General features: G+C 64.8%; 95 protein-coding genes and 1 pseudogene (2 of these 96 only partly in view). 51 read left to right on the top strand and 45 right to left on the bottom strand.

Annotated features, from left to right (window positions below):
• Both M1E01_RS15310 and M1E01_RS15305 read left to right on the top strand, forming a co-directional pair.
• Positions 1–254, top strand: partial view of a hypothetical protein gene (locus tag M1E01_RS15310; protein WP_457972414.1) — the end only. The gene continues 415 nt to the left of window position 1, outside the view; the window shows 254 of its 669 coding nt (coding positions 416–669); its start codon lies off the left edge, out of view; its stop codon occupies positions 252–254.
• 260 nt (positions 255–514) lie between these two features.
• Entirely contained in the window at positions 515–2,812 is a 2,298-nt protein-coding gene (locus M1E01_RS15305) for an FdhF/YdeP family oxidoreductase (protein WP_457972413.1), read from the top strand.
• Between the two features lie 81 nt (positions 2,813–2,893).
• Here M1E01_RS15305 and M1E01_RS15300 read toward each other — a convergent pair whose 3' ends face one another.
• On the bottom strand, positions 2,894–3,286 hold the full coding sequence (locus M1E01_RS15300) for a DUF6457 domain-containing protein (protein WP_457972412.1): 393 nt from the start codon (positions 3,284–3,286) through the stop codon (positions 2,894–2,896).
• 112 nt (positions 3,287–3,398) lie between these two features.
• On the bottom strand, positions 3,399–4,292 hold the full coding sequence (locus M1E01_RS15295) for a glucose 1-dehydrogenase (protein WP_457972411.1): 894 nt from the start codon (positions 4,290–4,292) through the stop codon (positions 3,399–3,401).
• Positions 4,293–4,562: 270 nt separating this feature from the next.
• Between M1E01_RS15295 and M1E01_RS15290 the strand changes: the two genes are divergently transcribed.
• Positions 4,563–4,817 (top strand): DUF2630 family protein, encoded by a 255-nt coding sequence (locus tag M1E01_RS15290; RefSeq protein WP_457972410.1) that lies wholly within the window; start codon positions 4,563–4,565, stop codon positions 4,815–4,817.
• A 154-nt stretch (positions 4,818–4,971) separates the two neighbouring features.
• Here M1E01_RS15290 and M1E01_RS15285 read toward each other — a convergent pair whose 3' ends face one another.
• Positions 4,972–5,262, bottom strand: coding sequence for a hypothetical protein (locus M1E01_RS15285; RefSeq protein ID WP_457972409.1), 291 nt, complete (start codon positions 5,260–5,262; stop codon positions 4,972–4,974).
• A 249-nt stretch (positions 5,263–5,511) separates the two neighbouring features.
• Here M1E01_RS15285 and M1E01_RS15280 point away from each other — a divergent pair, with 249 nt between their 5' ends.
• A complete protein-coding gene (locus M1E01_RS15280) occupies positions 5,512–6,393 on the top strand; it encodes a pullulanase X25 domain-containing protein (protein WP_457974986.1) in 882 nt (293 codons plus the stop codon).
• A gap of 165 nt (positions 6,394–6,558) precedes the next feature.
• On the opposite strand, the gene M1E01_RS15275 is transcribed toward M1E01_RS15280, so the two are convergent.
• Positions 6,559–7,755, bottom strand: a complete 1,197-nt coding sequence (locus tag M1E01_RS15275; RefSeq protein WP_457972408.1) for a mechanosensitive ion channel family protein — start codon at positions 7,753–7,755, stop codon at positions 6,559–6,561.
• Between the two features lie 179 nt (positions 7,756–7,934).
• Between M1E01_RS15275 and M1E01_RS15270 the strand changes: the two genes are divergently transcribed.
• Together M1E01_RS15270 and M1E01_RS15265 are read left to right on the top strand one after the other, a co-directional pair.
• On the top strand, positions 7,935–8,699 hold the full coding sequence (locus tag M1E01_RS15270; protein WP_457972407.1) for a hypothetical protein: 765 nt from the start codon (positions 7,935–7,937) through the stop codon (positions 8,697–8,699).
• Positions 8,700–8,787: 88 nt separating this feature from the next.
• On the top strand, positions 8,788–9,090 hold the full coding sequence (locus tag M1E01_RS15265) for an acylphosphatase (RefSeq protein ID WP_457972406.1): 303 nt from the start codon (positions 8,788–8,790) through the stop codon (positions 9,088–9,090).
• A 22-nt stretch (positions 9,091–9,112) separates the two neighbouring features.
• On the opposite strand, the gene M1E01_RS15260 is transcribed toward M1E01_RS15265, so the two are convergent.
• Positions 9,113–12,895 (bottom strand): TM0106 family RecB-like putative nuclease, encoded by a 3,783-nt coding sequence (locus M1E01_RS15260; RefSeq protein WP_457972405.1) that lies wholly within the window; start codon positions 12,893–12,895, stop codon positions 9,113–9,115.
• A 338-nt stretch (positions 12,896–13,233) separates the two neighbouring features.
• Between M1E01_RS15260 and fdhA the strand changes: the two genes are divergently transcribed.
• Together fdhA and M1E01_RS15250 are read left to right on the top strand one after the other, a co-directional pair.
• Complete coding sequence (gene fdhA / locus M1E01_RS15255) at positions 13,234–14,445, top strand: formaldehyde dehydrogenase, glutathione-independent (RefSeq protein WP_457972404.1); 1,212 nt, start codon at positions 13,234–13,236, stop codon at positions 14,443–14,445.
• A 197-nt stretch (positions 14,446–14,642) separates the two neighbouring features.
• On the top strand, positions 14,643–14,948 hold the full coding sequence (locus tag M1E01_RS15250) for a hypothetical protein (protein ID WP_457972403.1): 306 nt from the start codon (positions 14,643–14,645) through the stop codon (positions 14,946–14,948).
• Positions 14,949–14,998: 50 nt separating this feature from the next.
• Here the strand turns inward: M1E01_RS15250 and M1E01_RS15245 are convergent, their stop codons facing one another.
• Positions 14,999–15,772 (bottom strand): HNH endonuclease family protein, encoded by a 774-nt coding sequence (locus M1E01_RS15245; protein WP_457972402.1) that lies wholly within the window; start codon positions 15,770–15,772, stop codon positions 14,999–15,001.
• Positions 15,773–16,285: 513 nt separating this feature from the next.
• Here M1E01_RS15245 and M1E01_RS15240 point away from each other — a divergent pair.
• A complete protein-coding gene (locus M1E01_RS15240; RefSeq protein ID WP_457972401.1) occupies positions 16,286–16,882 on the top strand; it encodes a YceI family protein in 597 nt (198 codons plus the stop codon).
• A 74-nt stretch (positions 16,883–16,956) separates the two neighbouring features.
• On the opposite strand, the gene M1E01_RS15235 is transcribed toward M1E01_RS15240, so the two are convergent.
• Positions 16,957–17,688 carry a GntR family transcriptional regulator gene (locus tag M1E01_RS15235; protein ID WP_457972400.1) on the bottom strand — a complete coding sequence of 244 codons (732 nt, stop codon included), beginning with the start codon at positions 17,686–17,688 and terminating at the stop codon, positions 16,957–16,959.
• A 184-nt stretch (positions 17,689–17,872) separates the two neighbouring features.
• On the opposite strand from M1E01_RS15235, the gene M1E01_RS15230 reads away from it, so the two are divergent.
• The 6 genes from M1E01_RS15230 (at position 17,873) to eda (ending at position 24,699) form a co-directional block, all read left to right on the top strand.
• A complete protein-coding gene (locus M1E01_RS15230; protein ID WP_457972399.1) occupies positions 17,873–19,255 on the top strand; it encodes an MFS transporter in 1,383 nt (460 codons plus the stop codon).
• Complete coding sequence (locus M1E01_RS15225; protein WP_457972398.1) at positions 19,252–20,520, top strand: L-idonate 5-dehydrogenase; 1,269 nt, start codon at positions 19,252–19,254, stop codon at positions 20,518–20,520. The genes M1E01_RS15230 and M1E01_RS15225 overlap by 4 nt, the downstream gene beginning before the upstream one ends.
• Complete coding sequence (gene manD / locus M1E01_RS15220; RefSeq protein WP_457972397.1) at positions 20,402–21,613, top strand: D-mannonate dehydratase ManD; 1,212 nt, start codon at positions 20,402–20,404, stop codon at positions 21,611–21,613. The genes M1E01_RS15225 and manD overlap by 119 nt, the downstream gene beginning before the upstream one ends.
• A 62-nt stretch (positions 21,614–21,675) precedes the next feature.
• On the top strand, positions 21,676–22,626 hold the full coding sequence (locus tag M1E01_RS15215; RefSeq protein WP_457974985.1) for a PfkB family carbohydrate kinase: 951 nt from the start codon (positions 21,676–21,678) through the stop codon (positions 22,624–22,626).
• A 38-nt stretch (positions 22,627–22,664) separates the two neighbouring features.
• Complete coding sequence (locus M1E01_RS15210) at positions 22,665–24,080, top strand: mannitol dehydrogenase family protein (protein ID WP_457972396.1); 1,416 nt, start codon at positions 22,665–22,667, stop codon at positions 24,078–24,080.
• Positions 24,073–24,699: a bifunctional 4-hydroxy-2-oxoglutarate aldolase/2-dehydro-3-deoxy-phosphogluconate aldolase gene (eda, locus tag M1E01_RS15205; protein WP_457972395.1), complete on the top strand. Its 627-nt coding sequence runs from the start codon at positions 24,073–24,075 to the stop codon at positions 24,697–24,699. Before M1E01_RS15210 ends, eda begins: the two co-directional genes overlap by 8 nt.
• Positions 24,700–25,116: 417 nt before the next feature.
• Here eda and M1E01_RS15200 read toward each other — a convergent pair whose 3' ends face one another.
• Together M1E01_RS15200 and M1E01_RS15195 are read right to left on the bottom strand one after the other, a co-directional pair.
• Positions 25,117–26,313, bottom strand: coding sequence for a TerC family protein (locus tag M1E01_RS15200; RefSeq protein WP_457972393.1), 1,197 nt, complete (start codon positions 26,311–26,313; stop codon positions 25,117–25,119).
• 143 nt (positions 26,314–26,456) lie between these two features.
• Positions 26,457–27,206: an ArsR/SmtB family transcription factor gene (locus M1E01_RS15195; protein WP_457972392.1), complete on the bottom strand. Its 750-nt coding sequence runs from the start codon at positions 27,204–27,206 to the stop codon at positions 26,457–26,459.
• A 120-nt stretch (positions 27,207–27,326) separates the two neighbouring features.
• Between M1E01_RS15195 and M1E01_RS15190 the strand changes: the two genes are divergently transcribed.
• Both M1E01_RS15190 and M1E01_RS15185 read left to right on the top strand, forming a co-directional pair.
• Positions 27,327–27,905, top strand: coding sequence for a dihydrofolate reductase family protein (locus M1E01_RS15190; protein WP_457972391.1), 579 nt, complete (start codon positions 27,327–27,329; stop codon positions 27,903–27,905).
• 7 nt (positions 27,906–27,912) lie between these two features.
• On the top strand, positions 27,913–28,842 hold the full coding sequence (locus M1E01_RS15185) for a proline iminopeptidase-family hydrolase (protein ID WP_457972390.1): 930 nt from the start codon (positions 27,913–27,915) through the stop codon (positions 28,840–28,842).
• A gap of 33 nt (positions 28,843–28,875) precedes the next feature.
• On the opposite strand, the gene M1E01_RS15180 is transcribed toward M1E01_RS15185, so the two are convergent.
• Positions 28,876–30,666 carry a RecQ family ATP-dependent DNA helicase gene (locus M1E01_RS15180; protein ID WP_457972389.1) on the bottom strand — a complete coding sequence of 597 codons (1,791 nt, stop codon included), beginning with the start codon at positions 30,664–30,666 and terminating at the stop codon, positions 28,876–28,878.
• Between the two features lie 77 nt (positions 30,667–30,743).
• Positions 30,744–31,034 carry a YegP family protein gene (locus M1E01_RS15175; RefSeq protein ID WP_457972388.1) on the bottom strand — a complete coding sequence of 97 codons (291 nt, stop codon included), beginning with the start codon at positions 31,032–31,034 and terminating at the stop codon, positions 30,744–30,746.
• A gap of 205 nt (positions 31,035–31,239) precedes the next feature.
• Between M1E01_RS15175 and M1E01_RS15170 the strand changes: the two genes are divergently transcribed.
• Together M1E01_RS15170 and M1E01_RS15165 are read left to right on the top strand one after the other, a co-directional pair.
• Entirely contained in the window at positions 31,240–31,626 is a 387-nt protein-coding gene (locus M1E01_RS15170) for an ester cyclase (RefSeq protein ID WP_457972387.1), read from the top strand.
• 458 nt (positions 31,627–32,084) lie between these two features.
• Complete coding sequence (locus M1E01_RS15165) at positions 32,085–33,182, top strand: TM2 domain-containing protein (RefSeq protein ID WP_457972386.1); 1,098 nt, start codon at positions 32,085–32,087, stop codon at positions 33,180–33,182.
• A 116-nt stretch (positions 33,183–33,298) separates the two neighbouring features.
• Here M1E01_RS15165 and M1E01_RS15160 read toward each other — a convergent pair whose 3' ends face one another.
• The 4 genes from M1E01_RS15160 to ald all read right to left on the bottom strand — a co-directional run bounded on the left by M1E01_RS15160 (position 33,299) and on the right by ald (position 36,831).
• Positions 33,299–33,973 (bottom strand): haloacid dehalogenase type II, encoded by a 675-nt coding sequence (locus tag M1E01_RS15160; protein WP_457972385.1) that lies wholly within the window; start codon positions 33,971–33,973, stop codon positions 33,299–33,301.
• A 134-nt stretch (positions 33,974–34,107) separates the two neighbouring features.
• Complete coding sequence (locus M1E01_RS15155) at positions 34,108–35,181, bottom strand: glycerophosphodiester phosphodiesterase family protein (protein ID WP_457972384.1); 1,074 nt, start codon at positions 35,179–35,181, stop codon at positions 34,108–34,110.
• 155 nt (positions 35,182–35,336) lie between these two features.
• The gene (locus M1E01_RS15150; RefSeq protein WP_457972383.1) at positions 35,337–35,606 is read right to left on the bottom strand and encodes a hypothetical protein; all 270 of its coding nucleotides are present in this window, start codon (positions 35,604–35,606) and stop codon (positions 35,337–35,339) included.
• A 106-nt stretch (positions 35,607–35,712) separates the two neighbouring features.
• A complete protein-coding gene (ald, locus tag M1E01_RS15145) occupies positions 35,713–36,831 on the bottom strand; it encodes an alanine dehydrogenase (protein ID WP_457972382.1) in 1,119 nt (372 codons plus the stop codon).
• A gap of 243 nt (positions 36,832–37,074) precedes the next feature.
• Between ald and ehuB the strand changes: the two genes are divergently transcribed.
• Genes ehuB through ehuA form a run of 4 tightly spaced genes read left to right on the top strand, consistent with a single transcriptional unit; the run spans position 37,075 to position 40,147 of the window.
• Positions 37,075–37,968 carry an ectoine/hydroxyectoine ABC transporter substrate-binding protein EhuB gene (gene ehuB, locus M1E01_RS15140; protein WP_457972381.1) on the top strand — a complete coding sequence of 298 codons (894 nt, stop codon included), beginning with the start codon at positions 37,075–37,077 and terminating at the stop codon, positions 37,966–37,968.
• Between the two features lie 28 nt (positions 37,969–37,996).
• Positions 37,997–38,695: an ectoine/hydroxyectoine ABC transporter permease subunit EhuC gene (gene ehuC, locus M1E01_RS15135; protein ID WP_457972380.1), complete on the top strand. Its 699-nt coding sequence runs from the start codon at positions 37,997–37,999 to the stop codon at positions 38,693–38,695.
• Complete coding sequence (gene ehuD / locus M1E01_RS15130; protein WP_457972379.1) at positions 38,692–39,348, top strand: ectoine/hydroxyectoine ABC transporter permease subunit EhuD; 657 nt, start codon at positions 38,692–38,694, stop codon at positions 39,346–39,348. Before ehuC ends, ehuD begins: the two co-directional genes overlap by 4 nt.
• Entirely contained in the window at positions 39,332–40,147 is an 816-nt protein-coding gene (gene ehuA / locus M1E01_RS15125; RefSeq protein ID WP_457972378.1) for an ectoine/hydroxyectoine ABC transporter ATP-binding protein EhuA, read from the top strand. Before ehuD ends, ehuA begins: the two co-directional genes overlap by 17 nt.
• A 181-nt stretch (positions 40,148–40,328) precedes the next feature.
• On the opposite strand, the gene M1E01_RS15120 is transcribed toward ehuA, so the two are convergent.
• The gene (locus tag M1E01_RS15120; protein WP_457972377.1) at positions 40,329–40,784 is read right to left on the bottom strand and encodes a RidA family protein; all 456 of its coding nucleotides are present in this window, start codon (positions 40,782–40,784) and stop codon (positions 40,329–40,331) included.
• A 44-nt stretch (positions 40,785–40,828) separates the two neighbouring features.
• Here M1E01_RS15120 and M1E01_RS15115 point away from each other — a divergent pair, with 44 nt between their 5' ends.
• Positions 40,829–41,596, top strand: a complete 768-nt coding sequence (locus M1E01_RS15115) for a maleate cis-trans isomerase family protein (RefSeq protein WP_457972376.1) — start codon at positions 40,829–40,831, stop codon at positions 41,594–41,596.
• A gap of 130 nt (positions 41,597–41,726) precedes the next feature.
• Here M1E01_RS15115 and M1E01_RS15110 read toward each other — a convergent pair whose 3' ends face one another.
• Positions 41,727–42,455, bottom strand: coding sequence for a maleate cis-trans isomerase family protein (locus tag M1E01_RS15110; protein ID WP_457972375.1), 729 nt, complete (start codon positions 42,453–42,455; stop codon positions 41,727–41,729).
• Between the two features lie 296 nt (positions 42,456–42,751).
• Here M1E01_RS15110 and M1E01_RS15105 point away from each other — a divergent pair, with 296 nt between their 5' ends.
• Positions 42,752–43,408 carry a GntR family transcriptional regulator gene (locus M1E01_RS15105; protein WP_457972374.1) on the top strand — a complete coding sequence of 219 codons (657 nt, stop codon included), beginning with the start codon at positions 42,752–42,754 and terminating at the stop codon, positions 43,406–43,408.
• A gap of 202 nt (positions 43,409–43,610) precedes the next feature.
• Positions 43,611–45,020 carry an MFS transporter gene (locus M1E01_RS15100; protein ID WP_457972373.1) on the top strand — a complete coding sequence of 470 codons (1,410 nt, stop codon included), beginning with the start codon at positions 43,611–43,613 and terminating at the stop codon, positions 45,018–45,020.
• 785 nt (positions 45,021–45,805) lie between these two features.
• On the opposite strand, the gene M1E01_RS15095 is transcribed toward M1E01_RS15100, so the two are convergent.
• From M1E01_RS15095 to M1E01_RS15080, 4 genes are all read right to left on the bottom strand, one after another.
• Positions 45,806–47,221 carry an amidase gene (locus M1E01_RS15095; RefSeq protein WP_457974984.1) on the bottom strand — a complete coding sequence of 472 codons (1,416 nt, stop codon included), beginning with the start codon at positions 47,219–47,221 and terminating at the stop codon, positions 45,806–45,808.
• 62 nt (positions 47,222–47,283) lie between these two features.
• Entirely contained in the window at positions 47,284–48,777 is a 1,494-nt protein-coding gene (locus M1E01_RS15090; RefSeq protein ID WP_457972372.1) for an NAD-dependent succinate-semialdehyde dehydrogenase, read from the bottom strand.
• Entirely contained in the window at positions 48,774–51,875 is a 3,102-nt protein-coding gene (locus M1E01_RS15085) for an FAD-binding and (Fe-S)-binding domain-containing protein (RefSeq protein ID WP_457972371.1), read from the bottom strand. Before M1E01_RS15085 ends, M1E01_RS15090 begins: the two co-directional genes overlap by 4 nt.
• 6 nt (positions 51,876–51,881) lie before the next feature.
• Positions 51,882–53,159, bottom strand: a complete 1,278-nt coding sequence (locus tag M1E01_RS15080) for an aspartate aminotransferase family protein (RefSeq protein WP_457972370.1) — start codon at positions 53,157–53,159, stop codon at positions 51,882–51,884.
• A 135-nt stretch (positions 53,160–53,294) separates the two neighbouring features.
• Here M1E01_RS15080 and M1E01_RS15075 point away from each other — a divergent pair, with 135 nt between their 5' ends.
• Positions 53,295–54,224, top strand: coding sequence for a D-2-hydroxyacid dehydrogenase (locus M1E01_RS15075; protein WP_457972369.1), 930 nt, complete (start codon positions 53,295–53,297; stop codon positions 54,222–54,224).
• Between the two features lie 519 nt (positions 54,225–54,743).
• On the opposite strand, the gene acs is transcribed toward M1E01_RS15075, so the two are convergent.
• The gene (gene acs / locus M1E01_RS15070) at positions 54,744–56,768 is read right to left on the bottom strand and encodes an acetate--CoA ligase (RefSeq protein WP_457972368.1); all 2,025 of its coding nucleotides are present in this window, start codon (positions 56,766–56,768) and stop codon (positions 54,744–54,746) included.
• 221 nt (positions 56,769–56,989) lie between these two features.
• Here acs and M1E01_RS15065 point away from each other — a divergent pair, with 221 nt between their 5' ends.
• Positions 56,990–57,502 (top strand): DUF3830 family protein, encoded by a 513-nt coding sequence (locus tag M1E01_RS15065; protein ID WP_457972367.1) that lies wholly within the window; start codon positions 56,990–56,992, stop codon positions 57,500–57,502.
• Between the two features lie 191 nt (positions 57,503–57,693).
• Here M1E01_RS15065 and M1E01_RS15060 read toward each other — a convergent pair whose 3' ends face one another.
• From M1E01_RS15060 to M1E01_RS15045, 4 genes are all read right to left on the bottom strand, one after another.
• Positions 57,694–58,860, bottom strand: coding sequence for a M20 family metallopeptidase (locus M1E01_RS15060; protein WP_457972366.1), 1,167 nt, complete (start codon positions 58,858–58,860; stop codon positions 57,694–57,696).
• A 68-nt stretch (positions 58,861–58,928) separates the two neighbouring features.
• Complete coding sequence (locus M1E01_RS15055; protein ID WP_457972365.1) at positions 58,929–60,182, bottom strand: aminotransferase-like domain-containing protein; 1,254 nt, start codon at positions 60,180–60,182, stop codon at positions 58,929–58,931.
• A 3-nt stretch (positions 60,183–60,185) separates the two neighbouring features.
• On the bottom strand, positions 60,186–61,367 hold the full coding sequence (locus M1E01_RS15050) for a M24 family metallopeptidase (RefSeq protein WP_457972364.1): 1,182 nt from the start codon (positions 61,365–61,367) through the stop codon (positions 60,186–60,188).
• 194 nt (positions 61,368–61,561) lie between these two features.
• The gene (locus tag M1E01_RS15045) at positions 61,562–63,208 is read right to left on the bottom strand and encodes a serine hydrolase domain-containing protein (RefSeq protein ID WP_457972363.1); all 1,647 of its coding nucleotides are present in this window, start codon (positions 63,206–63,208) and stop codon (positions 61,562–61,564) included.
• 404 nt (positions 63,209–63,612) lie between these two features.
• On the opposite strand from M1E01_RS15045, the gene M1E01_RS15040 reads away from it, so the two are divergent.
• Positions 63,613–64,521, top strand: coding sequence for an ABC transporter ATP-binding protein (locus M1E01_RS15040; protein ID WP_457972362.1), 909 nt, complete (start codon positions 63,613–63,615; stop codon positions 64,519–64,521).
• Positions 64,521–66,140 (top strand): ABC transporter permease, encoded by a 1,620-nt coding sequence (locus M1E01_RS15035; protein WP_457972361.1) that lies wholly within the window; start codon positions 64,521–64,523, stop codon positions 66,138–66,140. The genes M1E01_RS15040 and M1E01_RS15035 overlap by 1 nt, the downstream gene beginning before the upstream one ends.
• 19 nt (positions 66,141–66,159) lie before the next feature.
• Here the strand turns inward: M1E01_RS15035 and M1E01_RS15030 are convergent, their stop codons facing one another.
• Positions 66,160–66,846, bottom strand: coding sequence for a potassium channel family protein (locus tag M1E01_RS15030; RefSeq protein ID WP_457974983.1), 687 nt, complete (start codon positions 66,844–66,846; stop codon positions 66,160–66,162).
• A gap of 693 nt (positions 66,847–67,539) precedes the next feature.
• Between M1E01_RS15030 and M1E01_RS15025 the strand changes: the two genes are divergently transcribed.
• A complete protein-coding gene (locus M1E01_RS15025; RefSeq protein ID WP_457972360.1) occupies positions 67,540–68,157 on the top strand; it encodes a DUF1326 domain-containing protein in 618 nt (205 codons plus the stop codon).
• Positions 68,135–68,932, top strand: a complete 798-nt coding sequence (locus tag M1E01_RS15020; RefSeq protein ID WP_457972359.1) for a DUF2182 domain-containing protein — start codon at positions 68,135–68,137, stop codon at positions 68,930–68,932. The genes M1E01_RS15025 and M1E01_RS15020 overlap by 23 nt, the downstream gene beginning before the upstream one ends.
• Positions 68,933–68,939: 7 nt before the next feature.
• On the opposite strand, the gene M1E01_RS15015 is transcribed toward M1E01_RS15020, so the two are convergent.
• The 5 genes from M1E01_RS15015 to M1E01_RS14995 all read right to left on the bottom strand — a co-directional run bounded on the left by M1E01_RS15015 (position 68,940) and on the right by M1E01_RS14995 (position 73,762).
• The gene (locus M1E01_RS15015; protein ID WP_457972358.1) at positions 68,940–70,034 is read right to left on the bottom strand and encodes a hypothetical protein; all 1,095 of its coding nucleotides are present in this window, start codon (positions 70,032–70,034) and stop codon (positions 68,940–68,942) included.
• 100 nt (positions 70,035–70,134) lie between these two features.
• Positions 70,135–70,452: a hypothetical protein gene (locus M1E01_RS15010; protein WP_457972357.1), complete on the bottom strand. Its 318-nt coding sequence runs from the start codon at positions 70,450–70,452 to the stop codon at positions 70,135–70,137.
• 89 nt (positions 70,453–70,541) lie between these two features.
• Positions 70,542–71,687 (bottom strand): flavin-containing monooxygenase, encoded by a 1,146-nt coding sequence (locus tag M1E01_RS15005; RefSeq protein ID WP_457972356.1) that lies wholly within the window; start codon positions 71,685–71,687, stop codon positions 70,542–70,544.
• Positions 71,665–71,988: a hypothetical protein gene (locus tag M1E01_RS15000; protein WP_457972355.1), complete on the bottom strand. Its 324-nt coding sequence runs from the start codon at positions 71,986–71,988 to the stop codon at positions 71,665–71,667. The genes M1E01_RS15005 and M1E01_RS15000 overlap by 23 nt, the downstream gene beginning before the upstream one ends.
• 91 nt (positions 71,989–72,079) lie before the next feature.
• On the bottom strand, positions 72,080–73,762 hold the full coding sequence (locus tag M1E01_RS14995; RefSeq protein ID WP_457972354.1) for a LuxR C-terminal-related transcriptional regulator: 1,683 nt from the start codon (positions 73,760–73,762) through the stop codon (positions 72,080–72,082).
• 290 nt (positions 73,763–74,052) lie between these two features.
• Here M1E01_RS14995 and M1E01_RS14990 point away from each other — a divergent pair, with 290 nt between their 5' ends.
• The 3 genes from M1E01_RS14990 (at position 74,053) to M1E01_RS14980 (ending at position 78,566) form a co-directional block, all read left to right on the top strand.
• Complete coding sequence (locus M1E01_RS14990) at positions 74,053–75,474, top strand: sensor histidine kinase (RefSeq protein ID WP_457972353.1); 1,422 nt, start codon at positions 74,053–74,055, stop codon at positions 75,472–75,474.
• Between the two features lie 23 nt (positions 75,475–75,497).
• Positions 75,498–76,112: a response regulator gene (locus M1E01_RS14985; RefSeq protein ID WP_457972352.1), complete on the top strand. Its 615-nt coding sequence runs from the start codon at positions 75,498–75,500 to the stop codon at positions 76,110–76,112.
• A gap of 501 nt (positions 76,113–76,613) precedes the next feature.
• Entirely contained in the window at positions 76,614–78,566 is a 1,953-nt protein-coding gene (locus M1E01_RS14980) for a PxKF domain-containing protein (protein ID WP_457972351.1), read from the top strand.
• Between the two features lie 103 nt (positions 78,567–78,669).
• Here the strand turns inward: M1E01_RS14980 and M1E01_RS14975 are convergent, their stop codons facing one another.
• The gene (locus M1E01_RS14975; protein WP_457972350.1) at positions 78,670–79,971 is read right to left on the bottom strand and encodes a hemolysin family protein; all 1,302 of its coding nucleotides are present in this window, start codon (positions 79,969–79,971) and stop codon (positions 78,670–78,672) included.
• Between the two features lie 179 nt (positions 79,972–80,150).
• On the opposite strand from M1E01_RS14975, the gene M1E01_RS14970 reads away from it, so the two are divergent.
• The gene (locus tag M1E01_RS14970; RefSeq protein ID WP_457972349.1) at positions 80,151–80,972 is read left to right on the top strand and encodes an alpha/beta fold hydrolase; all 822 of its coding nucleotides are present in this window, start codon (positions 80,151–80,153) and stop codon (positions 80,970–80,972) included.
• Positions 80,973–81,045: 73 nt separating this feature from the next.
• Positions 81,046–81,426: a hypothetical protein gene (locus tag M1E01_RS14965; protein WP_457972348.1), complete on the top strand. Its 381-nt coding sequence runs from the start codon at positions 81,046–81,048 to the stop codon at positions 81,424–81,426.
• A 107-nt stretch (positions 81,427–81,533) separates the two neighbouring features.
• On the opposite strand, the gene M1E01_RS14960 is transcribed toward M1E01_RS14965, so the two are convergent.
• The 3 genes from M1E01_RS14960 to M1E01_RS14950 all read right to left on the bottom strand — a co-directional run bounded on the left by M1E01_RS14960 (position 81,534) and on the right by M1E01_RS14950 (position 83,543).
• Positions 81,534–81,599: an excalibur calcium-binding domain-containing protein gene (locus tag M1E01_RS14960; RefSeq protein ID WP_457974982.1), complete on the bottom strand. Its 66-nt coding sequence runs from the start codon at positions 81,597–81,599 to the stop codon at positions 81,534–81,536.
• A gap of 840 nt (positions 81,600–82,439) precedes the next feature.
• Complete coding sequence (locus tag M1E01_RS14955) at positions 82,440–82,997, bottom strand: class F sortase (protein WP_457972347.1); 558 nt, start codon at positions 82,995–82,997, stop codon at positions 82,440–82,442.
• Between the two features lie 129 nt (positions 82,998–83,126).
• On the bottom strand, positions 83,127–83,543 hold the full coding sequence (locus M1E01_RS14950) for an excalibur calcium-binding domain-containing protein (protein WP_457972346.1): 417 nt from the start codon (positions 83,541–83,543) through the stop codon (positions 83,127–83,129).
• Positions 83,544–83,783: 240 nt separating this feature from the next.
• Here M1E01_RS14950 and M1E01_RS14945 point away from each other — a divergent pair, with 240 nt between their 5' ends.
• The 3 genes from M1E01_RS14945 (at position 83,784) to M1E01_RS14935 (ending at position 86,812) form a co-directional block, all read left to right on the top strand.
• On the top strand, positions 83,784–85,148 hold the full coding sequence (locus M1E01_RS14945; protein WP_457972345.1) for an MFS transporter: 1,365 nt from the start codon (positions 83,784–83,786) through the stop codon (positions 85,146–85,148).
• A gap of 170 nt (positions 85,149–85,318) precedes the next feature.
• On the top strand, positions 85,319–86,218 hold the full coding sequence (locus M1E01_RS14940) for a diacylglycerol/lipid kinase family protein (protein WP_457972344.1): 900 nt from the start codon (positions 85,319–85,321) through the stop codon (positions 86,216–86,218).
• Between the two features lie 162 nt (positions 86,219–86,380).
• The gene (locus M1E01_RS14935) at positions 86,381–86,812 is read left to right on the top strand and encodes an ester cyclase (RefSeq protein ID WP_457972343.1); all 432 of its coding nucleotides are present in this window, start codon (positions 86,381–86,383) and stop codon (positions 86,810–86,812) included.
• A gap of 881 nt (positions 86,813–87,693) precedes the next feature.
• On the opposite strand, the gene M1E01_RS14930 is transcribed toward M1E01_RS14935, so the two are convergent.
• Positions 87,694–89,235 (bottom strand): alanine/glycine:cation symporter family protein, encoded by a 1,542-nt coding sequence (locus tag M1E01_RS14930; protein WP_457972342.1) that lies wholly within the window; start codon positions 89,233–89,235, stop codon positions 87,694–87,696.
• 252 nt (positions 89,236–89,487) lie between these two features.
• Here M1E01_RS14930 and M1E01_RS14925 point away from each other — a divergent pair, with 252 nt between their 5' ends.
• Positions 89,488–90,519 (top strand): ATP-dependent DNA ligase, encoded by a 1,032-nt coding sequence (locus tag M1E01_RS14925; protein ID WP_457972341.1) that lies wholly within the window; start codon positions 89,488–89,490, stop codon positions 90,517–90,519.
• Between the two features lie 83 nt (positions 90,520–90,602).
• Here M1E01_RS14925 and M1E01_RS14920 read toward each other — a convergent pair whose 3' ends face one another.
• Positions 90,603–91,547, bottom strand: a complete 945-nt coding sequence (locus tag M1E01_RS14920; RefSeq protein WP_457972340.1) for a hypothetical protein — start codon at positions 91,545–91,547, stop codon at positions 90,603–90,605.
• 160 nt (positions 91,548–91,707) lie between these two features.
• Between M1E01_RS14920 and M1E01_RS14915 the strand changes: the two genes are divergently transcribed.
• Positions 91,708–91,881 carry a hypothetical protein gene (locus M1E01_RS14915; RefSeq protein WP_457972339.1) on the top strand — a complete coding sequence of 58 codons (174 nt, stop codon included), beginning with the start codon at positions 91,708–91,710 and terminating at the stop codon, positions 91,879–91,881.
• 438 nt (positions 91,882–92,319) lie between these two features.
• Here the strand turns inward: M1E01_RS14915 and M1E01_RS14910 are convergent, their stop codons facing one another.
• On the bottom strand, positions 92,320–93,555 hold the full coding sequence (locus M1E01_RS14910; RefSeq protein ID WP_457972338.1) for an MFS transporter: 1,236 nt from the start codon (positions 93,553–93,555) through the stop codon (positions 92,320–92,322).
• A 342-nt stretch (positions 93,556–93,897) separates the two neighbouring features.
• Positions 93,898–94,902, bottom strand: coding sequence for a bile acid:sodium symporter family protein (locus M1E01_RS14905; RefSeq protein ID WP_457972337.1), 1,005 nt, complete (start codon positions 94,900–94,902; stop codon positions 93,898–93,900).
• Between the two features lie 576 nt (positions 94,903–95,478).
• On the opposite strand from M1E01_RS14905, the gene M1E01_RS14900 reads away from it, so the two are divergent.
• Positions 95,479–97,347, top strand: coding sequence for a BCCT family transporter (locus M1E01_RS14900; RefSeq protein ID WP_457972336.1), 1,869 nt, complete (start codon positions 95,479–95,481; stop codon positions 97,345–97,347).
• Between the two features lie 89 nt (positions 97,348–97,436).
• Here the strand turns inward: M1E01_RS14900 and M1E01_RS14895 are convergent.
• A pseudogene (locus tag M1E01_RS14895) lies at positions 97,437–97,601 on the bottom strand (MFS transporter); the annotation flags it as partial.
• Positions 97,602–98,212: 611 nt separating this feature from the next.
• Between M1E01_RS14895 and M1E01_RS14890 the strand changes: the two are divergent.
• The 8 genes from M1E01_RS14890 (at position 98,213) to M1E01_RS14855 (ending at position 110,068) form a co-directional block, all read left to right on the top strand.
• The gene (locus M1E01_RS14890) at positions 98,213–99,235 is read left to right on the top strand and encodes a 3-oxoacyl-ACP synthase III (protein WP_457972335.1); all 1,023 of its coding nucleotides are present in this window, start codon (positions 98,213–98,215) and stop codon (positions 99,233–99,235) included.
• Entirely contained in the window at positions 99,229–101,952 is a 2,724-nt protein-coding gene (locus tag M1E01_RS14885) for an alpha/beta fold hydrolase (RefSeq protein WP_457972334.1), read from the top strand. Before M1E01_RS14890 ends, M1E01_RS14885 begins: the two co-directional genes overlap by 7 nt.
• Positions 101,949–102,923 carry an NAD-dependent epimerase/dehydratase family protein gene (locus M1E01_RS14880; protein WP_457972333.1) on the top strand — a complete coding sequence of 325 codons (975 nt, stop codon included), beginning with the start codon at positions 101,949–101,951 and terminating at the stop codon, positions 102,921–102,923. Before M1E01_RS14885 ends, M1E01_RS14880 begins: the two co-directional genes overlap by 4 nt.
• A gap of 199 nt (positions 102,924–103,122) precedes the next feature.
• On the top strand, positions 103,123–103,863 hold the full coding sequence (locus M1E01_RS14875; protein WP_457972332.1) for a hypothetical protein: 741 nt from the start codon (positions 103,123–103,125) through the stop codon (positions 103,861–103,863).
• An 80-nt stretch (positions 103,864–103,943) separates the two neighbouring features.
• Positions 103,944–104,762, top strand: a complete 819-nt coding sequence (locus M1E01_RS14870) for a pyruvate, water dikinase regulatory protein (RefSeq protein ID WP_457972331.1) — start codon at positions 103,944–103,946, stop codon at positions 104,760–104,762.
• 146 nt (positions 104,763–104,908) lie between these two features.
• Positions 104,909–107,344 carry a phosphoenolpyruvate synthase gene (gene ppsA, locus M1E01_RS14865; protein ID WP_457972330.1) on the top strand — a complete coding sequence of 812 codons (2,436 nt, stop codon included), beginning with the start codon at positions 104,909–104,911 and terminating at the stop codon, positions 107,342–107,344.
• Between the two features lie 681 nt (positions 107,345–108,025).
• Positions 108,026–109,240, top strand: coding sequence for a GmrSD restriction endonuclease domain-containing protein (locus M1E01_RS14860; protein WP_457972329.1), 1,215 nt, complete (start codon positions 108,026–108,028; stop codon positions 109,238–109,240).
• A 69-nt stretch (positions 109,241–109,309) separates the two neighbouring features.
• A complete protein-coding gene (locus M1E01_RS14855) occupies positions 109,310–110,068 on the top strand; it encodes an excalibur calcium-binding domain-containing protein (protein ID WP_457972328.1) in 759 nt (252 codons plus the stop codon).
• Positions 110,069–110,288: 220 nt separating this feature from the next.
• Here M1E01_RS14855 and M1E01_RS14850 read toward each other — a convergent pair whose 3' ends face one another.
• The 4 genes from M1E01_RS14850 to M1E01_RS14835 all read right to left on the bottom strand — a co-directional run.
• Positions 110,289–111,509 (bottom strand): MFS transporter, encoded by a 1,221-nt coding sequence (locus M1E01_RS14850; RefSeq protein ID WP_457972327.1) that lies wholly within the window; start codon positions 111,507–111,509, stop codon positions 110,289–110,291.
• The gene (locus M1E01_RS14845; protein WP_457972326.1) at positions 111,506–113,503 is read right to left on the bottom strand and encodes an aconitate hydratase; all 1,998 of its coding nucleotides are present in this window, start codon (positions 113,501–113,503) and stop codon (positions 111,506–111,508) included. Before M1E01_RS14845 ends, M1E01_RS14850 begins: the two co-directional genes overlap by 4 nt.
• A gap of 73 nt (positions 113,504–113,576) precedes the next feature.
• Complete coding sequence (locus M1E01_RS14840; RefSeq protein ID WP_457972325.1) at positions 113,577–114,656, bottom strand: ABC transporter substrate-binding protein; 1,080 nt, start codon at positions 114,654–114,656, stop codon at positions 113,577–113,579.
• Positions 114,657–114,690: 34 nt separating this feature from the next.
• Positions 114,691–115,343, bottom strand: partial view of an ABC transporter permease gene (locus M1E01_RS14835; RefSeq protein ID WP_457972324.1) — the 3' portion only. The gene runs 214 nt beyond the window's last position; 653 of the gene's 867 nt are visible here — the last part of the coding sequence; its start codon lies beyond the right edge, outside the window — the gene reads right to left on this strand; its stop codon occupies positions 114,691–114,693.

The following is a 115,343-nucleotide window of genomic DNA, read 5'->3' as shown; positions in this document are numbered from 1 at the left end:
AGGCCGGAACAGAGAAGACCGGAACAGAGAAGCCCGGAGCAGGCAAGCCGCCCGTGACGGTTCGGAAGCCGCCGGTGGAAGTCCCCGCTGTTCCTAAGCTGCCGGTGGAAACACCCAAAATTCCTGATCTGCCAGAGACAGTCCCCGCGGTTCCGAACCTGGGGGAGATAGCCCCCCCTATCGTCCCGGACCTGCGCAAGGTAACCCCCACGGTTCCGGCTTTCGCCCCGGCGCCGGCTGGACCGGCGTCCTAGGACGGAAACCGCCCTCGGAAGTACCGTCCACGAATCAGGCTTAAATCTTCATCACCGACTCGCAATTGACGTGCGGGGACCCGCCACCAAGGCCGGTCCCCGCATTTCTTTCTGCCGCTGGTGCCTGGGCCGTCCGTGGAAGGCGAATGCTTGCAGCCGCCTCCCAGACCTGCTAGTCCTGTGAAGGAGGCATTACAAGGCTGTGATGCCGGGCCCTCAGCAAGCAGGACCCAGACCGTGAGAGTCGAGGAGAGTGCAGCATGCCGCGCAAAAACCCGCGGGTGGAAGAGGCTGACGAAAAAGACCTTGAAGTAGGCAAGCCGAAGGACTGGGCAGCCGGCATCCCGGGCGTGGTGCATTCCATGCAGCCGGCGCTCAAGCATATGGGCGTGGGCAGGGCGGAGAAAACCCTGCTGGCCCTGAACCAGAAGGACGGCTTCGACTGCATGAGCTGTGCCTGGCCGGACCCCGGGCACCGTAAAACGTTCGAATTCTGTGAGAACGGAGCCAAAGCGGTCACGTGGGAAGCCACGCCGGTGGTGATAGCGTCCGAGTTCTGGGCGGAACATCCGGTAAGCGAACTGCGGCAGAGGCCCGAGTACTGGCTCGGCATGCAGGGCCGTCTCACCGAGCCGGTGTACAAGCCGGCGGGAGAGGACCATTACCGGCCGGTCAGCTGGGACGAGGCGTTTAGGATCATCGGCGACAGGTTGAAAGGGCTGGCCAGCCCGGATGAGGCTGCGTTCTACACCAGCGGCCGGACGTCCAATGAGGCAGCCTTTATCTATCAGCTGTTCATCCGTGCCTTCGGGACCAACAACCTGCCGGACTGCTCCAACCTGTGCCACGAATCGTCGGGCTGGGCGATGGGGCAGACCATCGGCATCGGCAAGGCGACGATCTCCTACGACGATTTCGCCAAGGCACAGCTGATCATCATCATGGGCCAGAACCCGGGAACCAACCATCCGCGGATGCTCACCGCGCTTGAGGAGGCCAAGGAAGCCGGCTGCGAGATCGTGGCGGTCAATCCGCTGCCGGAAGCCGGACTGATGCGGTACAAGAACCCGCAGAAGGTCAAGGGAATCATCGGCCACGGCACTGCGCTCGCAGACCAGTATCTGCAGATCCGCGTGGGAGGGGACATGGCGCTGCTGCAGGCCATTTCCAAGCGTGTCCTGGATGCCGAGGCAAAGAACCCCGGCACAGTGCTGGACCATGAGTTCCTGGAGGAGCACTGCCAAGGCCTGGAAGAGCTCCGCGCGCATCTGGCGGATCTCGATGAGGAGACTGTCCGCGAAGCCACCGGCCTGCGCACCGAAGAGATCGATGAGCTCGCCGAGCGCTACCTCAAGGCGGAACGGGTCATCATCACCTGGGCCATGGGCATCACGCAGCACAAGAAGGGCGTCGCCACGATCAAGGAGATCATCAACCTGCTGCTGCTGCGCGGCAACATCGGCAAGCCGGGCGCCGGCGCCTCACCCATCCGCGGCCACAGCAACGTCCAGGGCGACCGCACCATGGGCATCTGGGAGCAGATGCCCCCTGCCTTCATGGACGCGCTCGGCAAGGAATTCGACTTCGACCCGCCCCGCGAGCCCGGCGCGGACGCCGTCGAAAGTATCCGGAAGATGCGCGACGGCGAGATCAAGGTTTTCGTTGCCCTGGGAGGCAACCTTGTCGCCGCCATCTCAGACACCCACGCCGCCGAGGCGGCGATGGAAAACACGGACCTGACGGTGCAGATCTCCACCAAGCTCAACCGCTCCCACACCGTGACGGGCAAGGAAGCAATCATCCTGCCCACGATGGGACGGACGGAGATCGACATGCAGGCGTCCGGACCACAGTTCGTCTCCGTCGAGGACACCGTATGCGCTGTGCATGCCTCGCAGGGGAAGGTGAAGCCGGTGGCGCCGAACCTGCTGTCCGAGGTGGCCATCGTCTGCCGACTGGCGCGGGAGACCGTGGACGGAAAGACGAGCGCCGACTGGGAGGGCTTCGAAAAGAACTACGACCTCATCCGCGAGCATATCTCCCGTGTGGTGGCCGGCTGCGAAAACTACAACGACAAGATCCGGCAGGACGGCGGTTTTATCCTGCCCAACGGCCCGCGGGACTCGCGCACGTTCCGCACTCCCACCGGAAAGGCGATACTGACGGTCAACCACTTGGAACACATCGAGCGGCCGGCGGGAACGCTGATCCTGCAGTCCGTGCGCTCCCACGACCAGTTCAACACCACCATCTACGGCTACAATGACCGTTACCGCGGCATCAAGAAGGGGCGCGACGTGGTCTTTGTCAGCCCAGAGGACATCGCGGAACTCGGTCTGAGCGACGGGCAGCTCGTTGACCTCCATGGGGTGTACCACGACAACGTGGAACGGGTGATGCGGAAGCTGCGCGTGGTGTCCTATCCGACGGCCCAGGGCTGCGCCGCTACCTACTATCCCGAAGCCAACGTGCTGGTTCCGCTGGACAGTGTGGCGGAGGGCAGCAACACGCCTGCGTCGAAAGCGGTGATTGTGAGGCTGGAGCCCAGCGCCGCGTAAGGGCAGCGCGGGGTTGCGTAAGGGCAGCGCCGGCGTTAAGGCGCGGCACGTAGCGGCGCGCCTTCGTGCTGGCGGCCGCCGTCACTGCGCCGTCGTGGTCCACCCTGCGTCGTCGGGGCCGCCGTCCACACCGTGCTCGCAAAGCTGCAGAGCCATGTCCGCCGCGGACTGCACGGCCTCGTTCGGTGTGCCTTCCCCGTTTTGCACAGCCAGCCCGGCAGCGTAACCAACCAGCAGAGCGCTGATGGGCGCGGCGGAGGGATTCACGGCCCGGGCCGATTCCTGCGCGAGACGGGCAACCAGCTGCCGGTCGAGGTCGAGGTCCAGGATTTGCAGTGCCTGAGTGAGCCGCCGGCTCCACTGGGCCAGTTCGTGGTCAGTGGTTTTTTGATCGTTGATGGAGTCGGTCGCGTCAGCTGAGTTGGTTGAAGTGGCGGGGCCGGCGGGTTCGCTGTCCTCGGTATTTCCCATCATGGGACTCCCTTTTCTTCGATCTTTAACCAGGACCGGCAGCGGCAGCCGGGTCCAAGGCGGTGCAGTAATGCTGACCTGCACCAGGTTTTTGAGCTGTTGCGGCCGGGGAACGCTACGGAGTAGGGCTGCCGCCATTGACGTTGAGCGTTTCGCCGATGACGAAGCTCGACTCCGCCGACGCCAGGAACACATACGCGGGCGCAAGTTCCGCAGGCTGCCCGGCCCGGCCCAGGGGAGTGTTCTTGCCGAACTCGGGCAAGGCTTCCTTCGGCTGACCACTGCTGACCTGCAGCGGAGTCCAGACTGGGCCGGGGGCAACTGCGTTGACCCGGATGCCCTTGGGAGCCAGTTGCTGGGCGAGGCCTTTGGTGAAGTTGTTGATGCTGGCTTTCGTCGTGGCGTAGTCCAGAAGGGTAGGGGAGGGGTTGTAGGCCTGGATCGATGTCGTATTGATGATTGTCGACCCGGGCGGAAGGTGCGGCACCGCGGCCTTGGTCAGCCAGAACATCGCGTAGACGTTGGTTTTGAGCGTGTGGTCGAACTGTTCGTCGCTGATCCCGCCGATGTCCTCCTGTGCCACCTGCTTGCCCGCGTTGTTGACCAGGATGTCCAAGCCGCCGAGTTCCCGGAGGGCTGTGTCCACGAGTTCACGGCAGGTGTCGGAGTTCTTGAGGTCGCCGGGCACCTTCACGGCCTTCCGCCCGGCTTTCTCAATCAGGTTCGCGATCCTTGCGGCATCCTCTTCCTCTTCGGGCAGGTAGGAGAGGACGACGTCGGCCCCCTCGCGTGCGAATGCAATCGCCGTGGCGGCTCCGATGCCCGAGTCGGCCCCCGTGACGATCGCCTTGCGGCCTTCGAGGCGTCCGGTTCCCCGGTAGCTGTCTTCGCCCAGGTCCGCCTTGGGGGTCAGTTCGGCGTCGAGGCCGGGTTCCGGTTGGTGCTGCTTTGGCGGCTCGATGTGCTCGTAGGCGGTGACGGGATTCTTGAAGGTGTACTGATCGGTCATGGTGCTCCTCTTGATAGGGGTTGAACACGAACAGGTTCATAAAGAGCTGAACAAGCTCCCGTGCGATGCTAAGCATGCTTAGGGCCCAGCTTAACGAGCAGCCCGCCCTGTGGCCAGAGGTTCTAAACCTGACCTGCACTAGGTCCTGCGAGGCTCTTCCGCAGGTGGCCCGACCTTACTAGGCTCGAGGCTTACCAGGCTTGAGGCGAGGGCCAAGGCGGCCGAGTCACGAAAAAGTCGCGTCACGTACACATGCGAGGAGTGCACACTATGGACAACCAGGACATTCTGCAGCGGATCCAAGCGCTCGTGGATGAAGAGCACCGGCTTCGTGGACCGGGGGAGGGGGACGGCGGCGGTGCGCCCGAGGCGGAGGACCGTCAGGCGAGGCTGCGGCACGTGGAAGAGGCCCTGGACCAATGCTGGGACTTGCTGCGCCAGCGCCGTGCCAAGGCAAAAGCTGGCGAAGATCCTGAGGAAGCGGAAGTGCGGCCCGCCAATGAAGTAGAGGGCTACCGCCAGTAGGTTGGCCAGCCGCCCGGGCGCGAGCTAAACGCATAGGCTTTGGGGCCTCAAGTGTACGTTCGCGCTGGACCCCGGGGCCTCGAGTGTTCGTTCGCGCTGGACCCGGGCGGCGGCCTCGTTGGGTTTTGTCGCCGACCTACTGTTCGGCGCCGACCTACTGTTCGGCGCCGCCGTGGAGTCCGTCGTCGCTGCTGTCGCTGGAGGCTGCCTCGCCGGTGTCGTCGGAGAGGTCCATATTTCCGCGGGCTTCAGTCATGGTGGGGCCGCCGGAGGGGACGTCGTAACGCTCGGGCCGGATGCCGTGGGACTGCTCTTCGATCAGCGCCTGCTCTTCGCTGAAGCGGATCACGTTGGCGTCGTCACCGGCATCACCTGGGATGTCCTCGCGGACCTTTGACGGGTCCGGAACTATGAATCCGTCTTCGCGGTCGTTTTGGTCGCTCATGGTTCGTCCTTTCCAATGCACTCGTCGGTTCAAGCCTACTTGGTAAGCCTACTTCCTATTATGAAGGGTGAGAAATGGCAGCATTGCCGACGCCGCGTTCCAACGCCGCCAAAGCGAGACTCAAACCCCAATTCACGTGTAATCCTCGTCATAGTCGGTCGCGACACGCAGAATTAACGATTTCAAGTCGCCAGAACTAACCTCCGCACGGCAAACTACTGAGGGAACAATCGCTCTATGAGGGGAACCATGCGCAAGACTGCCGCAGAAAACACCAACTTCCGGCTTAAGGCCGTGCTGGACGTTCTGGCAGAGGGGGTGTTGACTGGTGAGTCGCAGAATGCCGGCGAGGTGCTGGCTGAAGCGCTCGTGCGGGTTCCGCTGAACGCCTACGAAGCTGAGCTTCTCAGCGGTGGCATTCCTCGGGGCCACAAGTCGCTCACCACAGCCACGGCCAAGCTCGTCAAGGCCGGATGGCTGGTTAAGGGCCGCTCCGGCTGGACCATCACCGAAGAGGGCCTGCGCGCCACGGTAGCTTTCCCGGATGCCGCAAGCTTTGCGGCCGCGCTCGACGCCGGAACTCCGGTTCCAGCCGACACCCCCCTTCCGGTTGCTGCTCCCGCCCAGTCTGGGGGAACGAAGGATGCCGCTGCCAAAAAGGCGGCGCCCAAGGTTGAAGAAAAGACTGAGAAGGCTCCGTCCAAGGCGGCAAAGGTCGTGGACAAGGCTGCCAAGCTGATCGAAGATGCGGTGGCCCCGGTTGCCAACGCGGTGCGAGGTAAGAAAGACGAGGCTGCCTCCGAGACGGAAGCTCCCGCGGTGGAATCCTTTCCCCAGCCGGAAGCAGTTGCTGTTGCAGGTGACTTCAACACCCTGCTCGGTGCGCCGGAAAACTGGGCCCCGCAGTATGACGAGGCGCAGATGCAGCTGGACGCCATCGACCAGCTTTGGAAGCTGACCGCCGACATTCCGGCTGGCCACTACACCTTCAAGATTGCACTGAACCGGTCCTGGGAAGAAAACTACGGCGCTTTCGGCGCCTTCGATGGTCCCAACCACGAACTGCACCACGACGGCGGCCGCCTCACCATCCGCTACGACCACCGAACCAGGGACATCATCGTCAACTAGCCGATGACTGCTGCCTGCGGGCAGGATCAAGCCACGAAGCCCCGCTGCCGCAACTGCGGCAGCGGGGCTTCGCTGTTCGTGGTGGCACTGTTTCCGATGGTGCGGTTTCGACGGCGGTGCGGCGCAGCGCCCTGACGGCGCTGGGCTGCCTCTTTCGGGTGCTGCTTATTCGTGTGCGGCCAGGGTCTTCTCCCTGTCCTCGAACGCCCGGTCGCCCGGTCCGCTGAAGGCCCGGGACCGCTGCACGGCTTCGAACGAGCCGGTGAACAGCTGGGAGTCGTGCCGATCGGACTGCTGCCGGGGCTGGGCCTCCAGCTGTCGTGGACGAGCGACGGCAGGAGGCTCCTGCTGAGAAGAGTTAACCGACTCCCAACGCATATGGGGGAGCGCCTGGGGATGATGCTGCTGCAGGAAGGACACCAGCTCTTCCCGGATAAGGCACCGCAGGTCGAACAGCGACGCGCTGTCCGCGGCGCTCACCAGGATCCGCACGCGGACGAAGCCGCTTGTGGCGTCCGTGACCTGGAGGATGCCGACCCGTTCGTCCCAGAGCTCCGTGCCGGCCAGGAGTGCCTTGAGCTCAGAGCGCATGGCCTCAACCGGGGCGCGCCAGTCGAGGTCGAACTCCACGGTCCCCATGACCTCGGACCGCCGGCGGGTCCAGTTTTCGAAGGGCGTGGTGGTGAAGTAGGTGGAAGGGAGGATGAGGCGGCGGTCATCCCAGACGTGCACCACAACATAGGTCAGGGTGATCTCTTCGATCCGGCCCCATTCCTTTTGCACCACCACCACGTCGTCCACACGGATGGCATCGGTAAAGGCGAGCTGGAGGCCGGCGAACACGTTAACGAGCGATGACTGCACGGCGAGGCCAGCCACAATCGAGACGAGCCCTGCTGAGGCGAGAATACCCGCCCCCAGCGCCCGGACGTCCGGGAAGGTGAGCAGGCTGATGCCCAGCGCCAGGATGATCACCAGGGCAATACCTATGCGGCGGGCCAGGATGACTTGGGTGCGCAGGCGGCGAGCGCGCCGGTTGTCGGCAACGTCCACCCTGTAGTGCGTGAGCGTCAGCGCTTCAATGATCATGAGGACGGCGATCGCCAACCAGGCGGCCGATGCGATCAGTGCAATCAGCAGGATGTGATCCGCATTCGTGCGCCACCTGGAGTTCTCCGTGGTGAGCGCAAGCGCGATGCGGACGCCGATGAGGCACAGGAAAAGCCGCAGCGGGACCCGTGCCATGCGGGAGGCTTCACGCAGGGCGGGGAGCTTTCGGTTGAGCCGGAGGAGGATGCGCCGGAGGAGCCAGGAGAGGACCAGTCCCGCAGCCACGGCTACGGCGATCGCCAGGAATGGCATTGCTTGATTCAGGACGTCTTGCATTCTTAACCTTTACCAAGTCCGCCCGGGCCTGTTGAAATCGGCGGAGATGCGCTAGGAAGACAACGATTTGATCGCAGTTGGAGGTCACCAGGCATTTCCCAACGCGGTGCAGCGCACCATTAGTCCACCGTCTTTTTTACCTTAGGGAGGGCTTGATGCGCCGAACAGCATTAACGCTGACTGCTATTTCCGCTGTATGCCTCGCAGTGACGCTTGCTTCCTGCGGTTCCCCCGGCACGGCACCCGCCACCGGCTCTCCCGCCGGGACAGCGACCGCCACCGGGACAACGACCGCCACAGCTACCGCACCGCCGACTGCCTCGGAGACCACGCCGACCGCGGCCCCAACTACCGGCACCGCCACGCCGCCTGCCGAAGGTTGGAAGACGTTCACCACGAAGGACGGGTCGCTCGCTTTCGACTATCCGGCCGACTGGACCATCAAGGATCCTGCCGGGCAGACGCCCCAGGGCGGCGGTGTCTTCCTGGAAGTGTCCAAGCCTGACGGCAAGCCCATGGCAACGCTGCGCACCAACATGGTGACCGGTGCCGAATGCACGAAGAAGACGCCGTACAGCGTCCTCGACTCCCAGCCGCTGCCTGCACTGGCGCAGAATGGCCAAACGCCCCGGTTCACGTTCGAATCCCGCTCTGATCCTGAAGTGACCGATCCGATGACGTCATCTGTCTTCGCGTACGGCATCACCGCTGCGCCGGAGCCGACCGGGCCGACGGCGTGCCCTATGGCGCACTTCTTTAGCTGGCCGCCCAGCGGGGCGATGTTTGGGGGCGCCTACAACCCCTTCGACACTTCCCCGGGGAATGAACCACACGTGGACACGCCGGAGGCATACAAGGAGACCGCCGAGTACAAGAACGTCCGCCAGATGATCACGTCCCTGCGGCCGGCAGGCCAGTAGCCGAACTATCGCTGGAGGGGTCTGTCGGCCGTTCATGGGAAGCGCGGGGAGCCTGTCGGGGGGACTGGCCCGGCGCTAAGTTAGAGTCATGACCGAGTCGAATGCTCCCGAAGCAGACAGCGTCCGCCTCACGGCACGCGTGACGGGCATGGTCCAGGGCGTCGGTTTCCGCTACTGGACCGCCCGCAAGGCTGACGAGTTGGGAATTACTGGTTCCGTCAGGAACGACGACGACGGTTCCGTCGCGGTCGTGGCGGAGGGACCCCAGCCGGTCATAGTGGAATTCCGGCGCTGGCTGAGTTCTGACGAGGCTCCAGGCCGCGTATCCCAGGTTGACGAGAAGGTATCACCCGCCGAGGGCAGATTCAGCAGCTTCGACGTGGTGATGTGAGGCCAGATGTCTTCTGCTGTGGTCATCCCTGAGGCGCCGCCATACCTGTAAAAGGGCGCGGACTGAGTCCAATGAACGCACCAAGTTCCTCCAGGGCTGATGGTTTGCGGGGCATGTAATTGGTCAACTCGGGGGAGCGGACGATTATTGCCCGCCACTGCCCCCGTGACACCGCCACATTGAGACGGTTCCGGTTGAGCAGGAACTCGGCACCGCGGGGTGCTTCGGCGATGGCAGAGCAAGCCATGGACACGAGCACCACGGGAGCCTCCTGCCCCTGGAACTTGTCCACGGTTCCCACCTTCACCGCGGAAAGCCCCTGCCGGTCGAGGGCCTGCCGGATAACCTGTACCTGTGCGTTGTACGCAGCCACCACCAGGATGTCAGTCGCCTCGAGCCTCCTGGCAGGTTCATCTTTACCCGGAGTCCATTTCAGCCCCATGTGCTCGGAGGCCAGCTGGACGACCTTCGCGGCCTCCTCCGTGGAGCTCGTGGTGTTGCCCCGGTGCTCCACGAGGACCGTCTCCACTCCTGCAGGAACGCCGTCCAAGTGCCGGTGCGATGCCGCGGGAGCTGACTGGAGCCTGCCGTCGTAGCTCAGCACCGAGACCGCCTGGCACAGGGCCGGATGCATCCGCCAGGAGGCCGCGAGGAAGTAACCCAGTTCCGCCGGCATGGTGGGGTGGCCGCCGGACAGCCAACCAAGTGCGGACTCGTCAACGGGCTCCGGGTGTGATCCCTGGGTGACCTGCGGGAGCTGCTGGGGGTCGCCCAGCAGCAGCAGCCGTTTCGCCGCCTGGGCTACGGCAAGTGTATTCGCCAGCGAATACTGCCCTGCCTCGTCAATGACCAGCAGGTCGAGTGAGCCGGGAGGGACGCACTGGCCGGTCATGGTCCAGGCAGTTCCTCCGACCAGGCAGCCGCCGTCCGCTCCAAGGATGCGCGCGACGTCTTTGTCCGTGGTGAGTCCCCACGGGACATCGGCACCGCTGCGTGGTGCCTTGATATCCTTGGCCACCACCGCCGGGTCTACTCCTGCCGTGTTGATGGCTGTGCTAAGCATGTTCTCCACTACCGAATGCGACTGGGCCACGACGCCGACTTTCCAGCCGCGCCGCACCAGCCGGGCGATGACGTGGGAACCCACATACGTCTTGCCCGTCCCGGGAGGGCCCTGGACGGCGACATAGGACCGGTCCAGATCCTCGACCGCAGCGGTGAGGGCCGAGACGTAGTCGGCCGCACCGGATGCATCATGGTGGACAACCGGAAGCGACGCCCCGGAAGCCATCCGCGGAGGCATACGGCGCAGCACATCCAGGCCGGCGTGCTTCGGCAGATCGGGCAGCGTGGACCCGACGAGTTGTGCGAGCTCAGCAAGCGCGGCTTCGATGCTGGCGGTGGGGATGGGGCGGTCCGCGGTGAGCGCCATGGGCAGCTGCATATACGGCGGTACCTTGCGTTTGGATTTCTCGGTGATGGTGATGATGGTCTTGCCGGGCCGGTCGGGATGGTCTTCGACCGCCTCGATGAGCGTTCCGAAGATGCCGTCGCGGGACACTGACTCCTTCGCGGAGGGGTGCAGGGCCGTGCCGGTCCGCTCCGGCCGAGGTGTCCGCCCGCCGTCGACCTCTCCAAGCCCCTCCGGCAGGGGATCTTCGAACATCCGGAACCAGGTGGAGCCTGCCCGGAATTCCGAGCCCTCGCTCATGGTGCCGGTCAGACGCAGCGTCCTGGACTCGGTGCTAGCGCGGGCACTGTGCGGGGCCCAGTCGGACACTACTGAGGCTTCGTCCACCACGAAGGCGTTGCGCTGGTGCCGCCAGTGATCCACCTCGGACTCCAGACGGTCGAAATGCTCCCACCAGAACTGTTTCGCTTCCCGGCGGTGGTATCCCGTGGCCGCGGCAACCATCGCCACGGCCTGCTCGTCGCTGGCCAATGGACGGTTGTCTGGAAGGGACTTCAGATAGGTGCGGAGTGCCTCTTCCTCCGGCGGCACCCCATCCGCCAGCTCAGGTACAGCCTCTACAACTGCCTGGACAACGGCGCCAGTCCGCTCGTCCCCGGCGGCTGCAATGGCCGCATCCCTCGGTGCGGAGGCATCATGGCCAAGCTGCAGCAGCCAGTCGCGAAGGCGCAGGGTGGAGAGGCAGTCGTACTCGTTGTAGTCGGAGATGGACGCGAGGATGTCGGCAGCCACGGCCTGGGTTTCGGGTCCGCCGTCGCGGGCTGTGCAGTAGGCGGCGTAGGCCACCACGGAGGCACCGGCGTCCTTGACGTCCCCGGACCTAAGGTTGTCGCCCATATAGAGGGGCTCGAGTTTCTTGATGGAGTAGGAGGCCTCGGAGATTCTCAGCGACTGCCGCACCGTGGCGTAGAGATCCACCAGTAAGCCTTCACGCAGCCAGGAATCGACGATGTCCTCGCCGGCGACATGCCTCAGGGACAGCTTCCTGAGAGCGGTCTTCTCGTACGGCGCGTAGTGATAGACGTGCATGTCCGGATACCGTTTGCGGCGTTCCTCCACGTAGGCAAGGAAGTCCAGGAAGGCGTGCCGTTCACCTGTAAGGGAGTGCGCCCAGAAGGGCCGGAAGACCGGAGCGGCGTCGGGCGCATGCCCGGGCAGCGGAGCTTCGATCACGCCGAAGAGGTATTCGAGTCCCCATTGTCCGCTTGTGGGATCCTGCCACAGCGGATCGCCCTCGAAGTCGAAAAAGATGTCGCCGGCGCTGGGAGCCGGGATGCTGGCCAGGGCGTTCTCGGCCAGTACCTTGTAGGTGATGGTGTGTTCTTCACCGTCCTTGATGAATGTCCGGATGCCGTCGGAGGCTTCGCGGGCAGTCTGCATCCTGGCCTGGTCGCGCAGCCGGCGCAATGAACCTGTTGCCTTATCCTCCGGAAGCTCTGCGAGGTCATCGATGGTTGTGACGCCTTCGGCGATGAGCTTTTTCCGCTGGCCGGAGTTCATGCCGCCGACCATGAGCAGGTCGCGGTGTGCGGACACCTGTTCGGCGCAGTAATCGCATCTTCCGCAGTACCCGATGCCAGGCTGCTGCCACTGTACGGAGCTTTCCGAAGCCAGATGGATTGCCGTGAGTTCACGGAACCGGTCCCGGCGCTCGCGGAATACCGGCAGGAGGTCGCCGAGGGAGTGGATGCTGCGTTCGAGGTTGCCCAGCACCAACGTGACACGGGGAGCAGGATCAAGGCCGAGCTTGATCAGCTGGTCCCCATAGGCGGCAAGCTGCAGCAGTGCACCCACCTTGGCGTGCCGGGCCAGCTTCGTATCCCAGACCGCGTAGCGCGGCGCGGCACCGGCAGCTGCCCTGCCGGCTGCAGCATCCGTTGCACTGTCCGTTGCTCGGCCAGTGCCCGCGGCCGCTCCTTCTTCCTTGACCAGGAAGTCCGCGTAGCCGAGGAACTCGCCGTCGAAGAAGGTCGCCTGGAAGACAACATCAGCGCCGGACCGGAGGACGGCGGCAGTTTCCTGATGTTTTTCTGTCAGGTTCACGCGCTCAGCGGTTCCGCGTTGGACGGTATAGACGCCGGTGCCGCGGGAATCATTCCACCTGCCGTACTGCGCAATGAGGCTGTCCAGTACCTTGTGCTCGTGAATGTCGCCGAGTTTGCCGGCGCGGACCTGCATCTCGTCCGGCGGGAAGTCTGCTTTGGGGGACCGCCCCAGCTTTTCGTCGAGGATTCGTAGCGTGCGGTATTCGCACTCGCTGGCCACTACGAGGTCGCTGGCCGAGAACACCAAATCAGGTTGCGCCTCCGGCGTTAGTGGATCGAGCAGGAACAAGGGGCCTCCCCATCAGGCAGCCTGGCTCCGGGAGGGTTCCCGAAGCGCTAATTCGAATCTAGCAAGAGGCTGTGACAAAGAGGCTGTGACAAAGAGGCTGTGACTAAGAACAGAAGGCCCTAGGACCCGTGGGAGGGGAGGCAGGCGAGGAAAAGAAGGTAACGGAACGTTATAGACCTCTCCATGGTGACCGTTCTAGACTGGCGGCACCCCTCCGCTGCCGGGCACCGACGACGCCGTCCGGCTCGCCGCCTGTTCGGCCCGAAGGGAGCATCGCAACACTTCATGAATCACAACGTGCCCTCACTGGTGAGGGTCCGTGAGGCCAGGAGGAAGAGATGGAAGCGAACAAAGCCGTTGCCTACAAGGGACCCGGCAAGGTGGAGGTCATTGATGTTGACTATCCAACCTTTGAACTCAAAGACGGGCCAGGAGTCAATCCGGCCAATGTAGGGCGTCCCGTTCCGCACGCGGCAATTCTCAAAACGGTCGCTACAAATATCTGCGGCTCTGACCAGCACATGGTTCGAGGACGGACCACGGCGCCAACTGACTTGGTGCTGGGCCATGAGATCACCGGAGAGGTGGTGGAGGTGGGGCCCGGCGTCGAGTTCATCAAGGTGGGGGACCTCTGTTCGGTGCCGTTCAACATCTCCTGCGGCCGGTGCCGGAACTGCAAGGAGCGCAAGACCGGCATTTGCCTGAACGTGAACCCGGACCGTCCTGGCAGCGCCTACGGCTATGTGGACATGGGCGGCTGGATCGGCGGGCAGGCCAACTACGTGCTGGTGCCGTATGCCGACTGGAACCTGCTCAAATTCCCGGACAAGGACCGGGCGATGGAGAAGATCCTTGACCTGGCAATGCTGTCGGATATATTTCCCACAGGCTTCCACGGCGCTGTCAGCGCCGGGGTGGGTGTCGGGTCGACCGTGTATGTCGCGGGCGCCGGCCCTGTCGGGCTTGCTGCGGCGACGAGCGCGCAGCTGTTGGGTGCCGCCGTCGTGATTGTCGGCGATCTGAACGAGGAGCGGCTCGCGCAGGCGCGCAGTTTCGGTTGTGAGACCGTGGACCTCACGAAGGGCGGTCCGGCCGAGCAGATTGAGCAGATCCTGGGCGTGCCTGAGGTCGACTGCGGCGTTGATGCCGTCGGATTCGAGGCGAAAGGCCACGGTACGGGCGCCAAGGAAGCTCCGGCCACGGTGCTGAATTCGCTCATGGACATCACGGCTGCCGGCGGCGCCCTCGGCATTCCCGGCCTATACGTGACGGGGGACCCGGGCGGTGTTGACGAGGCCGCGAAGAAAGGCGCGTTGAGCCTGAGCTTGGGTACGGGGTGGGCAAAGTCGCTGAGCTTCACCACAGGGCAGTGTCCGGTGATGAAGTACAACCGGCAGCTGATGATGGCCATCCTGCACGACAGGGTTCAGATCGCAAAGAACGTCAATGCGAAGCCCATCCCCCTCGAACAGGCGCCGCAAGGGTATGCCGAATTCGACGCCGGCGCCGCAACGAAGTACGTGCTCGACCCGAACGGCTACTTGAGTTAGGGGAGGGCAGACAGCGGTAGCAAAGGGAGACTGACAGCGACGCGGGGTCAAGCACGAGCGGAAGCCATCAGCAGCCGGCCGGCAGGCAGCTGGCCGGGGCGGCCCGCGCGTTTTGGTTCCGTGTTGCTGTTTACCCGCGAAGAACCGGTGGGGAGAATTGTTCCACCACGAACATCGAGCCAGAACCGAGGCCAGCGATGAGCAACCAGCCTGAAGAGACCCCGATGGAAGTACCGGAAGCTGATGCCGTCGAGCAGCGGCTGTCGGCCATACCCGATGCAGGAGGGGAGGACTTTGATCCCCTGCCCGAGGACGCACCGGAGGCGGACGTGCTGGAGCAGCGGACCCCGCTGGTGTCCACGCCCCTGCCGGACGTGCCCGCCCCGGGCCTCTCGGCAGAGAAGGCTACGGAAGCGGATGTTGTCGAGCAGTCGCTGGGAACTCCGGGCAGCGACGAGGACGACTATCCGTTCGTCGGCGAGGAGCCGGAGCTGCCGGAGTAGGGCAGACTTGCCGGAGTAGGCAGAGGCAGCTGCCCGCCTGGCACAGTTTCTCAGCCTGGGGCGCCGCCGCAAGTGGCCAGAACCGAGGTCATGGCGGTGTGCTCGGCGCGCGTGACCCAAAGCTTGTAAGCGGCCTTGACCGAAATCTGCCGGGCGACGTAGGCGCAACGGAAGGCCTTGTTGCCGGGCAGCCAGGTTGCGGCGTCGCCGTCACCCTTTTTCTGGTTGGCGGGGCCGGAGACCGCGAGGAGGTTGCGGGGATCGTTGGCGAAGGCGGTGCGCCGCGCCTTCGTCAACTGCTGCGCACCCTTCTGCCAGGCGTCGCTGAGAGCCACGACATGATCGATCTGGACCTCGCTGCTGGTGCTGGCACCGCGCGTAAAGGAGATGGTGGTGGCGGTGTACGGGTCCGCCAGCCTGCCCGTGAGGATCACGCAGTTCCTGGTGCCGGGCTTGGTTGTCCTCGCCGTGAGGTCCCGGGCGAGGATATCGTTGCGCGTGTCGCAGCCGTTGTTGTCGGTGTCCGCCCAGGCGGGGCCGAAAGCGGTGCGGTCGTAGCCGGTCTTCGGGGCGCGGCCTTTGACAGGCAGGGTCGCGAGGAGGTCCTGAGTGGCACGTGCCTGCGCCCGGCTGAAGCCTTGGCCGGCGCCCGGCGCCGCCGTTGCGATTGTCCCGTCCGGCTGAACGTCCGACGGCGGCTGTTGCGTCGCGGTAATGGACCCGCCACAGGCCGTGGTCGCCAGGATGACCGCGGCGGCGATGCCGCCCTTTATCCAGTTGACGTTCGTCGTCCAGTAGTCGTGTAGCGATGGTGTTCTATTCAAACTCGTCGTGCCCCTGTGGCGTGTGGCTTTGTGCGTCCATTGGTTTTGGCGTCCATCGAGCCTACCGGCGAAGATCGCCGCTCCGGGGAAGGCGGGCCCTGAGCGATGGCATGTTGCGGAACCCCTCTGCCGATTACACACAGAGCCGGTTACGCACAGAGCCGGTTACACACAGTGCCGATGACACTAGGAGTCGACCAAACGCAGGGCCGATCACATGCAGAAGGGCCCCGCACATCCTTGACGGAGTGCGGGGCCCTTCCTAGCGGCAGGACCACAGCAACTGGGGGATGCGGTGGGCCTGAACCAAGATTAGACCCGGTTCCTGAAAAATAGCTAGGAGTTTTAGGCATCCCTTAAAATTTTTTTTCGATAGTCCTCAACAGGAGCGTGCGGAGCTGAAAAAGTGCGACGGGCAGAAGGGCAGCCCGGGATCCTTGACTTCAATCGCGGGCTGAACAAGTGTGGAAATCGCACTGATCAGCTGGCATTTCACATAGGAGGAGATTCGCGATGACGCTTCCCGCAGGCCTGACCCCGGGCACCTGGACCCTGGACATGTCCCACAGCGACATAGGTTTTACTGTCCGGCACGCCGGCATCAGCAAGGTGCGCGGCCGCTTCACGGACGCCTCTGCCACAGCGCATGTCCGCGACTCGCTCAAGGAGTCTTCGCTGCATGCCACGGTGAAGACGGCCAGCTTCGATTCCGGCGAGCCGAACCGGGACGCCCACGTGCGGGGAGCGGACTTCTTTGATGTCGAGAACTTCCCCGAGATGACCTTCCGGGCCACCGGCGTGGAGGGCGACGGTGAGGATTACACTCTCACCGGCGACCTCACTATCCGCGGCATTACCAAGCCGGTCGAGCTGGAGGTCGAATTTACAGGCGTGGCCGTGGATCCCTTCGGAGCGACCAGGGCAGGCTTCTCGGCCGAGACGGAGATCAGTCGCAAGGAATTCGGCCTGACGTGGAACGCCGCCCTGGAAACCGGCGGGTTCCTGGTCAGTGACAAGGTGAAGATCAACCTCGAAGCGGCGCTGGTCAAGCAGGACCAGGGGCATCAGGAGCCGGGGCAGCAGGACGCGACAGAAACTGCTGCGCCGTAGCCAGTACATGAGTTCCGGGGTACGCCGGGTACCAGCGCTTTCCTACGACGGTACGCCGGGTATCGTCGGCTGTCCTACGACAGCCGCGCCACGCTTCGGCGGACCGGACGGGACGCTGTGCCGTCTGAGAACAGGTCCGGGGATGATTCCTGAATCCGCTTGACGTCCTCGAAGACCCCCCGCAGGTGCACGCGCAGCGAGTCGTCGGCGGCGGCAAGGTTGTTGGATTCCAAGGCGTCCACTACAGCGGTGTGCTGCTCAATGAGCGTGGCAACCGGACGGGTGTCTATGAGGCTCAGCCGCCGTGCCCTGTCCAGGTGAGCCTTAGCGGAGTTCACTGCCGTCCACGCTGATTCATGGCCTGCGAGCCGCAGGAGTTCCCGGTGGAAGTCCTCGTCAAGCCGGAAGAACTCCTCCACGTCGCCTTTAGCTTCGGCGTCGCGCTGGCTGGCCAGAATATCCCGGAGGCCGGCGATTCCGGCAGCATCGACGCTGAGATCAGTCAGTGACGCGCATTCGATCGCCTCCCGGACGAACTGCGCCTCGGCCACCCGCCCCAGGTCCACCAGGGATACGAACGAGCCGATCTGCGGGAATACCTGGACCAATCCTTCCTCCCGCAGCAGGATCAGGCTTTCGCGCACCGGGGTGCGGCTGACGCCCAGCTCTTGAGCGAGTTCGTTCTCGGACAACGGCTCACCCGGGGGGAGCTGCAGGGAGATGATCCTGCGCCGGAGGGTTTCCAGTGTCTGGTCACGCACGGAGAGCCGTGCTGACTGCCCTTTGTCGGGTTTGCCGCTTGCCATGCATCCAGTCTAAGCCATCGTTGACAAACTAGAATGGTAGTGCTTGTATGGTAGCTAGAAAGGCCGCCGAAGCAGCACCGCGCGTTCAACGCTGCTTACTCCTGGAGGGCGGCCCCTTCACTCGAATTATCCCCAGCAAACTCGCAGACCCCCCCTTTTTTCATCGCCTGCAAAGGAGCAATTGATGACCGAGAGCATCGCGCCCCCCACCACTAAGCCGGAAGCAAAACCCACCCGGGAACTTGCCAAAGTCGCCGTTTCCGGCTGGCTGGGAACGGCCATGGAGTTCATGGACTTCCAGCTGTACTCGCTGGCTGCCGCAATCGTGTTCAATAAGCTCTTCTTCCCCGAGGTCAGCCCGGTCATCGGCCTCATCGCCGCCATGGCAACCTACGGCGTGGGCTACGTTGCCCGCCTTGCGGGAGCCGTCTACTTCGGCCGCATGGGTGACAGGATCGGCCGCAAGAAGGTCCTTTTCATCACTATCGCCCTGATGGGTGCATCCACGACGCTGATCGGCATCCTTCCGACCTATGCCATGATCGGCATCTGGGCCCCCATCATGCTGGTGGCGCTGCGCCTGGCCCAGGGCTTCGGGGCAGGTGCTGAGATTGCGGGCGCAACCGTGATGCTGGCCGAGTTCGCTCCCGCCCGCCGCCGCGGCCTCATCTCTTCCCTCGTGTGCCTCGGAACCAACTCCGGCACTCTGGCGGCCTCCGCGATCTGGGCAATCCTGGTGTCCACCCTCTCCGAGGAAGACTTGCTGAGCTGGGGCTGGCGCATCCCGTTCCTGTTCAGCTTCGTGCTGATGATCTTCGCAGTCTGGGTCCGCCATCACGTCAAGGAAAGCCCCGTCTTCGAAGAGCGTGCCGACGTCGTCAACGGCGTTGCACTGTCCAAGCGCGAAATTGCCGCTGCGGAGGAACTGGCAGAGACCAGCACCATCGAGGCCGCCCTGCACCAGCGCAAGGGCAAGGCCTTCCTCATCACCCTCGGCCTGCGCTTCGGCCAGGCAGGCAACTCCGGCCTGATCCAGACATTCCTGGTGGGCTACCTCGCCACCGTCCTTCTGGTGGACAAGAGCGTGGGCACCACCGCCATTATGTATGGCTCGCTGCTTGGCTTCCTGACCATCCCCGTGATGGGCATCCTCGGTGACCGCTTCGGCCGCCGGCCGCTCTACCTGGCGCTGAGCTCCCTTACTGCACTGTTCGCGATCCCCATGCTGCTGATGGTCACCAGCGGCAACACTGTCCTGATCACCATCGCCATGGTCATCGGACTCAACCTGGGCGTGCTGAGCCTCTTCGCCATGGAGAGTGTCACAATGGCCGAGTTCTTCGGAGCCCGCACCCGCTTCACCCAGCTCGCCCTGGCCAAGGAAATCGGCGGCATCCTCGCCACCGCCATCGGGCCCCTGCTGGCAGCGACCCTCACCGCTATCACCGGCCACTGGTGGCCCTTGGCCGCGATGGTCATCGCCTATTCTCTGATCACCCTGATCTCGGCCTTCGTGGGCCCCGAGGTCCGCGGCCGCGACATGGTCCGCCTCGAGGACGCTGTATGAAAGCCGTCGTTGTCCACGGACCCAACGATCTGCGCATCGACGAGCGTCCCGAGCCCGTTGCCGGACCTGGTGAGGTAGTGCTCGACGTCGAATGGGGCGGCATCTGCGGATCCGACCTTTCGTACTGGCGCCACGGTGCTTCCGGTACAGCGTCGCTGAAGTCGCCGCTCGTCCTCGGCCACGAGGTTGCCGGCAGGATCGCCCAGTTGGGCGAGGGAGTGGAAAACCTCGACGTAGGCCAGCCGGTGACGGTACACCCTGCGGAACTGGTGGGGGACGGCATCATGCCGGAGCGCATCAAGGGCAGAACCAACCTCTACCCCCAGATCAGGTACTTCGGCTCCGCCGCGTTTGATCCGCACACGGACGGCGGCTTCAGCGAGCGCAAGCTCGCCAGGGCCTCCCAGATCCGGCCGCTGCCTGACGGCGTCGACACCCTTCATGGCGCGCTCGCCGAACCGCTCGCCGTCGCCCTCCACGCCGCAGGCCGGGCGGGTTCGCTCGCTGGCCGCGACGTGCTCGTGAACGGCGCCGGGCCGATCGGCTCGCTGGTGGTGGCCGCGGTAAAGTATGCCGGCGCCAGGAGCGTCATCGCGACGGACATCAACGACGCGTCGCTGCGCATCGCCAAGGCGATGGGCGCCGACGAGGTCCTGAACGTCTCTGACGGCGGGAGCCTGCCGGAGGACATGGAACTGGTGTTTGAAGCCACCGGCATCCCGGCGGTGTTGGGCGGAGTCCTGCGGGCCACGGCCCGCGGCGGAACCATCGTTCAGGTCGGTAACCTGCCCGGCGGCCCGGCCCCGGCGGCGCTTGGAGACCTGGTGACCAGGGAAATCACGTGGATCGGCTCGTACCGGTTCGTGGACGAAATCACCGATGCCCTCCGCGCCATGGCCGAAGGCCTCGACGTTTCCCCGGTGATCACCCAACGTTCGGTATCGACCAGGCTGCGGAAGCCATGCGGACCGCCGCTGATCCAGCCGCCGACAGCAGCAAGGTCATGCTCCGCCTCGGCTCCCACTGACCGCCGCCATGCCCCGCACCCGGCACGCCTGACTGGCAGCAGGTGTCGTTTGAGCGTTCACAACGGCACCTGCTCCTACCTACTTGCACACCTCCCGCACACTTTTGAAGGACCAACCAGTGAAGATCACCGACGCACGGGTAGTCGTTTCGTCGCCAGGACGGAATTACGTCACCCTCGTTATCGAAACCGAGGACGGCATTACCGGCATCGGCGACGCCACGCTCAACGGCCGTGAGCTGGCTGTGGCGTCTTACCTGTCCGAGCACCTTTGCCCACTGTTGATCGGCCGGGATGCCCGCCGCATCGAGGACACGTGGCAGTATTTTTACAAGGGCGCTTACTGGCGCCGCGGGCCGGTGACCATGACCGCGATCGCCGCGATCGACGTCGCGCTGTGGGACATCAAGGGCAAGACCGCCGTTATGCCGGTGTACGAGCTGCTTGGCGGTGCCGCCCGCGAGGGCGTCATGGTCTATGGCCACGCCAGCGGCTCCTCGCTGGAGGACCTCAGCGCTGACTTCCAGCACCACCTGGACCTCGGCTACAAGGCCATCCGGGCGCAGGCCGCTGTGCCGGGGCTGGAGAAGACGTACGGCATCGCACCCGTGGACGGGAAGACGTACGAGCCCGCGAGCGGCAACATCCCCCAGGAGGACGTGTGGGAGACCACCGCTTACCTGGACTTCGCACCAAGGATGATGGCGCACGTGCGCGAACAGTTCGGCTACGGCGTGCACGTGCTGCACGACGTGCACCACCGGCTGACGCCGATCGAGGCCGGCCGGCTGGGCTCCTCGCTGGAGCAGTACCGGCCGTTCTGGATCGAAGATCCAACGCCGGCGGAGGACCAGTCGGCGTTCCGCCTGATCCGCCAGCACACCACGACGCCGATCGCGGTCGGCGAGGTGTTCAACTCGATCTGGGACTGCCAGCAGCTGATCACCGAGCGGCTGATTGACTACATCCGCACCTCGGTCTCGCACTCCGGCGGCATCACGCATCTGCGCCGCATCTTCTCGCTGGCGGACCTGTACGGCGTCCGCTCGGGCTCGCACGGCGCGGGCGACCTGTCGCCGGTGTCCTTCGCTGCGGCGCTGCACGTGGACATGAGCATCCCGAACTTCGGCATCCAGGAGTACATGGGCCACCGCGATCCCGCCAACGAAGTCTTCACGACCTCCTACACCTTCACCGACGGCTATATGCACCCCGGCGATGCACCCGGCCTCGGCGTGGAGTTCAACGAGGAAGCCGCGGCCGCATTCCCGTTCGACCCCAAGTACCTGCCCATCAACCGCCGCCTCGACGGGTCGGTGCATGACTGGTGAATGACGCAGTGCACGAAACCGCAACGTCCGAAACCGAGTTCCGGCCGTTCGACGTCATCGTGATGGGGGAGATCCTCGTAGAGGTGGCCACCGACGTCGCGTTCGGGCACGGCGTGCCAGCGCAGCTCGGCATCTCCGGGGATGCGCTGAACGTCGCGGCTGCCGCTGCCGCCGCCGGCGCCCGCGTGGGGCTGCTGTCCGTACTGCCCGACGACGACCTCGGCAAGGCGATCGCCGCCCGGATTGCCGAACTCGGCATCTCCACCGGATTGCTCAAGTTCCGGACGGGCCAGCAGGGCGTGTACCTGGTGCACTGCGACCCCGACGGGCAGCGCGAGTTCTCCTACGCCCGCAGCGGCAGCGTCGGCTCCACACTGGGCCCGGACGACGTCGACGAAGGCATCTTCTCGTCCGCAGGTGCCGTCATCGCCGGAGGGATTGCCTGTGCCATCTCGGAATCCGCCCGGGCCGCGGTCCTCAAGGCAGCCGGCGTGGCAAAGCGGTTTGTCTTTGACCCCAACTTCCGGCCCCGGCTCACTTCCGCGGAGAGTGCGACGGCGGTGCTCACCAAACTCGCGCGGCAGGCTTTCCTGGTCACGCCGTCCTTCCCCGGCGAAACGTCCGCGCTGCTGGCCACGTCCTCGCCCGAGGAGGCCGCGGCCAAACTCCGCAGCCTGGGCGCTGCCAATGTGGCGGTGACCTGCGGAGCTGAGGGTGTCCAGCTGGACGGAGAACTGGCAGACGGTTCTGCAGAGTCCTGGATCGAGGCCATCCCTGCCCCTTCTGTGGTGGACCAGACCGGAGCCGGCGACGCTTTTGTAGGTACACTGGCCGCCCGGCTCGTGCTGGGCGACAGCTTCCCGGCCGCCGCACGTTACGGCGCTGCAGCAGCATCCCTCGTGGTGGGGGGCAAGGGCGGGACCGGCTTCATTCCCACGTTCGAGCAGACGCGCGCCCACGCCGGGGCCGGCTCAACCAAGGCCACGGAAGGAGCCCTGTCATCGCACGCCTAAACGCCGCCTCCCTCGCTGCCAGCGGCCACCAGGCCCTGTTGCAGCGGGAGACACTGCGCCCCGGAATTGTCCACCTCGGCCTGGGCGCGTTCGCCCGCGCCCACACGGCCGTGTTCACCGAGAAGGCGATGCTGGCCACCGGCGACCTGGAGTGGGGGATCATCGGCGTCACCCAGCGCTCGGACACCGTGGCCAGGCAGCTCGCGCCGCAGGACGGACTCTTCACCGTGGCCGAACGGGGCCAAAGTGCCGCGCCGCCGCGCGTGGTCTCGAGCATAGTCGGGGCCGTCTCGGGGCGGGACAATCCAGAAGCAGTGGTGAATTGGATCGCCGCTGAGACAACCAGGATCGTCACGCTCACCGTCACCGAGAAGGGCTACCGGATCGATCCCCAGACCGGGACCCTGAACACCGGGGACCCGCAGGTGCGCGCCGACCTTTCGGGGCAGGCACCACAGACGGCCATCGGGCAGATTGTCCGGGGACTGCAGCAGCGGGCGCGCACCGGCGCCGGCCCGATCACCGTGCTGTCCTGCGACAACCTGCCGGGCAACGGTGACCTCACCGGCAAGCTGGTCCGCGCCTTTGCCACTGCCCTGCCGGCCGAGGAAGCCGGGCAACTGCTGGCCTGGCTGGACGCCAACGTCACCTTCCCCAACACCATGGTGGACCGGATGGTTCCGGCCACGACGGCGGATGACCTGGACGCCGTCGAACGCGAACTGGGGCTGCGGGACGAGGCCGCCGTGGTGGCCGAGCCGTTCATGCAGTGGGTCATCGAGGACAACTTCGCCGCCGGACGGCCGCGCTGGGAGGACGCCGGGGCGCTGTTCAGCTCCGACGTTGCTGCATGGGAGGCGGCCAAGCTGCGCTTGCTGAACGCGAGCCACTCGCTGTTGGCGTACCTCGGCCTGGTCGCGGGGAAGGAAACCATCAGCGACGCGGTGGGGGAGGAGCCGTTCTTCACTGCGGCAAGGCGCATGATGGACGAGGACGTCCTTCCCACCATCACACTGCCTGAGGGTCTGGACGCGGACGACTACTGCGCCCAGGTGCTGGCCCGCTTCGCCAACCCCGCCCTCGGGCACACCACCGCGAAGGTGGGCAGCGACGGTTCGCAAAAGATCGGGTTGCGGCTGCTGAGTACGGTCCGCGGAAATCTCGACGCCGGACGGGAACCCAGATGGGCAGTGCTTGCCGTCGCGGCGTGGATGCGCCACGTCGCCACCACGCCTGTCGCGGAGCTGAACGACCCCCTCGCGGAGGAACTGCACGCAGCCCTGCCCGGGACGCGCAGCGCCGAGAGTGTTGTACCCGCCCTGCTCGGGTGCCGCAGCATCTTCGACGCCGCCCTGGCGGCAGACGTCCGCTTCGCCGCGCTGCTCACGCATTGGTACCGCATCATCGACAACCACGGGCTGGACGGCCTGAGAAATGAGATCAACCATGGCTGACGCAACGGGCATCCTGCACGTTTCCCCGGTGATCCCCGTGGTCACTATCGAGGACCCGCGGCATGCGGTTCCGGTGGCCCGGGCGCTGGCCGACGGCGGCGTCCGGATTATCGAGCTGACGCTGCGGACCGACAGCGCACTCACCTCGCTGAAGCTCATCGCCAATGAGGTGCCGGACATCCTCTTGGGCGCCGGCACCATCCTCACCCCGGGCCAGGCCGACGCCGCCGTGTCCGCGGGCGCCCAGTTCCTCGTGAGCCCGGGCGTCACCCCGACGCTGCTGGACCACATGCTGGCGCTGGACGTCCCGGTACTGCCCGGTGTGGCCACGGTGGGTGAGGTGATGGCGGTTGCGGAGCGCGGGCTGGAGGCGATGAAGTTCTTCCCGGCCGGTCCCGCCGGAGGCCCGAATTACCTGGCCGCGATCGGCGCGCCCCTCCCGAACGTACAGTTCTGCCCCACCGGAGGCATCAGTTTGGCCACCGCTCAGGACTACCTGAAACTGCCGAACGTCTCCTGCGTCGGCGGCAGCTGGCTCACGCCGCGGGGCGTTGTCGAGGCCGAAGACTGGGCGCAGATCGAGGCGCTGGCGCGGGAGGCCACCGGTCTCGCGGGGTGATCATGGGGACAACACGCCCGGGCGCAACACCCCGTAGCCATGCTCCAGAGACGCGCGTAGAGTCGGAAAGGACCGGACCATCTACGGTCACCGACTGAAAAGCCGCAATCTGAACTGAGGAGTTCACCATGAATTTGGGACACAAGATCAGGAATGCCGCAGAACGTCTTAGTGGGCGGACCGGTGCCGCTGGCGGCGCTGCGCGCCCTGCCCGTCCAAGGGCTACCGGAACGGGAACCGGCATGAGCCATGGTGCGGGAGCCCACCTGGGTGACAGGCTCCGCAACCTGCTCAGAAAGCACTGAGCCTGAGGCCAAAACGACCTCGAGCTAAGCCACACAGAGGGCGGCAACCGCAAGGTTGCCGCCCTCTGTGTGGTAAGACCTCTGTGCTTTGGACCCTCGGTGCTTCAAAGACTTACCGCCCGTTGGCCCGGTCGAGGGCTTCGTCGTGCTCGTTGTGGGCCTGGCGGAGCAGGTTCATGAACTCGGTTTCGTTGCGGATAAGCCGCTTGTACTTCTCCGGCAGCTTCTTGAGTTCGGACTCCTCGCGGACCATCTTGTTGAAGATCACCTCGCGCTCGGCGATGTCCGTTTCGTAGTTGAGGTCCACGTACTCGGTGGCGTGGCGCTTGGCGCCGGAGATCATGTTCTTGGCCTTGCCCTTCGGGCTCAGGACCGACCCCATGACGGTGACAAGAAGGACGCCGAGGATCACCGTCAGCGAGGTGCCGGTGCTGATTTCGACGACGTTCACGTGTTCGCCGTCGTTGATGAACGGCAGGTTGTTCTCGTGGAGTGCATGCAGGATGAGCTTGACGCCGATGAAGCCGAGGATGGCGGCGAGGCCGTACGAGAGATAGATGAGGCGGTCCAGCAATTCGTCGATGAGGAAGAACAGTTGGCGCAGGCCCAGGAGCGAGAAGACCGTGGCGGTGAAGACGATGTACACGTTTTGGGTCAGGCCGAAGATCGCCGGAATGGAATCGAGGGCGAACAGGATGTCGGTGCCGCCGATGGCCACCATCACCAGGAGCATCGGGGTGAGGACCTTCTTGCCGTCCACCATCGTGAAGAGCTTGTCGCCGTCGTAATGCTCGGTGGCTGGCAGGAACTTCCTCGCGAGACGGACCACGAGGCCTTCGCTGCTGTCATCGTGTCCGTTGGGCCGGAGCAGGTTGCCGGCGGTGATGAGCAGGATGAGGCCGAAAATGTAGAACACCCAGGCGAAGCTGTTGATGAGGGCGGCGCCGAGGAAGATGAACCCCGTGCGGGCGATCAGCGAGAACACGATGCCGAACAGCAGCACCTTCTGCTGGTCTTTGCGTGGCACCCTGAAGCTGGCCATGATGATGAGGAAGACGAACAGGTTGTCTACCGAGAGGGCTTTCTCGGTGACGTAGCCGGCGAAGTACTCCGTGCCCATCGTGGGCCCGCCGAAGATCCAGACGGCCACGCCGAACACGAGGGCGACGCCCACGTAAAGGGCGGACCAGACGGCGGATTCTTTGAGCTTGGGGGTGTGCGCTTTCCGGACGTGGAAGAAGAAGTCAAAGGCCAGCAGGCCCAGGATTCCGGCTACGGTCGCGATCCAGATCATGAGGGGGACTTCCATGCTGCGTGCCTCTTTCCAGGTGAACGAAGTCGCATGCAGTGAGAGGGCTCAGCCGGCTTGACGAACCCGCAACGCCGCATCGGTACTAGGGCTTACCCTACCGAAGGGCGTGCGGGTCCCGCACGAAGTCCCAGGGGAAAGCGTCAGGTGTACATCAGGGACCCCGGGGTGGTGAGCTTCTGCCCGGTCTCGAGCCAGGTTTTCAGGCCGGACAGGATCATTGGCCAGCCGCCGTACAGCTGCTCGTTGGCACCCTCGCGCAGCTGGTCGTGCGTGACTGTCAGGCGGCAGGAGTCTTCCACCTGTTCGATCTCCCACGTGACCCGTGAGGTGCCCTCGGCCTTGACGTCATCGCCCCACAGTGCGCGCATGGTCTGCACGAGCCGCCGTGGCGGGTCCACCTCAAGGTTCTCGCCCTCGCCAAGGGGAGAACCGCCGTCGGGAGCCATCTCAAACCGGGAGCCAGGCGTCCAGTCCGAGGTGACGTGCACGCCAAACTGGTACTTGCTGCGGATCTCGCTGTCCGTGATTGCTTCCCAGAGCCGTTCCGGCGTGGTCTTGATGTAGATCTCGAAAATTTTTTCCATGGGACTTTCCAATCTGGATTTGAGGTCGCTGAGGCCAGCGGCCCATGGTTCTGCGTATTTGCTCACCCAGCGGTCGTGGACGAGCCTGATGGGCACCGGATTAAGGAAGTGCAGTTTTTCCCGACCACGACGGCGGGTCACCACCAGGCCTGCCTCTTCCAGTATCTTGAGGTGCTTCATGACGCCGAAGCGGGTGATCTCGAAATGTGCTTCCAAGGCGCGAAGCGTTTGGCCGTCCTCACGGAACAGCTCGTCCAGCAGTTCTCTGCGGATGGGATCCGCCAGGGCCTTGAATACCGCGTCCACACACCAAGAATAGGTGACCATTCGGTCACGTGTCAACGCTTGCATCCCAGATTTGGAGGGGTTGATGGGGGAGAAGCCTGGGCGTAGAGTCCACGACGTCACGGGAGTGAGGAGGAGATCATGGGGCAACTGGTGGTTCAGGACTTCGTCAGCGCCGACGGTTTCGCCGCCGATGCGAATAACGAGTTCACCTTCTACGAATATCTGGACGGGGGTACCGCTGAATTCGACCGTAGCCAGCTGGAGTGGCTGGGGACCGTGGACACCATGGTCCTTGGGGCGAACACCTACAGGATGTTCGTCGAGTACTGGCCAACAGCGGCATCCAAAGATGAAATCATCGCGCCCTCCCTGAACGCTCTGCGCCGCATCGTGTTCTCCCGCCACCTCACAAAGGCACCGTGGGGAGACAAGGCGGAGGCGGAGATCGAATCCGGCGACGTGATTGAGGCGATCCAGCGGATCAAGAGCGGGACCGACGGCGACATAGTCGTCTGGGGCAGCCTTACCCTGGCAGGAACGTTCCTGGCCGCGGGTGTCGTGGACTCGGTGAGGCTGGTGGTCATGCCGATCGCCATCGGCGCAGGGCGGGGCGTGTTCCCTTCGGGGCAGGATCCCAACGTGCTGCGCCTTCAGAGCGCAACAACCTACGACCAGGGATTGGTCGAGCTGGTGTACGACGTGCGGGCGAAGAGTTGAGGATGCAATGGCTCAGGATTCGAAGGCGGCTGAGGGCAGGGTCGAGGTACCAGGCGGCCAGGTCTGGTACCGGATTGTAGGGAGCGGTCCCGGCCTTCCGCTGGTCACCGTCCACGGCGGTCCCGGCGGCACGCACGACTATCTGGAGCCTCTGGAAGAACTGGGTGACGACCGGCCGGTGGTGTTTTATGACCAGCTCGGAGCGGGAAAGTCCGACGCGCCGGACGACATCGAACTGTGGACAAATGACCGGCTGGTGGACGAACTGCAGCGCGTCCTGGATGCCATAGGGTTTGCGCGGGTTCACCTGCTTGGCCAGTCCTGGGGAACCATCCCCGCGGCGGAGTCTGCCCTGCGGGCACCCGGGCGGCTGTGCAGCCTGGTCCTCTCCGATCCGTTGCTCAGCGTGCCGCTTTTCGCTGCCGCCACTGCCGCTCTCCGGGCCGCCCTTCCTGCCGAGGTGCGTGAAACACTGGACCGCCACGAGGCGGCCGGCACTATGGACTCCGAGGAGTACCAGGAGGCGTCGATGGAGTTCATTAGGCGCTATGTTTGCCAGCTGGATCCGTGGCCCGAGCCCCTGATGCGCACCTTCCACCAGATGAACCAGGCCGTCTATGAACACATGCAGGGGCCCAGCGAGTTCACGATCACCGGGATCCACAGGAACTACGACATCACCGGACGCCTCGGAGAAGTCACTGTTCCCACGCTCTACATCTGCGGCCGCCACGGGGAGACCCGCCCGGAAGAGACTGCGCTGTATCACGGCATGACGCCGGGATCGGAGCTGGAGATCTTCGAGGAAAGCAGCCACGTGCCGCATCTGGAGGAACCCGAGCGCTACCTGCAGGTGCTTCGGGACTTCCTGCAGCGGGCGGAACAGCGGGCTTCCACTGATGACTCAGGTGTCAGCCCACTTGGATTTCCAAGGTAGGAGCCAGCGGCATGTCAGCTAGTGGGACCGGAGTCACTTCGCGAGCTTGAGCAGCTCACTGTCCGTCACGGCCTGGCGGGACAGTGTCTTGTAGCCCTCCTGCTCGAAGAGCACCGTGATCACGTCCTCCTCGTGCCGCATCACGATGCCTGGTCCCCATTCCTTGTGCACCACGGCGGCCTGCAGCGGGAAGGGTTCACCGCCGGCGGCAGCCGCCGCGCCGCCGTCGTAATCCTCCTCCTGGGCGGAGCCGTCGGTGCAGGTGTCGCAGTTGCCGCAGGGCTCGGGGAGGTCCTCGCCGAAGTAGCCCAGCAGGAACTGCCGGCGGCAGGCGTCCGTCTCGGCGTAACCGCGCATCATCTCGATGCGGGAACGGTCCACGCGCTGGCGTGCTTCGGCGAGTTCGACGGCGCGTTCCACCACCTTCGGCACCTTGGCGCTTGTTTCAAGCCGGATGCCGCGTTTGCCGATCTTGACCGAGCGGGTTTCCTGCAACTGGTTCAGCAGCCCGGTGAGCTTCCGTGGGGACATCCCCGTCTGCTCGACGAGGGCTTTCCGGGTGAGCGGAGCATCGGCGGCGCGCAGGGTGGTGAGGACGGTCAGCAGCGAGTCCTCGTCGGGCGTGTGCGTGCCGAAGAACCTGCGCAGGCCCAGGTCCTCCGGCCGGTAGTGGAGCACGGCGAGGGCCGGTTCGCCGTCGCGCCCGGAGCGGCCGATTTCCTGGTAGTAGCTGTCGAGGGACTCGGGAATGTCGGCGTGCAGGACGAAGCGGACGTTGGGCTTGTCGATGCCCATGCCGAACGCGGTGGTCGCCACCACGACGTCCAGTTCATCGTCGAGGAACCGCTCGTGGACGCTGTCCCGCTCGCTCTGCTTCCGCCCGGCGTGGTACGCCTCAGCCCGCAGTCCACGCTCGGTGAGCTCCGCCGCGTAGGTTTCGGTGTCCTTGCGGGTGGCCGCGTAGAGCAGGCCGGGACCCTTGAGCTCGGCCACCTGCTCCAGCACGGCGCGGCGCTTGTCCCGGTCCTCGAGGTGGCGAAGCACCTCCAGTCGGATGTTGGACCGGTCGAAGCCGTGCACGAGGACCAGCGGGTCCTCCATGCGCAGGCGGTGCTGGATCTCGTCACGGACCGGGGGAGACGCCGTGGCCGTGAGCCCGACGACCGGCGGGTTCCCCAGCTGCCCGCGGACCTCGCCGAGGCGCAGGTAGTCGGGCCGGAAGTCGTGGCCCCACGAGGAAACGCAGTGGGCCTCATCCACCACGAACAGCGAGACGTCCAGGGCCGCGAGCCGCTCCACTGTCTCGGACTTGGCCAGCTGCTCGGGGGCGAGGAAGAGGAACGTGGCGTCGCCCCGCTCGGCGGCCTCCCAGGCGTCGTCCACCTCGGAGTCCTTCCGGCCTGAGTTCACGGCGACTGCGGCTTCCCCGCCCATGTCCTCCAGCAGCCCGTCCAGTTGGTCCTCCTGCAAGGCAATCAGCGGGGAAACCACGACCGCGGGCCCGCGCCGTGCGCCGGCAGCCGGACGCTCGCCGTTGGGTGCGCTTGTGTCCCCGCCCTGCCGGGCAGTCTGTTGCAGGTGCAGCGCGGCAACCTGATAGATGGCCGACTTGCCGTAACCGGTGGGCATTACGGCAAGGACATCGCGTCCCTGAACCAGGGCACGCATTCCGGCGAGCTGGCCGTCCCGCAAACGGGACAGTCCAAAGGTGTCGGCGGCGAGCCGGCGAAGGGAGGCATCGGGATCCTTGCCGTTGCCAGCGGCGGGAACGGCGTCAGCGGCCGCTGTGTTGCTGGTGGCTGCGGGGACGAGGGCTTCGGTCATGGCGGCAGCTCCGTAAAGGGCGGTCCGATGGCCGGGTGTCTTCAGCCGTGCATTAACCCTACTCCCCAGTCAGCGCGTCAACGCGACCGGACGCCCCGCATTGAAGCCGGGAAGCGTGTGTGGGAGTGAAGCTTCCCGGCGGACGCGGCGGGCCTGGACCTGGGGACAATGGATTCACCGTGGCCACCGCGGCTCATGTCGCGGATGAGTCCGGTCCCGGCGATCTCCCGGATGGCGGAAATTCCCATAACAGCCGCCTGCTTGGTCGGGTACTTGACCGAGGTGGCCACGAGCTGCCCCGCCCCGTCCAAAAGCCTGACGCGGAAGCCGCCGTCCTCGGCATCGATGATTTCAAAGTAGCCGGCCATCAGAGATCCCCTCCATACTGCTGCATCTGCTTAGTGCTGCGTCTCTTCACTACTCGGGTCCTCGCGGTACCCGTGCTTTCATTCTGCGCCTTTTGAGGCAGGAAGGCTCTAACGCGTGGCGGTCCCGGTTGCGGGAGCATCGTTGTTGCCCCAATCCGCGAGTGCGAAAATAGCTGCCCCCATAGGAACCATGAAGGAGCCTGAAATGGCTGACGGAATTGGATTGATCAAGCGCTTTTGCGACGAAGTGATCGTGGGCGGTAATTTCTCTCTGATCGACGAACTGGTCCTGGATGACTATTTCGATCACCAGGAAGGCCTGCCCGGGCAGCCGGAGGGCAAGGAAGGCCTGAAGTTTTACGTCAGTACCGTCCGAATGGCCTTTCCGGACCTCACCGTCAAAGCCACCGAACCGTCGCTGACCGACGGGAACCTGGAATGCGCATACGTCACTCTGGCAGGCACCCACCAAGGGGACTTCGCGGGGATCCCGGCCACCGGCAGGACCGTCGAATTCTCGGAATCAACATCATCCGCCGTCAGGAGGGCAGGATCGCCGAACACTGGGGATCGACGGACATGCTGGGCCTGATGCAGCAGCTCGGAGCCGTGCCCCGGTAGCTGCGCCAGATACCCGTCTGAATCGCTTCCGCACCATGACGACGGCGGCTGCCGGCCGCCGTCGTCATGGCCGTTTTGTGCCCGCTGGAACCCCTGCTAAAGAATGCCGTGGTGACCTTAAGCGCACCTCGGTGGACACTGCTGTTTTGACTGCTTCGGCCCGTGTACTATCCCTTCAGGGGCGGAGACGCCGTAGCGTCAAACTGGGGGACATCAGCGCATAAGCAAGCCGTAAAAAGCCATGTGAATAGCCGTGAAACCAGCGTTGTGCAGTCAGCGCACCCCAGCGTTACCTGTAGCCTCCCCTTTCCGCAGAACCGACGGTCCGCCTGACCGGTTCCGGAACCACCACCCGCGTCAGCCACCGCACCCACCTCCTAAAATCCGCCATTAGGTGACCCCTGCCGTCACCACCCCCGAAAGGACGCCATGAGCCAGCCCGGCCAAACCCCGCCCCCACCACCGCCGGCCCCCGACTACACCACGTACGGTGCACCCGGGTTCCCGGGAGGGCAGCAGTACGGGAGCCGGCAGTACGGTACAGGCGAGTGGTACGGCGGCCAGCAGTTCGGGGCGGGCCAGTATAGGTATGGGACAGCTACGCAGAAGTCCTTCCTCGCGACCTGGCTGTTCTCCCTGTTCCTGGGTGGCCTGGGCGTGGACCGCTTTTACCTTGGCAAGATCGGCACGGGCATCGCCAAGCTGCTGACTTTGGGCGGCCTGGGCATCTGGTCGCTGGTGGACCTGGTGATCACCCTCACCGGCCGGCAGACGGACAAGGACCGCCAGCCGCTGGCAGGTTACGCACAGCACAAGAAGGTGGCCGTTATCGTCTCGGTTGTCCTTCTTGTGCTCAGCATGGTGATGAGCGTTCTGAGCGGGCTCGCTGCCGCCGTGGCCATCCAGCAGGCATCCACATCGCCGATCGTCTCCGCTGCGCCTGCCACTGAGCAGGGCGCGGCCGGTTCCTCTGCGGAACCGACAGCGTCCGGGGAAGCAGCGGCAGGGGAAGAGCGGCCCCGCCTGGAGGCACAGACGCTCACGGGCACCGGTGACGGCGTCAAGATGGTGGACCTGAAGGGCGTTCCGGCCGTAGTGACGTTTATCTGCAAAGCCTGCACCGGCAACGTCGTCCTGGAAACCAACGGCGCCGAGATGCTGCTGGTCAACACCACCGGCGCTTACGCGGGCTCGCACCTTGTGGACACCAGCGCGGGCGTTCCCACCACGGAGCTTGCGATCAGCGCCGATTCGGCTTGGACGCTGAAGATCGAGGACATCGACAGTGTCCCCGCCTCAAGGGACAAGGCGAGCGGCCGCGGGGACATGGTTCTCTACTGGGACGCGCCCAGCGACAGGGCAGCCATCACCAACAAGGGCGAAGGCAGTTTTGTGGTGCAGGGCTTCGGCAGCGAGATTCCGGAACTCGCCGTCAACAAGATCGGTGATTACAGCGGCACCGTGCAGCTGACCCCCGGCTTCGTGCAGGTCAACTCCGACGGCGACTGGACCATCACCGCGAAGTAGCATCAGCGGCGAAGGTTGCCAGGCTGGCCGCCGCAATCGAGGAACAGACCGCCCCGCCGGATTTTCCGGTGGGCGGTCTTCTTGCTTTTGTTGCGAGGCACATGTTAGCCGAGCGCTCAGCTTTCCAGGGCGCCGGCGAGGTCCCGCAGGGACGTGACTGCGTGGTCAGGCTCGGTGAAGTAGGCCGGGTAGGGCGCCCCGGTGCGGTTGACCCAGGCCGTGTTGAGTCCGGCCCGCGCGGCGCCGTGGATGTCCCAGGGATGGACCGCCACGAGGAGCATTTGCTCGGGGTCCGCGCCGCAGGCGGCCGCGGCGTAGTCGTAGGCTCCGCGGGCTGGCTTCCACGCCGGGGCCTCGTCGACGGAGAGCAGGCGGTCGAAACTGTCCCGGATCCCGGCGGCGGCGAAAAGGTTTTCGGCGACGTTGGTGGAGCCGTTGGTCAGCGTCACCAGCCGGTAGCCCGCAGCTTTCAGGGCGGACACTCCGTCCGGAACGTCGGGATGGACCTCCAGCCCGGCCATGCCCTGCATAATGTGGTCCACAGCGGCGTCCATCTCCATCTCCAGTTCCTGTCCGGCGAGCAGTCCGCGCAGGGCTTCCGCGCCGATCTCAGCGAAGGCGCTGTTGTCCCCGGCCGCTGTCAGGGCGAAGCCGTCGCGCAGCAGCGTGGCGAACCACAGCTTGGCAAGCGACGCCGGCGCCCCGGTCTCGGCGAAACGGTCCGCCAGAGGGGACATGTCAGACAGGGTCTCGTTGACGTCGAAGACGATGACGGACGGTTTGGTAGGCACCTGGGCTCCTTCTGTGCGGCGATTGGTCATGCCCAGTCTTACGTGCGCGGGACGAGAACGGTAGGCCTCACCTGCGTTGAGCGTCCAGTCTCCCGCGAAACGTAGCCGCCGTCGTACGTCCTGGCTGGATGCTCCTAGAGCGAGCCTTCCAGCGCGTACGGCTTGGGCAGCTTCAGGCCGCGCTCGTCCATGAGGGCGCGGAGGCGGGTGGGGTAGTCGGTGATGATGCCGTCCACGCCGAGGTCCATCAGACGGGCCATGTCCTCGGTGGTGTTCACGGTCCACGGGATGACGGGCAGGCCGAACTCGTGGGCTTCGGCGATCATCTGCGGGGTGACGGAGCGGAACGCGGGGGAGATGACGTCGTAGCCCTGGGCCTTGGCGGCTTTGGCGAGGGAGCCGTCATAGTCGTCGATGTCGATGCCGCCCAGGTTCGGGCTGGCGCCGGGCTGGCCCACCTGCATCCAGGCGTCGCCGCTGGAGAGGGCAACGAGGGGCAACTGAGGGGCGATCTTTTGGGTCAGGTTAAGGGTGGACCAGTCGAAAGACTGCAGGGTGGTGCGGCCGGACATGCCCGCCGTGTAGATCTCGGTGATGACGGCCTTAGTCAGTGCCACGGAGCCTTCGCCGCCAACCTGGCCGGTTTCCACCTTGGTCTCGACGTTGAAGCGGACCTTCTTGGCGTCGTAGTCGCGGACCAGCTCAAACACCTCCCTCAGCTCGGCAATGCGGTTGCCCTCGATCACGTCCTGCTCCGGGTAGCCGGCCAACTGCGTGTAGCCGCAGTTGAGGGTCTTGATCTGGGCCAGCGACAGCTCCGCCACGCGGTCGCCGACATACGGGAATTCGGCATCGGCAGGGGCGGCCGGGGCGGTATCCATGCACTTGGCGCCCTGGATGGTGTCGTCGTGCCAGACGATCACCTTGCCGTCCTCGGTCAGGTGCGTGTCCAGTTCCAGGGTGCTCACGCCCAGCTCCAGCGACTTCGCGAACGCCGCCAGGGATTCTTCCGTCCACTCGCCGCGGCCGCCGCGGTGCGACTGCAGGTCAAAGGAGCCGTTGCGCTCGTTCGTCTTGATCGCCGCGGGTGAAGCGGCAGCGTTCGACGACGACGCGTCGCCGGCTTCCGCCGTCGGGGCGGCGACGGCGGGACTTGCGAGAGCGGTGAGCAGGGCGGCGGCGGCCGCAGTGGTCAGGACTTTGCGCATTGTTGGGGTTCCTCCTGGATGACGGTGGCCGGCGCTGAGCCGCCGACCCGTTCACCCTAGGGAGGTGAGGTGGCGAAACGTGTGCCGGGAGTTGGCCCGGAGGTTAACAAGCCTGCTGCCCTAGGCGCGGGGCGAAGCTGGAACCTGATGCCGCGTCAGATGCTGTCGAGGGCGAATCCCTGCGGCGGAAAGTCATGGCTTGGCTGCTCGATCCGCCGCTGCGGATGCCGCACTGCCAGTCTCCAGCTGCTGGGCATGCCGTTGATGGAGGGCATGATGCTTCCCTCTGTGATGAAGTGTGCATCTGTTTCGTCGTGGAGCGGCGCCCACCATCCGCTGGCCGGGCAATGGTCGCCGGTCCGTGGGCTCTGTGGCCTTCCGCTTTCGCCGATCAGGGCGTGCTCGAGCTGGCTACGCTTCTTCATGTTTTTCCTTAAGGGCGCTTTCTATTGGCGAATATTCAATCGACTGCTCCATAAGGGCCGTTATAAGGGTCAAAAGGGCACTTACGGAGCAGTCAATGGCGGGGTGTTAGGCGGAAACGAGCTGGTGCCAGTCCGCTGCGAGCTCCAAACCGTGGGCCTGCGACACAGAAGCGTGCGTTACATGGCCTGCTGCGATGTTCAGGCCGGCCGCGAGGGCAGGGTCCTTCTCGAAGGCGGCCTTGACGCCGAGGTTGGCCAGTGCCACGCCGTAGCGGAGCGTGACGTTGGTCAGGGCGTAGGTGGAGGTGTTCGGGACGGCGCCGGGCATGTTGGCCACGCAGTAGAAGATGGTGTTGTGGACCTTGTAGGTGGGTTCCTGGTGCGTGGTGGGGCGGGTGTCTTCGAAGCAGCCGCCCTGGTCTACCGCGATGTCCACGAGCACGGAACCGGGCTTCATCCGGGCCACGAGTTCGTTGGTGACGAGTTTGGGCGCCTTGGCACCCGGGATCAGGACGGAACCGATGACGAGGTCGGCGTCGACCACTGACTTTTCGATCTCGTACTTGTTGGAGGCCACGGTCTTCAGGCGGCCCTGGTACTGGGCGTCGAGTTCGCGCAGGCGGTGGATGTTGATGTCCAGGATGGTCACGTCGGCGCCGAGGCCCAGGGCCATCGCGGCGGCGTTGGTGCCGGCCACGCCGGCGCCCAGGACCACGACCTTGGCCGGGCGGACGCCGGGGACCCCGCCCAGGAGCACGCCCTTGCCGCCGGCGGGGGCCATGAGGGAGGTGGCTCCGACCTGCACCGAGAGCCGGCCGGCTACCTCGGACATCGGGGCGAGCAGCGGAAGGGTGCGGCCTTCCTGGACCGTTTCGTAGGCGATGGCGGTGACGCCGGAGTTGATGAGCTCCCGTGTCAGTTCCGGTTCGGCGGCGAGGTGGAGGTAGGTGAAGAGGATCAGGCCCTTGCGGAAGCGGTGGTATTCGGCCTTGATGGGTTCCTTGACCTTCATGACCATGTCGGCACGGCCCCAGACGTCGTCGGCGTCGGCGACGATCTCGGCGCCGGCGATGGCGTACTCCTCGTCGGTGATGCCGGAGCCCAGGCCGGCGCCGCGCTCTACCAGGACCGTGTGGCCGTGCGTGCGGAACTCGTGGACGCCGGCGGCGGTGATGGCGACGCGGAATTCGTTGTTCTTGATTTCTTTGGGGACACCGATGATCATTTTTGGGCTCCAATCTAGGGACTCTTGTGTTCTTGGCCTTGCATGGTCAGCGGATGTGCAAAGCGGCAGCCGTGACGATGTGCAGCCCGGCGGGGAGGAAACGTCGTTGAATTACTCCGGCAACCTAGCTTTTACATTCGTATTGTTGACAATAGTACACTCGCCTTCTAGGTTTGTGTAACACAGATCACAGGACGAATCGGTTCCTGGTTAGTGCCCGCAAATCCGGGCGGAGGAGTACACATGACACTCGATATTTCACGGCGCAACGTCCTGCGGAGTGCGGGAGTGGCGGTATTGGGCGCCACTGTGGCGGGCTGGGCTGCAGGCTGTTCCAGCGTGGCTGCTGGGGGTCCCGCAACGGGTGCCTCCAGCAACCTGCTGGAGACCGCGAAGTCCCAGGGCTTCCTGCGGGTCGGCATCGCCAACGAGCCGCCCTACACTCAGGTCAGCGCCGACGGAAAGGTCACCGGCTGCGAACCCGATGTGTTGCGCGCCGTCTGCAAGCGTCTTGGCATCGATGACGTCCAGGGCATCATCACTCCCTATGAATCCATGATTCCTGGCCTCAATGCCAATCGCTGGGACGTCATTGCCGCCGGACTCTTCATGAAGGAATCCCGTTGCGGGCAGGTCCTCTACTCGGAGCCGGTTATTGTCTCCACGGAGTCCTACGCCACGCCAAAGGGAAACCCGAAAGGCATTACATCCGTGGCCAATGTCCTCGCCGACAAGTCCCTGAGGATCGCTGTTCTGCCCGGCGGCTTCGAGGAGGGCGTGCTCAAGGCGGCCAAGGTCCCTGCCTCCCAGCAGGTCAAAATCAACGACGGGCGCAGCGGCCTCGAGGCGCTCAAAGCGAACCGGGCGGACGCCTTCATGCTTCCGACTCTGTCGCTGCAGGCATTGGCGAAGGACGATGTGAGCTTCGACATCAGTGAGCCCCTGGAAGATGCCCCTCGCACCGGCTCCGGCGCCGCGTTCCGCAAGTCCGACACCGCCTTCCACGAGGCCTACAACAAGGAACTTGCAGCTTTCAAGAAGACCCCGGAGTTCGCCGAGATCCTCACGAAGTGGGGCTTCGACCCGTCGGTAGTGGAGGGCGTCACCGCCGAGGAGCTATGCAAGACCGCGGGCTGATCCTGTTGGGGCGAAGGGGGCGTACCTGATGTCTGCAGTAATCGATTATGCGCCTCTGCTCTGGCAGGGACTGCTCACCACCATGCTGGTCACGGTGCTCAGCGGGGCTCTTTGCGTAGTGGTCGCCTTCGCCGCAGGGCTGGCGCGTCTGTCCCGGCACAGGTTCCTGAGCTGGCCGGCCGGCATTTTCATCGAGGTGTTCAGGGGTACGTCACTGCTGGTGCAGATGTTCTGGCTGTTCTTCGCGCTGCCGTTCTTCGGAATTCAGCTGCACCCGCTGACGGCGGCCGTACTGGCGCTCGGCCTGAACGAGGGCGCCTACGCTGCCGAGGTGGTGCGCGGCGCCATTGCCAGCCGCGCCAAGGGGCAGACCGAGGCCTGCATCGCCCTCGGAATGGAGCCGGCGCTCAGGTTGCGCAGGATTATCATCCCGCAGTCGATTCCCGCCATGCTGCCGCCCTTTGGCAACGTCATGGTTGACCTGCTTAAAAACACCTCCCTGGTTTCCCTGGTCACCGTTGCAGATCTGACCTTCAGCGCCCAGATGATCCGCAGCACAACAGGGCAGACCACCGCGATATTCGTCACCATTCTTCTGATGTACTTCGCACTGTCGTACCTCCTGACGCTGCTGACCGGATGGCTGGAGCGGCGGTTCGCGCTGGACCGGAATGCCGTGACTGCCCAGCGTAAGGAAAGCCGTCTCATGAAGGTTGGTGCGGCATGATCTGGGACAACAATTTCGCCATTTCAGTCTTTCCGCTGCTCTTGGAAGGACTCGGCGTCACCGTACACATCACGCTGCTGGGCACACTGCTTGCCGCGGTCCTCGGTTTGTTCTTCGCCGTCCTTCGACGGCTTGCCATTCCGGTCCTCTCGTCTGTGGTTTCCTTCTTCGTCGTTTTTGTGCGCGGGACACCGTTGCTGGTTCAGGCCTATTGCGCCTTTTTCGTACTGCCGGCCTACGGTGTCAGCTTTGACGCTTTGACTACCGGTGTTGTGGTCATTGGCATCAATTACAGCGCCTACATGGCCGAGGTTTACCGCAGCGGAATCCAGGGTGTTCCAAAGGGCCAGTGGGAGGCGGCAACGGCGCTCAGCCTCCCGGGTGCCCGTACCTGGGGAAGGGTCATCCTTCCGCAGGCGATCCGCAGCGTGGTGCCCATGCTCGGCAACTACCTCATCCAGATGTTCAAGGATTCGGCGGTCCTGTCCGCCATCACCGTCGTGGAGCTTATGGCTACGGCCCAGGCCATCGGAAGCTCAAACTTCCGTTACCTTGAACCGCTCACCATGGCCGCCCTGCTGTTCCTGGCAGTCAGCTACCCGGCCTCCCGGCTCGTCAACAGATTGGAGAGGCGCTATGCGCCCCAGCACTGAACCCCAACCCCTGAGTGTGGGCACTGCCCTGGCTCCGGACCCGCTGATCCGCTTTGAGAATGTCAGTAAGAACTGGGGATCGAACCACGTCCTCAAGTCGCTCAACTTTGAGGTTGCGCCCGGGGAGAAGGTCTCCATCATTGGGCCTTCCGGCTCGGGAAAAACCACAATCCTCCGAATCCTCATGACACTGGAAACACCCAGTGAGGGATTGGTGACCGTGGGCGGCGACACCTTGTGGGATGTCACGAGGGGGCAGAAGGTCCGCGAAACGAAGCAGCTGCGCGAGACCCGCCGGAAAATTGGGATGGTGTTCCAGCAGTTCAATCTTTTCCCACACATGTCCGCCATGGAGAACGTCATTGAGGCTCCCATCCATGTGCTGGGCATGAACAAGGCGGAAGCGCGGGAGCGGGCCGCCGACCTGCTTAACCTGGTGGGGTTGGGAAAGCACATGGACCACACCCCGCCCCAGATGTCCGGCGGACAGCAGCAGCGCGTGGCCATTGCCCGGGCGATGGCCATGCGACCCAAAGTGCTGCTGTTCGATGAGCCCACTTCGGCACTGGACCCGGAACTGATCGGCGAGGTCCTGAACGTGATCCGGAACCTGGCCCGCAGCACGGACATGACCATGCTGATGGTGACGCACGAAATGCGGTTCGCCGAGGAGATCTCAGACCGGGTGGTGATGTTCGATAACGGCGCCGCCGTGGAAAGCGGACCGCCTGCCCAGATCTTCAAGAACCCGCAGCAGGAACGGACCCGGACCTTCCTCCGGGCCGTCCTGCAGCACTGAGGCGGCGGTCGTCCGCGGCTATAGTTCCACGAGCAATTGAGAACTCCACGGGCGCTTGCCTGGGAAGCTGGCCTTAAGAGGCAGCTTCCGGGGCAAGCGCCCTGGTGCTTCCGGCGGTGACGCCTAAGCATTGCCCCTAACCGTTGGCCGTGATGGTTCCCGCCCCTGCCGGGCAGGGGATTTAGGCGTTGCGGAAGGAGGCTACCAGCGATATTTCAACCGGTGCACCGCCGGGCAGGCTGGAAACCCCGACGGCGGCACGCACCGGCCGGCCCTGGTCCCCGAAGTACGAAACCAGCACGTCAGACGCGCCGTCCATTACCAGCGGATGGTCCGTGAAGTCGCTGCCGGCGCAGACGTAGCCCGTCATGGAGACAATCTCATCGATGTTGCCCAGCCCACCGGCATGCGCAGCCAGAGACGCCAGGCAGTTCAGCACAGCGGTTGCCGCAGCTGACCGCCCTTCCTCGACTGACAGGTCCTGGCCCACACGGCCGCGGTGTTCCAAAATTCCCTGTACCGCAGAGGTATGTCCGGACGTGTAAAGGAGGCCGGCTGCTTCACGGACGGGCACGTAGTTGCCGGCAGGCTGGGGGGTGGGCGGAAGCGGCGGGGTCCTGTTCTCGTTTCTATACATAACGACCCATTGTAGACAATCCAACAAATGTGAGAAAGTGACGTATGGCACTTTTACCTGAACCCGCTGTGGCACCTCTCGTGGACCCGCAGGGCCCCCACCCCTGGCAGGACATCGGCGTTGTCTGCCCTTTTGACATGGCCTTGGATCACGAGCTCTGGCGCTGGATGCCAGACCGCGTGAACCTTGTGTTTACCCGCACCCCTTATTACGACCAGCCCGTAGGCCTGGACATGGCCGAGGAGATCAGTGACCACCGTGAAATCCAGGACGCCGTCCGCAGCGTGGTGGCTATCCGCCCCGCTGTAGTGGCATACGCCTGCACGTCGGGCAGCTTTGTCCACGGCGTAGAGGGTGCCCGGGACCTTTCAGCGGCCATGGTTTCTGCGGGGGCACCCGCAGCCGTGACCACCTCGGAGGGCCTGCTGATGGCGCTGGACGCACTCGGTGTCACCCGGGTGGCGGTGGCAACTCCATACCTCGCCGAGCTCACTGACCGGCTGGCTACGTTTCTGGAGCAGGGCGGGAAGTCTGTGGTCTCGCATGAGGGGATGGGGCTGGACCGGGAGATCTGGAAGGTCCCCTATGCCGCCACGTGTGAGCTGATCCGCGGGGCCGACCGGCCGGATGCGGAGGCTGTCTTCGTCAGCTGCACCAATCTGCCCACCTATGACCTCATTGCCTACATGGAACGGGAACTGGGGAAGCCCGTGATCACGGCCAACCAGGTTACTGCCTGGAGCGCGCTGCGGCTGATGGGCCGCGAGGCCGTAGGCCCGGAGCAACTCTTGCTCCAGGCCGCAGTCAGGTAGCCCGACCCATGTGAATCACAACCAGACAAAGAAAGACCTCCCGGGCGGCGGATGCCGCCGCCCAGGAGGTCTTTTAGTTTGCTGTGTTGCCAGTCCCGGGCCCGTCTTCTGATCGGGCGCGGATTTCTAATCAGGCGCGGAACAGCGCGCCCAGCTGGTCCGAGTGCACCGTCCTGCCGGCGAGCTGCAGCCCGTACCACGCGGTTACCTGATTCGCGGTCAATACAGTCTTTCCGAGTACCGATTCCAGTTCGTTGATCCAACGCACGGTATGCAGGGCCGTGTCCGGAATCAGGACGGCCTGGGCCTCCGGAGCATTGGCGCTGCGCGCCAGCTCAATCACGCTGTCGTGGTCCAGTTCGCCGGCATCCTCTCCCGAGGCGATGTCGTGGGAGGCCATATCAAGGACCTCGATGTCCTGGTGGCCAAGCAGTTCCACAAAGTGGCGGGAGACCTCGTCGGGGTAGGTTGCCGAAATGGAAACCTTCGAAATCCCCAGGTGACGCAGCGCGGCTGCGAAGGCCAGTGAGGTGGAGGACGTGGGAACATTGATGGCTTCCTGTATTTCCTTTGCCTGCTGATGGGCGCCCTCCCAGCCGAATACGAAACTGCCTGAGGTGCAGGCCCACATGACCGCGTCCGGATTGAACGTGCGGGCAATCTCGCTGGCACCGGTGAGCAGCCGCTCCGGCTTGCCCAGGTCCAGCAGCGCCTCCACCTCGTGTGTGGTGATCTCGTCGGGACCTCCGACGGAGGTATGAACCACTGGGAGGTGGATGTCGTCTCCCAGCACTGATTCCAGGTAGGGATATTCATCCTCGGCGCTGTGGCCGGGATAAAGCATTCCGACAGTTGTCATCTTCGCTCCTGAGCGTCGGGCCGTTTGTACGGCATAGGGGTTTCCAGTGCTACACAAATAGCATACAGTTGGATTGTCGACAATCGAAGTCTTTGCGACCGCAACCTTTCGCTTAGCGCAGTCGCATCAAGCAAACGGAGCTTCTCCGCCGCGACAGCATCTCGCGAGTTGAGCAATGCTCTCTCTTTGTCGACGGTAGAATGCTTATTGTCAACCATTAGACGCGGACTGTCTGTAGACAGCTATAACTCGATCAGCGGCCAGGAGCGGAGCCTGGGAGCAAGGACGGAAGCAGCATGAAAAGGGGAGCCCTAGACCCGGTTGTGCAGGAGTCTACTCCGGCAATCATTGCCAGGAAAATCCGCGATGCCATCGCCCGGGGTGACTTCGCCCCCGGCGTGCAGCTGGGTGAAGCCGAACTCGCCAAGGAGTTGGGTGTAAGCCGCGGCCCCCTTCGGGAGGCCATGCAGAGGCTGACGCAAGAGGGCCTGTTGGTGAGCTACCGGAACCGCGGCCTCTTCGTGGTGTCGATGGATCAAGACGACTTCCGCGACATCTATTTGGCGCGCTCCGCCGTCGAGACTGCAGCCATCAACCGGGTGGCCAGCACTGACCCTGAGGGTGCGGCGGCGCGGCTGATGGAGGCCGTGCGCGAGATGGAAGCCGCCGCCTCCACGCCCAGCGGCGAAGCGATTACAGAAGCTGACATGCGTTTTCACGCGCTCTTGGTCGAGTTGGCCGGCAGCCCCCGCCTTAAGAAGATGCATGACACGCTTCTGACGGAGACGCAAATGTGCCTTAATGCCCTCAAGAGCACGTACGAGACGGCGGACAAACGCATCTCCGAGCACAGGGGTATCGCCGAGGCGATTTCCCGGGGAGATGCGGACCTCGCGCAGAAGCTCATGGGTGAACACATGGATGATGCCCTGATGCGCTTGATTCCTGAGTGACGTCTATTGACGCATGCTAGGGGGCCATCAGGCCATTAGTCACTAAAGGGCCGTCGGATCATCAGTGATCCGACGGCCCTTCTGCGTCCTCCCCGTGTGGCCCCCGGAAAAGCCGGTAGCCCCAACGCGGTTCTCCTATTGTCAACAATGCGACAGTCCGGTAGTGTGATGAGCGATACATTTCCCCCACACGAGGATTGTCATGTCAGAAACACAACCGCTAGGAGCTGGCTCCGGCGCGGGGTTTGCGGCTCCAGAGGAAAACTCACCAGCAGGCAAAAAGGTTTTGCGCCGAGCCATCGCCGCCTCGGCGATGGGTAACGCCACTGAGTGGTTCGATTACGGCGTTTATGCTGTAGCAGCCACCTACATCACAGCTAACTTCTTCCCTGGCGAAGGTGCCATGGGAACTGTCTGGACGCTGGCCACCTTTGCACTCTCGTTCCTGGTGCGGCCCCTCGGCGGGCTGTTCTGGGGCCCCCTGGGCGACAGGATCGGCCGCAAGAAGGTTCTGGCGCTGACCATTATCCTGATGGCAGGTGCGACCTTCGCGATCGGCCTTCTCCCAACCCAATCTGTGGCCGGCTGGCTGGCCCCGGCACTGCTGATCCTGCTCCGCATGGTTCAGGGCTTCTCTACCGGCGGCGAGTACGGCGGCGCCGCCACCTTTATGGCGGAGTATGCGCCCGACAAGAAGCGTGGCTTCTACGGAAGCTTTCTGGAGTTCGGCACCCTGGGCGGCTTCGCCCTCGGTTCCCTGATCGTTCTGCTCTGCAGCCTGCTCCTGGGCGACAGCGCCATGCACGAGTGGGGCTGGCGCGTGCCGTTCCTGATCGCCGGTCCACTCGGCATCATCGGGCTCTACCTGCGGAACCGTCTGGAAGACACCCCCGTCTTTCGCGAGCTCGAGGCCAAGGGTGACCTGGAGCCGGCAGTGAGTTCCACGCTCAGGGACCTGCTCCGCTACTACTGGCGGCCAATGCTGACCATGTCCGGGCTCGTCATCGCTCTGAACGTGGTTAATTACACGCTTCTTTCGTACATGCCGACTTACCTCGAGGGCTCGGTCGGCATGGACGCCAGTACGGTACTGACCCTCATGTTTGTCGGACAGTTGGTGATGATGCTGATCATTCCGCTGGCAGGAGCCCGTTCGGACAAGATCGGACGCAGGCCCATGTGGTTCATCTCGCTCATCGGCCTGTTCGTCTTGGCGGTCCCGATGTATATGGTGATGGCCAACGGCTTTTGGTTCGCGATGCTTGGCTTCGCTGTCCTGGGCCTGCTGTACCTCCCACAGCTAGCCACCATCTCAGCTACCTTTCCCGCCCTGTTCCCCACGCAGGTCCGCTACTCAGGCTTCGCGATAACGTACAACGTCAGCACCGCTCTCTTTGGCGGCACTGCTCCCATGGTGAACGAGCTCCTGATCAATTCCACGGGGAACGTCCTGATGCCGGCGTTCTACATGATGGCTGCCTGCCTCGTAGGCCTCGTTGCCGTGTGGAAAATGCCCGAAACCGCGGGCTCCTCCCTGCGCAACATGAAGATTCCAGGGGACTCCATCAGCCGCACCGCTCCTAAACCTCACAATTCAAAGAGCGGGATTTAAAAACACCGGAGTTTCATAAAGCACGATCCCTGGCCCGCGGCTGGACCCTGATCACTATCAGGGCCAGCCGCGGGCTTGGTCATTTATCGGGTCCCTGGAGCCACCGGGACTTTTGAGCGTTGCAATGTCCCTTGAAGAGACCCGGCCAGCTGTGCCGCCCCCGTGACCACGGTTCACGCCGAGTAGGGGCTCACGCGGAGTACGCGGATCGAAAAGAACGGGGCAGGTCGCAGTTGGCTGGTGTCCACACCTGCGCCGAGGCGCTTGCCGATATCGAGTGGGTCGCGTCAATCGGCTCCACGATCGTGCACGTCCATCAGCACGCAGCGACCCTTCCACGCCTCACAGGGGCTCCCGCCTCGAGGAGATCCGATTCCCACGGCCAGGTAGGGGAAGACCACGCACCCGTCCGGACCGCATTCCGGCAGACAACGGTTACCGTCCACGGCCAACCGCACCTGGCCCGCCGGCCGCGGCATCAAGGGCACCATCCCGGAAAGTCGGAGCAGGCAGCGAACCGGAAAAGGGCGGTTCTGCTGGCAGGCGCCCGCCAGGGTTCGGCAGTAAGGCCTGGAAGGGGCGCAATGTCGTCGAGCGAGGATTCACTCGACTCAAGAACTGGCTGGCCTCGCCATGAGATCGGACAAGACCCGCACGCCATTACCTGGCCGCCGCTAATCAGACGCGGTCCCATGATCGCCCCGCAGACACAAAAATGCCCGGCTGGGAAATCCCAGCCGGGCATTTTGTCTGACTCCAAGGCGTTAGGCGCCCCGTCGAGACGGCTAGCTGCGGTGTGCCGCGATCCGTGCGGGCCGTTCGGTACCCCAGGCCGCGGCCTTCTCGTAGGTTTGGGCTGCACGGAGCACCTTGCGGTCCGCGTGCCGCGGGCCGATGATCTGCAGGCCCGCGGGGAGACCGGCCTCGGTGAAGCCGCAGGGAACGCTGATGGCAGGCTGCTGCGTCATGTTGAACGGGTAGGTGTACGGGGTCCAGCTGGTCCAGTTCTGGGAGTGCCAGCCTTCGGGCGCGTCCCGGTCCCGCGGGAAGGCCGCGATGGGGAGCGTGGGGGTCAAAAGCAGCTCGTACGTTTCGTGGAACCGTCCCATCTTCACGCCCAGGTCCATCCGTACGGCGGTGGCATCGAGGAAGTCCGAAGCGCTGATGTCTCCCTGCTCCTCAATGGATCGGCGTAGCCCTGGATCCACCTTGCTGATGGCATCCGGTCCATAGGCTTCGAGCACTTTGGCGGCCCCCGCGAACCACAGGACATGGAAGGCCTCAACTGGATCCTGGATACCGGGATCTACTTCCTCGACGAGGGCGCCGGCCTCCGCAAGCACTTGAGCCGCCGCCCGGACCAGCCGCTCGACCTCAGGATCGTTGGCGCCGAAGCCAAGCGTCGGTGAGAATGCTATCCGCATCCCCTTGACACCGCCGTCGAGGCCGTCCAGGAAGGAACCGGTCGGAGTCGGGAGTGCAGACCAGTCGCGCGAATCAAACCCGGTGATCACATCCAGCAGGAGAGCCGTGTCCTCGACCGTACGGGTCATGGGCCCGGCATGCGCGAGGGTTCCGAACGGGCTGGCGGGGAACATAGGCACCAACCCATACGTGGGCTTGAGGGCCACGGTTCCGGTGAACGCGGCGGGGATCCGGACCGAGCCGCCTCCGTCGGTGCCCACCGACCATGGACCCATCCCGAGCCCCACGGCCGTGGCGCTGCCGCCGCTCGAGCCGCCTGACGTTAGGTCCTGGGCCCTGGGATTACCTGTGGAGCCGTGGCGGAGGGAATCCGTCACTCCCTTCCAGGCGAACTCCGGAGTGGTGGTCTTTCCGAGCAGCACGGCGCCGGTCTCACGCAGCCTCGCGACGCACGGCGCATCATCGTTCCAGGCCGCGTCCGCATTGATGAGGTTGGTCCCGCGCAGAGTGGGCCAACCCCGGGTGTAAAAAATGTCCTTAATGGAAGTGGGAACGCCGTCGCCTGGACCCAGCGGCTTGCCACTGCGCCACCTCGCTGCGGATTCACGTGCCTCCTGCAGAGCGCTGTCGGCCTCAACGGAGACAAAGGCGTTTACGTCATTGTTTCCCGCGTCTATAGCTTCCAGCGCAGCCTGGGTGGCGTCCACGGGCGAGACGGTGCCCTCGCGGTAGCCCGCCAGCAGCTCAACTGCCGTTAGGTTTATCAGATCGGTCAATTCACTCATTATTTCCTCCTGCTGATTCCACTTCGGATCCAGCATCACTTGGTCTTTGAGCCCTAGACGCGGGGGAGGGCCATGTACTTGATTTCCAGGAACTCGTCCAGGCCCACGCGGCCGCCCTCACGGCCCAGCCCGGAGGCTTTGATGCCGCCGAAGGGCGCCGCCGGGTTGGACACAATTCCTGTATTGAGTCCAACCATGCCGACCTCCAGTTCCTCGCCCACGCGGAAGGCTCGGTCCAGGTCCTGGGTGAACAGGTAGCTGGCCAGGCCCCAAGGGGTATCGTTGGCGAGCCGGATGACTTCCTCCTCGGTGTCGAAGGGAATTACCGGGGCCACCGGGCCGAAGATCTCCTCGCTCATCAGGGCCGCATCCGGGCTGACGTCCGCAAGTACCGTGGGGGAGTAGAAGTACCCGGTGCCCTCGGGGCGGGAGCCGCCGCAGACCACGGTGGCGCCCTTGGCGACGGCGTCGTCCACCAGTTCCTGGACCTTGTTCAGGGCTTTCTCTTCCACCAGAGGGCCGACGTCGGTGCCTTCCTCGGCGCCGTCGCCGACCTTGAGGGCTTTAAGGCGCTTGGCGAGCCGTGCCGAGAAGTCGGCGGCCACAGAGCGCTGGACGAAAATCCGGTTGGCGGCGGTGCAGGCCTCGCCCATGTTCCGCATCTTGGCGGCAAATGCGCCTTCCACGGCCCGGTCCAGGTCGGCATCCTCAAACACGATCAGGGGCGCGTTGCCGCCGAGTTCCATCGAGGAGCGCATGACGTTCTTTGCCGCCTGCTCCAGGAGCCGGATGCCCACGCCGGTGGAGCCGGTGAAGCTGACCTTGCGGGCGATGCCGCTCTCCATCCACGGGGTGACTACGTCCGAGGCCTTGGTGGTGGTGACGACGTTGAGCACGCCCTTGGGCAGGCCGGCCTCGATCAGGATGTCCACCAGCGCCAGTGAGGACAGCGGGGTGAGGTTGGCAGGCTTGAAGACCATGGTGCAGCCGGCTGCGATGGCCGGACCGATCTTCCGCGTGCCCATGGCCAGCGGGAAGTTCCAGGGCGTCACCAGCACGCAGGGGCCCACGGGCTCCTTAGAGACGAGAATCCGGTTCTTGCCGTCGCCTGTGGTGGTCAGGTCGCCGCCGATGCGCACAGCCTCCTCCGAGAACCAGCGGAAAAACTCTGCAGCGTAGGCTACTTCGCCCTTGGCTTCGGCGAAGGGCTTGCCCATCTCGGTGGTCATGATCAGGGCCAGCTCGTCCTGCCGGGCCATGATCAGGTCGAAGGCACGCCGTAGGATTTCGCTCCGCTCCCGCGGCGGGGTCTTGGCCCACTCCTTCTGTACACGGCCGGCCGTTTCGATCGCCCGGCGGGCGTCTTCGGGACCGCCGTCGGCCACGGTGGCAATGACTTCCTCGGTGGCGGGGTTGATGACGTTGAAGCGGGCGCCGGAAGAGGCTTCCGCCCATTCGCCGTCGATGAACAGTTTGGTGCTCACCTTGGCGACGGCGTCCAGCGCCTTTTGGGAAGTCCTGGAGTTGGTGGTTGCCTGGATGCTCATGAATAGTCCTTTTCTTGAGTGGAAGGAAGTGTTTTGTGATTGCGCTCAAGGGAGATTGTTGTCGGTCCCCCGGGATCGAGGAGTTGGGCGAGGTGGCGCCCCGGCTTGGAATCATCGAGTTGCCGGACCTGCATCGCGCAGGAGAAGCCGTCGGTGAGGACCACGGAATCCGCCTCTGTCTCCCGCAGGGCAGGCGCTAGAGACTGCTCGGCCACCAGCATGCTGACGTCGAAGTGCTCCTTTTCGAAGCCGAAGTTGCCGGCTACGCCGCAGCAGCCTGTCGCGTCCACTATGTCTGCGACACCCACCGCGCCGAGCGCCGCGCGCTGGGTGCCCGCGCCGAAGACGGAGTGTTCGTGGCAGTGCGTCTGTAGCACCACCTTTTCCGGCAGGGGTTCCGCCGGCGTAGGTTTCCAGCCCGACTTCGCCAGCTCTTCTATGTGCGAGGCGAAGCTGCGCACCCTGGCGGCGACCCGGCGGGCCTGGTCCGTATGGACGAGCTCCGGCAGGTCCTTGCGCAGCGCGGCGGCACAGCTCGGTTCCACCACCACAATGGGGCGGTCGGTCCCGTCGTCGAGCGCGACGGCCGCCTTGCCCAGCAGCTTTTTGGCCGTATCAAGCTGCCCAGTGGAAATCCAGGTCAGGCCGCAACAGGCGTCGGCGGAACATTCCGTGGTGGAACCGGCGCCGGCGAGAACGCGCGCCGCTGCACCGGCGACCTCAGGCCGGAAGCCGCGGGTGAACGTGTCCACGAACAGGACTACTCCGTCCGGGGCTGGCCCATTGGCACCGTCGGCCGTGCCGCTGTTGCTGGACTTGCGGGCGGGCGCGACGCCGGCGGCGAAGACTGCCCGGCGCCACTCGTTCGCTCCGGCGAAGCGGGGCATGGACCTCTTGGTGGTGAGCCCGCCCAGGGCGGAAGCCGCTTTGGCCAGCGGTGTGGACATCACGGCGTTGACCACCGGTGCCATGCGGCCGGTGACCTTGAGCCATCGGGGCAGCCAGCCCAGGGAGTAGTGCGAGAGTGGGCGCCGCTTGCCGTCGTAATAGTGCGAGAAGAACTCGGATTTGTACGTGGCCATGTCGACGCCGGTGGGGCAGTCGCTGGAACAGGCCTTGCAGGAGAGGCATAGGTCAAGGGCCTCACGGACCTCCTCCGATTTCCAGCCTTCCTCCACGGTGCGGGCTCCGCGGACCATGTCCTGCAGCACGCGGGAGCGCCCGCGGGTTGAGTCCTTTTCATCCTTGGTGGCGCGGTAGCTCGGGCACATGACGCCGCCGGAATCCGTGCGGCAACGGCCGACGCCAATGCAGCTCTGGAGCGCGTGAACCCAGGGATCCGTACCGCTGCCCGTGGAGGTCTCGGGAGTGTCGGTTTCGGTTGATGCGCTGCCTCCGGCGCCGAGCGGGCGGAGGTCGAAGCTCGTTCGCCACTGCCGCTGCGGAACACCGTCGAGGACTAGGTTGGCGTCCATCGGGTCCGCTTCAGTAAGCGACCCCGGATTAAGGATTCCTGCCGGGTCCCAGGCGCGGCGGAAGCTGGCGAATGCTTCCAACATCCGTGGTGAGTACATCATGGGCAGCAGTTCCGAGCGGGCCCTGCCATCGCCGTGTTCTCCCGAGAGTGAGCCGCCGTGCCGGACCACGAGCCCGGCGGCTTCCTGTGTGAAGGTCCGGAAGACGGCCCGGCCCGCCTCGGTGCGGAGATCATAGGTGATGCGGATGTGCATGCAGCCCGCGCCGAAGTGGCCATACATGACGCCTCTTAGCTCATGGCGGGCCAGAAGTTCGCGGAACTCGGAGAGGTAATCGGCCAGTTTTTCAGGAGCCACGGCGGAGTCCTCCCAGCCGGGCCAGGATTCGCCTCCGGTGGAGAGCCGTGCGGAAAGTCCTGCGCCGTCCTCGCGGACACGCCAGAGGGATGCCCGCTCGACGGCGTCAGGCACCGGGCGCCCGTCCACGAGCCGTCCGTTTTCCTTGAGTCGGGCAAGCAGCCGCTCGGCGTCGGCGCGAACCTCGCCCGGGTTGTCGCCGTCCAGGTCCACGTAGAGCCAGGCCTTTCCATCGGGAAGGCCAAGCACTGAGCGGTCGCCGCGGCGAAAGCGCATGGTCTCCACGATCGCCTCATCGATGCCTTCCACGGCAGCGGGGGAGAACTCCAGGATGGTCTCGATGTCCCGCGCCGCGTCGACCACGTCCGCATAGCCCAGGCAGACCAGCAGGGCGCTGGCCGGCTTGGGTACGAGCTTCATCCGCGCACCGACAATGATCGCGCACGTTCCCTCAGAGCCCGCTAAAGCGCGGGCCACGTTGAACCCGTTTTCCGGCAGCAGGTTGGCCAGGTGATAACCGGAAACCTGGCGCTGGATGCGTTCGAGCTCGAGCCGGAACTCGGACAGGTGGTTGTGCGTCAGGTCCTTGAGGGATGCGGTCAGGGCAGCGGCGCGGGAGGCCGAGGCGTTGTCACTGGGGTCGGTGGCGCGCAATCCCGTGGCCGCAGCGGTGAGCCGCGCACCATCGGAGGTGACGACGTCGATCTCCGCAACGTGGTCAGACGTCCGTCCATAGCGGACGGAATGGTTACCGCACGCGTCGTTACCCAGCGAGCCGCCGATGGTCGCGCGGTTCTTGGAGGAAGGGTCCGGCGCAAAGGTGTAGCGGCCCCCAGTCGTCTTCTCCACTTCGCGGGAGAGGACGGCGAGCACCACTCCGGGGTCCACGGCCACCGTTCCGGCGGCTTCATCAAGGCTGTGAATGCCGTTCATATGCCGGGAAAAATCCAGCACGATGCCGGGACCCATGGCGTTTCCGGCCATGGAAGTCCCGCCGCCGCGGCCGATCAGAGGCGTTGCCGTTTCACGGCAGGCAGCAACGGTGGAGACAACATCCTCTACTGTTCTCGGGAAGACCACGGCTAACGGGGCCACGCGGTAGTTAGACGCATCGTAGGAGTATTCCGACAGGCGCCGCGGCGAGGTGTCCGCGGCAACACCCGCGGAGGCCAGGCGCGCGAGGACCGCGGGTTGCCCGGCCTTACTGACACTCGGCGCGCCGGGGTCTACTACCGGGTCCGCTGGGGAACGAACGGCGTCAATCATGAGGTCTCAGGATCCTGTCGAGGCGGGAACGGCTCCGACGACGGCGCCCACAGCTGCCTCGAAACGCTCCAGGCCCAGGGAGATTTCCTCTGCGGTGACCACGAGCGCCGGGATCAGCCGGACGACATTGCCGGCTGGGCCGCAGGTCAGTGTCAGCAGCCCCTCTGCCGTGGTGGCCTGTTGGACAGCGCTGGCGGTCGCGGCGTCGGGGGTGCCGTCTTCAGACGTGAATTCAATGCCCAGCATGAGGCCGCGGCCGCGGACGTCACCGATGACCGGGAAGCGGGCTTGGATCTCCTTGAGGCCGGACTGCAGCTGTTCACCGCGAACGCGGGAATTTTCCACAAGGCCTTCTTCCCGCACAACGTCGAGGGTGGCGACGCCGGCAGCGGCGGAAACAGCGTTTCCTCCGTACGTGCCGCCCTGGGATCCGGGCCAGCCCTTCGACATCGTTTCGGTGGACGCCGCGATGGCGGAGATTGGGAAGCCGGAGGCAATGCCCTTGGCAGTGATGATGATGTCCGGTGTGGCGCTGGAATACTGATGGCCCCAGAACTTGCCCATCCGGCCCACTCCGGCCTGCACCTCATCAAAAATGAGCTGGATGCCGTGGCGGTCGGCGCGCTCGCGCAATCCTTCCAGGAATGCGGGAGGGGTCGGGAGGTAGCCGCCGTCGCCCAGAGCCGGCTCAATCAGGAAGGCGGCAGTGTCATTCGGCGCGGTCCGGGTCTGCAGCAGGTAGTCAAGTTCCTTCAGGGCGAAGGCGACAGTGCTGGCCTCATCCCAGCCGTATCGGTAGGCATAGGGGAACGCGGACATGTGGACACCGGACATCAGCGGGGAGAAACCTGCGGAGAATCGGGTTCCGGCTGTGGTCAGCGAAGCGGCAGCGACGGTGCGGCCGTGGAAGCCGCCCTGGAAAACAACGATGTTGGGACGTCCGGTGGCCATGCGTGCCAGGCGGATTGCGGCCTCAACGGCTTCGGAACCAGAGTTGGCATAAAAAACGGAGTCGAGGCCTTCCGGAAGCACCTCGCCGAGCTTCTCGGTCAGAGCCAGAAGCGGCTTGTGCATGACCGTGGTGTACTGCGCGTGGATGATCTTACCTACCTGTTCCCGGGCTGCTTCCACTACTCGGGGATGGCAGTGGCCCGTGCTGGTCACACCAATTCCGGTGGTGAAGTCCAGGTAGGCCTTGCCGTCGGTGGCGTGGATCCAGCTGCCAAGGGCGTGGTCCACCACCAAGGGGGTTGCTTGCTTGAGGAGGGGGCTAAGTGAAGTCATGAAGATAATTCTGCCTCATATTGATCGATTGTCAACAATCCGCAATGGAACTAGAGTTGAGACGTGGACATAATAAATGAGATGCCGGTCACCCCTCACCGGCCAAAAGTTGTCATTCTGACCGCGCAAGGGGTCATGCCTCCTCATAACATCGACGCCGTGGGGCAGCGCGTGGAGTTGGTGATGACGGACGCCGATGGCCTGGCTGACGCCCTCCCGGGGGCCGAGGTCCTCTTTCTATGGGACTTCTTCTCGACAGCGCTGCGCGATGCATGGAAACACGCCGATTCGCTCCGTTGGATACATGTCGCAGCCGCGGGCGTGGACTCCCTGCTCTTCGACGAACTCCGCCAGTCCGACGTCCTTGTCACCAATGCCCATGGAGCCTTCGACGGCCCCATCGCAGAGTTCGTGCTGGCCTCTGTCCTCGCACACGACAAACAACTGCACGTCAGCAAGAGCCTGCAGCAGCAGAACGTGTGGAAGCACCGGGAAGTCCAGCGCACGGCCGGGCAGAATGTTCTCGTGGTTGGTACCGGGGGCATCGGACGGGCCACTGCCAGGTTGCTGAAAGCTATAGGCATGAACGTCCTTGGAGCCGGGCGAACCGTAAGGGACAGCGACCCCGACTTCAACAAGGTGGTTTCCAGCGCAGAGCTGGCGGCCCATGCCGGTTGGTGCGACCACTTGGTGCTGATCGCACCACTGACTGAGGAGACCCGCGGAATCCTCAATGCCGAGGTACTGGGAACGATGAAGCCAACCGCCCATGTGGTGAACGTGGGACGAGGGGCACTCGTTGACGAAGACGCCTTGGTCCAGGCACTGCGAAACGGTCACGTTGCCGCCGCTTCGCTCGATGTTTTCCAGGTGGAACCGTTGCCGGCGGAACACCCGTTCTGGTCTATGGACAACGTGCACATATCCGCCCATATGTCCGGAGACGTGGTCGGCTGGCGGAACACGCTGGCCGGGCAGTTTGAAGCCAACCTGCACCTGTGGCTGGCCGGAAAGCCTCTGGTCAACCTGGTGGACAAGGAGTTTGGCTACGCCGCGTCGCGGTAAAAAGCCGGCATAGAGCAGCAAAAGATAAGGGGCGGTGTGGGGAATCCCCACGCCGCCCCTTTACTGTTGGGCATTCCCTCCAGCTCCTGTGGCCTGCGCCGCTGACGCGGTTAGACCCCCAGCACGAGGTTGATCCGCACAGACGCCTCCAGCGGCAGTTCCTGGACTCCCACGCGGCTCGCCTACGCCAGCCGTTTGGTCAGATCGACGATAGCGACCATCCGGTCAAGACAACCAAGGTGCTGCCCTTCGGTATTTTTGAGGGGCGGGCTGCCAATGAGCCTCCACGTAACCGCGGTTCCGTCCGCCGCGGGCATGATGGTTCCTTTGGCCAGAAACTGCGCAGCAGAGTCCCGGTTCGACGGCGTCCACCAGCCGCTGACGGGGCAGTGTTCGCCCGTTCGGGGCAGTATCTCAGCTGAGCTGCCCGCAATGCTGCGGGCAGACCTGGTGAGTGTGCGTTTCTTCAACTTGTCCTCCAGTGTCAGATAGTAAGTGGCCGTTGTCCCGTGGATGGGACTAGCGGTTGGATACCCGGTGTGCCAGGGAAGCCGCGATTTGTGCCATGACGGTGTTGTCCGACAGGGTGGTGGCGTCGCCTGCTTCGCGGCCTTCGGCGACGTCTTTGAGGAGGCGGCGCATGATTTTGCCGGAGCGGGTCTTGGGCAGTTCCGGGACCACGAGGACGGTTTTGGGTTTGGCGATCGGGCCGATTTCGCGGCCGACGTGGTTGCGCAGTTCCTGGACGATTGCGTCCCCGGAATCCACGGCGTCGCCGCGGAGGATGACGAACGCCACGACGGCCTGGCCGGTGGTTTCGTCTGTGGCGCCCACGACGGCGGCTTCGGCCACGGCGGGGTGGGAGACCAGGGCGGATTCGATCTCGGTGGTGGAGAGGCGGTGGCCTGAGACGTTCATGACGTCATCGACCCGGCCCAGGAGCCAGATGTCGCCGTCTTCGTCCTTTTTGGCCCCGTCCCCGGCGAAGTACATGGTTTCGAACCGGGACCAGTAGGTGTCCTTGAAGCGTTCGGGGTCGCCCCAGATGCCGCGGAGCATGGCCGGCCAGGGTTCGCGGATCACCAGGAACCCGCCGTGCCCGTCCGGGACCGAAGCGCCGTTCTCGTCCACGACGTCCACGGCAATGCCGGGCAGGGGCACCTGGGCGGAGCCGGGCTTGGCGGCCGTGACGCCGGGCAGCGGGGCGATCATCTGCGCGCCGGTTTCGGTTTGCCACCAGGTGTCCACGATCGGGGCGGGGTGCTCCTTCTTTTCACCGTTCTTGCCGGCGTTGGCGCCGATGACCTCGCGGTACCACATCCACGCCTCGGGGTTGATGGGTTCACCCACGGAGCCCAGCACCCGGATGGAGGACAGGTCGTACCCGTCCGGGATGGAACGGCCCCACTTCATGAAGGTCCGTATCGCGGTGGGCGCGGTGTAGAGGATGGAGACCTTGTACTTCTCCACGATCTCCCACCAGCGGCCCTGGTGGGGGGAGTCCGGGGTGCCTTCGTACATGACCTGGGTGGCGCCGTTGATCAGCGGCGCGTAGGCGACGTAGGAGTGGCCGGTGACCCATCCGACGTCGGCCGTGCACCAGTACACGTCCGTTTCGGGGTGCAGGTCGAAGACTGCCTTGTGGGTGAACGCGGTTTGGGTGAGGTAGCCGCCGGTGGTGTGCAGGATGCCCTTGGGCTTACCGGTGGTGCCGGAGGTGTACAGGATGAACAGCGGGTGCTCGGAATCGTGGCCCACCGGGCTGTGCTCGGCGGACGCGGCGCCGACGGTGTCCTCCCACCAGTGGTCCCGGCCCTCGGTCCAGTCCACCGGTTCGCCGTTGCGCTTGACCACCACGACGTTCTGCACCGTGTGCCCGGCAGCGGAGAGCGCCTGGTCCACGGCCGGTTTCAGGGCGCTGGGCTTGCCGCGGCGGTAGGTGCCGTCGGCGGTGACGACGAGCGTGGCTTCGGCGTCATCGATGCGCGAGCGCAGCGCGTCAGCGGAGAAGCCGCCGAACACGACGGAGTGCACGGCGCCGATCCGGGCGCAGGCGAGCAGCGTGATCACGGCTTCGGGGATCATCGGCAGGTACACGGCAACACGGTCGCCCTTGGCCACGCCCAGGGATTCGAAGGCGTTCGCGGCCTGCTTCACTTCCTCGGTGAGCTGGGCGTAGGTGTAGGTGCGGGAATCACCGGGTTCGCCCTCGAAGTAGATCGCAACCCGGTCCCCGAGGCCGTTCTCCACGTGCCGGTCCAGCGCGTTGTAGGCCGCGTTGACCTCCCCGCCGACAAACCATTTCGCGAACGGCGGGTCCGTCCAGTCGAGGGTTTCGGTGAAGTCCTTGCTCCAGGTGAGCAGTTCGCGGGCCTGTTTGGCCCAAAACGCCGGCCGGTCAGCCTCGGCCTCTGCATAGATCCCGGCGCCAACGACGGCGTTCGCGGCGAATTCTGCGGACGGTGCAAACTTACGGTTCTCATGCAGGCCGGGTCCCGGTGCTGACTGCCGGGGTTGTCCTCCTGCCGGTCCTTTTTCTGACACGGATAGCCTTTCCATCATGGTGTTCGAGCCGAGGGATACTCCGAAAGGGCTTGGTCCACGAACCGCGCGTCCGAGCTGCTCATTGTCAACAATCCTACGGAGCTTCTAGTGCCAGGACAAGAGCGGTAGGATTGTTGACAATAGTGATCGCGGCCACATAGCCTGTTGGCATCCGATCGTTACGCACGGTCTTCTGGTTCAACGACGAAGTAAGGCAGAATATGGCCCGGTACATCAACATCACCCTGGAGAAGCGGGGGGTCACCTGCAAGGCCCTCCTACACGACGACGTAGCACCCCGCACGAGCAAAGCGGTCTGGGATGCCCTGCCGCTGAGCGGGCAGGTGTTTCATGGAAAATACGCCCGCAACGAGATCTACAACCTCGTCCCGGCCTTCGCTCCGGTAGAACCCGGCGCCGAGAACACCACCGTGACCCCAATCCCCGGGGACGTCTGCTACTTCACGTTCACTTCTAACGACCTGAAAACGCCTTCCCACGGCTACGAGCAGGATTCCGGCACTGATTCCGTGCAGACAATTGTTGACCTCGCCGTCTTCTACGGCCGCAACAACCTGTTGCTCAACGGGGACACCGGCTGGGTTCCCGGCAACGTCTTTGCCACGATCGTAGAAGGCCTGGATGAGATGGCCGCAGCCTGCCAGGACATCTGGATGGGTGGGGCCCGCGACGAGACCCTGACGTACTCCCGGGCTGTGGAGACGGCCGAGTAACAGAGACAGGGATAATCACTGCAGCCGGGCGGCTTCCAGCACCCGGCTGCAGTAGCATGTGCTCCTGCGTCTGGAAAAACGCCAGCAGCATCTGCAACAGGATGACGAAAGCAATGGAAAGGGCCGGCTGCACGATGTGCAGCCGGCCGTTCCGGTCTGTCTGGATTCAGGGCTCCTGGAGTCTGCCGCTGTCAGCTTCTATCGTGCCGCAGGCACATAAGCGCGTACGCGCGGGCGGCGGCTACGAGCTCCGCGATGCTGACCGATTCATTCACCTGGTGCGCCTGGTCGTTGAGGCCGCCGGGTCCCATGACAATCGCGGGAATGCCAAGGTCCCGGGCAATGAAACCGCCGTCACAGGCAGCCGTCCAGCCGGTCACGGCGCTGCTGACGCCGGAGTCGGCCAATGCTTTGACCGAATTTGCCACCAGGGCATGGGTTTCGGGAGTGCGGAAACCGGGCATCTCCATGGTGACCTCCGCCTCCACGCGGATGCCGTCGGTGTCAATACCGGCCTCGCTGATCTGCCGTTGAAGGCAGTCCAGGATCAGGTGCGCGTCCTCGCCGGGCATGAGGCGGCGGTCCAGGGACAGGGTGCACTCGGCGGCCACCATCGATGTGCCGGTGCCCCCGCGGATGAGGCCGGTGCTCCAGGTTCCAGCTCCGAGCAAAGGGTCCTGAGTGGTTTGGAGTCGGGCATGGTCCTCCCGGACAAGCTCCAGGATCTTGGCTGCAGCGTCAATGGCGTTCCGGCCGTCTGCGGGCCGGCCGGAGTGGGCTGACTTGCCGGTGACTTTCAGCTCAATGTAGCTATCGCCCCGGCAACCGATGACTGTTTCAAGGTCGGTGGGCTCCGCGACGACGCACGCCGAGTAGGAGAATGTCGGATCTTTGAGGGAGGTTGCCGTGTAGGCCCGGATGCCGAGTCCCAAGTCCTCCTCGTCCACCGTGCATGCGAGTGCGGCGTTCCCGGAGAGCTCCGCACCGGCATCCTTGAGGGCCTTCAGCGCGATGAGCACTGCAGCCAGGCCGCCCTTCATGTCGGTGGCACCGCGGCCATAAAGCCTGCCGTCCCGCACATGCGGCTCGAACGGTGGGCGCTCCCAACCTGCTCCTGCCGGAACCACGTCGGAGTGGCCCAGGAACAGGACGCCGGGCCGGGGACCGCCGGGCAGGATGGCGGTGAAGTTCGGCCGTCCCGTGGCCACTGTCTCCGTTGACACCTCCAGGCCCGCAACCAGGCTGAAGTTCCTCAGGACGTCCACCGTGGCTTCCTCGGTGCCGCCCGGATTTTCCCCGGCGGCGGCCACCAGGGCCGTGGTCAGCGAGACAAGTTCGGCCTCGCTGACCAAATCCAAGACTTTCTGCTCCAGCCGCAGTTGTTCAAGGGCTTGTTGTTTCGGCCGCTGTCGTTCCGCTGCGGTCCTCAAGCGTTGCCTCCGCCCTTCAACCCTGCGAGTTCCAGGTCCATCGCGCGCCGGAGCCGGATGACGCCTTCCTCGGCCCGTTCGGGTGTGGTGGATGCGAAGCAGAGCCGCAGCGCGTCGTCGAACTTTCCGCTGGCGGAAAGGGCCGGACCGGGGATGAAGGCGACGCCTTCGGCAAGGGCCGTCTCGAAGAGCTTCCGAGTGGAGATCTGTGCGTCCTGTCCCTGAAGTGTGAGCCAGAGGAAGAAGCCTCCCTCGGGATCGGTGGTGGTGACCCTGTCTCCTAGATTGCGGCGCAGGCTCTCCTGCATCGAATCCTTGCGGCGCTTGTATTCAGTCCGCAGGCCTGCGAGGTGGTTGTCCAAGCCTCCGCGGCGGATGAATTCGGCAACGATGTGCTGGGCAGGAACGTTAGTGGAGGTGTCCATTGCCTGCTTGGCGTTGATGACCAGCTGTCGCAGCGCGGGGTCCGTGTCCACCCACCCCACCCGCAAACCAGGAGCCAAAATCTTGGAGAAGGTCCGGACCGAAAAGAGCAGCGGATCCCCGGGACTCAAAGCTTGGAGGGAGGGAAGGTCCTCGCCCTCAAAACGGAGCAGGCCGTAGGGGTCATCGTCGATGACGACGGAGTTCCACTCGTGCGCCAGTTCCAGGAGCTGGTGGCGGCGCGGCAGTGAGAGTGTGGTGCCGGAAGGGTTCTGGAAGTTCGGGATGGTGTAGATCGCTTTGGGGGTCCGGCCCGCTGCCGCAACCAGGTCCGGAAGGGCCTCGACGATGAGGCCGTTCTCGTCTATTGGCGCCTCGAGAAGTTCGGCGCCGTAGCTCAGTGCAGTGGCGCTGCCATTGGTGTAGGTGGGGCTTTCCACGATCACCAGGTCACCCGGGTTGACGAAGATCTTGCAGGCCAGGTCCAGGCCCTGCATGCCACCGGCGGTAATGGTAATACGTTCCTCGTCCGTGGGGTCCGAGGTGCCGGCGAGGTACTCAACAAGGGCCTTCAACAGCACGGGTTCGCCCTCAGTGGCGCCGTAGGTCATGGAACTGTGGTCGATGACCTGGTCCGCGATCTGACGGAATTCGGCCAGCGGTACCGCTTCGTCTGCGGGTGAGCCCATAGCGAAACGGACGATGTCATGTGTCTGGGAGGCCAGCAGGGAGGTGCTGGAGTCGATGACAGAGCCGACGAGATTGGCTGCGCGGTCTGCCAGGGGCAGGGTGGCGCGGGAGCGGGTGGCGAAATGGTCAACGGTCATGACCTAACCGCCTTTCTGGATGAGTTCCCGGGGGAAGCTGGTAAATGTTTCCACGCCGTCTGCGGTGACGCGGATTGATTCGGAGAGTTCATAGCCGTAGTTGTCCATCCACATGCCCCCGATTACATGGAAGGTCATGTTCTCAGCGAGGACGGACTCATCCTCGGAGCGGATGGAGATGGTGCGCTCGCCCCAGTCCGGCGGATAGCCGATGCCTATTGAGTAACCGATGCGGGATGGCTTTTCAAGGCCGTACTTGGCCAGCGTCCAGTTCCAGGCCCTGGCCAGTTCGCTGACTGGAACGCCCGGCTGCACTTCTGTGAGCACGGCGTTCAGGCCGTCGGCGACGGCGTCGGCCAGCTTCGCAAGCCTGTCCGGTTTTTTGCCGAGCGTCAGGGTGCGGGCCAGCGGGGCGTGGTAGCGCTGGTGGGCGCCCGCCAGCTCGATGACCACGGCCTGTCCGGCCTCGAAGCGGTCCTCGCTCCAGGTCAGGTGCGGGGTGTCCGCTGCTTCACCGGTGGGCAGCATCGGCACGATGGCGGGGTAGTCCCCACCGATGCCGTTGGCACCCTGGATTTGCGCCTGGCTGATCGCTGCCGCGGCATCGCACTGGCGGACCCCGACGTCTATGGTTTCTACGGCGGTCTTCATTGCCGCCATGCAGACCTGCGCGGCGCCGCGCATCAGCTGGATCTCCGCCGGTGATTTGATGGAGCGGACCCAGTTGACCAGCTCGAAGCTGTCCACGAGGGTCCATTCCGGAATGGCGTTGACCAGCGAGCGGTATGCCTTGGGGGAGAAGAAGTGCGAGTCCATTTCAAGGCCCACACATCCCTTTGCTGCCGCGGCGATGAGGTACCGCTCGCGGAGGGCGAAGGCCACCCAGTCGAAGGGATGCACGTGCGGGCGGTGAACGTACTGTTCCGGGTACCCGACGATGCTGTCCTCCGGCAGCCAACTGGTGCGGAAGGCGCCGCCGGCGTCCATCGCCCTGGTGAAGAGCAGCATGGGCCCGTCGGCGGGAACGAAGACCATCTGGGGGGTGTAGAAGGACCACGCGTTGTAGCCGGTCAGGTAATAGATGTTGGCAGGATCGGTTACCAGCAAGGCCGCGAGGCCCTGCTTGGCCATGCGTACGCGGACTCCGGCGAGCCGGGCGTCGTACTCCCCTTGGCTGAACAGCAAAAGACACCTCCATAAGAATAGTAGATTGTTTACAATCTATTCTACGTGGCGCCGGTCACACAAGTTCGCGACGAACCTTGTGGTGTTCCAAGGCCATCCGCCTCGTCTCGTGGGGAATTGACTGGGCCTGTTGTTGCGCCAAGCTGCGCGGGCGCGAGGAAAATTCCGGACCAGTGCACCGGTCCGTGATGAGATCACGGAAGCGCCACGCCTCTTCCCATCCGGGAGAGCAACAAAGCTGTTCGCGGGACCGCCCACAGGATGGCCAGGCCGAGCGCCGGAACCAGACTGAAACCGACGTCGGGAAACTGGTGGACTATGACGGCAAGGTTGGTGTCGAACTTGGCAGGGGCATAGAGCAGGCATAACCACAGCACGAAGCCGTCCAGGGCGAGGGCGAGGGCCGCCAGGCCGGCCCGCAGCAGCCGCCACCCTGTCCCGCGGCTGCCGCGGTCGGAACTGCCGTGGCCGGAACTGGCATGGCCGGGGCTGGCAGGGTCGGAACCGGCAGGGCCGGGTCGCAGCAGAAACCGCAGCGCCAGCACCAGGCTGAGAAGTTCCGCAAGCAGCAGTCCAAGCGCCACGGCCCAGCTATAGCGCTGCAGCCAGTCCTCCTGCAGCACGGCCGGCACCGGTTCCTGACCGTGGAGAATCCGGAGGATGTTGGTATCGATGGCTTTAAGCCGGGACGGGGCCGAGGTGTCGTTCGCGTTGATGACCAGGGCGACGCCGAGGCGTGAGGACGGGACCATGGCCAGGTAGGTGTGCGAGTTGCCCCATTCGCCTTGGTGCTCCGCGAGCAGCGGCAACTCCTCGTCGGGTGGGGGCGGTCCTGCGGGGTTCACGGATTCCATGAGGGGGCGGGTGAACCAGCCCATGGCGTACAACTTTGACCCGTCCACCTGCATCCGCGGCTCAAGCATGGCCTGCACGCTTTCCGGCCGGAGGATGCGGCGGTCACGGTACCGTCCCCCGTCCAGCAGCGCGATGAGCTCATGGCCCAGGTCCTCCGCCGAGGCGTACATGGTGCTCGACGGCATGCCGGCAGCGGGTGCAGGCACTTCCGTCTGGCGCCAGGCGGTGCCGAACCACAAGGAGTAACCCGCAGCGGCGCTGTCCGCCCGGGCAGCTGCCCGCGTCGCGTGGCTGCGGGGCATTCCCAGTGGTTCGAAGACGTGCTGCTCCATGTAGTCTCCGAACGGCTGGCCGGAGACTGTCTGCACGAGCAAGCCAAGGATGTTGAAGTTGGCGTTGGCATACCCGAATGCTTCACCGGGGATCCCGGCCAGCGGGGATCCCGACAGGGCGCGCACGCCTTCTTCGAGGGCTTCCGGGCTCTGGGCGTCGGTGCCCTCGAATGCGGTGTCCTTGGCGGCCATGCCGCTGGCCTGGTGCAGCAGATGGCGGACTGTGATGTCCGCAGCGCGGGGGTCCTGCATGCTGAACCATGGCAGATAGGTTTTTACGGGCTCGTCCAGCCGGAGCCGTCCGGCCTCGACCTGCTGCATCACGGCGATGGCTGTGAGGGACTTGGTCGTTGAAGCCAGCAGCACCGGGGTCTGGGCAGTCATCGGGCGCCCCGAATCATCAGCCTCGCCGAAGGCGGCGGAGTGCACCTGGACGCCGTCCTTGACGACCGCGATTGCGGCACCGGGCAGTCCCATGGCCTGGATCCGCTCCTGCAGGAAGGCGTCCACCCTCTCGTAGGCCTGGTTCGGGACGGCAGCTTCAGGTGCGGAAGGCGCGGCCGCTATCGCAGCTTGCGCGAGGAAGCCGAGGGCAAGGCCAGCGCTCAGGAAGCACGAAACAAGCCAGCGCGATGACCACGGAATACTTCCCATACCCGCACCTGCACTTCGGCTGACCGTCTCTTCACCGTATGGGGTGGCTCGAGGGAAAACAACGACGTGGGTTCGCGGATTGAGAGCGGCCATAGCCAGTCTGCCAGCCTCAGCCGAAAATTAGCCGAAGAGGGTGGAAGCAATGCCGCCGGGTCGGAGTGCGTGTCCGGTCAGCGGACGGTCTGGCCGTAGCCGTGGACGTCCTGGAGAACCTGGCCGGCTAGGTTCAAGGGAAAGGGGTCTTGAGGGACAGGGGCGGGGCGCCGGTGGCGGTCTTCCGGCGCCGGAGCGGTGATTGTATGCTGTGGTTCGGAGTGCCGGGAAGCCTGGTCGGCCCGCACGGATGAGTGTGCGGATCACCCTGGGCAGCCGCCTCGGGTGTTCATGCTAGGAACGGACCTGCCATGTGCTCTGAGTCATCTCCTGTCATTGAAACCACCGGCCTGGTTAAGAATTTTGGCCGCATTATGGCGCTGGCGGGCCTCGATCTGTCCGTGCTGCCGGGGGAGGTCCACGGCTTCCTGGGCCCCAACGGCGCAGGCAAGTCGACCACATTGCGGATACTTCTTGGCCTGATCCGCCCCACGTCAGGTACCGCCCGCGTCTTCGGCCTGGATCCTTGGATTGAACCTGCCACAGCGCACCGGGACGTCGCTTACGTTCCGGGGGATGTAAATCTGTGGCCCAACCTGTCCGGCGGTGAGGTCATCGACCTGCTCACGGGACTGCGAGGCGGTGCTGAGGAACGGCTGCTTAGGGAACTCATTGAGGAGTTCGAGTTCGATCCCCGGCGGAAGTCCCGGACCTATTCGAAGGGCAACCGTCAGAAGGCGGCTCTCATCGCCGCGTTCGCCCGCCCGGCGCGGCTGTACCTCCTGGATGAGCCCAGCGCAGGCCTGGACCCGGTCATGGACTCCGTTTTCCGTCGCCACATCAGACGTGTCGCCGCCGACGGAGCGACCGTCCTGCTTTCCAGCCATGTCCTCAGCGAGGTTGAACAGCTCTGCGACCGGATCACCATCATCCGCTCCGGCACCGCTGTTGAAACAGGAACCCTGGCCGAGCTGAGGCACCTGACCCGGACCCGCTTCCGGATCACCACTGCAGCGGAGCCGGTGGGACTGGTGTCACTGCCGGGCGTGCACGGTGTCCGCAGCAATGGCCTTGGCACAGAGTTTGATGCTGATGCTTCGGAGCTCGGCTCCGTCCTCGAAGGGCTCGCCCGCACCGGCGTCACGACCATTACCGCCGCCCCGCCCTCGTTGGAGGAGCTGTTCCTGCGCCACTACAGCGACCGGGACGGGAGAAAGTGATGAGCGGCGTCCTGCGGCTGGCCCTGTTCCAAGCGCGCAGTGACCGTTGGCTCCTGCCTGTCTGGATCCTGGCGATAGCCTTTCTTGCCTTCGCTACCGCCGCCGCCGTCGCGGGGCAGTTCAGTGCCGAGAGTGACCGCGCGGCCATCATCGCAGTGTCCGCGGTGAACCCCGCGTTTCTTTTCCTGCGGGGCCTGCCAGACGGGACCGGCACCGGGGCTGTCGCGTTCTTCGGCGGATACGCGTTCACTGCTGGCCTGGCCGGGCTCATGAGTACGTTCCTCGTCATCCGCCATACCCGGTTGGATGAGGAACTTGGCCGCGCGGAGTTCGTCGGTGCCGTCCCGCTTTCCCGTCCTGCGCCGCTGCTGGCGACCTTGCTTTTGGGCGGGGCCGCAAACGTCGCCCTTGCACTGTCGGTTGCCGCCGCCTTCCTCGCCGCGGGCCTGCCCGTCGCAGGGGCTGTCGTGGCAGGCGCAGCGGTGGGTGCTGTAGGCGTGTTCTTTGTCCCCGTCGCTGCGGTTGCGGCACAGCTGCTGCCGTCCGGGCGTTCGGCGAACGGCGCCGCAGCCGGCCTTGTCGGCGGGGCCTACCTCCTTCGGGGTGTAGGGGATGCCCTGGGGACCCCCGATGCCGACCTGTTGCACGTTACGCCCGCCTGGCCCTCGCTGCTCTCGCCCATAGGCTGGGGCCAGCGGTCCCGGCCATTTGTTGTAGCTGACCCGATGCCGTTGCTGGTCCTGGTTGCCGCGGCAGCAATCTTGGCTGCCGCCGTGGTGCTGATTCAGGACCGGCGGGATCTGGGCGCCAGCCTGCTGCCCCAGCGCGCCGGCAGGGCCCGGGCAGGCGTGGGCGGCGCGTCATTCTTGGGACTTGCCTTCCGTCTTCAACGCGCCACGTTGTTTGGTTGGTGCCTGGCGGCTGCTGCCATAGGGGCTGTGGCGGGCGGTCTTGGGCCTCTGGCCAGTGAGGCGGTGGCCGGGAATGCGTCACTGCAGGACCTGATCAGCCGGCTCGTGCCTGGTACCCGGGCCGAGATGCTGGATCTGTTCATCACCGCCATACTCGGCATCGCAGGTGTCCTGGCTGCGGCTGCCGGCATCCAGGCGGTCCTTCGGCTGCATGCGGAAGAGGTTGAAGGCCGGGCCGAACTGCTCCTTGCCGTGCCGGCGTCCCGGGCCCGGTGGCTGAACGCGAACGTATTGGTGGCGGCTGGCTCCGTGCTTGCCGTGACCGCAACGGCCGGTGCTGCAGCCGCCCTCGGAGTGGGACTGGCCGGAGCACGAAACGGGCCGGCTGGACTATTGGTGCCGGCGGCCCTCGCCCACGTCCCGGCCGCGGCCGTCTTCCTGGCTGTAACGGCCGTTGCGTTCGCCGCCACGCCACGCCTATCCATTCCGCTGGGCTGGGGGTTCCTCGCCGTCGGGCTCATGCTGGGAGAATTCGGCGACCTTCTTGGCCTGCCGGTATGGCTTCAGGACCTGAGCCCGTTCCGTCACTCCCCGGCCATGCCGGTGGAATCCTTCGACGCGGTCGCGGCCCTGACCATGACCGCCATTGCTGCGGCAGGAGCCGGTCTTGCGGCTTATCTGGTCAGGCACAGGGACCTCACCGGATGAGCGGGCCCCTGCCCGTCCGCTATTCAGCGCGGTGCCTGTGGTGCATGGAATAGCTGTCAAACACATCCGAAGACGTTTCCCCGGAATGACCGAACCTGCCGCGAAGAACGGTTGCGAGATCCTCTAAAGCAGCCTCCAGCATCCGCCCGGCAAACTGGAGTTCCCTGTCATCGCTTGCCCCGGCTTCCGACGCGAGCTGCTGGGCGTATGCCACCGTGGCAGGCAGGGAGCCCCGCTCCTCGACTTCGTGGAAATAGTACGTTTCGTGGAAGGCGAGCAAGTCTATGCTGACGGAAGCCACGCTGCCGGCCAGCGCTTCGAGCAGCCCGGCAGCCTGGCGTGGATCCATTGCCGATACGCCGCCGGGGCCAGCCGCTTCCCTAAAGAGGTTCAGTTGATGGGCAAGAGCCCGTCGGCGGTTCAAGGCGGGATACATCTGAAGGATCCAGGAAACCGTGGCCGTCAGCAGACCGAAACCGGTGACAGCCTGCAAGGCAGAAACGAGTCTGAGCAATGGATGCCCGGCCACCACCTCCCCGAATCCAACGGTGGAAAGGGTGACCATCGAGATGTACACCGCTTCGATGAAATCTCCCTGCTGAGGAATCCCGCTGCCATAAACGAAACTCTCCGGCAGGTGCGGCAGGTAGAGCAGAGCCCAGCCGATAACAGCCATGGCCGCCCAGGCGCCGATAACAGCAGCCATTGCCACGGGAGCTGCTATCGGAGAGGCGCCTCCCCTGGAAGGCCTGGAGAGGAGCCAGCACCCGCGCATTATTGTCCTGCACATGGGGCCCGAACCGTGAGGATAAAGCAGGGTGTAAAAGACGTCCACAAGCATCAGCAGAATGAGTCCGGCACCCATTACGGTCCACAACACGTCCCAGAAGTCCATGCCTCATCTTAGGAGCGACGCTGCTCTTAGGACTCAGTGGGTAGTGGACGCCTCCGAGGGGGTCCCAGGAAGTGACGGCGGCGAGCCCCGCGGCTCTCAACCTCTTCTTCATACTCGGCACCGCCGTCCGCACCGCGTGGTCAGCACAGCGGCGCCGGGAACCCAAAGAGTTGTAGCGATGCTCGTTGTGGTGGCTGCCTGGCTGACGGCATCCGCTGGTGCCACAGCAAACCCCAAGGCACCGGCGGTACCGAACAGGATGACGGCCACAACTGTCCCGCAGCAGCTCTGCGGAACAGCGTGCGGAGCCTTCAGATGGCGGGATGCTACTGCCGCGGCTGGCCGCCCACAAGAGCGGAACAGGTGAAGTAAAAGCTTATTGACAGGCCTCCACGCAGGAGTAATCTCAGCGATATCAGGACCTTTCGCCCTGTTTCCCAGTAATTTCGGCGCCGTGCCTTCACGGCTTCCGCCTGGCAATGGCGCCAGCAAGGAGAGTCCTCAATGTCATGGGAAATATCTGGAAAGTACGTTGCCAACTGCGATTGCCAGCTGATTTGTCCCTGCTCCGTAGACGGCCCGCCCACGGGGAAGAACGGGGAATGCCGGGGTTCGGCGGTCTTCCACATCGCCAGGGGCCAGCTTGATGACACCGACCTCTCGGGCGTTGACTTCGCCTTCTGCAACTTCTTCCCGTCAAACCTCACTGCAGGCAACTGGAAGGTCGGCATCATCGTCGGCAACAGCGCCTCTGACGGCCAGGCCCAGGCCCTGGAGCGCATCCTGCACGGCGACGAAGGCGGACCGTTTGCCGACTTCGCCGCCTTCTACGGCGAGTGGCTTGGTGTTGAGCGCCGCAATATCAGCTTCTCCGATGGCGACACCCCCACGGCTTCCGTGGACGGACACATCAATCTGGCCATTGAACCGCTTCCCGGCCCCGACGGGGGAGTCACCACCGTCAAGAACGCAATGTTCGGCTTCGCCCCCGAGTACCTGATTGGGAAGGGCCGAGGCGGGTCGGACCTCTTCGGCCTCGACTACGGTTCGGTCTACGCCGAATCGGCGGACTACACGTTCTCAAGCGAGATGGCCGAAGGTGCACCCAAAGGCCGCGCCTGAGCCCCGGCAGCACACCCTGCGCGCCATTGATGTGCGCGAGGCCGTACTGATTGCCGTACTGCTCATCCTCGCTGCGCTGAGCTGGGTGCTCACCGCGCAGCGGATGGGCGGGATGGACATGGGAGCCTGGACGGATCCGGGGCCGCTGGGGTACTTCCTTACTACCTGGATGGTGATGCTGGCCGCCATGATGTTTCCATCGGTCGCGCCCATGGTGACGGCCTACGCGAAAATCAGCCGCCGCCGTCGGGAAACGGGGCGTTATGCACCGCGCGGTTCCACAGCCCTGTTCGTCGTTGGGTATCTCGTCGCGTGGACGGCGTTCGGGCTGGTGGCCTACGGGCTTTATGGGGCGGTTGTGGTGCTTGCCCCCGGCGCGTTCACGGCAGATCCCAGCGGACGCTTCGCCGCGGCCGGCGTGATCCTGGCGGCTGCGCTGTACCAGCTGACCCCCGCTAAGAATGGCTGTCTCACCAAGTGCCGCACGCCCATGCATTTCGTCCTCCACGGCCTGCGGCCGGGATACGGCGGGGCGCTGCGCATGGGGGTGGAGCACGGCGCCTGGTGCGTTGGCTGCTGCTGGGCGCTCATGGTGGCGCTGTTTGCGCTGGGCGTGATGAGCGTCGGGTGGATGGCACTCATGGGCGCGTTCATCGCGGCGGAGAAGATGCTGCCCTGGAGAGGCCTGGCCAACCGCTCGGTCTCGGCAGCTCTGGCCCTGATTGCGGTCGGCATTGTGCTTATGCCCGCGGCGACCTCGGGAATGACGATGTGAAAGACGCTCAATGAGGGTTTGCAGCGGGCTTCAATTCGGCAGCACCGGCGGCATTTGGCCCGGAACGTGCCGTTCCCCAGGAACTGACGACGGCGAGGCCGGCGGCTACCGCTGCACTCAGCACCACCGCCCCCAGCCACAGCGAGACCGGCCAGCGGATCGCATCCACCACCGAGTACGCCACGAGCTGGCCCGTCCAAACAAGCGCAGCGGTTCCGGCGGTCACGGCGGGCAACCGCCGGTGCAGCCACACTGCCGGCACCCGGGCGAGCAGCAGGTCAACCACGACGGCGGCCAGCGTGGCCCCTGCTGCTCCGGCCACCGCGGTCGGGCGCACGCCCACCATCACAACGGGAAGCCAGGCCGCCGCCACGACGAGCAGAGTGACAATCCCGCGGAGGGGCTTCCGTGCGGCTGAAAGCGTGAACAGGAAGGGGGCGATGATCAGAGCGGTGGTCAGCAGGTAACTGACCAAACCGACCACCACCGGCATCTCCGCCTCAATGCGGCCGGGCGTGCCCACCGGCGTCGGAACGAAGAGGGCAGTTGGCCCCGGCCGGACAAAAGCCGAGGCGTAGACGAAGAAGAAGGCTCCCAAGCCCGTCATCAGGACGACGGCGAACATCGCCGCCGGAGTCCACCCAGGGTTTCCGGTGCGGCTGGCTGCCCGGGCGCTCCGGACTGCGGTGCCGAGGATGAGGAAGAGACTCAACCCGAGCAGCAGGTGGGTGGGGCTGACCAAGGCATCCAGCGAGACCTCCAGGCCCAGAATTTCGTGCCACAGCAGGTCCAGACCACCCGCCGTGGCGAACAGGAGCACTCCCGCCGCGGTGCCGCGGTAGCCCGGCGGAGCGCCTTGCACGAGCGGTTGCCCGGGCGTCCGGTAGCGCCAGATCACGACGGCGGTCCACGCCGCCGTGGCCAGCATGCCGGAGTAGAGGGCCGCGTGCCACGGCGTGAAGAACGTCTCCAGCCCGGGGACGTTTAGGTGTGCCCAGCCGTCGATGAAGACGGCGAGCAGCAGCCACAGCCCCAGGAGCCCGGTGATTAGGTCCCGGAAGCGCCCGGTGCGGGTGCCAGTGCGCGGTGCCGCGTCGAGCAACGTTGCCCCCTTCCCGAGAGCCGTCAGGTGAGGGGATGGTACTGCCGTGGCTTGGCGCGTACAAGGGGCTCTGCTCTGGGGTGTAGGTCCAGGTTCCCGGTTACTGTGCCGCCCGCCGGTTGCGTGCCTGGTGTGCGAGCTGGAGGAACCAGAGCACGAAAACCGTTTCGATCACCACCATTAGGGCGAGCATCAGCCACCGCCCTTGGGCGATGAAAACGACGGCGCCGGTGAGGACCAGCACGGTCCCAAGGGTCAGGGCGTACACGGCGAAGCCCAAGGCAACCCCTGCGCTGCGCACACCGGTGCGGAAGCCAAAGCCCAGCGGCTCTCCGCCGGGGTGCCCTGGCACCCGGTCGGGGGCGGCGGGTTTAGAGCAGTCGAACTCGTCCCACAGGTCCCGGTCCTGATCGGTCATACCTCCATTATTCCGCGTAGCTGGCAGCTCCGGCGCTCTAAAGCGGGAGGTCGGGGCCCCGAATCAACAAGGTGGACAAGTCCATCGCGTTATGCCGCCATCCCTGCCTGAACCTTTGTTTCCTCCTCGGGTGCCCGCGTTGCCGCCAGCTGCTTCGCGAGATACTTAGCGTCCCGGCAGACGCCGGGCAGGGTTTCGGATGCGGCCGAGTAGATGAGATCCTTCCCCAGCAGGTACAGGCCCGGCAATGCATCCACGGTCCCGCGGTGCTGCTGCTCGCGCCAGTTCGCGGGCAGCCCCGGGATGTCCAGCCACGGGTAGTCCTCGGCGAAGCCGGTGCACCAGATGACGTTCGACACGGAAAGGCTGCGGCCGTCGTCGAGCAATACTTCTGCATCCTCAACGCCGGAGACCCGCGACACCAGGTGGACGCCAGCGGCGCGGAGGTCTGCCAGCTTGGTGCGGATCAACGGCGTAGCCATGGCAGCAATCTTCGGCAGCACCCTCCGTCCGACCGGCGTGTTGGTGTTCAGCACGTGCATCCCGGCGAAGCGGACCACCGGGATGAAGTAACGGGCGGCGTTCCGGCCGTGCCGGAACGGAATCTCGGCACTCGGCTTGCCTGCCAGCCAGGTTTCGTGCGTGCGGCTGGTCTCCAAGGCGATCTCCGCCCCGGAGTTACCCACGCCTACCACCAGGACCGGTCCGCTTGAGAGTTGAGCGGGGTTTTTGTAGTCCTTGGAGTGGAGCTGTACCACGTCGGGTGGCAGCTGCGCCGCAAAGCCCGGCCTCTTAGGCAGATGGCAGGCGCCGGTGGCAAGGACGACGTTCAGCGCCGTCCAGCGCTGCGCCCCGGCCGTCACGTGGAACCGCTGCCCATCGTGGCTCAGCCGGGTGACAGCCGTGTTGGAGCGGACCGGCAGGTGGAAGCGGGAGGCGTAGTCCTCCAGATAGTCGGCCTGCTCGTCCTTGGTGGGAAAGGCGAGCCGGTCGCCGGGGAAGGGCAGGCCGGGCAGGCCGTCGTACTTGGCGGGCGTAAACAGGCGCAGCGAGTCCCAGCGAATCCGCCACGCGTCGCCGACCCGTGCCCCGGCGTCGAGAATGACGAAGATCCTGCGCTGCTGCGCCAGGTAGTAGCCCAGCGCCAAGCCGGACTGTCCGGCACCGATGATGACGGTGTCGACGGCGGTAGGACTGACGGCGCTGCCGGTGTCAGGTGCCGGGATGGAATTCATGGTGGTGCCTCCTCATGCATGTATGTGCGGTGGATTGGTCATGAACGCGGTGGAAGCGCAGGAACCAGATGAGCAGCAGCGCGGAGGCTGTGATGTAGAAACAGTGCAGCAGCCAGATGGGCCCCAGCGGGAGGCTGAAGACGTAAACGGAGTGCACTGCGTTGGCCACATTGCTCAGCGTGAGGTAGCCGAGGCTGTAGGAGTCAAGATCTCTCGTGCGGAGGGCCTTGCCCAGCATCGGCAGGTAGCTCACCGCGAAGAGGATGGTGGACACTATTCCTGCAAACACCGAAACGTTCATGCCACTAACGCTATGTATCGTCGTGGCAGGTCAAATCGGGCGAATCACCCATTTCCCGGGTGGAGTCGGGCTGACGGGGGAATGGGTAGTTTTATGCAGGGGAGGGATGCCGGGTGAGTCCGTGCTCGTAGGCGTATGCCGTGAGCGCGGCCCGGGAGGACAGGTCCAGCTTGGTGAAGACGTTGCTTAGGTGCCGGGCCACCGTTTTCCCGCTGATGAACAGTTCGGCTGCGATGTCCCGGTTGCTCAGTCCGGCTGCGACCAGCCGCACGACCTCTATTTCCCGGGAGGTGAGCGGCCCGGCGTTGTGATCGGTGCCGTTCGCGGAGGCCGGCGCCGGGTCTGCCTCAGCGCCCGGGGCGGCGGGCATCAACTGTTCAAGCTCCGATAGCGCCGGCGCGGCGCCCAGCTCGGCAAATACTGCCCGGGCCGCCTCGCGCTCCAGGCGGGCGGACTCCTCATCGCCGAGTGCGCCGCACACGCTAGCCAGCAGGGCCCGGCAGCGGGCTGCCTCGAATGGGGCGTCGAGGCTGAGCCAGCGGGACCAAGCGCGGCGGAGCAGGACCAGGGCGGCCCCGGCATCGCCGTCGTGCATGAGCACGGAGGCCTGGGACTGCTCTGTCATGGCATGCAGCATGGGCGAGTCAAGGGAGGCGCAGAGCGAGGCCAGCTCTTCTGCCGCGGCCCGCGCCGCCTCCACATAACCCACGGCGAGTTCAATGTCGACGCGTGCGGCAAGCATCCGCCGGCGGTAGGCGGGGTCAAGATCGTCCATGGCCTGCCGGAGCAGGCTCTGGGCCTGCTCGGGCCTTCCCTGGGCAAGGCGGAGAAGCGCCAGCCCGGGCTGCGGCGGAAAGCCAGTCTCGAGGGCACGCAGGTAGGCTGCCTCGGCGGCGTCGAAGTCACCGCGCAACCGGTGAATTTCGCCCTGTTCGTAAAAGCCGCCATAGGTGGCCATCCGGTCGCCGCGGAACGCGAAGTCCTGTGCAGTCTTGGCCGCGTTCATCGCCTCTGACCAGGCGCCGTGCAGACGGTAAAGCTCCGCCCGGTGCATCTGACACTGCCCGCTGAAGGCCACGAGGCTGTGCTGCTCGGCGCACCACCGGTTCAACGCGCGGGTCCACTCGTGGGCCCGATCCAGGTCAAAGGCCAAACGACAGGTTTCGATTACGGCGCAGTAGATAATTCCGGCTGGGACCGGGGAGATTTCCCCGACAGTGACGGCGACCATGGATTCGTCAAGCAAGGCCAGGCCGTCGTCGAACTGGCCCAACTGAATTTTTGCCTGCCCGAGGCCCAGCGTACCGAGGGCTGCAGAGTCAGCGTCGCCACGTTCCCGCCCGAGGTAAGCCGCCCGGGTGAAGGCTTCAGCGGCGGCGGCGCCGTCGCCCCGATAGAGGGCGCCCAGCCCGGCCGGGACGAAGAGCAGCCCCTCGCAGGGGCAGGGCTCTGGCATGTCCTCGACGATGCGGTGAGCCCGGGCTATCCAGCCGGCACCGCGGGCGGTCTCGCCATGCTTGATGAGATTCAGCCCTGTCCAAACGGCGCAGCGCACTGCTGAAGCGTAGTCGCGGTCTGCGAGGTACTTCAGGTGCGCGCGGGCCAGAATGTCTCCGCCTTCATCGGGCCCACCGGTGAGGATGACGGAGGTGGCCAACTGTTCCAGGTCGCTGGCCGGCAGTTCGGCTTCGTGCTCGGCAGCGGTGTACTGCCCCACGGCGTCCGGCCAGCGCCGTTCGGCGTAGGCTTGCCTGCCTTGGGCAAGTGTAGACATCGGCGGCTCCCGTTCCCGGTGGCGGATCGCAGCCTGGCGCTGCCGGAGGCTGACCCGTCATGTGCTTTTCAGGCTACCGCCGGGGTTTAGCGGGCGGAAGGTACTCGTGAAGCAGCAACGGATGCGTGCGGGTTGTCGACCTGGACCAAAATAATTGCCTTGCAGCTTATCGTCCCAACCTTTCTTAAAGCTGGGGGGGATACCAATGGGCACCTGACGCCGTCTATGGAGTTGTGACCAATAAGTTCGAAAGAACGGGCTCTTCGCATCTGGGCTTGGTAAGGGGACCGATGTTGGGTGAGGACCGCCGGCCGGGTGGGGAAGGGCTCAGACGTGCTGCCCGGCTAACGCTGGGTGGGTGGACGGTCGGACTCTTCGTGACCGGCCTTGTGGTGTGGAGCCCCCATGTTCTCTTCGGCTACCACAGCCCGGCTCTGCACTTGGTGCTGGACTCGGTAGACGCTTGCGTGGCCTTATTGGTGGCATATCTGCTGGCCGGACGTTTTATGCGTCGTCGCAGACTGCAGGACTTGCTGCTCGCCCAAAGCCTCGTGCTTTTGGCGGCCGCCGGGACTGGCATGTCGTGGGTGACCGGATCACTAAGCGGGGAAGGAGACGGAAGCCTGGATGTCTGGCTTCCGCTGGCGCTCAGGTTAACCGGCGCAGTCCTCATTGCGGCCGCAGCAGTGGTGAGTCCGGACCGGAAGACACTGTCCACATCCGGACTGCGGACGGTAGCTGCACCTGTGGCAGTTGTCATCCTGCTGTCCTTGGCCCTTTGGGCCTGGCGGTTTCAACTGCCCGTGGCCCTCGACACGACTGTGGACCCTGCCACGCAACCTGCGCTGCTCGCCGTCCATCCACTGTTTCTGGCAGCCCAGTGCGCAGCGGCCCTTTGTTTTTTTACGGCCTCCATCGCCTTCACCAAGCCCGCCGCAGACCGTGACGACCCGTTGCTGCACTGGCTGGGTCCGGCTTGCGCCATTGCAGGGTTCGCCCGCGTCAACTATGCCCTGTTCCCGTCGCTGTACACAGACTGGTTTTATACCGGTGATCTTTTGCGGACCGGCTTCTACGTGCTGCTGCTGATCGGGGCCAGCCGTGAAATCAGGCAGTACTGGGACGCATACTCCCGCGTGGCCGTGCTCGAGGACCGGCGGAGGCTCTCCCGTGAGCTGCACGATGGGGTCATCCAGGAGCTCGCGTTGCTGCGGATGGAAGGTCACTCCCTGCCGCCCGATATGCCGGCCAAAAGCAGGATACTCGCTGCATGTGACCGATCGCTGGACGAAGCCCGTGCTGCAGTGCAAGCACTCGGCCATGGCGGGGACGACCCGCTGGGATTAGTCCTGCGCCGGACGATGCGGGAGCTGGCGCAGAGGTACCGCGTGCGCGTGGACATTGAGGTCGACGATTCGATCGAGGCCAGCGGGGAACAGCAGCACGCCCTGCTGCGCATCACTCGCGAGGCAGTGGCAAACGGAGTACGCCATGGCCGCGCCAGGCACCTGTCCCTGCGTTTGGGCAGGGTCGGCGACAGACGGCAACTGGTGGTTGAGGACGACGGGACTGGCTTCAACGTCGAGGGCGCCACGGGCGCCAACGCGGGCTACGGGTTGATCAGCATGCGGGACCGGGCCCGGACCTTGCCAGGATCCCTTGACATCACATCCCGGGCAGGACAAGGAAGCGTGGTTACGGTGACATGGTAGAGCAGCAGTGTCAACGGCTAGTCATGGCAGACGATCACGCGCGAATCCGGGCGAAGGTGCGCGAAGCGCTTGAAGCGGGCGGCTGGGAAGTATGCGGGGACGGGGCAACTGCGGGGGAAGCGATTGAGCTTGCTCTGAGACACCGCCCCGATGTGGTCCTGCTGGACATCAATATGCCCGGCAACGGTATTTCGGCCGCGCAGGAGATCAGCCGGACCTTACCCGAAACGGCAGTTGTGATGCTGACCCAGTCCGCGGATGATGAGGATCTCTTCGATTCGTTGCGGGCGGGGGCTTCCGGATATTTGCTCAAGACCACGGATCCGGCAGTTCTGGCCGACGTCCTACGGGGGGTCCTTTCTGGAGAGGCGGCAATGTCCCCCGCGCTCGTGACCCGCATTCTCCAGGAGTTCAAGGCGCCCGCCCGAAGGATTCTGAGCTGGAAGCCGGCCGCGGTGGCGAAGTTAAGCCCACGGGAGTGGGAGGTCATGGAGCTCTTGGCCACAGGGTTGGGCACCGAGGACGTCGCCAACAAGCTGTTCGTTTCCCCGACGACGGTCCGGGTCCACGTCTCGACAGTCTTGCGGAAACTTCGGGTGAAGGACCGGGAGAGCGCTTTTAGGGCGCTGAAGGGGTAGGAAGGGCCGGACCTTCTATGCGGCAGGACTAGCGCAGGTGCCAGGCCCGATTGGAGGGCCGTCCCAACGCGATGTGCTGGCGAGCGCCGGGTTAACACCCTGCTCTCGTACAGAATTTGCTTATTCGGGTGCGGGCACCAGGCATTGCGGCTGGTGCTGCTCGTTCATCAGGAGTTGCCCGCGTTTAGGCATTTGAACGCTGGCAAACGGTACTTACTTCCTTTTCCACCGTAGCCTTTAAACAGCGGTAGGCCGGCTGCCACACCTGTTGGGACCAAGACACACACCACGATTCAGCACTGTTTCGGGATTCGGATCTTCGGATACCGATATGCGGAGTTCCTACGTCCCACTTCCACAAGTTGAGCGCCCTTATTGGGCACAAGTAAGGGAATCACCATGAAAAAAAGGATTTTGACCGGCCCGGCAGCCAGGCCATTCGCTAGGCCCGCCACCGGCAGTAAGCCGCTCCACCGTGCAGTGTTCAGGGCGACGGCCGCCGTGGCGGCCGGAACCTTGCTCCTGACCAGTGCAGGGATGGTCAACGCGGACGACATCGTCGTACTCCCGGGCAGCGTCGACGCAGTCGCAAAGGTCATGCCTCTGAACGTCGGCGGAGCGGCGGGAATTACCCAACTGGGGGTCGTAACAACAGACGGCGACGGAAAGCCCGGGTGCAACCTCACAGGCAAGACAGTCCTCACGCTAAACATCACTTCGAGTGCTCCAACTGTGGCAAAAGTCGAGCCAAGCACTGTCACGTTTGATTCCTGCGGAGCACAGCCCACTTTGACCGTTACCCCCGTGAGCGCCGGGGAGGTTGAGATCGCGGCACAGGAAGCAAGCAACACGACTGGCTCCACATTCAACCTTCTGCCAGCGAAATTCACGGTGAAGGTAGCGCCGCCGTCGAACACTGCCCCGCGCCTTGACATCACCGGCACCACAACGGGCGGCTCTTACGCTAAAGGCTCCGTCCCTGTGACGGCGTGCAAGGCGACCGACGCGGAAGACGGGGTAAGCACTGCGGAGGTTAAGCTCAGCGCCATCACCGGTCCCGATGCGGCCACCGGGATAGGGACCCAGACTGCGAGCTGCAGTTACACAGATAAGGGAGGACTCACCGCTTCCAGCTCAGTGACATATACCATCACCGATCCTACTGCGCCCGAGGTCAGCTACACCTTGAGCCCGGCGACAGCTGACGGACTCGCCGGATGGTACAAGAGCGCGGTGAATTTGACGTGGACGGTGAAGGAACCGGACTCACCATCCACTCTTGATCGCACGGGCTGTGAAACCAAGACTGTAGAACTGGACCAGCTGGAAAAAGACTATGGCTGCTCCGCAAAGAGCGGCGGAGGCGCCGCCGAGGCCGTGACTGTCTCCATCAAGAAGGATGGCACTGCGCCAACCGCCAGCTACACCACCGCGACAGGCACTCTTGGCGACAACGGCTGGTACCGCTCGGATGTGGAAGCATTGTTCACCGGCGCGGACGCCACCTCAGGCCTGGCTTCAAGCACGCAAACGAAAAACTCGGAAGGTGAGGGTGCAGCCATCAAGGTCACAAGCCCTGCATTTGAGGACCTGGCGGGCAACACCAGCGCAGCAGGTCTCGCTTCGGAGACTTTCAAGATTGATAAGACGGCTCCCGCCGTCAGCTACACCAGCGCGACCGGCACACTTGGCGGCGACGGCTGGTACCGCTCGGACGTGAAAGCCCTGTTTACCGCCACTGACGGGACGTCGGGCCCGGCTGCAAGCACCCAGACAAAAGACTCGGTCGGCGAGGGCGAAGCGGTCCAGATAACAAGCCCGGAGTTCAAAGACCTCGCCGGCAACACCCGCGCAGCGGGCGCGGCTTCGGAAACCTTCAAGATTGACAAGACCGCGCCCACCGCCGTCTTCAACTCAACACTGACCGATAGCTACTTTGGTTCCACCGCGGCTGCGCCCACGTGCACCGCAACAGACAATCTCTCCGGTCCGCTCAGCTGCGCTGTCTCGGGCTACAAAACCGCTGTGGGCACACACACTCTTACTGCCACTGCCACCGACGTGGCAGGCAACACAGCAATCGCAAGCCAGCAGTACACTGTGAAAGCCTGGACCACCAAGGGCTTCTACCAACCGGTGGATATGAACGGCGTATTGAACACCGTCAAAAATGGCAGCACTGTACCCGTCAAGTTCGAGGCATTTGCGGGTACTACCGAGCTCACCGATCCTAGCTTGATGACAGTCAAGGTGAGCCCGATTGTGTGCACGCCAAACGCCCCGGTCGACGATATCGAACTAACAGCTGCTGGCAGCACGTCCCTGCGCTACGACGCCATTGGCGGCCAGTTCATTTACCACTGGAAAACCCCAGCAGCCGCCGGCTCCTGCTACAGGCTCACCATGGCAGCGGATGACGGCAGCACCATCCGTGCTGACTTCAAACTGAAATAGCATTGACGGGCCCCAATCTAAGGCTCCCTCGCAAACCAACTGCTCCCCGGAGGTTGGACTGGAAAATCCAGTTCTGACTTCCGGGGAGCAGGTTTATGTGAAGCTATTCTGCCTCCGCCTTTCTGCCGACGGAAGTAACTCGGAGACGTGCGATCCTCAGCCGGTCCATTGCCGTCACCGTCAGCGCATGGCCTGGCACCTCCACTCCGTCACCTACATGAGGCAGACGACCCAGTTGGTCGATGACGAACCCGGCCACGGTTTCGTAAGGACCCTCCGGAAGCGCTATTCCGGACGCTGACGCAAATTCCTGGAGTATCAGCCCGCCGTCGACCTCTATTGATCCATTGGCCATGCGGACGCGGTCCTCGGGATCAGCTCCGGTGTCGTACTCGTCGTAGATTTCACCAACCAGCTCTTCCACCAGATCCTCCAGAGTGACAATGCCGTCCGTGCCTCCATACTCGTCAACCACGAGCGCAATGTGCTGGTTGAGCCTGCGCATCCGGGACAGCGAGGGCAACACCTTGTTCGTTCCCGGCAATGGGAGAATCTCACGAACGATGTCCTTCACCATCCGCTCGTCTAACTGCCCATCCCGGAGCATCAGGTCACGGATATGGATGAAACCAAGGACGTCGTCAGGAGTCCTGCCGATTACGGGATAACGCGAGTATGGGGCGTCCTTCACCGTGCCGCGTGCGGCGGCCACGGTTAGGTCACCAGAGATGAAGGCCACCTCGGTGCGGGGACGCATGACTTCCTGCAATGACCGGCTCCCTGCCCCGAAAACGTCCTGCAGGATATTCCGGCTGTGCTCCTCCAGCCGGTCGTTCTGCGTCACCATGTCCCGCAGCTCCTCGGCGCTGATGGCCTCCTGCCGTGCTTTGGGATCACCTCCAAACAGCCTGACAACCGCGTCGGTTGAAACAGACAGCAGCCAGACGGCGGGTCGCATCAGCTCCGAAAGTACCAGCAAGGGCGGGGCGAGTACTTTCGCGAAACCGGCGGCGCTCTGCATGGCCAGCCGCTTGGGCACCAGCTCACCCAGTACCAGGGAAAGGTAGGCTACCAGCAGCGTCATGCCGATAAAGGCAACAGGTTCGGCTGCGGGGCCCAATCCCGCGGCTTGCAGGAGGGGCTCAACGTCCGGGGCGAGCGTGGAGGCGCCATAGGCGGCCGAGAAGAAACCCGATAGCGTTACGCCGATCTGGACAGTCGAGAGGAAACGGTTGGGATTCCCGGCCAGCGCTGCAATTCTGGCTCCGCGCTTCCCGGCCTTTTCCATCCGGCGCACCTGACCCTCACGAAGGGAAACGAGCGCCATTTCCGTGCCTGCAAAGAGGCCTCCTAACAGCACAAAAAAGAGGACCAGCAGGAAATTTATGAGGGTGTCGCTATCCATGAACCGACACTACCGAACCGCCGTACAGAACTCCCCTTCGCAGGTGAGAAGAGACGGGCATGGCGGCCACAGCCATTTTTGGGGAAGGAGCAGAGCCTGGGGAAGGGCGCCCTGCCACAGCTCTCAGCCCACTTGCTCGCCGCCTTGTTCTCGAGCATCGCCGATCCTACCCTGAGGTCATGCCCATAGTGAGCGCGAACGGCGTTGCCCTTTACTATGAGGTCCACGGCGAGGGAAGACCTGTCCTGGGGATTCACGGCACGCCCAGCTCGGCACTGATGTGGGAGGACGCCGCCGAGCGGCTCGGCCGCGTCACCAGGTGCATCATCTACGACCGCCGGGGCTTCTACCGCAGCGAACGGCCGCACCCATTCGAAGCCGTGGATCTCAACGATCACGTTCGGGACGCGGCCGCGCTGCTGGAGGTGCTGTCCGCGACGCCCGCGGCGGTGATCGGACGCAGTACCGGTGGATTGATCGCCCTGGAGCTGGCACGCCGCCACCCCGGCAAGGTCAGTGCGCTGGTGCTGCTGGAGCCGGCGGTGTTGACGCTGCATCCCGAGGCTGCGGCGTGGGCGCAGCAGCTGCGGCGAGCGGTGCTGGCCGCTGCAGCGCAGGACCCCTCGGCGGTTTCCGAGGTTGTGTTCCGGGAGGCGCTGGGTGGTGGGGCGTGGGAGTCATTTCCCGAGCCGCTGCGCGAGCACTTCATCAGCGCCAGCCCTGCTGTGCTGGCCGAAGTCAGGGGCCGGGGTCTGGATCTCAGCCAGGCACCGCTGGAGCTGAACGACGTGGAGGCCGCAGAGATACGGCAACCGACCCTGATCGTTTCGGCCGAAGATTCCCCGGAAGCACTCCACGCCGTCAACCGGCGCCTGCAGGAGCTGCTGCCCAACACGGAGACGGCCCATGTGACGGGCGGACATCTCATCGACCCGGCAGGACCGGCCGTGCTGGACTTCCTCCACCGGCATCTGCCGCCAGCCAACGCGAGCCCAGGCTGACGCGGCTGGCATTCATCGCTCAGATGTGGGTCCTGCTCCGCTCCCCGTGAGGCGTGCGTTCCACACTCCGGTGGTGAACCTGGTCATTACGGGTTTGCTTGGCCTGATTGCGATCTTCCTGGACGTGGCAACGTCGACGTCCTTCATCAGCTTCGGGCCCTTCACCGCCTTCACCCTGGTCAACGTCTCCGTGGTCTTCCACTACATGTGCCGGCGCAGGGCAGGGGAGCAGTTGAACCCTGTCTCCTACCGGAAGGTACCCGCGGTCGGCGCCATCATCTGCGGCTACCTGCTCTCCCAGCTGGATAGCAACACGATTACGCCGGGAGTGTCCTGGCAGGTGGTGGTCCTGGCGCTGACCACACGCAGCTTCCTGGCGGCGCCGCCGGAGATGACGAGGACGGAAAAAGCTACCGTGGGGGCTGCGGTTTACGGCCTCTCGCGGCCGCTGTAGCGAGCCGTGGTTGCATGGTTGTGATGTAACGAAGAGACGGGCCCGCTGCAGGAGCAGCGAGCCCGTCTTATTTGCGCCCTCGGCCGGGGCGCCAGTCCTCTTGATTACTATTCGCAGCCGACCCCATCGCGGTCGCGGTCGAGGTGCACGCCGTATTGGGGCTGCCTGCGTATACCGGCGCAGCTCCAGCCGCCCTGGCTGCAGAGCAGTTCTCGTAGACGGAAGCGGGAGCGGCGGGCACGACGGCTTGCTGTGCAGCTTGTTGTGCAGCAGCCTGCTCTGCGGCAGCCCGGGCTGCTGCAGCCTCAGCGGCCACGGTCTGGTCTGCTGCCGCCTTTTCTGCTACTTTGCGCGGCGCCGCAGCTCAGCGGCTGTTTTTTCGGCGGCAAGCTTATCGGCGGCTGGTTTTGCGGCTGCCTTCGCGGCTGCGAGTTTATCGGCAGCCGCCTTTGCTGCTGCCTTTTGAGCCCCTGGTCACATTTCACTGGCGGAAGCACCTGGCGGGGGAGGTAGCGGCGCAAGACTACATGCTGAGACCGCCGTGCATGAGAGCGAGATCGCCAACAGCCTCCTCGCAGACTCAACGGCTCCAACAGATTCGGGGAGCGACCCGTTGCCTACCCGTGGCTCAGCGCTAAGGGGCTCAAGGATCTTTCAAGAAAGTTGGCGGGTTAAGAGCCCCATCCGCTTCAATCGCCCGGCTGTGATGGTGCTCCCTAACAGTGCTGCCAAGGCTCTCTGATGGCGCTCCTCCTCCGTGTCGCTTGCTCCAAGCCACGCACAAGACAGCCGGCCATTGGGACCTGCGGCCGAGGTGCCGGGCACGCCTAGATGGATGATGAGAGAATGGGTGAGAACGACAAAACGGGTCCGCTGCATGTAGCAGCGGACCCGTTTTTGCATCCCGGCGGCCTTGTCATTAGGCGGGAACAGTGCGACTAGTCGCAGCCGATAACACCGATGTCACAGCCGCAGGAGGGTACAACTTCCCACTCTCTGTAGGACAAGTCCATTTAGGCAACGAGTTTGGCGTAGACGACATAGTTGTCGTCGAACTGGCCCGTTGCCGGATCGAAGCCGTCACATGTGATGAGCCGAAGTTCCGGCCCTTCGGTGTTCCCGTAGACGCTCTGTGTCGGGAACGCGTCCTTGGAGTAATGGTCAGCATGATCAAATGCGAAAACGCTGGTAGTTCCATCCTGGCGTGGAACCCTGATCACGTCACCCGCCTTGAGGTCTCGAAGGTTTGCGAAGACGCCCGGACCTCCGTCCGTTGCATTGACATGCCCTAGAAGGATGGCAGGACCGCGCTCTCCAGGCGTCGGAGACCCGTTGTACCAGGAAGCCGGAGCGCCCGGACCGTCCGGTGGCACTTCCAGCGACCCGTCCTCTTTCAGGCCCAGACTTAGCAGGTCAGATTCGATGCCAACGGAAGGGATGCTGACAGAAATTGGGTCCGAAGCTGGCAGGACCTTCTGGGGTGCTGTAAGCCCATTTGATGGTACGGAAGTCTCGGCAGGAGCCGTCGTCCCGGCATGAGGTGCAGGCGAAGAAGTGGGTGCCGCCGGCATAGCAGCCGTCTGCACCGAAGCGCCTGTTGCGCAACCAGTAAGAAGTAGCAAAGCGACCGCCGCGGACGCCAGCTGGCATCTGCGGCGGGCGCTCGTCGAGCTAGTCATACGATGCGTTATTTCCGAAGCCTATGCCTGGACGGATGCGCGTCGACGCACGAGGATAGAGCCGGCCGCTGCGGCAATGGCAAGGCCGCCAAGCGCGAGGAAGTCGGTCCCGTTGCTGACCGGCTGAGCAACGCCGGTCTCAGCGCCGCCTACCGGCACCTGGCTTACCTGCGCCGGGGCCTGAGCTACAGCAGCCGGAGCGGGAGCGACCTGAGTGGTTCCGCCGCCTGCAGCGGAGTTCTCACAGGCAATGCCGTCCTTGTCACGGTCAAGGTGCGGACCGTAGCCCGGTGCTCCTGCCGGGATGTTGTACGCGCCTGCTGCTGCTGCTGCCTTGCAGTTAGGGAAGGCGGCGGTTGTTGCGTTGGCCGGGGTCGCTGTCATCGCTGACAGTCCGACCACCGCTGCTACTGCGAAGACAGATACGCTTTTCTTCATTTTTATCCCCATTCTTCTGGTGCCCGCCATGCAAGAGCGAGCGCAGGACCCTCCGGTGAAGGGGAGCCTGCAGCTAGCCCTGCGGGCGGTGATTATTGGCATTTGCCTCGCAAGTTATATCAACCGAAATGCTTGAACCGTCAATGTGACGGCCCCCCACAATAGTGCCAGTGTCAGCTGTTACGCTGGGGGTTCACTGACGAATTGGGGCCCTGGCCGGTCGTGCGCAAGACTGTTGCCGTGAGCAACTCCTCCCGCGCCGGCCTCGCCGTGGCCGGCCTCAGCCTGGGCACGTCGCTGAACCCGCTGAACTCGTCGATGATCGCCGTCGCCCTGGTGGTGCTGCGCGAGGACTTCCGGCTCGACGTCGCCACGGTCACTTGGGTGATTACCGCCTTCTACATCACGTCCGCCGCCGGCCAGCCGCTGATGGGGCGGCTCGCCGACAGGTTCGGTCCACGGCGACTCTTCATGCTGGGCATGGGGCTGGTGGCGGCGACCTGCGCGCTGGCTCCCTTCTCGCCCAACTTCGTTTTCGTTTGCATAGCCCGCGCCCTCATGGCGCTGGGAACGGCGACGGCGTACCCGAGTGCCGTCGTCATGGTCGGTGCCCTGGCAAGGATGGCGAACACGACCTCCACCCGTCCGCTGGGTCGCATCCAGATGGCCAACACCTCAGGGGCCGCGGTTGGCCCGGTGGTGGGCGGGCTGCTGATAAGCCTGATGGGTTGGGAAGCCCTGTTCCTGATCAACGTGCCGCTGTCGCTGGCTGCCCTGTTCATTGTGCGGAAGTGTGCGCCACCGGATGAAGGGCGGGAACAGGGCAGCGTGGCCAGCCTGCTGCGCGATTCTGACATCCCCGGCATCCTCGCCTTCACGGCCAGCATGGTGCTGCTGCTGATGGGACTGCTCAATGCCCTGCCCGGGTTCCGCTGGTGGCTGCTGGGCGCCGCCATGGTGTTGGCCATGCTCTTCGGCTGGCGCGAGCTGAGCTTCAAAAGGCCGTTCCTGGACCTGCGCCTGCTCGGCAGGAACCGTCCCCTGCTGCTCGTGTACCTGGGCTTCACGGTATTCAGCGCGGTCTACTATTTCGCGTTCTTCGGGCTGCCCCAGCTGCTGCAGGAAGCCGGTGGATATGACCCGGGTCTGGTAGGCCTGCTGATGCTGCCGCTGGCGGCGATGTCCGTCGTCGTCACGCCCTTGGCCGCCCGCGGGATCGACCGGTTCGGCGTGCGGCGGGTGCTGCTTGCCGGCGTCGCACTTCTGGCAGTGGTGGCAGCGGCACTATGGCTGCTGACCACGTCGTTGGCCGTCCTGCTGGTTCTGGCCCTCACGGCCCTGATGGGCGTGCCTTATGGTGCCGTCGGCATCGCCTCGAACCAGGGCCTGTACCTCTCCGCGGCGCCGGAGGACAGGGGAGTGGCCGCCGGGATCTTCCAGACCTGCCGGTACGTGGGCGCCATCAGCGCCACCGTGATGATCGGCCTCTTCTACGGCACCGGGGTGAACCAGGAGAACTGGGGCCGCATGGTGCTGGTGATGCTGGGGCTCTGCGCGGGGACGTTCGTCGTTTCGCTGCTGTGGCGGGAGCGAAAGACGCCCTAGACGATGAAGGGTGGCCTAAAGACCGCCACGCAGTGGTTCCTGGTGCTGGCCCAGGGACCGCATTTATGCACGTTGAGATCGGCCCTTGTGGCAAGCTGGCATTGGCTACGGTTGGCTTCCGCCGGCCGGGCTCCCGGCGTGGCGCCCCGGACCAGACTTGGAGTGGGTAAATGGAATCTGTACGGACTTTCGAATCAATAGTCATCATCTTCAACCCAAACAGCACTGGAGACGCGCCAGAACTGGCCGAAAAGCTCCGGGACCGCCTGGCTGAACTCCTCACCTACTCGCCCGAGATCAGGCTGCAGCCGACCAGTCACGCCGGGCACGCCGTAGAGCTGGCCCGCGATGCCTCCACCAGCACCAGGAATGTGCTGGTTGTCTCTGTCAGCGGGGACGGGGGCTACAACGAAGTCGTCAACGGCGTGATGCAGGGCGGTAATGCCGAGGCCGTATGTGCTGTTATGGCCGCGGGCAACGCCAACGACCACCGGCGGACCATAGGCACCAAACCGCTGGAAGAAGCCATCGCCGAGGGCCGCGTACGCCACATTGACCTGCTGCGCATCCATACGGGCCAAGGACCCGGCGAGACGGCCGAATACGCCCACTCCTATATCGGCTTCGGGCTCACACCGGTGGTGGCCATCGACCTTGAAAAGGGCAGCAAGGGCGCCCTCAAGGAGATGTTCTCTGTGGTGCGGACGTTCTCAAAGTACAAGCCCTTTGAGATACGGCAGGCGGATGGAAAACGCCGGAAGTTCGACAGCCTCGTCTTCGCCAATATTCCCGAGATGGCCAAGTATGCAACGCTCAGCGAAGCAGACGACCAGGCTTCCGACGGGAAATTCGAAGTGGTCATTTTCCCGCACATGTCCAAGTGGCGCGTGCTTTTGACAGCGCTGCGCGCCACCACGCAGGGACTGGGGGATCAGCCCAGCGTCAGCAGTTACGAATTCACCACACTCAAACCGCTTCCGTACCAGATCGACGGGGAAGTGAAGTCCGTGGCCGCAAAGACCGCAGTCAGGGTAGTGAGCGCCCCCTCTGCCCTGCCGACGCTTGGGTAGGGCCGGCCCTCACTCAGGAGGAAGGGCCGGAGCGGAAGAACGTCTCCGGTCGGCTTGCACCCTGCCGGCCCCCGCCATTGCAGGCTGCCTTTGTAGCCTTGACCCCTGCACCGGAAGGCCTACGATGGGCCGCACGAGTACATGCCAAGGAGGAGATGCGTCATGTCACGCGCTGAGGTAGAGCAGCTTGATGACCGCGGAATGGCGGCGTGGGACCAGCATGATGCGGCGGCGTTCACCGCCCTGCTGGCGGACGGTTTCACGTTTCGGGATGTGATGGCGCCTGAGGCCTTCACTACCCGGGAACAGGTCCAGGCATATATGGAATCGTGGTTTACCGCGTTTCCCGATTTACGTGCCAAATTGACCAACAGGGTGGTGTCGGATGATCAGGTGGCGGGTGAAGTCGAGATCACGGGCACCCACACCGGTCCGCTGCAGATGGGCGGCCAGGAGATTCCAGCCACGGGCAAGCCTATCGTGGGAACCGGCACGTACTTCGGCTCCGTCAGGGAGGGCAAGTTCGTCTCCTTCCGCGTCCATCCGAACGTCGCCTCAATGATGATGCAGCTGGGACTGATGCCGGGGGCTTAGCCCGGACCGGCGCGGTGCCGCTCAACCCTGAGCCTACCGCTGATGTCCTTGAGGTGGAGCCATAGCGGGCCGCCCGGCACCCTGCCCGCTTCCGCCGTCGGTGTCCGCTATGCCCTTTCCCTTTCCGTCAGCAGCTCCCTTTCCGTCAGCTGGAACCCCGGTGCTGCCCGCCGCGGGTTTGTCCGCCCAGGACGGCACGTCGGCCGGACGGGAGGCATGCGGGGTGGCGGGTTTCCCTTCGCCGTGCAGGCCGGTGGAAGGAGTCCCGGTTCCATGTTTTCGGGGCGTCTGGGTCACGTGCATGCGCGTCTCGGCACCGTGCCGTTCGTGCACGGAAGGCTCAGCCGGGCGGTTCTGAACAGGGACAGGGGCGGCGGGAACAGCCGCCGCCGAGGGCGTTCCGGCAGGGGAGTGAATGACGGCAGCTCAGTACCGCAGGTGAGAGTTGGCGGTAGACAGTGCAAAAGGCACCCTCGTCGGCGTGACCTGGCGCCTGTACGTCAGCCTTGACTTTTTGCATCCGCCCCCCTGCGGCAGATGCTCCTATCCGGGCATCTTTCGGATCTGGCGCCGGGCCAGGACGAGCAGTTCGCCCCGGCCCGATCGCCGCTCCGGCCCCGGTTTCAGTGTTGTGGCAGAAGCGGAAGCCAGGTCGGTGCCCCAGGGGCGGCGGGGACACCGGGCGAAGCGCCGGCTGCGCACGTGGCGCGCCACCGGCTGACGGCAAAGATGAAGACGGCCTCGATCAGCACCATCAGGCCGGGCAGCGGCCACTGCCCTGGCTGGCGAACACGATCGCGGTTGGCGAACACGATCGCGCTGGTGAGGACGAGGGGTCACCGTGCGCCGCGTGAACGGCGCGGCGCACGGTGCACAGCACACTAGATTTTCGCGGATTCCTTCTCGCGGTCGGCCGTCTTGTAGGACTCCCAGAAGGTGGCCCCGGTAATGCCGAGTGGCTTCGGGTCGAAGACCGGATCGAGGCCGAGCTTCTGCTGGCGCTCGAAGTCCTTCAGCGCCTTGAACGCGGGCTTCTGCAGGATCAGGATGCCCACGATGTTCAGCCAGGCCATGAGGCCAACGCCAATATCGCCCATCACCCATGCATCGGCGGCAGTGTTCACGCAACCGTAAGCAGCGGCGACGAGGATGGCCACCTGCAGGGCGATGGTGGTGGCGCGGCCGAGGCTGGTCCGGAGGCCGGGAATCATCTTGGCCGACGAGGTGCCCAGGAGGAAGCGCAGGTTGGTTTCGGCCATGTAGTAGTACGCGATGACAGTGGTCAGGCAGAAGAAGACCAGCGTGATCGCGATGAACGCGGCGCCGACGCCGGGGAAGACGGAGTCGAATCCGGCCTGCACGTACTGCGGCCCAACGACGGCCGAGGCCGACAGCAGGCCGCCTTCGGCGAGGACTGCACCGTCTTCGCTGCCCCCGGAGAAGACGCGGTAGGCGCCGGTGGAGAGGATCAGGAAGCCGGTGGCCGAGCAGACGAACAGCGTGTCGATGTAGACCGCGAAGGCCTGGACCAGGCCTTGCTTCGCCGGGTGCGAGACTTCGGCGGCGGCCGCGGCGTGCGGGCCCGTTCCCTGGCCGGCCTCGTTTGAGTAGACACCGCGCTTGACGCCCCACATCACGGCCAGGCCGATGATGGCTCCGAGGGCAGAATCCATACCGAAGGCGCTGCGGAACACCAGCGAGAGGATTTCCGGCAGCTGGGCGGCGTTGATGACGACGACGATCAGGGCGAGGATGATGTAGCCGACGGCCATAAAGGGCACCACGAACGCGGCAACGCTGGCAATACGCTTCACGCCGCCCACGACGACGAGGGCCAGGAGGATGACCGAGCCGACGGCAACAATCCACGGCTCGAGGGTCCACGCGCCGCTGATTGCGGTGGCCATAGAATTGGTTTGGACACCCGGCATGAGAATGCCGCAGGCAAGGACGGTCACGGCCGCGAAGATGTAGCCGTAGACCTTGAAGAAGCCGGCGCCCTTGGTGTGGGCGAACGCACGGGAGAAGTAGTACGCCGGGCCGCCGCGGTATTCGCCGGTCAGCGGGTCGCGGGTCTTGTAGATCTGGCCGAGGGTCGACTCGATAAACGATGTGGATGCGCCCAGGAAAGCGACCGCCCACATCCAAAACAGGGCGCCGGGTCCGCCGAAGGCGATTGCGGTGGCGACACCGGCGACGTTGCCGGTGCCGACGCGGCCTGACAGGGACATCGCCAGGGCCTGGAACGAGGAGACGCCGGAGGCGGACTTCTCACCCCGCACCAGCTGCTGGATCATGCCCTTGACGTGCCGCACCTGCAGGAAGCGCGAACGGACGGAGAAGTAGACGCCTGTGGCGAGGCAGAGATAGACGAGCCAGTCGCTCCAGATCACGTTATTGATGGCTGATAAGACATCGCTCATAAGTGGGTTTCCTTTATGAAGAGCGGGGGGATGGGGTTGGGGGTGCCCGGGTCGGTGGACGCGGTGGCGCACACCACATCAAAACCTGTGAAGTGTCGCACAAAATGGTGGTACTAGTCCATTTGGCCGCATCCCGTCCCCGTGACCGGCCATTACACGGAACATCGGAGAAGGCCAGGGGAGCCCTGAGAGCCGGCGCATGGGCAAGAACCTTCCTCAGTCAACTGTTTGAATCCCACCTATGCTGATGCCATGTCAAAGTCCGGGGAGATGCTTCCGTCTGGACTTCGCCCGCCGCTAAACGTCGCACTGGCGAAGGCCGTGAAGGGTCTTCCTGCAGTGGGGGCGTTGCCGGCCCCGGTATGCTTCGAGCCCAAGTGGGACGGTTACCGCGTTCTGATTTTTCGTCAGCAAGGCAGTACGAGCCTGTGGTCCCGCCAGGGCAAGGACCTGACCCGGCATTTCCCGGAAGTCGAGGCTGCGGCGGCCGACATGATTCCCGACGGTTGTATTGTCGACGGCGAAGTCGTCGTGTGGTCCGGGGGCCGGCTGCACTTCGAAGCCCTGCAGCAGCGGCTGACGGCAGGGAAGGACAAGCTGCAGGCCCTCGTCGGCGATCTTCCGGCAAGCTTCGTCGGCTTTGACGTGTTAGGCGTCGCCGGGCAGGACGCCAGGGATCTGCCGTTGCTGGACCGGCGGGCGCTGCTGGAGGAACTCTCTACGGTGTGGTCCCCGCCCCTGGCGCTTTCCCCGCAGACGGGTGACTGGGATCTCGCGCGGCAGTGGTTTGAGGACCTGGCCGGCGCCGGCCTTGAAGGGGTCGTGGCGAAAAGCGGTGGCCAGCGGTACCTCGGCGGCCAAAGGATCTGGCTCAAGGCCAAACTTCTCAGTGACCTCGATGTGGTGTGCGGAGCTGTCATCGGCCCCGTCGGCCGGCCCACGGAAATCGTGGCAGGACTCCCCATCGGGGGAGAACTTCGCATCGTGGGCCGCAGCTCGCGTTTGAAAACAGCAGACAGCGGGGCGCTGGCCCGCTGGCTGCGGCCCTCTACTGGCACCCATCCCTGGCCGACGACGGTCAAGGGCACGGCGCTTGACCGGTTCAACCGCGACGCATCGCCCGTGGAACTCACCCTGGTCGAACCTGTCGTGGTGGAAGTGGCGGCGGATGCGGCTTGGTCGGGGAAGTCATTCCGGCATGCGCTGCGCTTCCGCAGGGCCCGTCCTGAACTGGACCCGGCCTCTGTCGAAGTACCGGCGAGACTGCCGATTGCTGAACGTTAGGACCTCTTCCTGCTTCCTGGCACGTGCTGGCTTGTCCCGGTTCGGTTCATTCCTGGCCAGTGGTGGCAGTCTGTTGGCCGGGCTCACCGGTTGTAGTAGTGCCAGTACCGGCTGGTGGCGTTCACATCGGCCAGCAGCAGCAGACCGCTGTTAGCGGTGCCCCCTGCCACGCTGTTCAGGTTTTGCTTCGTCGACGTCACGTTGTGGACATACTGGTCGGCGTCCACGATGCGGGCTGTCTTCGTGGTGGTGAAGTTGATGTCGTTCAGCGGCGTGGACTTCTCGTAGATCGCACCGCCCGAGGTGGTGCAGACACCGGCGTTGGCCGTGCCGCTGGGCTTCGGATAGGTAGCGAAGGTCCGCAGTCTCTGCGTGCTCTCATCAATCATGACGATCACCCGGTTCGGGCACTCCGCCACGGTCGCGATCGTGTGCGCCGACCATGCCGAGGTCGCATTATTCAATGCCAACAGCTGGATCAGCGGCTGGGACGCCGACGTGAACGACGTCTTAATCGCGGAGAAAACCCGGCCGCGCGAGGAATCCAGCCACTTCAGGTTCATATGGTCATCACTGCTGCGCTGGCCCTTCACCGCCGCGACAGGAGCGGTCCAGGTGGTTTTCGCCGCTCCGTCGACGTGGTAGCTCCAGTACATGCCGTCGGTGGCGTCACCGACCTGGCGGCTCCACATCACACCGATCTTGCCCGGTCCAAACGCGATCACAGCCGAGGTGTCATCCACAGAGACATTGCCCAGCGAGGCAGGATGGGGGAACGGCGTCCCCCAGGTCTTGCCGTCCGTGGCAGTGACGTTCAGGTAGATCCGGTTTCCCTGCTGCCAGGTGGCCCATACCCGGCCCGTGGAGTCCTTATCGATGGTCAGGGCCTCAACACGGTGGTCGTTGATTTTTGTAGAACTCAGCAGCGAGTACGTCTTCTTACTCGCGTTGTAGCTGTAACGCCGCATCGTCGTCGGGTGGTTCGGCTCAGCCCGCCGGCCGTCGTTGACGAACCGATAGCTTGCCACATGCAACGTTCTCCCGTCCCACAGCACGTCATGGTGGGTGTCCGCCCGCTTGTCCGTCGCCACACCTGTATCAACCCACGACCTCGTCGCGGCATTGAACCGGAAGATATGAAAATCCGAGCTGGCAGTGTCCCACAGGCTCCCCCACCAGGACCCGTCGTTGAACCACAACGCACTCGTCGCCCGCTTCGAGCCCGTCGGCGTCCCCGTCCCTGAGTGTGACCGGCCTTCAACCCCAACATCCCCCGAAGCAGCCGACGCCGGAACCGGCACCACCAGGACACCACTCAACGCCAGCAACAGCGCTGTGAGCAGTGCAGGTAACCGCAGCTGACGCGGGCCTCCTCGCAGACCTGGGCAGGCCGAGCGCCTGCCTCCCGGCCTTACGCCAAGCCAGGGAGTCCTGCGACCGCGACCACGCCCCCGCAACAGCGTTACTTCCTGGCGTTGAACGTCGACCTGAATAGGGTTGGTCACTAGCCTCACCACTCATTGGAGTTGTTTGCCTGTGCCAGTCCCGAGCAGCGCTCCCGCTTGGGCAGGAGAAATCGAAGCGCCTGCTGCTGCTGTCCTGGCACCTTACGCGCACTCCCCTCCAGACATGTTCACCCGAGCAACTTGTAAAAAGCTTCGGAATTTCTTGAACCGCACGAGTCTCAGGGGTGGGAATTATTGGAAATCAGGTTCCATCTGCAGCCTCATCCCGCTGAGCTGCTAACACACGGCTCGGACCGTGCACACCTGGATGAGGGCGAGGTCGAGGACCGGTGACCTAGCGCTGGAGTGCAGGCTCGCTGACTTCTGGCTTTGACCGGCCGGACTCTTTCCGGCCCGGCGGGTAGGCGTGCTTCCTGCCGGCCAGCGTGATGACGAGGGCGACGGCGACCGGCAGCGCTGCGGCGACAGGGACCAGGAGCGGGCCGGCCAGGACCAGGGCGGCGGAGCCGTAGAGGGCGCCGACGGTGATGCCGAGCTGAATGGTCAACACGGTGAGGCCGTTGGCGGCGTCTTTGTACTCGCGGCCGGCCCGGAGGATGGCGGTCTGGTTGTAGACGCCGACCGCGCCGAGGCCGGCACCCCACACGGCCATGAGGACCATGGCGACGGGGATGTTGCCTCCGCCGAGCGGGAGGAGGAGCATCGCGACGGCGATGGCCGCCGTCGTGATGATCAGCGAGCGGCGGGGCCGGGTGTCCACGGTGAGGCCGGCGATCCAGATGCCGACCAGGCCGGCGGCGCCGAGGACGGTGAGGGAGAGGCCGACAGCGTAGTCGGGCAGGCCGGCTTCGCGGATGAACGGCGCGATGTAGGTGAAGAGCGCGAAGTGGGCCAGGACCAGCAGCGGCCAGGCGATGGCCACGGATTTCACGCCGGGCTGGGCGATTGCTTTGCGCAGGGAGGGACGGACGGCGTCAGGGATCCGGCGGACCTGCGGCAGCAGCCAGAGGGCCAGGCCGGTCAGCAGCAGGCCGAAGCCGGCGAGGAAGAGGAAGGCCGCGCGCCAGCCAAAGAGGGTGCCCAGTGCCGTGCCGACGGGGGCGCCGATGGCCAGGCCCAGGCTGTTGCCGCTGAAGACGATGGCCAGGGCCTTGCCCACCTTGTCGGCCGGGACCACCCGTGCGACGAACGGGGCCATGGTGGTCCAGAGCAGGCCGTGCGCCAGGCCCCCGACCAAACGTGCTGCCATGGCCGCGGTGAAGTTGGGCGCCAGTCCGACGAGGACGTTGCTCAGCGCGAAGGTCAGGACGAGTGAGACGAGCAGGGTCTTCCGCGGCACCCTGGCCAGCAGCCGCGCCGCCGGGATCACGGTGACCACGATGACGGCGGCGTAAGCGGCGGCCAGGTAGCCGGCCACGGGCTCGGAGACGTTCAGGCCCTCGCTGATCTGCGGCAGCAGACCGGAGGGCAGCAGTTCGGTGGTGATGGCCGTGAAGGCGATGGTGGCGAGCACCAGCATCGCGGCCAACGGAAAGCGTTTGGGCGCAGGAAGGGGCAGGGCGGAAGACATGGGGGAGCGGATCCATTCAAAAAGGGAGGAGCGGAATGGGACGTCGCTGGCCCGAAAGTTCCAACCACAAAGTTACTGGATTTATTCGCGGCGAGGCAGGCCCTGCCAAACCCTGTTCAGGTTGACTGCAGGCGAAGACGAAATCGGCACCAACTGTCCGGTAACAGAAGTGGTGGCATTGGCGGTCTTCTGGCAGTCGGTGCCGCGGTTTATAGTGCAGCCGTGACGAAGCGGCGGGCCCGGCGGTACACGCCAGACCCGCCATGGCAGAGGGTTTTATGCAGGGAGTTCCAGTTCCCCGGTATCCGATGCCGCCTCTTCCCAACTTTCAGAGGATGGCGCTCATTCCGTGATGGCCGCAGGAACCTGCTGACTGCCGCGCACGGCAGGAGTGTTCCGGCGGCGCCAGTAGGCCGCCAGAACTGCACCGGAAACGTTGTGCCAGACCGAGAAGATAGCGGCAGGCAGGGCTGATTCGGGAGTCAGATACTGCCGCGAGAGCGCTGCTGCAAGGCCTGAGTTCTGCATGCCGACCTCGATTGCGGTGGTGCGACGCGCGGGTACCGGCAGCTTGAACAAGCGGGCCGCGCCGTACCCGAGGGCGTAACCCAGGCCGTTGTGGAGGATAACGGCGGCGAGAACCAGCAGCCCAGCGGCGAAGATGGCCTTTGCGCTTCCTGCAACCACCGCAACAACCACAAGGGTGATGGCGAGTACCGAAATCCAGGGGAGGGCAGGCAGCGCCCTGGTGACCAGGCGCGGCAGGAAGGTTCGGAGCACGAGTCCCAGCAGCACGGGGATCAGCACAACCTGGACGATCGACCACGCCATCGAACCGGCGTCCACCGGCATGTACTGGCCTGCCAGCCAGAGTGCCAGTACGGGGGTCAGCAGCGGAGCAAGCAGCGTTGAAACGGTCGTCATGGCAACGGACAAGGCAACGTCACCCCTGGCCAGGTAAGACACAACGTTGGATGCCGTTCCGCCGGGGCAGCAGCCCACCAGGATGACACCGGCCGCCAGGGCCGGCGGCAGGCCCAGCGCCGCCGCGATCAGCCAGCCCAGGAGCGGCATGATGGCGTACTGTGCCACAACGCCGATGACTACCGGGACGGGACGTTTGGCGATGACGGCGAAGTCAGGGGGCGTGAGCGTCAGGCCCATGCCGAACATGATGACTCCCAGCAGGGGAGTGATCCACGGGGCCAGCCCGGTGAAAGCTGTTGGCGCGGTAAGCGCTACCGCTCCTCCGGCAAGGATAAGCAGGGGAAAAAGGGTGACGGCGACGCGGGCGCTGCGCTCTTCGGCAGCGGATGCCGTCGCGGAAGATTTGGATAAGGAAGACATGACTACCGGATTATCACAGCGGCGGCCGAGGTTGAGAATCAGCGTCTGTTGATGACGGAGGCGGGAGGGTACGACGGCGACGTGCTTCCGCATTTACGTAGCACGGTCACTGCCGCTAGATCCGCGCGGATTCCTAGTATCGGTGTTGGTCCATTTGGCCATCACGGGTCAGATGACTCTTCTGAAATGACCTGCAGCCAAGTGCGATTGCCATCACACTTGGCACGGGCGGATTTACAAAGTTGAGCAAACCTTCCCTAAAAAAATGCAAAGGATCTTAAGTAGGGCAGATTCTTTGCATATGACGTCGACATCCGGCCTGGGTGCCGACATCACCTGCCTGAATGCGTGGGGAGATCCTCTGCGTAGATGCTTTCCCGTTTTTACGGACCTATAGTTGTCGGGCCTGCACCAGCGTGAGCACGTCTTCATCCCGCATCATTACCACCGGATTGAGCGTCCTTCCGCTCTCAGTAGCGCTGATGTTCCGTGCACTTGCAGGCTTAACATCGGATGGACAGCAGGAGAATTTACCAGAGCAGTCGGAGCGCTCCACACGGATAAGGAGAAACTGGAATGTCCGCCACACCAGGCACCAGGCCCATCAGCCAACCACCGGGGGACCTTCCGCCTGCCCCCCAAGAAGGGGTGCACCACCAGCCCGGAAACCGCGACTCAAGACTCGCCAGATGGGTCTTCTGGCCCGCAGCCGCCATCATCATCGTGTTCGTCCTCTTCGCCACGATCTTCCCGGCCGCCGCGACAGCGCTCTTCGGCGCGATCCAGGGCAACGTTATCAGATGGTTCGGCTGGTACTACGTCGCAGCGATTGCCCTCTTCGTAGCATTCGCGCTCTGGATCGGCCTCGGCCACTACGGCAACATCAAACTCGGCAAAGACGAGGATGAACCCGAGTTCTCCGTCATGTCCTGGTTCGCCCTCCTGTTTGCCGCCGGCATGGGGATTGGCCTGGTCTTCTTCGGTGTGGCCGAGCCCCTGAACCACTTCGCCTCTCCCCGTCCGGGTGTGGAAGGTTCGCCTTTGGAGCTCGCCCAGCAGGCGATGACGCAAACGTACCTCCACTGGGGCCTGCACGCGTGGGCCATCTACGTTGTGGTGGGGGTATCTATTGCCTACGCCGTGCATCGCAAGAAGCACCAGATCTCCATTCGGTGGGCCCTGGAACCGCTTTTGGGCCACAAGCGTGTGGCCGGCGCATGGGGCAACCTGATCGACGTCGTCGCCCTGGTGGGTACGCTCTTTGGCGTAGCTGCCTCGCTGGGTCTCGGTGTCCTGCAGATTTCTGCCGGTCTGGAGCAGGTCAACATCGTTCAGGCCACCACTGTGACGCAGATCGGCCTGATCCTCGGCATCATCACATTGACCATCGTTTCCGTGGTGTCAGGTGTGGCCAGGGGCATGAAGTGGCTGTCCAACACCAACCTGGTCCTGGCCGCATTGCTGATGCTCGTGGTGCTGTTCACCGGCCCCACACTGTTCCTGCTGCGGGAGTTCGTGCAGTCCGTCGGCCATTACCTGCAGAACGTCGTTGGCCTTACGTTCAACACCTTGGCCTTCTCCGGGGCGGAGGGTGAAGCCTGGCAAGCAGCCTGGACCACCTTCTACTGGGGCTGGTGGATCTCTTGGGCCCCCTTCGTCGGTATCTTTATTGCCCGCATTTCAAAGGGCCGCACCGTCCGGCAGTTCGTTGCCGGCGTCCTGCTGGTGCCTACCACCGTCGGATTCCTATGGTTCTCCGTCCTGGGCGGCGCGGCGATCCACCGCGAACTGTTCGGCGCCGGGGGCCTGATCAGTGACGACGGCAGCGTGGACACCGAGGGCGCACTGTTCAATCTCCTCGGCAGCCTTCCCGGCGGAGCGGTCCTGACGGTGGGCGCCATCCTCCTGATCGCCATCTTCTTCATCACTTCGGCAGACTCCGGTTCACTGGTGATGGGCATGATTTCCACGGGAGGCGATGTGGAGCCGAAGAACTGGTTGCGCATCTTCTGGGCGCTGGCAGCCGCCGCCGTTGCCATCGCACTACTCCTGTCCAATGGTTTGCAAGCAATCCAAACGGCGGCCATTCTGACGGCAGTGCCTTTCAGTGTTGTCATCGTTCTGATGTGCGTTTCCACAGCCAAGGCTTTCCATCGGGAACACGCCATTCTGATGAGAGCGCAACGCAGGCTTGCCCGCGACGAGATGGCTACATATGTCACCGAACAGGTGCAGGACTCCATGCAGGACTCCGTTCAGGAGCATTACCAGGAGCACGTCGCGGAGCAGATCCACGACTCGGTCCAAGAGCACTATCAGGAGCACCTGGCAGACCAGGTCACCGAGGCTGTGGAGGCCCAGCTCAGTGAGCGGCTCGCTGCGGAGGACGTCCCGGACCAGGAAGCACCAATGACCGGAACGTCCACAGAGAAGCGCAGCCCGTAAAGATAACTTTGTTGGACAAGCCTCATGGTGTGCTAAATATCAGAGCACCAGATAATCGGCACGCCTGTCGGCTTGCAACGGTAATCATCCAGGAGCGGGCCGGCCAGGACCAGGGCGGCGGAGCCGTAGAGGGCGCCGACGGTGATGCCGAGCTGAATGGTCAACACGGTGAGGCCGTTGGCGGCGTCTTTGTACTCGCGGCCGGCCCGGAGGATGGCGGTCTGGTTGTAGACGCCGACCGCGCCGAGGCCGGCAGATGCTGACCAGGCCGGCGGCGCCGGCCACGGGCTCGGAGACGTCCAGGCCCTCGCTGATCTGCGGCAGCAGACCGGAGGGCAGCAGTTCGGTGGTGATGGCCGTGAAGGCGATGGTGGCGAGCACCAGCATCGCGGCGAGCGGGAAGCGTATGGGCACAGGCAGGGGCAGGGCGGAAGACATGGGGGAGCGGACCCATTCAAAGGGAGGAGCGGAGAGGGACGTCGCTGGCCCGGAAGTTCCAACCACAAAGTTACTGGATTTATTCGCGGCGAGGCAGGGACTGCCAGTGCATGTTTCAGGTCGACTGAGGGCGAAGACGAATTCGGCGCCAACTGTCCGAGTACCAGAAGTGACCTGGTCACAGAGGCGGAAAGCGGAAACCCCGGCATAGTAATCATGCCGGGGGCGCGTCATATATGGGCTCGCCTGTCGATACAACTATATTCTAAGCATGCTTACCAGTGGCGTTTCGGGTCAGTCGGCTAGCGGCGGGGCCAGGTGTGGCTCGGGGTGTACGACCGGGTTGTTGCGGTACTTTCAACAGGAACGCGCGCTTATGGGTAAAGTCACCGCAACAATGTAGGACGGAAACGAACAGGGGCTTTCATTGGCAGGGAATGCAACCTTCCGGCATAGCAACACCGCGTTGCTCTCGGTCAGCAGCGTCGAGGCTCCCAGGATCGTAAGTTCTACGGATTTCGACCGCAGGCTGGCTTCGACCCTGCAGCGGCTGAACTTCCCGCCCGGGCTGCTTGAGCGTGTCGCCGGTGTCACGCACCGGCGCTGGTGGGCGGCCGGGACCTCTTTTGATGATGCGGCCACCGAGGTGGGCGCCAAAGCCCTGGCCGAGGCCGGCGTCGAACCGTCAGACGTCGGCCTGCTGATCAACACCTCGGTGACGCGGCGGAACCTTGAACCGTCCGTCGCGGTGAAGATCCATCACGGACTCGGCCTGCCGTCGTCGGCCATGAACTTCGACCTGGCCAACGCCTGCCTGGGGTTCGTGAACGGCCTGACCCTGGCGGCCAGCATGATCGACTCGGGGCAGATCACGTACGCGGTGATCGTCAACGCCGAGGATGCCGAGGCCACGCAGAAGGCCACGCTGGCCCGCCTCCAGCGGCCCGAGACCACGCGGGAGGACTTCAACCGGGAGTTTGCCACGCTCACCCTGGGCTCTGGAGCTGCTGCCGCCGTCCTGGGTCCCGCAGACAAGCATCACGGTGCTCACCGGATCGTCGGCGGGGTGATGCGCGCCGGCACCGAACACCATGAATTGTGCGTGGGCGGCCTTGACGGCATGACCACCGACACGAAAGGACTGCTCGACGGCGGTCTCCAGCTCGTTGTCGACGCTTGGCATGAAGCCCGGCCGGAGTGGGACTGGACCGCCATGGACCGCTACGTCACGCACCAGGTGAGCAATGCCTACACGCAGGCGATTATCGACGCCATCGACCTGGACCCCGCGAAGGTGCCCATCACATTCCCGCGCTGGGGCAACGTGGGCCCGGCCTCCCTCCCCATGACCCTCGCCGCCGAGGCCCAATCCCTTGAAACGGGGGACCGGGTCCTGTGCATGGGCGTCGGATCCGGGTTGAACACCGCCATGCTGGAGATTCTTTGGTAACCGCAGACTGGCCTGGCGTGGACCCGGAATGGTCGCGGGAGATTGACGTTGCCTCCACCTCTGACGCCGATGCCCCGGGCACTGTCCGCCGTTGGCACCTGCTGGACAACGGCGCCCAGCTCTCCCGCCTCGGCCTGGCTCCCGCCGGTACCCTGCTGTGCGTGCACGGCAACCCCACCTGGTCGTACCTGTGGCGGACGCTGCTGGCCGCCGGATCAGATCCCGCCCACCCGTGGCGCGTGGTGGCGGTGGACCAGCTGGACATGGGCTACTCGGAGCGGACCGGCACCTTCCGGCGCCTGGCCGACCGCATCAACGACCTGGGTGACTTGACCAACGCTCTCGACCTCGACGGGCCTGTGGTGACAGCGGGCCACGACTGGGGTGGCGTGATCAGCCTGGGCTGGGCCCTGGCGCACCCGCAGCACCTCGCCGGGGTGGTGCTGACCAACACGGCGGTCCACCAACCCTCCGAGTCGGCAATCCCGCCGGCCCTGCGGCTTGCCCTGCACCCCGCCGTCCACGGTTGGGGAACGACGACGACGGACGCGTTTCTTCGGGTGACGCACTCGCTCGCCCACCCGCCGCTGCCCGCCGGCGTGCGCAAGGCCTACATGGCTCCCTACCGCGAAGCCCGCCGCCGCACTGGCGTAGGAAACTTTGTGGCGGACATCCCCGTGGATGCCTCCCACCCGAGTTTTTCCGCGCTCACCGGCGTCGCGGAAGGGCTGCGCGGGTTGGAGGTACCGGCGCTGATGCTCTGGGGCCCCCGCGATCCCGTTTTTTCGGACCGGTACCTCAATGACCTCATCAGCCGGCTTCCACACGCCGATGTGCACCGCTTCGAAGGCGCCGGCCATCTTGTAGCGGAGGACCGGAACATTGCCGCGCCGGTCTTCCAGTGGCTCGCCGAGAACGTTGGCGCCAAAAAAGTTGGCGCCGGAAAAGTTGGCGCACGCGAAAACTCATCCGCGGAAGCGGACGCCATGACGCCCGCCGGCCAGCGGCCGGACAAAGCTGAGCCGGAGCAGGCGGAATTCCGGCCCCTGTGGGACCTGCTCGGCAAGCAGGCGGCAGGATCCGCGGGAGCGGACACCGCCGTCGCGGAAATGGCGCCGGACGGCAGGGTGGCCCGCTCGCTCAGCTGGCAGCAGCTGGACCGGAACATCCTGGACCTGGCCGAGGGGCTGCGGGAAGCCGGCGTGGCAAGCGGCAGCCGGGTCAGCCTGATGGTTCCGCCGGGGGTGGACCTGACCGTCGCCCTCTACGCCTGCCTCCGGCTGGGCGCCGTGGTGGTGGTGGCCGACGCCGGACTGGGAACCAGAGGCCTCAGCCGCGCCGTAAAAGGCGCCACCCCGGATTTCATTATCGGCATCGACAAGGCGCTCGCGGCCGCCTCAGTGCTCGGCTGGCCGGGACGTCGGATCAGTGTGCGGGAGCTCCCGGCCGCCCGCCGCCGCATGCTGGGCGTCGAAGCCTCCCTCGAGGCCCTGGCACATGCCGGTGCCGGCCGCGGTTCACCGCAGCCAGGGGACAGCGTGGATCCGGATGCTCCGGCCGCCGTACTCTTCACGTCCGGCTCGACGGGCCCCGCCAAGGGCGTGCTCTATGCCCACCGGCAGCTGGCCGCGATGCGGGACACGGTGGCCGCAACCTTCGGAATCCGTCCCGGTGCACGGCTTGTGGCCGGTTTTGCGCCGTTCGCGCTGCTGGGACCGGCACTCGGAGCAGTGTCGGTAACGCCGGCCATGGACGTCACCGCGCCCCGCACTTTGACCGCGAGCGCGCTCGCCGGCGCCGCCGCGGCGATCGACGCTACGGTGGTCTTCGCCTCGCCGGCGGCGTTGCGCAACGTCCTTGCCACCCGGGATGACCTGGACGAAGCAGGGCGTAAAGCTTTGGATGGCGTCGGGTTGCTGCTCTCTGCCGGCGCGCCCGTCCCGGAACCGCTGCTGGCAGAGGTGCAGCGGCTGCTGCCCCGGGCCTCGCTGCATACCCCGTACGGGATGACAGAGGCGCTGCCGGTCACCGACATCAGCCTGGAACAGATCCAGGCCGCCGACGCCGATGCTGCCGCCGGCACTGTGGCGGGAGCAGGCAACGGCGTGTGCGTGGGGTGGCCGGTGCACGGCGCACGGGTCGCCGTCGTGCCGCTTGCGGCCGATGGCACCGCACCAGGATCCCAACCTGTGACCGAGCCGGGCGTGACGGGCGAGATCCTGGTCAGCGCCCCGCACGTCAAGGAAGCGTACGACCGGCTCTGGCTGACCCAGCAGGAAAGCAGCAGCGTGCCCGGATGGCACCGCACCGGCGATGTGGGGCACTTCGACGGCGCTGGCCGGATGTGGGTGGAGGGACGCCTCGCACATGTGGTTACGGCGCCTGGTGCTGTGGTGACGCCCGTGGGCGCGGAGCAGGCCATCGAACGCCTGGACGGCGTCCGGCTTGCGGCCGTCACCGGCGTCGGTCCGGGCGGCACCCAGGCCGTGGTCGCCGTCGTCGAGACCGTCCCGGCGGCGCGGAAAGCCGGCCCTGCTGCACCGCAGCTCGCCGGGAGTGTCCGCAGGGCAGCGCGTGAGGCCGGCGTCCAGGTGTCCGCAGTGCTGGAAGTCCCCGCACAGCCCACCGACATCCGGCACAACGCCAAGATCGACAGGAGCAGGCTGTCCCGCTGGGCTACGCGGGTGCTGGCCGGCGGCCGGCCAGGGAAACCATGAGGGTCCTCGTCACCGGAGCAAGCGGGCTGCTTGGGGGAGAAGTTGCCCGGCTGCTGGTGCGCCAGGGCCATGACGTCACCACCTTCCAGCGCCGTCCGTCAGGGGTCGACGGCGCCACGGACTTCCGCGGGTCCCTGACGGACAATGAACGGCTCGGCCAAGCAGTCGAAGGCGCAGAAGGAATCATCCACCTGGCAGCGAAGGTTTCCTTCACGGGCCGCACCGCGGAGTTTGATGAGGTGAACGTCAAAGGAACCCGCCGCCTGCTCGATCGCGCCCGTGCGACGGGGGTGCGGGACGTGGTGTACGTGTCCTCCCCGTCTGTGGCCAACTCCGGTGCCGCCATTGCCGGCCTTGGCGCGGAGCCGGCGGACCCGGAACGCGCGCACGGCGACTACTCACGCACCAAGGCGCAGGCTGAGCTGTTGGCGCTTGCTGCCGACGCTCCCGAATTCCGGGTCGCAGCCGTGCGGCCCCACATCGTCTGGGGCCCCGGGGACACGCAGCTGGTGGAACGGGTCCTGGCACGGGCCAGCTGTAACCGCCTGCCGCTGCTCGACTCCGGTGCAGCCCTGATCGACACCACCTACGTGGACAACGCCGCCGCGGCCATCGTCGCTGCGCTGCACCGGATGGAAGACGTGCACGGCAGGGCCCTGGTGGTGAGCAACGGCGAGCCGCGGCCGGTGGGGGAGCTGCTGGCGGGCATCTGCGCGGCGGGAGGCGTTCCTGCGCCGTCGTGGTCCGTGCCCGGTGCGGTGGCACGGGTGGCGGGAGCTATGGTGGAGAAACTGTGGACCTGGGCCGGAAGGAAAGAGGAGCCGCCGATGACCCGGTTCCTCGCCGAGCAGCTCTCCACCGCCCACTGGTTCGACCAGCGTGAGACCCGGGAACTCCTCGACTGGACCCCCGCTCTCTCGATTGATGAGGGGCTGGCTAGGCTGGCGGAGCACTATGGTTCTCAGCGTTAGGGCGTACCGATCCTGAGGGTCGAGTGTCCAGCCGTGCCGTGCACAAGTGGGCGGCTGAATGCGAAAGTACGTCGCACTCATATGGGAAAAAATCGTGGTCCAGGCGTCTTTCGGTCATTCAAAAGCAGCGTGACAATTATCGCGCAGTCCTGTTTTGTAACCGCGGGGAAATGTCGACGCCAAAGGCTGGTGATCAATAATGAAAAAGTTAAACCCGACCGGCTTTAAGGATCAGCAGGCTCGGTATCATGGCAGGCCGCTTCGCCTCGCTTCATCGCTGTCGATCGCGGGCTTCTTGACGTTCGTGACAGCCACCCTTTTTCACGCGGGTGGGCCAGCCAACAACCACAGATTGATTTTCACAGAATACGCAGCAAGCACGAACTGGATCGTTGTCCATCTGGGGCAATTTGCTGGCATGGCACTATTCGTCGCCGGACTCCTTGTACTCTACTTTGCTCTGGATATCCGAGAGGGAAGCGCGGTCTGGGTAGCGCGGCTGGGTGCCGTTTCTGCCGCACTGGCCCTCGGTCTTTACGGAGTCCTGCAAGCTGTGGACGGTGTCGCACTCAAGCGGGCAGTAGTTGCCTGGGCTATGGCACCCGAGGCCGAGTCGGGGGATCGCTTCGCCAGTGCCGAGGTAATCCGATGGATTGAGTGGGGAATCAGGAGTTATCACACCATAATGCTTGGTTTCGCTTTGGTGTTGCTCGGCAGCGCAGTTGCCTTCACGGCAAGGCTGCCGAAAGTGCTGGGGTTCCTGATGGGGCTGTCTGGCCTCACCTACTTCCTGCAGGGCTGGGTGCTCGGGATCGAGGGCTTCTCCGAGACCAATACGGTGGCGATTTTGGCCGGGTATTGCCTCACTCTTGCATGGACGGTTTGGCTTGTCGTGATGGCGTGGCGGCAGAACGAACGGCCAGGGCAGCTCAGCTCGTAGCGGACTACTGCCCCGGGTGTTCAGTGAGCAGGGCGAGGTCCGGCGCAGTTCGGTCGGCCACGGCCCGCTAAGGTCATTTCATGACCACTGACGCTCTCCGGCCCGTCTATTTCCTTTCGGACAGCACCGGCATCACCGCGGAAACGCTGGGCAACACGTTGCTGACGCAGTTCCCCGGGAACAATTTCGACCGCATCACCATCCCGTTCATCACCACGGTTGAGCAGGCGCGGTCCGTCGTCAAAATCATCGACGGCGCCGCCGCCGCCGGACCTGCCCCGCTCGTCTTTTCGACGGCGGTCAGCAGTGAAATCCGCCAGACCTTGTCCGCGTGCAAGGGAACCATCGTGGACCTCATCGGCACGTACGTGGAACAGCTGGAGCAGGCACTGGGCAGTCACGCCAGCGGGGAACCCGGCAGGGCGCACGGCCTGGGAAACGCTGCGCGCTACCAGTCCCGGATGGCCGCCGTCGAATATGCCATGGAGCACGACGACGGCCAGAGCCTGCGTGCGCTGGAGAAGGCCCAGGTCATCCTGGTGGCCCCGTCCCGCTGCGGGAAGACGCCCACCACCATGTACCTGGCGCTGCAGCACGGGATCTTCGCCGCGAACTTCCCGCTGGTGGAGGAGGACTTTGCCCGGGAAGGGCTGCCCAAGTCGCTGAAGCCGTTCGTGTCGAAATGTTTCGGCCTGACCACCAACCCGCTGCGGCTAAGCCAGGTCCGCGCCGAACGGCGCCGCGGCTCCTCCTACGCCTCACTGCGCCAGTGCGGGTTCGAGCTGCGCAGCGCGGAGCGGCTCTACGAATACCACGGGATTCCGTACCTTAATTCGGCCAGTGTGTCCGTCGAGGAGATGGCGGCCACCATCCTGCAGAAGATGAACCTCAAGCACTAGGGAAAAGTTTCACAAAGTCGGTGTGGCGCACATCATATGGCGCGCCTCTCATTGGCCTGCCAGTGTGGAGGGGACTTTATGCCCATAACCGGCCACCGCCGGGAGCAGGGCCTTGGCATTTCACCCTCTGCGAAGGAGCAGTAACTATGGCAACAGACATCCTGTGGTTCTCGGAACTCGGGCTCAAGGACCTGGACCGGGTGGGCGGCAAGAACGCCTCCCTCGGCGAGATGGTGCAGAACCTCACCTCCGCCGGCGTCCAGGTGCCCGACGGGTTCGCCACCACTGCAGATGCCTACCGCCGCTTCCTGGCCGAGTCGGGGCTGGACCAGCACATTGCCGACCGCCTGGTGGGCCTGGACACCGATGACGTAACTGCCCTGGCAGCCGCCGGCCACGACATCCGGGCCCTGGTGCGGCAGACCCCCTTCCTCCCCGACTTTGAGGAGCAGCTCCGGAATGCCTACCGGGAGCTGGTGGAGAAGCACGGCGGCTCCGAGGACCTCTCCTGGGCCGTCCGGTCCAGCGCGACTGCGGAAGACCTGCCGGACGCGTCTTTCGCCGGGCAGCAGGAAACCTTCCTGAATGTCCGCGGCATCGAGAACATCCTGACCGCCATCAAGGACGTGTTCGCGTCGCTCTACAACGACCGCGCCATCGCCTACCGGGTGCACCACAAGTTCGAGCACGCCGACGTGGCACTCTCGGCGGGCGTGCAGCGGATGGTGCGCTCCGACGTCGGGGCCTCCGGCGTCATGTTCACCATGGACACCGAATCAGGCTTCCAGGACGCCGTGTTCGTCACCTCCTCCTACGGCCTCGGCGAGGCCGTGGTCCAGGGTGCCGTGAACCCGGACGAGTTTTACGTGTACAAGCCGGCGCTGCAGGCGGGCCGGCCCGCCATCCTCAAGCGCGGTCTGGGCGAGAAGGCCCTGCAGATGACGTACACGTCCAGCCAGGAAATCGGCCGCACCATCGACTTTGTCCCGGTGGAGGCATCCCTGCGGAACCGCTTCAGCCTCAGTGACGAGGATGTGGAGCAGCTGGCCCGCCACGCCGTGGCCATCGAGAACCACTACGGCCGCCCGATGGACATCGAATGGGGCAAGGACGGGATCGACGGCGGCCTGTACATTCTGCAGGCACGCCCGGAAACGGTGCAGTCCCGCCGCGCCCCCGGCAGCCAGAGCCGCTTCCGCCTCAACGAAACTGGCCCGGTCCTGGCCGAGGGCCGCGCCATTGGCCAGCGCATCGGCGCCGGCAGCGTCCGCATCCTCACCGCCATCGACCAGATGGCCTCGTTCCAGACCGGCGACGTCCTGGTGGCTGACATGACCGACCCGGACTGGGAACCGATTATGAAGCGCGCCTCCGCGATCGTGACCAACCGCGGCGGACGGACTTGCCACGCGGCCATCATCGCCCGGGAACTGGGGATCCCCGCCGTCGTCGGAACCGGCCACGCCACGGACGCACTGTCCGACGGGCAGGAGGTCACCGTCTCCTGCGCCGACGGCGAGACCGGCGTCATCTACGAAGGCCTGCTGGACTTCACCGTGGAGGAAACCGGGATCACTGAGATGCCGGAGGCCCCCGTCAAGGTGATGATGAACGTGGGAACCCCGGAGCAGGCGTTCACCTTCGCCCAGCTGCCCAACCACGGCGTGGGCCTGGCCCGGCTCGAATTCATCATCAACCGCCAGATCGGCATCCACCCCAAGGCGCTGCTGAACCTGGACAGCCAGCCGGAGGACGTGGCCGCGCAGATCCGGGAGCGCATTGCCGCCTACAGCAGCCCACGCGAGTACTACATCAAGCGCCTCGCCGAAGGCGTCTCCACCATCGCCGCCGCGTTCGCGCCGGAACCGGTGATTGTGCGCATGTCCGACTTCAAGTCCAACGAGTACGCCAACCTCCTAGGCGGACCGGCCTACGAACCGCACGAAGAGAACCCGATGCTCGGCTTCCGTGGCGCCTCACGCTACCTGGAGCCGTCCTTCCGCGACTGCTTCGACCTCGAGTGCGAAGCCCTGTCCTTCGTCCGCAACGAGATGGGCCTGACCAACGTCAAGATCATGATCCCCTTCGTGCGGACCCTGAAAGAAGCCCGCGGCGTCATCGAGCTGCTCGCCGAGAACGGGCTGCGCCGGGGCGAGAACGGCCTGGAAGTGATCATGATGTGCGAGCTACCCTCCAACGCGCTGCTTGCCGACGAATTCCTGAACTACTTTGACGGCTTCTCGATCGGCTCCAACGACATGACCCAGCTGGCTCTGGGCCTGGACCGCGACTCGGCGATCGTGTCCGCAGGTTTCGATGAACGCGATCCTGCCGTCAAGAAGCTCCTCAGCATGGCCATCAGTGCCTGCCGGGAACGCGGCAAGTACGTGGGCATCTGCGGCCAGGGCCCCAGCGACCACCCGGACCTCGCCGAGTGGCTGGTGGATCAGGGCATCGACTCCGTCTCGCTGAACCCGGACACTGTGGTGGACACCTGGCTCCGGCTCGCAGACGTCGCGGCCAACGTTTCCCCGGGCGCTTCAGCCGAGGCTGAGCCCGTGGCCCTGGCGGGGGCGGTCTGACCCCCTAGGCTGACTCTCGTGCCGCCGTCGGGCATTCCGACGGCGGTGCGCGGCTTTAAATGGTGCGGCCCTCTTATGCGGGTTTGCAGCTTAGCCAGCTGGCCGCCGTCGTGAACTACGACGGCGGCCCGCGGGCTTTGGCTCTAAAGATGGCGCGGGTGGGCCCTACTTGGATTATTGGGGACACTGCCTGGCTGCAAGGAGGGCGAGTTCGTAGATAAGCCGCTGAACTTCACCCTCGCGGCCGCTGGTCTTGGAGGGCGGCGCTTGTGAGGCCTTGAGTTGCTTACTTGGAGGAGCAGGAAGGGGCCCACGGACTGCCGGCGGTGCCCGGCAGTCGGCACGAAGGTCCGCTGGGTCAGCGTCGCCCCGCGGTCCTCGCGCGGCCCAATCAATTGTTACGGGCAGAAGCCCAACTGAGACAACGAGGCTCAAGATCGCATCAAGAAGAGCGCAACATCTGGCCAAGATCCTGCAGGTTTCGGCTTCTGCACCTATGAGCAAACTAGGCTTGGCGACAATACGTTAGTCGGCTAAACGAACCGGCGAACCATGGGCCTGCGTAAGCCCACTTTATTGGGGAATTGATTGTCGAGTTACCACGCCCTTTTGGGTTCATCACCGTCCTCGCCGACGCCGAAGCCGCCGCGTAAACCATATGCCTCCACCGTCATCGTAGGAATGATCACCGCACTGTTCGCGCTTCTGGGGGCGCTCAGCAGTGGAATCGGACTCGCGCTGGTACTCCTGGCCATCGCGGTTGGGCTCACCGGGATGTACGTCCTCCTGACCGGACGCCGCTCCTGGGCCATGCTGCCCGCAAAACGCAAAGCGGGTGCCGTAGCGCTCGTCACGTCATTCGCCCTTTTCATCGCCGGTGGCCTCGCCCTGCCGCCAGTGGCCACCCTGGACTTGGAAGCTGCCGCGTCAGACAGCACAGTGTCAGCCGCGCCCGTCAGTGCGAGCCCAACCGCTTCAGCCAGCGCCAAGCCGTCGGCCGCTCCTACTGCTACGGAATCCGGCGCGCCGCTGAACCCGGAGATTGCTGCCGTGGCGGCGCAGGGCACTTCGGCGTCGGCACCGAACGGGCAGCCTGCTTACGCTACGAAGGCACTGGACCTGCTGGCAACCCTTCCCGTCAAGGGCAGGGCGCCGAAGACCGGGTATGACCGAGCGCTGTTTGGGCAGGCATGGGCGGACGCTGACCGCAACGGCTGCGACACGCGGAACGACATGCTCAAGCGGGACCTCACAGCGATCACCTACGTCAACAGCGCGCCGTGCAAGGTGAAGTCGGGGACCCTGGCGGATCCGTATACGGGCACGAGCATCAACTTCCTGCGCGGGCAGGCTACCAGTACCGCGGTGCAGATTGATCATGTGGTGGCACTGAGCGACGCCTGGCAGAAGGGCGCACAGCAGCTGACTACCGAGCAGCGGACTGCCTTTGCGAATGATCCGCTGAACCTCCAGTCGACGGACGGCCCCACCAACCAGAAGAAGGGCGACGGCGACGCCGCGACTTGGCTGCCGCCCAACAAGGGGTTCCGGTGCGAGTATGTCGTGCGGCAGATCTTGGTGAAGGCGACGTACAGCCTGTGGGTGACGCAGGCGGAGCACGATGCCATGGTACGGATATTGGGCGCCTGCTTAGAGCAGTTGGCGCCGACGAGCGTACAGGCTCCTGCGCCGGTTGAGGCAACACCTGCACCTGCCGCTCCTGTTCCGGCCGCGCCAGTCCCCGCTCCGATTGCTCCTGTAGTGCCTGCACCCGCAACTGCCTACTACTCCAGCTGCGCCGCCGCCCGAGCCGCAGGCGCTGCACCGCTTTTTGCGGGACAAGCTGGGTACCGGCCGGCCCTGGACCGCGACTCCGACGGCGTGGCCTGCGAGTAGCCACTGAGCTTTTCGGGGACTACACATCTCATTCTCACCATCAATACAAAACACTCCTAGGGGGAAACAATGACAAAAGTAGGAAGCTCTAAGAGGACTCTCGCCCTTATTGTGCTCACCGGCCTCATGCTCACTGGCTGTGGGGGAGCCAAACAGGAGGCAGCAGAGCCAGCCGCTGCCGCCGCCCTCGCCACGGCCGTTCAGAAGGTTACGGTTCCCGGCGTTGTGGGCCTGACTCTGGACAAAGCCACAGAGCAGTTGGAAGATCTCGGGTTCGAAGTGGAGGCCGTGGACATCGTCGATGGCAAGTCGATCGTTGTGGAAAAGAACTGGCAGGTGATCACCCAGGACCCCACCGAAGGCACCAGCGCGGACACGGGATCCGTGGTAGAGCTCGGTGTCAAGTCCCTTGACGTGCTTGCGGCAGAAAAGGCTGCCGTGGAGAAAGCGGCAGCCGAGAAGGTCGCAGCAGAAGCGGCAGCAGCGGCAAAGGCCGCGGCTAAAAAAGCTGCAGCCGAAAAAGCTGCAGCCGAAAAAGCTGCAGCCGAAAAAGCGGCGGCCGAACGAGCGGCGGCCGAACGAGCGGCGGCCGAACAGGCTGCGGCTGCGCAAGCTGCTGCCGCCGCGCAAGCCGCTCGGGATGCGGCAGCGCGGGCGGCAAAGCCGGCACCAGCCCCAGCGGTACCAGCGCCCGCGGCTCCCGCTCCGGCCGCCTACTACGCCAACTGCGCCGCTGCTCGAGCAGCGGGAGCCGCGCCGGTTTACGCGGGCGCACCAGGTTACGGCACTCACCTCGACAGGGACCGCGACGGTGTCGGCTGCGAGTAGCAGGCTAAAGGTTTGAAGTGCCGTGGATACCTGTCCTCACTGGAAGGTATCCACGGCACTGCGGTTTAAAAGCGGGAGGTTGCGCCCTCCCTTGGACTGTGGCGCTTCTGGAAGCCCCACTCAGAACATGAACCTCAGGCACAACCTCCCTTAGAGACTTCAAGTGATTATTCAGCTGCGGCGGCGAACTCCGCGGTGGGCGCGTGCTGTCACGCCTTTCCTAAACGACTGGCCCGCCGCGCAAACGCTTCTCCAAACGGAACGCGACCAGCGAGGCCCCCGCCCCAGCTGCTGCGACCACCGCTGCAAGCGTCCACCCAATGGCCGGACTGAACTGCGAGAACACGATCCCGAACAGCAACGGCCCCAGCGTTCCGCCGATGTAGGTTCCGCTCTGCGTGATTCCCGTGGCCTGGATGGTGAACGGATGCGCCGTGCGTGAGACCACGTAATGGGCCAGGCCGTTCCAGCCCCATCCCAAACCGAAGGCGACGACGGCTCCGGCTGCATAGGCGATCGGGAAGCCGGACGCCATGCCGAGCAGCCCCAGGCTCCCAGCCCCCATCATTAGAGCCACGGTGGCCATCGAGCCGCCGATCCCTCGATCCGCGGCGATACCAACCAGCGGGCGCGCCAGAATCCCGGCCACACTGGCGGCGCCCAGCAATAGGCCCGCGCCAGCGGCACCGAATCCCGCCTGCACTGCCATGGTGACAGTGAAAGCACCCACCACATTGGCCTGCCCGGCCCCCAGGGCGCTGGCCACGGCGGTAGCAAAAAGGAACGGTTTCAGCCTCCGGGGGAGCGGCTCCCTGGCAGCTTTGCCGGAGCGCCGACGGACGGGGGCACTGCGCGGGAGAGTGCGGAAAAGCACCGGAATCAGGGACGCCGCCAGTAGTGCTGCCAGCGCGAAGGTCCAGTTCCACCCAACGGTGAGGGCGAATACCGGAACGGACAGGCCCGCGGTGAGTGTCGCCGTCGGAATGGCCGCCTGCTTGAGCCCGAACGAGAAGGCGCGGTTGCGGACCGCGACCTGGTCCACGATCAGGCCATTGGACAGTGGATGGATCAGGGCGTTCGCGGCGCCGGCGAAACTGAGCCAGACGACCAGCCATGCCCAGTGCGGAGTGACAAACGCGATCCCGGCCAGCGCCACAAAGCCCAGCCCGACGGCGAGCGGCAGCCCGCGGCGCAGCCCCAGTCCGCTCGCCACATAGCCGGCCGGAGCAGACAGCAGTGCTGACACAGCCCAGAAGGTGGCCACCGCGATACCGAGCGCCGACGCTGTCATGCCCAGGTCCTGCTCGAGCTGGACAGCCAGCCCGCCGACGAGGAAGACCGGCAGCACCGCCACCACCGTTGTCAGCGCAGCGATGGCCGTGGCCCGCTGTCCCGGTCGACGCGCTGGTTTTCGAACCGGTTTGACGGCTGCCGGCCTCACCGTGCGGATCGGCTCTGCGAAACGCCCGCCGCGTCGTCCTGTACGACGGCGTTGCTGGCCAGCACGGAGCGCCCGCCGGTCCGCACCTGGGCCAGCAGACCCCCGGCAATGAGGACAGCGCGTTCGGCCGGCGAGAAGTCGAGCCCGAGCGTCAGCTCCGCGTCCCCGTCCACACGGGCGGTGACGGAGCGGCCACCGTTGGCCAGAGCATCAGCCAGCCCGTCGATCACCCAGCGCTGCCCGGCCGAGCTTTGCGCGTCGGAGGGAAGGATCAGCGGCACAATGCCGGCCGCGATGAGGTTGCGGCGGTGGATCCGGGCGTAGCTCCGGGCAGCGACCACACGGACCCCCAGGTACAGCGGGATCAGGGCGGCATGTTCTCGCGACGAACCCTGCCCGTAGTTTTCCCCGCCAACAATGATTCCGCCGCCCCATTCGAGGGCCCGGTCGTGGAATTCAGGGTCGAGGCGGCGGAACATGAAGCGCGCGCACACGGCGATGTTGGACCACACCGACATGGCGATGGCGCCGTCGGGAGCCATGTCGCCGGTCGAGATATCATCGCCGACGACGATGAGCACCCGGGCGTCGAGGTCCGCCGCGAGCGGTTCCGGTTGTGGCGGCGGGACCAGGTTGCTGCCGCGCTCGATCTCGATGTTGCGCCGGGTCTCCAAGGGCAGGACGCCGGCAATATGCAGATCGTGGACCTCCGGGTGCGGCGGCGTGGCGGGGCGGAGCTCGCCGCGGCTGACGGTGGAAGCGTCGACGATCGCGCCTTCCAGCGCGCTGGCAGCGGCGGTCGACGGCGAACACAGATATACGCAGTCCTCCGCAGTGCCGCTGCGGCCCGGGAAGTTCCGGTTGAACGTCCGCAACGACGGCGCGCCCTCCGTTGGCGCCTGCCCGATGCCTACGCACGGGCCGCACACCGGCTCGAGCATCCGCGCCCCGGCTCCCATGAGGTCCTCGTAGACGCCGGAAGCGATGATCGTCTGCAGGATCTGCCGCGACCCCGGCGTCACGGTGAGCTGGACGGCCGGATGGACGGTGTGTCCCTTCAGGATGGCCGCCACCGTGGCGAGGTCCTCATAGGAGCTGTTCACCGACGAGCCGACACAGACCTGGACCACCTCGGTACGCGGCAGTTCGGAGACCGGACGGACGTTCCCCGGCGAATGCGGCAGCGCCACGAGCGGAACGAGGCTCGAGAGATCAATCTGCTCGTCGTCGTCGTACATGGCGCCGGCATCGGCTGTCAGGGGAACGAACTGGTCCTCGCGGCGCTGTGCCCGCAGCCAGGCGCGGGTCTGGTCATCGGAGGGGAAGACGGCGGTGGCGGCACCTGTTTCGATGATCATGTTGCAGATGGTCGCGCGCGCCGAGACCGACAGGGATGCCATACCCTCGCCGTAGAACTCGAAGACCTTCCCGCGGCCACCGCGCACGCCGTGGCGTCGCAGCAGTTCCAGCACCACGTCCTTCGCTTCGGCATTGGGTCCGAGCGTGCCCGTCAGTTCCACGCCGACGACGGCGGGGCACACGAAGTCGAACCCGTAACCCGCCATGGCCACAGCCACCTCCAGCCCGCCGGCGCCGAGGGCGAACATGCCCAGGGCGCCCGCGGTAGAGGTGTGGGAGTCCGCACCCACCAGGACACCACCGGGCCGGGAGAAGTGTTCGAGATGGATGTAGTGGGAGATGCCGTGCCCGGCGGGGGAGTAGCGCAGCCCGTAGCGGGCGGAAAAGGTGCGCAGGTAGTGGTGGTCCTGCATGTTCTTGTCGTCGATCTGCAGGACGTTGTGATCGACATACATGACCGCCAGCGGCACCGCGACGGAATCCACGCCGAGCATTTCGAACTGCATGGCGGTCATGGTGCCGGTGGCGTCCTCGATGAGGATCTGGTCAACGGCGATGGTGATGTCGGTACCGGGAGTCAGCTCGCCGGACGCGAGATGGCTGGCTAGGAGCTTCTGGGTCAGGTTCTGGGCCACTGGATTCCTTAGCGATGGTGTTACAGACAACTGCGGCCCGCCGGGGGGATCGACGGGCCGCAGGGGAGCCTGATTACTTGACGAACTCGTTGGTGTAGGTTTCCTCGAGCTTGATCTCGGCCTCGCCGACCTCCGGGTTGGCCACCCGCTGCGTCTCAAGGACGGCTTTTGCGCCCTCCTCGGTGAAGGCGCCGTCCTTGCTCAGCGCCACCTTCATCTCCTCGATGACCTTGGCGTACTGCTTGGGATCGCCGCCGGCGAAGGTCTCGGGCATCTTGGCCGCGATTTCCTCACCGGAGTGGTCGGCAATGAACTGCAGGGTCTTCTTGATGGCTGCGGCCAGTTTGCGGGCAGCCTCCGGGTTCTTTTCCAGCCAGCCGGAGGTGGCGTACAGGCTCGACGACGGCCACGCATCGGTACCGAAGACCTCCTTAAGACCCTCCGGCGTGCGGACATCCTGGATGATCGTCGGCTCGGTTCCGAGCCGCTTGGCCAGGACGGTGACGTCCGGCTCGAGCATGACGGCGGCGTCCACCTGGCCCTGCTCGACGGCCGCAACCGCCGAGGACCCGGCACCGATCGCCGATACCGCAGCGGCGTCCAGCTTCATGCCGTTCTTGGAGAGCAGGTACTTCACGAACATGTCGGTGGAGGACCCCGGCGAGGTGACGCCCACGTTCTTGCCCTTCAGGTCAGCGACGGATTTGATGGAGTCCTTGTTCTTCTCCGCGACCACCAGCGCCAGTCCGGAGGACAGGTTCATGTTCACGAACGCCTTGACAGGCTGCTTCTTGGCCTGCATCTGGATGGTGTGCTCGTAGTAGCCGCTGGTGACGTCGGTGCTGCCACCGATCATCGCCGTCAGCGCCTTCGAACCGCCCTGGAGGTCCTGCAAATCGACCTTGACGCCCTCGTCCTCGTAGTACCCGAGCTCCTGGGCGAGCGTCGTGGGCAGGTAGGTGAGCAGTGTCTGGCCGCCGATCCCGATGGTGACGGTCTCACCGCTGGCGGCATCGCCCCCGCCGCCTCCCTGTCCGGGAGGTGCTGACTGTGGGGCGCCGCAGGCGGACAGGGCAAGGGCGAGGCCGGCGACGACGGCGAGGGGCTTAGTGGGGAAAACGCGGCGTCCTTGCCGGTTTGCGGAGCTGAACATGGGGGTCCCTTTCGGACGGGTGGGCTGGGATGGATTAGGAAGACTGCTGCGGCGGGCGCCAGCGCAGGAGATGTCGTTCCACGCGGTTGACCCCGAGGTCGATGATGAGGACCACGACCATCAGGATGAACATGCCGGCGAACACGCCCTCGGTGTCGAACACGCCCTGTGCCTGGGCGATGGCGTAACCGACACCTGCCGAGGCACCAAGGTATTCACCGACCACCGCACCGGTGATGGCGAAGCCCACGCTGATGTGGAGGCTGGAGAAGATCCAGGTCAGGGCGCTGGGGATGAACACGTGGCGGAGGAGCTGCTTTTCGCTGGCTCCGAGCATCTTGGCGTTGTCCACCAGGACGCGGTCCACACTCTTGACGCCTTCGAGGGTATTAAAGAAAACGATGAAGAAGACCAGGGTGAAGCCGAAAGCAACCTTGGACCAGATTCCCAGGCCGAACCAGAGCAGGAAGATCGGGGCGAGGACAACGCGGGGGAGTGCGTTGAACATCTGCAGGAACGGGTCGAAGAGCCGCTCCAGGATGCGCACGCGGGCCAGGAGGAAGCCGAGGACCAGGCCGGCCGTCGCACCCGTGATAAATGCGAGGACCGCTTCCTGCAGGGTGATCCACAGATGCGGGAAGACGAAGCCCGTGGAGATCCAGGCCCACACCGTCACCAGGATGTCGG

This window comes from Arthrobacter sp. D1-17 (assembly GCF_054130535.1).
Note: the sequence above shows the minus strand (reverse complement) of the source record. Positions and strands in the feature narration are given on the sequence as shown.

Coding starts and splice junctions, on each gene's coding strand:
- M1E01_RS15305 (WP_457972413.1), top strand. CDS start 515: ATGCCGCGCAAAAACCCGCGGGTGGAAGAGGCTGACGAAAAAGACCTT.
- M1E01_RS15300 (WP_457972412.1), bottom strand. CDS start 3,286: ATGATGGGAAATACCGAGGACAGCGAACCCGCCGGCCCCGCCACTTCA.
- M1E01_RS15295 (WP_457972411.1), bottom strand. CDS start 4,292: ATGACCGATCAGTACACCTTCAAGAATCCCGTCACCGCCTACGAGCAC.
- M1E01_RS15290 (WP_457972410.1), top strand. CDS start 4,563: ATGGACAACCAGGACATTCTGCAGCGGATCCAAGCGCTCGTGGATGAA.
- M1E01_RS15285 (WP_457972409.1), bottom strand. CDS start 5,262: ATGAGCGACCAAAACGACCGCGAAGACGGATTCATAGTTCCGGACCCG.
- M1E01_RS15280 (WP_457974986.1), top strand. CDS start 5,512: ATGCGCAAGACTGCCGCAGAAAACACCAACTTCCGGCTTAAGGCCGTG.
- M1E01_RS15275 (WP_457972408.1), bottom strand. CDS start 7,755: ATGCCATTCCTGGCGATCGCCGTAGCCGTGGCTGCGGGACTGGTCCTC.
- M1E01_RS15270 (WP_457972407.1), top strand. CDS start 7,935: ATGCGCCGAACAGCATTAACGCTGACTGCTATTTCCGCTGTATGCCTC.
- M1E01_RS15265 (WP_457972406.1), top strand. CDS start 8,788: ATGACCGAGTCGAATGCTCCCGAAGCAGACAGCGTCCGCCTCACGGCA.
- fdhA (WP_457972404.1), top strand. CDS start 13,234: ATGGAAGCGAACAAAGCCGTTGCCTACAAGGGACCCGGCAAGGTGGAG.
- M1E01_RS15250 (WP_457972403.1), top strand. CDS start 14,643: ATGAGCAACCAGCCTGAAGAGACCCCGATGGAAGTACCGGAAGCTGAT.
- M1E01_RS15240 (WP_457972401.1), top strand. CDS start 16,286: ATGACGCTTCCCGCAGGCCTGACCCCGGGCACCTGGACCCTGGACATG.
- M1E01_RS15235 (WP_457972400.1), bottom strand. CDS start 17,688: ATGGCAAGCGGCAAACCCGACAAAGGGCAGTCAGCACGGCTCTCCGTG.
- M1E01_RS15230 (WP_457972399.1), top strand. CDS start 17,873: ATGACCGAGAGCATCGCGCCCCCCACCACTAAGCCGGAAGCAAAACCC.
- M1E01_RS15225 (WP_457972398.1), top strand. CDS start 19,252: ATGAAAGCCGTCGTTGTCCACGGACCCAACGATCTGCGCATCGACGAG.
- M1E01_RS15215 (WP_457974985.1), top strand. CDS start 21,676: ATGGGGGAGATCCTCGTAGAGGTGGCCACCGACGTCGCGTTCGGGCAC.
- eda (WP_457972395.1), top strand. CDS start 24,073: ATGGCTGACGCAACGGGCATCCTGCACGTTTCCCCGGTGATCCCCGTG.
- M1E01_RS15200 (WP_457972393.1), bottom strand. CDS start 26,313: ATGGAAGTCCCCCTCATGATCTGGATCGCGACCGTAGCCGGAATCCTG.
- M1E01_RS15190 (WP_457972391.1), top strand. CDS start 27,327: ATGGGGCAACTGGTGGTTCAGGACTTCGTCAGCGCCGACGGTTTCGCC.
- M1E01_RS15185 (WP_457972390.1), top strand. CDS start 27,913: ATGGCTCAGGATTCGAAGGCGGCTGAGGGCAGGGTCGAGGTACCAGGC.
- M1E01_RS15180 (WP_457972389.1), bottom strand. CDS start 30,666: ATGACCGAAGCCCTCGTCCCCGCAGCCACCAGCAACACAGCGGCCGCT.
- M1E01_RS15175 (WP_457972388.1), bottom strand. CDS start 31,034: ATGGCCGGCTACTTTGAAATCATCGATGCCGAGGACGGCGGCTTCCGC.
- M1E01_RS15170 (WP_457972387.1), top strand. CDS start 31,240: ATGGCTGACGGAATTGGATTGATCAAGCGCTTTTGCGACGAAGTGATC.
- M1E01_RS15165 (WP_457972386.1), top strand. CDS start 32,085: ATGAGCCAGCCCGGCCAAACCCCGCCCCCACCACCGCCGGCCCCCGAC.
- M1E01_RS15155 (WP_457972384.1), bottom strand. CDS start 35,181: ATGCGCAAAGTCCTGACCACTGCGGCCGCCGCCGCCCTGCTCACCGCT.
- M1E01_RS15150 (WP_457972383.1), bottom strand. CDS start 35,606: ATGAAGAAGCGTAGCCAGCTCGAGCACGCCCTGATCGGCGAAAGCGGA.
- ald (WP_457972382.1), bottom strand. CDS start 36,831: ATGATCATCGGTGTCCCCAAAGAAATCAAGAACAACGAATTCCGCGTC.
- ehuB (WP_457972381.1), top strand. CDS start 37,075: ATGACACTCGATATTTCACGGCGCAACGTCCTGCGGAGTGCGGGAGTG.
- ehuC (WP_457972380.1), top strand. CDS start 37,997: ATGTCTGCAGTAATCGATTATGCGCCTCTGCTCTGGCAGGGACTGCTC.
- ehuD (WP_457972379.1), top strand. CDS start 38,692: ATGATCTGGGACAACAATTTCGCCATTTCAGTCTTTCCGCTGCTCTTG.
- ehuA (WP_457972378.1), top strand. CDS start 39,332: ATGCGCCCCAGCACTGAACCCCAACCCCTGAGTGTGGGCACTGCCCTG.
- M1E01_RS15120 (WP_457972377.1), bottom strand. CDS start 40,784: ATGTATAGAAACGAGAACAGGACCCCGCCGCTTCCGCCCACCCCCCAG.
- M1E01_RS15115 (WP_457972376.1), top strand. CDS start 40,829: ATGGCACTTTTACCTGAACCCGCTGTGGCACCTCTCGTGGACCCGCAG.
- M1E01_RS15110 (WP_457972375.1), bottom strand. CDS start 42,455: ATGACAACTGTCGGAATGCTTTATCCCGGCCACAGCGCCGAGGATGAA.
- M1E01_RS15105 (WP_457972374.1), top strand. CDS start 42,752: ATGAAAAGGGGAGCCCTAGACCCGGTTGTGCAGGAGTCTACTCCGGCA.
- M1E01_RS15100 (WP_457972373.1), top strand. CDS start 43,611: ATGTCAGAAACACAACCGCTAGGAGCTGGCTCCGGCGCGGGGTTTGCG.
- M1E01_RS15090 (WP_457972372.1), bottom strand. CDS start 48,777: ATGAGCATCCAGGCAACCACCAACTCCAGGACTTCCCAAAAGGCGCTG.
- M1E01_RS15085 (WP_457972371.1), bottom strand. CDS start 51,875: ATGATTGACGCCGTTCGTTCCCCAGCGGACCCGGTAGTAGACCCCGGC.
- M1E01_RS15080 (WP_457972370.1), bottom strand. CDS start 53,159: ATGACTTCACTTAGCCCCCTCCTCAAGCAAGCAACCCCCTTGGTGGTG.
- M1E01_RS15075 (WP_457972369.1), top strand. CDS start 53,295: ATGCCTCCTCATAACATCGACGCCGTGGGGCAGCGCGTGGAGTTGGTG.
- M1E01_RS15065 (WP_457972367.1), top strand. CDS start 56,990: ATGGCCCGGTACATCAACATCACCCTGGAGAAGCGGGGGGTCACCTGC.
- M1E01_RS15055 (WP_457972365.1), bottom strand. CDS start 60,182: ATGACCGTTGACCATTTCGCCACCCGCTCCCGCGCCACCCTGCCCCTG.
- M1E01_RS15045 (WP_457972363.1), bottom strand. CDS start 63,208: ATGGGAAGTATTCCGTGGTCATCGCGCTGGCTTGTTTCGTGCTTCCTG.
- M1E01_RS15040 (WP_457972362.1), top strand. CDS start 63,613: ATGTGCTCTGAGTCATCTCCTGTCATTGAAACCACCGGCCTGGTTAAG.
- M1E01_RS15035 (WP_457972361.1), top strand. CDS start 64,521: ATGAGCGGCGTCCTGCGGCTGGCCCTGTTCCAAGCGCGCAGTGACCGT.
- M1E01_RS15030 (WP_457974983.1), bottom strand. CDS start 66,846: ATGGCTGCTGTTATCGGCGCCTGGGCGGCCATGGCTGTTATCGGCTGG.
- M1E01_RS15025 (WP_457972360.1), top strand. CDS start 67,540: ATGTCATGGGAAATATCTGGAAAGTACGTTGCCAACTGCGATTGCCAG.
- M1E01_RS15010 (WP_457972357.1), bottom strand. CDS start 70,452: ATGACCGATCAGGACCGGGACCTGTGGGACGAGTTCGACTGCTCTAAA.
- M1E01_RS15005 (WP_457972356.1), bottom strand. CDS start 71,687: ATGAATTCCATCCCGGCACCTGACACCGGCAGCGCCGTCAGTCCTACC.
- M1E01_RS15000 (WP_457972355.1), bottom strand. CDS start 71,988: ATGAACGTTTCGGTGTTTGCAGGAATAGTGTCCACCATCCTCTTCGCG.
- M1E01_RS14995 (WP_457972354.1), bottom strand. CDS start 73,762: ATGTCTACACTTGCCCAAGGCAGGCAAGCCTACGCCGAACGGCGCTGG.
- M1E01_RS14990 (WP_457972353.1), top strand. CDS start 74,053: ATGTTGGGTGAGGACCGCCGGCCGGGTGGGGAAGGGCTCAGACGTGCT.
- M1E01_RS14985 (WP_457972352.1), top strand. CDS start 75,498: ATGGCAGACGATCACGCGCGAATCCGGGCGAAGGTGCGCGAAGCGCTT.
- M1E01_RS14975 (WP_457972350.1), bottom strand. CDS start 79,971: ATGGATAGCGACACCCTCATAAATTTCCTGCTGGTCCTCTTTTTTGTG.
- M1E01_RS14970 (WP_457972349.1), top strand. CDS start 80,151: ATGCCCATAGTGAGCGCGAACGGCGTTGCCCTTTACTATGAGGTCCAC.
- M1E01_RS14955 (WP_457972347.1), bottom strand. CDS start 82,997: ATGCCGGCGGCACCCACTTCTTCGCCTGCACCTCATGCCGGGACGACG.
- M1E01_RS14950 (WP_457972346.1), bottom strand. CDS start 83,543: ATGAAGAAAAGCGTATCTGTCTTCGCAGTAGCAGCGGTGGTCGGACTG.
- M1E01_RS14940 (WP_457972344.1), top strand. CDS start 85,319: ATGGAATCTGTACGGACTTTCGAATCAATAGTCATCATCTTCAACCCA.
- M1E01_RS14935 (WP_457972343.1), top strand. CDS start 86,381: ATGTCACGCGCTGAGGTAGAGCAGCTTGATGACCGCGGAATGGCGGCG.
- M1E01_RS14930 (WP_457972342.1), bottom strand. CDS start 89,235: ATGAGCGATGTCTTATCAGCCATCAATAACGTGATCTGGAGCGACTGG.
- M1E01_RS14925 (WP_457972341.1), top strand. CDS start 89,488: ATGTCAAAGTCCGGGGAGATGCTTCCGTCTGGACTTCGCCCGCCGCTA.
- M1E01_RS14910 (WP_457972338.1), bottom strand. CDS start 93,555: ATGTCTTCCGCCCTGCCCCTTCCTGCGCCCAAACGCTTTCCGTTGGCC.
- M1E01_RS14905 (WP_457972337.1), bottom strand. CDS start 94,902: ATGTCTTCCTTATCCAAATCTTCCGCGACGGCATCCGCTGCCGAAGAG.
- M1E01_RS14900 (WP_457972336.1), top strand. CDS start 95,479: ATGTCCGCCACACCAGGCACCAGGCCCATCAGCCAACCACCGGGGGAC.
- M1E01_RS14880 (WP_457972333.1), top strand. CDS start 101,949: ATGAGGGTCCTCGTCACCGGAGCAAGCGGGCTGCTTGGGGGAGAAGTT.
- M1E01_RS14875 (WP_457972332.1), top strand. CDS start 103,123: ATGAAAAAGTTAAACCCGACCGGCTTTAAGGATCAGCAGGCTCGGTAT.
- M1E01_RS14870 (WP_457972331.1), top strand. CDS start 103,944: ATGACCACTGACGCTCTCCGGCCCGTCTATTTCCTTTCGGACAGCACC.
- ppsA (WP_457972330.1), top strand. CDS start 104,909: ATGGCAACAGACATCCTGTGGTTCTCGGAACTCGGGCTCAAGGACCTG.
- M1E01_RS14860 (WP_457972329.1), top strand. CDS start 108,026: ATGATCACCGCACTGTTCGCGCTTCTGGGGGCGCTCAGCAGTGGAATC.
- M1E01_RS14855 (WP_457972328.1), top strand. CDS start 109,310: ATGACAAAAGTAGGAAGCTCTAAGAGGACTCTCGCCCTTATTGTGCTC.
- M1E01_RS14840 (WP_457972325.1), bottom strand. CDS start 114,656: ATGTTCAGCTCCGCAAACCGGCAAGGACGCCGCGTTTTCCCCACTAAG.